The organism is Clostridium sp. CTA-5 (genome assembly GCF_054768135.1).
On the sequence record NZ_BAAAAT010000002.1, the window covers coordinates 173,015 to 288,357 of the forward strand.

The window sequence follows — 115,343 nt, forward strand, 5'->3', positions numbered from 1 at the left end:
ATTGATATTTTAGTATAATGGCAAACTGGCATTGAAATTTGCTTTATTCTACAATATCAATATTTAAAATATTGATTACTCTTTTCTATAAGCTCCTAAAAGCTTAAAGTATGCACTACTTTGCTCAATTAATGCTAACGCTTTAGTTACTTCTTCATTAAATAGATTTCCTTCAAAATCAACATATAAGAAATACTTCCAAGGCCCTTGCTTCATTGGTCTTGATTCTATCTTTATCATATTTATATTATTTTCTGCAAAATATCTTAATAATTTATATAATGTTCCTGCCTTATCTTCAAGTGAAAATACTACACTTACTTTATCTGCATTTTTATCTTTTCTAAGTTCTTTTCCTATAATTATAAATCTCGTAAAATTTTTATCTTGATTATTTATATTAGCTGAAAGTACTTCTAAACCATATATTTCTGCAACTCTTTTGCTTGCAATAGCAGCCTTTGAGTTATCATTTAAATCTTTAATTAATTTAGCACTTGTTGCCGTACTGTGAAAAGGACTTAACTTCCAATCTGGATGTTTTTTTAAAAATTCTGATGTTTGTTTAAATCCTTGTGGATGTGAATATACTTCTTTTATTTCATCTACTGTTGTTTCTTTAATACCTAGTAAATTTTGATTTATTTTTATACAAACTTCTCCTATTATATAAAATCCATACTTATATAAAAAATCATAAACATCTGAAATAGCACCAGTTGAAGAGTTTTCTATAGGAAGTACTCCATAACGAATATCCCCTTTTTGAACTGCTAAAAATACATCTTCAAATTCTTCATAAGCCTTTGCATTATTTTTCTCGCCAAAATATTTAATCATAGCCTCTTCTGTAAAAGAACCTTTTACTCCATAAAATCCAATATTATCTTTAATTTCAATGTTCTCTTTTTCTATGCTTTGATTTTTTTCTAATTCTTCTTCTTTCATTTTTCTAGCTTGAAGTTCTCTAGAAGTCTTCATTAATCTATTAAAAAAATTTCTTGTTTCCTCAAGATAATCTTTATTTTTAAGATGCTTTAAGTTTTTTTCAATTACTTGATCTTCTCTTTGCTTATTAAAAATAGGTAAGTTATTTTTCTTTTTATATTCTCCAACTTTAAGAACTACATCCATTCTCTTTTCAAATAGTTCTATAATCTCTTTATCTATTTCATCGATACTCTTTCTATAATCATCTAAACCTTCCATCTCCCACTCTCCCCCTTATTATTAATTTACAATTTACAGTTAACAATAAATAATTGTGCTTCAAAATCTTAAAAACTTTTTAAAATAGTATATTTTTTAAAATTTAAATAAGAATTTTCACTTAACTATCCACATTCTATTCTTAACTATTATATGTTTAATTTCCTATATTTAAAGTATTAAGTCAAGTAACCCAATCGCTGCTACACTCTCTATTACAGGTACAGCTCTTTGAACTATACATGGATCATGTCTTCCTTCAATTTTAAGATTTTCATCTTTCTTTTCAGATATATTTATACTTTTTTGTTCTTTGGATATTGATGGTGTTGGTTTTATAACTGTTTTAAATAATATTGGCATTCCATTTGTAATTCCTCCTAGAATTCCACCATTATTATTAGTATATGTCTTTACTTTTTCTCCATCATAGTAATATTCATCATTACACTCTGATCCTCTAAGAGAAGCCATTTCAAATCCTCTTCCAAATTCTACCCCTTTAACTGCCGGTACTGAAAATAATAAATGTGCTAATGTAGATTCTACTGAATCAAAGAATGGATTTCCTATTCCAGCTTGTATTCCTATAATTCCACATTCAATTATTCCACCAACTGAATCTCCAGCCTTTTTTGCCTCAAGTATTTCATTTCTCATTTTTTCTTCATTCTCTTTAATTAATAAAGGTAACTCTTCTTTTCTTAATTCAGATATAAGATCTTTATTTAACTTTACTTCACTAAAATCTTTATCTTCAACTTTTCCTATTCTTTTAACATGAGAAGTAACGTATATATCTTTGCTTTCTAAAATCTGCTTACATATGGCACCTGCAAATACTAAAGGTGCTGTAATTCTTCCAGAAAAATGTCCTCCACCTCTATAATCATTAAATCCATTATATCTAACATTCCCACTATAATCTGCATGGCCTGGTCTCATCACACTTTTAAGCTTTCCATAATCCTTTGAGTGCATATCTGAATTTCTAATAATCGCACATAATGGAGTTCCTGTTGTTCTCCCTTCAAAAAAACCACTAAGTATTTCAGGTTTATCACTTTCTTTTCTAGCTGTAGAAAGCTTACTTTTTCCAGGTGCTCTTCTTGACATTTCTTCTAATATGTTTTCCATATTTATTTCAAATCCTGTTGGAAGTCCATCTATTGTAATGCCTATTGCATTACCATGAGATTCACCAAATATTGATATCTTTAATTTATTTCCCCACATTCCACTCATCAAACTTTCCTCCCAACACTTTAAAATCATCAAAGAATTTTGGATATGATTTTGAAACACATTCATAATCTTCAAGTACAATATTTTCTTCACATATTGTAGATGCTATAGCTAAAGTCATTGCTATTCTATGGTCTTTGTGGCTCCATACATTAGTTCCACCTTTTAATTTTTTAACCCCATTAATTATTAACCCATCTTCTTTTTCTATTATGTTAGCTCCTAGTTTATTTAATTCACTTCTAACAGCAGTTAATCTATCACATTCTTTAATTCTTAATCTTCCAGCATTTATTATCTCAGTTGTTCCTTCACTTAAACTTGCAGCTAAAGAAATTACAGGTATTATATCTGGACATTGAGAGGCATCAATTATAGTCGACTTTAGTTTTCTATCTGTTTTGCCTAATATACCATCACTATATTTAATTAATTTCATACCCATTCTTTCCAATATATCTATAACTTCCTTATCACCTTGAAGTGAATCTAATTTTAAACCATCTATAATTATATTGTTTGAAAGTACATCCCCTACTAAAAAGAAGGCAGCTTGTGAGTAGTCTCCTTCAACCCTATAATTTCTACTCTTATATGTTTGATTTCCCTTTATTTCAAAACTCTTATAATCATTATTTATAATTTCAATTCCAAAATCTCTCATTGCACTTAATGTTAAATCAATATATCCCTTAGATTCTAAGTCTGTAGTTATTATAATTTTTGAATCTCCATTTAAAAGTGGGAGTGTAAATAATAATCCTGTTATAAATTGAGAACTTATATTACCCTTTAATTCAAATTCCCCAGGTTTAAGTTTGCCCTCTGTATTTAAATCAAGGCTATCTTTACTATAATTATATTTTATATCCTGCTTATCAAATATATCATAATATGTATCTAATGGCCTTTTCCCTAAATTACCTCTTCCAACAAATCTATTACACCCTTCAAATAAAGCTCCAATAGGAACTAAAAATCTTAATGTCGATCCTGATTCATTACAATCAATAACCCTTTTATACTCTATATTTTTCTGTCCTTGTTCTGATTTTAATCCTATGATTTCAAGATAATCTTCATTTTTAGTTATTTTAGCTCCTAGTGAAACCATAGCATTTATAGTTGCAATGATGTCGTCTGAAAAATCTATATTCTCTATTTTGCTTATTCCATCCCCTAAAGCTGCACAAATTACTGCTCTATGAGCCATACTTTTAGATGGTGGTATTGTAACTTTTCCTTTTAACTTAGTAGGATACATTCTTAAATTCCCCATTTTCTCACCTCACAATTAATAATTTTAATTATTGTTTATATTTTAGTATAAGAGCGAACTGGCATTGGAATTTGCTTTTTAGCATTGTTAATGAAGATTTGTCAAATTAATTGCTTGTCAGCAATCTTTGATTGGGAACATGCATTAATTGGACTAATATTCTTTTTACAATTCTTAAAGTAAATCCCTCTGTCCATGAGCTTTATAGTGAAATATAAACATATAGATAATTTTAATTAAAAAATTTTATATTAGTATTTTCTAAAAATGACTTTCCTATTTCCTTAAGTAGTACAACCTTAAGAGTATTATTAATATTTTTCTTATCTAAAGATATTGTTTCTAATATTTCATCACTATTTTTGATATCAACACTATATGGAAGAGAATACTGAATTAGTATATCTTTGATTTCATCTGATGTTCCTTTTTTAGTAATTCCCTTTTCTTCTGATATCTTTGTTATTTCATACATTCCTATTCCAACAGCTTCTCCATGACTATATTTATTAAAATTATAATAAGTTTCTATCGCATGTCCCAAAGTGTGACCAAAATTCAATAACATTCTTTCACCTTTGTCTTTTTCATCATTCTCCACAACAATTCTTTTAATATCACAACATGTATGAATAATTTCTTCTATATTTTTTATAACTTCTTCTTTAGTTTTATAACTTTTTAACTTATAAAAGAAATCTTTGTTTTTGATACATCCATATTTAATAACTTCCGCCATACCATCTCTAAAAAATCTATCACTTAATGTATTTAAAACATCTGGATCAATCAAAACCACTTTAGGGTGATAAAAACTACCAACTAAATTTTTTCCTCTTTCTAAATCTACTGCAACTTTACCACCAACACTACTATCAACTTGCGCAAGTAATGATGTAGGAATCTGAACAAAATCTATTCCTCTTAAAAATGTTGAAGCTGCAAATCCTCCAAGATCCCCTATTACACCACCACCAAGTGTTATAATAAGATCACTTCTTGTTAATTTAAAATCTAAAAATTCATTATATATACTAGGTAGAGTATTAAAAGATTTAGTTTCCTCTCCCGGCTTTAATACCATTACCTTAACATCATAGCCACCCTTAATTAATGATTCCTTTACCCTATCCCCATAATGAAAATTCACATTTTCATCAGTTAATACAAAAATCTTCTTTCCTTTATAAATCTTTGCTATCTCTGTATTAATCTCATCTATTAACCCTTTTTTAATTATAATAGAATAACTCTTCTCCTTTAAATCAACAACCAAATCTCTCATTTTAATACTCCTTATTTATATATATTGTTTAATTAATTCTTATATTGTAGTATAAGGGCGAACTGGCATTGAAATTTGCTTTTTAGAACTCTTAATGAAGATTTGTCAAATTAATTGCTTGTCACAATCTTTGATTGGGAGCATGCATTAATTGGACTAAGCTTTATTTTAGAGTTCTTAAAGTAAATTTCTCTGTCCATGAGCTTTATCCGATAGCTAGTATCTGTAATTTCATAACAGATACACGTTCCTGGATAACAATTTCTAACCCTCAGTCGAAAACAAGTTTCACCTGAGACTAAGAACTTTGTTTATACTACAATATAAGTATAACTTTAAATAAAAGATTTTTTATATATCTCTTCCTACTGCTTTTGCAATTAATTTTAGTTCTTCAAATAGTTTTTCATAATTATTTGGTGTTATTGATTGAGGTCCATCACATAATGCATTTTCTGGATCATTATGTACCTCTATAATAAGACCATCTGCTCCAACTGCAATTGCTGCTTTAGCTAAAGGTTCTACCATCCAGTACTTTCCTGTTGCATGGCTCGGATCAACAACAACTGGTAAATGACTTAATTTTTTAAGAGCAGGTATTGCACTTAAATCTAAAGTATTTCTAGTATATGTTTCAAATGTTCTTATTCCTCTTTCACAAAGAATTACATTTTCATTTCCACCAGCCATAATATATTCAGCACTCATAAGTAACTCTTCAAGTGTTGCAGATAAACCTCTCTTTAAAAGAATTGGTTTATTTATTCTTCCTAATTCTCTGAGTAAATCAAAGTTTTGCATGTTTCTAGCTCCAACTTGGATTACATCAACATTATCATTAAATACCTCTATATCATATGGAGACATAATCTCTGTAACTATTGGAAGACCAGTATTCTCCCTTGCCTTTTTTAGAAGATCCAAACCTTCATATTTTAACCCTTGGAATGCGTATGGTGAAGTTCTTGGTTTGAATGCCCCTCCTCTTAAAAAGTTTGCCCCTATCTTTTTAACATCTTTAGCTATTTCAGTTATTTGATCTTCACTTTCAACTGAACAAGGTCCTGCAATCATAGCAATTTTATTTCCGCCTATCTTTGCTCCATTTATATCAACTATTGTAGGTTCAGGATGAAACATTCTATTAGCTTTCTTAAAAGGTTCTTGTACATGCATTACTTTTTCAACTATTTCATTTGCTTCAAGCTTTGATTTATCAATCTTACTTGTATCACCGATTAATCCAAGTATACTTATGTCTGTTCCTATTACAGGATTAACTTTAACACCTTCATTTTCTAGAGCTTTTGTTAATTTAGCTATTTTTTCTTGTTCTGTTTTTTGTTTTAATATTATTATCATTTTTTATTGCCCCCTTAAATATCATTATTTTTTTATTATTTTTTTATAAAGAGTAAAAAAAATAGAGCTCATAATGAGCTCTATCAACTATCAAACTTTTAATTAGTAAATTTTAGAATTTAAAATTTAGATATCAAGTTGTTATATAATTCAATCACCCATTAAAGATATATTATTCAGTTTTTTGCAAAATAAATAGCCAGCGCTAAAATAAAAGCCCCAGAACATAAAATAGAAAAAGCTATAAAATTTTGCTACAACTGTTTTTATAATATCTTTATTCATGATTTCCTCCTATTACAATAATTTAATTAAAAACTCTATTTTTAAATATTTATTATATTTTAAACCGCTTTAATTATTTTAACTATTAAGCAAAAATAATTAATTAAATATATTAACTTTTAATCGCTAATTTAATCTTGTTAACATTATAACAACCTGAAATAATTTGTCAATATTTATTATTACTTTTATATAAATTAGTTTAAATTTTTATTATTTTAATTATTTTTTCTATTTAAAATCCTATCTAAACTCAATATTTGTATTTTAATATTATTAAAATGGAATTCCCACAAAATAATTAGGCATATGAACAAAAATAACGAGTCCAAAATTCCCTGATTATTTTTCATTAGACAAGGACGTAGATTTGTCTCATAGTGAACCTATTAGGCAAATCTGCTGACGCAGTATAATGGAAAATAAGCTTGGCAGATAGATTTGTTATTTTTTTGATTATGCCTTATATTATATAAGTTTTAATTAACAATATATGATAAAGTCCTTCTATAATCTCTTAATTTTTATTTCTAAAACTTATTACATTCTTAAAAATATATTATTTTTTAAAAAATTTAATAATATGTAAGTAAAAAAAATTATAAGTCTAAATTAAATTTTAATTTTAATTTTAAACTTATAATTTTATATATTTATTAAATTATTTTATGATTGTGATTAATTCTAATTTTCATTTAAAATATCCATAATTCCTTCATTCTCTGGAAGGACTTTTAATGATATTAAAGCAGAAGATAATATAATTGAAAATGCTACTAAGTACATTGTTGTATATCCAAAATTAACTTGAATTGTACTGAATATCTGAGGATATACAAAGTTAGCACCTGCTGATCCTAATACATTAACAAATGAAAATATCTCCCCTACTAATTCCTCTTCAAAAATTTTTCTAATATATTTAAATAAGAAAGTTAAATAAAATGCAAACATAATTCCATGTAACTGATCTCCTAAAACAACTAAAGGTATATATCCTGTTGAAAATAACAATATTTTTATTCCTGCTATAACAAAAGCCATTATTAAATATTTCTTAGGGCTACCCTTTTTAAAATACTTTGTGACAATTATAAATGATAAAAACTCAATAAAAACTCTCAAACCTATAGATTTACTGTAAATACTGTTGGCTAGAACATTATTTCCTGTTAAGTCTATTAAATAAGTTGAATAAGCAAATTCTATTGCATTATAAGTACCAATAGCTAAAATATTAATCATTCCAAGAATTAATACATTTTTGTTTTTTAATATAGTGATTAATTTTATTGTTTTTCGGTTTTCATTTGATTTAATATTTTTAAATTTTGTGGCTATTATAAATATACTTATCGCCACCATTAAAATTCCTAACAAATGCATTGTTCTAAATCCATATTTTGAAATTATACTACCACTTAAAAATACTACACATCCAAATCCAATTGATCCCCATTTTCTAATTTCAGAATACTCAATATTTTGTTTAACCGATAAATCTTCAACATATATTTCATATATAGACATAATTGTTAATATCGAAATTCCATACAAAATTGCAAATAAATATATTGTATTCTTGTTTGTAAACATTAAAAGAACAATCATTAAAATTACCACACATAAATGAGTAATAATAAATTTCTTTTTATTTCTAGTTTTAGAAAGTCTATTAACTAAAAATAGTTGTGAAAAAATTGCAAATAATGCTCCTATTGAAACCACTTGTCCAATCTCAGTTAATGACAATCCTACTGATTGATTTAAATATGGAACATAAAAAGTTGTTATTATACTAAATACTCCAAATATTATGTAAGTTGTTATAGAATAATAAAATTTTATTTTTTTATTCATATGTAATACTCCTATTTTTATAAAATTTAACACTTTAATATATATTCTAATTAAGTTAATACATTTATATTTTTTATTTAATTTTGTAAAAAATATAAATCTTTATTAATATTATCTCGTTAGAAGCTTATTATAAGAATATATAATAAATTTTCTATATAAGTTTCTCACTATACTAGTTAACGCATAATTAAAAAAATAAAAAGTCCATCTGCCAAGTCTATTTTCCATTATAGGAAGCTCGACTCGCATAAGCTCACTGAGTAAGCGATTCACACAAAATCATAGATTTCGCTTCTCTGCTCAGCAGCAAATTTGACTAATAGACTCACTATGATACCAATCTACTTTATTGCCTAACGAAAAATAATCAGGCCATTGGGGACTAATTATTTTCTTTCATATCCCTAATTAATAAATAAACTTTATTTAAACTTATATGTATTTTTTAAATGTTAATATAATAATTCTAAACTATATTTTAATATTAAGCTATGTTTTAAATATAGCTTATGCTTTAAATAAATATTAATATTATAAGATAGATACATATTCTTAGTCTTAAATCAATTAATCTACAGCTAAATAATTAGAATCTTTATTCAATAAAAAAATCCCAAGTCTAAAATTAAATTCTCTCTAGACTTAGGATTCTATATTTTTAAAATATTATTCTAATAAAATTATTATAATATTGGTGATAATAATCTTATTAAAGATTCTTTTATTCTCAGATAAATACTTCTATTTGCATGAGCTTCTATTGTTATTTCATCCGAAAATTCAATATCCTTCATAAATTGCTCTTCAATTTTTTTAGCTATTATTTCGTCATATATAAATGCATTCACTTCAAAATTTAATTTAAAACTTCTTATATCCATATTAGCTGTTCCTATTGATGCTACAGAACTATCTGCAACTATTGTTTTTGCATGAATAAATCCATTATTATAATAGTATACTTTTATTCCTGCATTTAACAACTCACCTATATATGAACTAGCTGCCCATTGCATGAAAAAGTGATCAGGATTTCCCGGAATAATTATTCTAACATCAACACCAGATAAAGCTGATATTTTTAATGCTTCAAGTATAGGTATATCAGGAACTAAATAAGGAGTTTCTAAATACACATTATCCTTAGCATTATTAATAAGTTTTATATAACCATTTTTTATATATTCTTCTTCATGGTCTGGTCCACTTGTTACAATCTGTATTCCTGTATCTCCAATATAAGATTCAGGCTCTGATAAATATTTTTCATAATCATCTATCTTTTCTGCTGAAGCATAACACCAATCTAACAAAAATCTTTCATTTAAAGAATTTACTGCTTCTCCATGTATTCTTACATGTGTATCTCTCCAAAATCCCACTTTACCGTCTTTATTTATATATTCTTTTCCAACATTGAATCCACCAACATAACCATATTTACCATCAATAACAACTATTTTTCTATGGTTTCTATAATTTATACGTGTATTTATATGAGGTAAAATCCCTGGGAAAAATATAGAAAATTTGCCTCCAGCGTTTAAATACTTTTTAACAGCTCTTTTAGTTAAAGTATGTGATCCCATACTATCAGCTAATAATCTAACTTCAACTCCACTTTCAGCTTTTTGGGTAAGTTCTTCTATTATAATTTTTCCTAGACAATCATTACGGAAAATATAGTACTCAACATGTATATATTTTTCAGCATTTTTAATATCTTCTATTAATTGCCTAAATTTATCTTCTCCATTAAAATATAAATCCACATCATTATTAGTCGTATATTGTGCTCCTGAATGATTAAAATTCATTTTTCTTAAATCAAAGAATCGTTCTCCTCCATCATGATAATTAGTATCTGACATATATTTACTAATTATATTTTTTCTTTTTATTTCATCAATCTGTGTTTTTTCCTTAAATATTTTTTGTCTACTTAAATTTTGACCCAATAAAAGATACAATACAAATCCAAAACCCGGTAACATGATAAATATTAATAACCATGCCCATGTTGTTGTAGGGTCCTTTCTTTCAAAAAATATTAGTGATAAAGAAAATATAATATTTAATATTAAAAAAATTACACCTAAACCAAATAGTATGTTCACTCTATCTCATCTCTTTTCTCTACGTTAATTTTTTAAATGAAATTATAAAAATTCATTTTTTGACACCTAAAGTATATGAAATAAAATAATCGATCAAATAGGATTATACTGGTCTATTATTTTTTTGAATGTTCCTAAACTCAAAGCGTCTTACTATATTGTATCATGATGCACTAAAGTTTGATTATATATTTTACACAAATTTAACTTTCTTGACTTTTTTATATTCTTTAATATATAATTATTTAAAATATAATTTAATATTAATATAAACTATGAATAGGAGTAGTAATATTGTCTATATCTTGAAGAGAGCTATTGGTTAGTGCAAAATAGTGATATAAATATATGAACTTGCCTAGGAGTTTACTTGCTAAAACAAGTACGGTAATTCCGTTATAATATCGAGTGAGAAAAATTAATTATCTTTTAGTATTATATACTATTAATAAATATGCTATTTATTAATATTTAATTTTTCTAATAAGAGTGGTACCACGGAAGTTATACTTTTCGTCTCTTAAGTTGAGATGAAGGGTTTTTTTTTATAATTAATTATATTTAATTTCAATAATTTTCTATGTTTTAAATAAAGGTTAATATTATAGTATAAGGGCGAACTGGCATTGGAATTTACTTTTTTAGAACTCTTAATGAAGATTTGTCTAATTTAACTGCTTGTCAACAATCTTTGATTGGGAGCATGCATTAATTGGACTAATATTTATTTTAGAGTTCTTAAAGTAAATTCCCCTGTCCATGAGCTTTATACTATAATATTGACTATATTTTAAAACATAACTACAAATTAACTAAGAGGAGGATTAATATAAAATGTCAAATTACGGAACATCTATCGATAAAAAATGGCAAGATAAATGGGAACATGATCAAACTTATAAGTTTGATTCTAGTAAATTAGATAAAAAGCTATATACACTTGAAATGTTTTCATATCCATCAGGAGCTCAATTACATGCAGGTCACTGGTTTAACTACGGTCCAGTAGATTCATGGGCTAGACTTAAAAGAATGCAAGGATATAATGTATTCCAACCAATGGGTTTTGATGCATTTGGATTACCTGCTGAAAATTATGCAATAAAAACTGGTATACATCCTCAAGATTCAACTATAAAAAATATAGCAAAAATGGAAGAACAATTAAAAGCTATGGGCGCTATGTTTAATTGGGAAAATGAAGTTGTAACATGTATGCCTGATTATTACAAATGGACTCAATGGTTATTCTTAAAATTATATGAAAAAGGATTAGCTTATAGAAAAAAAGCACCAGTTAACTGGTGTCCATCTTGTAATACAGTTTTAGCTAATGAACAAGTAGTTGAGGGATGCTGTGAAAGATGTGATTCTGAAGTTCAAAAGAAAGATTTAACTCAATGGTTCTTCAAAATAACTGATTATGCTGATGAATTACTTGATAAATTAGATGATTTAGATTGGCCAGAAAAAACTAAATCTATGCAAAAACACTGGATTGGAAGATCATACGGTGCACAAGTTACTTTTAAAGTTAAAGACTCAGATTTAAAATTTGATGTATTTACAACAAGAGTTGATACTTTAAATGGAGTAACTTATGTTGTTCTTGCCCCTGAAAATAAATTAGTTGATAAGTTAACACTTCCAGAATATAAAGAAGCTGTTGAAGAATATAAAGAAGCTGCTTCTAAACAATCTGAAATTGAAAGACAATCATCATCAAAAGAAAAGACAGGAGTGTTCACTGGTTCATATGCAATAAATCCTATAAACGGTAAAGTGGTTCCTATTTGGATTTCTGATTATGTATTAGCTACATATGGTACTGGTTGTGTTATGGCAGTTCCTGCACATGATGAAAGAGATTTTGCTTTTGCAACAAAATTTGATTTACCAATTGAAAGAGTTATCACTGATAAAGGTAATACTAATCCTAAGCTTCCTTATGGTGAACATGGTATACTTATTAATTCAGGAAAATTTGATGGTTTAAAAACTGATGAAGCAAAAATTAAAATTGTTGAAGAATTAGAAAAAGATTCTTTAGGTGAAATGAAAGTAAATTATAGATTAAGAGACTGGTTAATTTCAAGACAAAGATATTGGGGAGCTCCTATTCCAGTTATTTACTGTGATAAATGTGGAACTGTTCCAGTACCTGAAAAAGATCTTCCAGTTGAACTTCCTTACGATGTTGAATTTACACCAGATGGTAAATCACCATTAAGCAAATGTGAAGATTTTATAAATACTACATGTCCTCATTGTGGAGGTCATGCAAAAAGAGAAGCAGATACTTTAGATACGTTTGTATGTTCATCTTGGTACTATTTAAGATATCCTGATAACAAAAATACAGATGCACCTTTTGATTCTGAATTAATTAATAAGATGCTTCCAGTAGATAAATATGTTGGTGGACCTGAACATGCTTGTATGCATTTATTATATGCTAGATTTATAAATAAAGCTTTAAGAGATATGGGATATTTAAATTTTGATGAACCATTCTTAAGCTTAACTCACCAAGGATTAATCTTAGGACCAGATGGATTAAAAATGAGTAAATCAAAAGGAAATACTATTTCTCCTGATGATTATATTAAAGAATATGGTGCTGATGTATTTAGAATGTATCTAATGTTTGGTTTTGGATATACTGAAGGTGGAGCATGGAGTGATGATGGTATCAAATCTGTAGGTAGATTTGTTGATAGAATTGAAAGAACATTAGAACATTGTAGAGAAGTTCTTGAGTCTACTGAAAATGTTAAAGATACAATCGATAGTGCTGAAAAAGAATTAAACTTTTGGAAACATACTGCTATAAAAGGTGTTACTGAAGATGGAGATAAAATGCAATTTAATACTGCAATAGCGAGACTTATGGAACTTGTAAATGCATTTAATAAATATCTTCAAGAAAAAGTTAAGAATCCAAGTTTCTTAAAAGAAACTATAGTTGATTTCTTAAAATTATTAGCACCATTTGCACCACACTTTACTGAAGAACAATGGAGTTTAATTGGAAATACAACAACAATATTTAATGAAAAATGGCCAGAATTTGATCCTTCAGCTTTAGTTAAAGATGAAATTGAAATTGCTATCCAAATAAATGGTAAAATTAAAACTAAAATAAATATTCCATCTAACTTAACTGAAGAACAAATAAAAGAGGCTTCTTTAGAAAATGAAACAATTAAAGAAAATACAAATGGTAAAAATATTGTTAAAGTAATTGTTATAAAAGGAAGACTTGTTAATATAGTTGTTAAATAATAAAAAGAACTTATGCTAAAATAGCATAAGTTCTTTTATATTCCATCATTTAAAATTTCTTTAAATGCTAATAATATTTCTTTAACCATATCCTCATCTAATTGATTATAATATTTAATATAACCTGACATATCAAGAGATGTATAAAGCCTTTTACTCATTTCAACCCATACTTCAGGTATATATACCCATATTATATCTTCATATTTACAACTTAAAAGAAAATGTTCCATACCCCAAAATGTATATTCTTCTATATTATGCAATTCGTTAAATCTTTTATAATCCTCAACAACCTTTAAATCTAATTTATACTCATAAATATCAACATAAAAAAAGTCAAAGTTTTCTGGTTTTGCATTAAATGCGTCCCCATGTATAATCTTTATTTTTCTATTATCTCTAAAGTTTTCCTTATACATATTAATTACTTCTTCGCTTATTTCATATACAATTACTTCTTGTACTTTTGACTTTTGGGCAATTTTTTGAACTACGTATCCAAGACCTAGTCCTACAATACCAACTTTTCCTCTAGCAAATTTTATTACTTCATAAGAACTTTCTATTTCCTTAGGCGTAAGTCTCATTAAACTAACATCATCCTTTAATAATTGAACTACTGGAATATCATATTCATAGTTATTTTCATACATATACCCTTGTATGTCTTTCCCTAAACTATTATATTTTTCTATTTTATAATTTCCACAAATACTTTCATTTATCAAAGAATTATATTGCTGTATTTCCTGAAGTATAAAATCTTGATTATATGGTTTCATAAGTTTTTCCCTTTCAAATTATAGCTTAGACACATGAAAAAAATAATAAATTAAAAATGTGCCTTAATTATTACTTAAACAATGAATTTTTATTCATTAAATTCAAAACACTTATTGGTAAATTATATCATATTTTACATTTACACTCTATGTTTTAAATAATTTAGTCTTCTTTATAATTAGTATTTTTTTTAATTTTTCTATTAAAAATAAACAATATTAAACATTGTTATAAACTTATATAAGCATTATTTAAAATAAAATGTTTGTTTATATCTAAATTTATTTAATTATGTAACCTTATTTTAGGTATATTTATTCATTATTTTTTTAATATAATTAAATCTAAGAATTATGTTATCATCTTTATATTTTTAAATATGTATGTTATACTTATTTCGTTAACATTAAGTTAACCATTTTAATTTAAGCAGGTGATTTATATGAAAAATATTACTATAAGTGAAGAAGCTTATAATGAATTCAAAGGTTTTTTAGAAGAAAATAATATAAGCGATTTTAATATTAGAATAAACTTTGCTGGTTCTGCATGCAGTGGTCCTGTATTTAACATATCAGTTTCTGAACCTACTGATGCTGATGTAGTAGAAAAAATTAATGATATATCTTTCCTAATGGAAAAAACTTTAGTAGATGAATTTGGTGGATTTATAATCCTTTCTACTGATGAAAATGATGGAAGAGGATTAAGTTTGAAACCAGTTATAGCTCCTGAAGGTGGCTGTGGTTCTTGTGGTGGATGCCATTAATCTCTAGTCAAAATAGTTAAATTTCTACAACTACTTAAAATTAAGTAGTTGTAGTTTTATTTTTTCTACCTGATTTTCTACTTATATTTAGTTTACCTCTAATCATTAATACAAAACTTCTACTCTGTTTCATTCATTATTTCTATGTTATTAACATTTTTACTATCATCTACATTAAATTCAATATTAGTATAATCATTATTTATATTATATATTCCTTCTAACATATCAATCCAATAGTGATTCTTTATAATCTCTTTTTCTCTCTTTTCACCAGTAACATTTAATAACTTTTCTGAATTAAACTCTTCAAAATAATCATTAACTTTCTCAGTTAATTCACTCATAGTTTTAAAATTTTCAATATACTCTGGTGACAATGTTAACCCTAAATCTTTACTCTTCATTGTTTGATTTAAAATTATAGATAAGTAATCCTTCATTCTTACATATACATCATTTTCTAGTACTTTTTTAGTATCAATCTTTTTAGAAAACATTGAAAATGTATTATCTTTATAAGAAGCATACTGACCCCATAGTTCTATTATTTCACTTGTAATAATATCATAATTCTTGTATAACTTTAATAAGTCTTCATTTTTTATACATCCTTGTCCTATACTTACATTAAGTATATTCATATTACTTTCATTTCTTTGCCTTATATCTTCTATATTTATCTGAGACTCTTTGCCTAGCTGATATTTATATTTATTAATATTTAAATAACTGTAAATATTAATAATAATACTGATAAAGAGAAATATAATCAATATAGGTGTACAATCCTTTGTTCTTATTTTTTTATTCATATTATTCTCCCTTATATTGAAAATTATATAGGTAATTTTATCATATAATTTTTAATTTAACTACTTCATTTTATTATATTAAATTATTTTGTCATTAAACTTTAATATTTTTTTCATATAATATCAAAATTTACAATTAAACTTATGTTTTAAAATATTATCTAGCCCAGTCATGAATAACCTCATTAACCATCTGTAATCCTATATTTCCTTCAATAGCTTCTTTTCTTTCTGTATAAATCCTTTTTACTTCACCATAAGAATGTTTTAATGAAAAATCTTCATTTCCAATTAAAACCCATAAAGTCTTTTTATTCACCGGTTTTACAGTTAATTCTTTTTCTCCAACTCCATCGGTAAAATATATTAACACAGAATTCTTTAAATTGTTTTCTAATATATATTTAAACACTGGAGTAAATGCTGTAGATCCATTATTTTCGCTTCTTTTTTTTATATCTTTCTCATTTTTTAATCTATAAATTCTTCTAATGCTATCATCACATTCAATAATAGTAATTTTATTTTGTGTGGTTCTACTTATATATAGTATTTCAAGTAAAATTTTATGAATATCATCATCTTTTATGCTTGCACTTATATCTATTGCAACTATTAATTCTGCCTCATTCTTAGGAAGTCTTCCTCTTAAATCTAATCTTTCCTGTTGCCTTCTATCTCTTCGCATTATAGTTTTCTTATATCCACACCTTACATATGGCAAAATATTTTTAAGTACAACTTGCCAAGGAATCTCTGCTTTTTCTTTGTAGCCTAAGATTATTTTTTCAAAATCTCCTGGCACATTTTTATCATTTATACTCAATGCTGTTTTTTTAGTTAGACTTTTAATATCCTCTTCTGATATATCTATCTCTTCCCATATATCATGAGCACTTTCAAAATTAATTTCATTATAATTATCATCATTTTCCATGACTTTCGTTTCTTTAATCCTTGATTTTATTGACCTATATATTTCTGCTCCATATTCTTCTACACTTCTATCGTCTTTTAAACTTAAATTGTATTCCATATTTACAGAATTAATTTTTTTACTCCACGAAGGAAGATTTTTTATATATTGATTTATAGAGATATCTAAAGCAACATTTACAGCTTCTTTATTTAAATTATATTTCATTCTTTTTTCTCTCTCAAAATGTGAATTCATTATATGATAAATTTCATGTTTAAATAAAGCTGCCATTTCTTTTTTTTCACATTGTAAAAAAAGTACTGGATTAAAATACATATTAAATCCATCTCTTTTAGGTATTGTTGCTATTGGATAAGTTATATCTATACGTATTCCTCTCTTTACTTTCAACATGAATTGTCCAAAAAATGAATCTTCACTTTGCAATAAATTAAGAATAATATCCTCAATTAATTCAAAAAACTTTTTATAAAAAGTACTATTGAATTCATTTATATTTTTTATCCTATAAGCTGTTTGTAATAGTTCCTCTCTTCTTTTATTAAAATCCATAATTTATCTCCTAATTAAATATATTAAAAAAGCTCTCTATGAATTCATCTTGATCTAATAAAAGCTCATATATACCACTTTTATAATCTCTTTTTATTTCTTTCATTATTCCAAGCCTTAAATCTCTTGGATATAAATCTAACATTTTAGAAAATAATATTAAATTTTTTTCAGAACGATTATTTTCTATGAAATTAAGTGAATTTTTAGCTAATATATATAATCTTGAATGATTTTCATTCTTTATATTTTCCTTTAACTCAAAACTTAAAATTTCATTTTCAAATAAATCTTCTACTTTAATTAAAGGTTTCTTTATGTGTAATAGAAATTCACCTAAATCATTTGCAATATTAACTCCAACGTTTCCTTTAACAGTATTTAAAAATATATTAAAATCATATTTTTCTTTATTGTTTAAATAAACATTATAAGCTTTTGATACTCTATGCCAACTTCTAGGTGTTGCCTTTATGCTCTCTTCTGAATTTGGTGTATGTAAATATTGTGGAAATGTTGATATAAATTCTATTATATGTTGATTTATATTTCCACCTTCGCTCATTCCCCACTTTATCCATTCCTTTACATCTGAATCCATCTCTATCCATACAAACCTATCCTCTTGCGCTGGATCCATATCTACTACTTCATATTGACTATCAGTAAAGCCATCATACTTATTTGAAGGATTCATGGCAGCAATTACTTTAACCCTTTCATCTAAAACATATCCATTTATTTCTCTGTTTAAAATAAGATTCATAAGTTCTTGTGATACTGCATGATCACATCTATTAAGTTCGTCAATAAATAATATTACATTTCTCTTTTCATCTTCTTCTAATGCTTTTTTTATTTCAATAAGCTTATGATGAGTAGCGTATATAGTTTCTCTATTTTGTACTACAGGTAATCCCCCTATTTCTCCTTCTTTTAATAAATTAGCATCTATTGTAATTAAATATGCATTATTATCTCTTGCTATTTCCTTAACTAAAGATGTTTTACCTATTCCACTTTCTCCAATTATTAAAGGAACATCTTGTGAATTTATAACTAAATCAACTGTTTTTAAAGTTTCTGAATAATTCAAACTGTTTTCTCCTCTCTACATATTTATGCTGTTCATGCATAATTACTTCTACCACTTATCTTATAATAAGCTCTTAATATAACTAAGAACTTTGTTTATAGTAAAATATTAACGCTATGTTTAATATGATAATTTATAATCTACTAATAGTTTTTTGGCAGTTATAGATCCATATTCTTGAACGAATTTAATTTTATTCATTTCTAATATTTCTAATTCTAAAAAATTTTTAATATAATCTTTATCTATATTTTCTTCTTTAATTTTATCCATTAATACTTCTACCACTAAATCAATATCTATGTTTTCATATATATATTTAACAACACTTATATTTTCATATATAAATACTTTCATCTCATCTAAATCATAATTAGATATATAATTTATTGCTTCAGCATCAGATTTTATTGCCTCAACTTTAGCTTTTAATGTTGGATTTTTAATATATCTAATAGCAACATAATAATTTTTAATAGCTGCAATTTGTACTTCTTCAGATGGATTATCAATATATTTAATAGCGTCATAATCTTTTGTTACAGCTAAAATTTGTAATTCTTTACTTGGTTTTTTTACAAACTGTATTGCCCATCCTTTAGTTTTAACAGCGCATTCTATAATTTTATTTGTTGGATTTTTTATTAACCCCAAAGAATTCCATAATGCTTTTACTGAAATAATTCCTACCTCTTCATCAATATCTTCAATATGTTGTACAGATAGAGCATTATTTTTTATTGCTTCTAATTGAACTTCCTTACTAGGATTTTTAATATATTTTATATTATTTCCATTATTTTTAACTATGAATAATTTAAATTCATCTTCAACATTTTCAATTTTTTGAATATATTGAGGTTCATCTTTTAACTTATCAAATAAATCTTCTTTTTTCATAATATACTCCTCCTTTTTATCAAAAATAAAGTTGCTAAACCACATTTCAGTATAGAATTAATGTATAAATCTTTACGAGATTTTTAAAATATATAATGCTAAATTTCATCATTAAAATTCTATAATTTTCTCAAAACAAAAAAGTCACTTTGCCATGCTTTCATAAAGTTTATTTCTTAACTTTTAATTTTCAACTATCAATTTTTAACTAAATATTTATCTAAATCTATATTTGATTAACATTTTTAATTTTTTATTTAGATACTACTTTTAATATACACCTTATTGTTGTAATTTAGTAAAATATTTACTAAACAAAAAACTATGTTTGATTTACATACCAAACATAGCTTTAAATTATTGTTCTCTATACTTTTCTATATCTCTCTTTACTGAAAATAATAAATTATTTAGCTCCCAAACTTCTCCATCTTCAATAAGTTTATTTAACATTTTTTCATACCTTGCAGATTCTACTTCTTTACCTAATGAACTTAAAGTCAATAAAGAGTTCATTATATTTGATATCAAACTAGACTTAACTTCAAATAATTTTTGTGCATCTTTAATTTCATCTTTAATTTGGAGCATTTCCTCATCTAATCTAAATGCTGCATCTGCAGAACTTTTAAGTTTTTCTTTTAATTGATGTGGTATGTTCTTCTTATACTTATAATTAAGAGAATGCTCTATAGTAGCCCAGAAATTCATAGCTAGAGTTCTTATTTGAAATTCTGCTAAAATTTCTACTGGACCTTCTGCCATATTTACTTGATACTTAATTATCATATGATAGCTTCTATATCCACTTTCTTTCACATTTCTTACATAATCCTTCTCATAAAGAATTTGCATATCTTTTCTTCCTCTTAATAGTTCAACTACCCTGTCTATATCATCCACAAATTGACACATTATTCTTATTCCAGCTATGTCTTCTAATTCATATTTAACACAATCTATAGGTATCTCAAATTTATTGGCTTTTTCTAATATACTAGAAATTTCTTTTACTCTACCTGTTACAAATTCTATTGGTGAATATTCATTTTTTCTTCTGTATTCTTTTCTAATAGATCTAAGTTTTACCTTAAGTTCATCTACTGCTTGTTCATAAGGCATTAAAAAACTTTTCCAATCGTTTATCGCCATAAATACCATCCTTTTAATTGTCATTCATATTTATTATATCAAAAAGTTCAATTTATGTGTATTGATTTCAATATTAGATAGTTTTATTTTTTTTATTATCTAATTATGTTATAATTTAATAACTGAACATAAGTTTTTAACATATAATTTAAATACAAAATATTTATATACTAAATATTTTTTATCATCAGGAGTGAACAATAGATGAACAATATTGAAATAAAAAATCATTTATTTCAAAAACAAGTTACATGCCCAGTATGTAATAATATCTTTAAGGTTAATCTAATAAAAACTAATTCGCCAAGAATATTATCTAGAGATTCTGATTTTTTTATACGATATTCTGTAGCTAATCCTTATTTTTATGATGTATGGGTATGTAACAACTGTGGATATGCAGCACTTAAAGCAGATTTTAATAGTCTTAAAAAGCATCAAAAAGATCCTATTTTAAATGAAATTCAACCAAAATGGAAACCAAGAGTTTATCCAGATATAATAACAGAACAATTAGCTATAGAACGCTATAAATTAGCTCTGATAAGTGCTATAATTCTTGGACTTAAGGATAGTACAAAAGCTATAATTTGTTTGAAAATTTCATGGATGTATAGACTTTTAGAAATGGAAAAAGAAGAATTGCGCTTCTTAAATAAAGCTTTGATTGCTTTTAATGACGCATATATCAATGAAGCATTTCCTATGTATGGTCTTCAACGGGATTCTACTATGTATTTAATAGGTGACTTAAATAGACGAATTGGTAATTATCAAGAGGCTTTAATATGGTATTCTAAAACTATAACCTCTTTGGGTGCTTCATATAAAATTAAAGAACTAGCTAGAAATGGTCGAGATATAATTAAAGAAACTAATGTTTAAACGTATGATTGTATAAATATTAAGAATTATTCAAGGGGGATATATTATATGAGCATTTTCAGAAAAAAAGAACAAACTTCAAATACTAACAATTTAAACAATACTCAAGAAATAGGCATAGCTGCTACTAATACTAATTCAAAATTAACTAAAATAGGTACTGATCTTTCAGAATTAATGGATGAAAGTTCTAAAATACATCAATCAGTTGACAGTATAAGTTCATCATTATCAAATTTAGCTGATTCAACAGTATCTGAGCATAGGGAAATAGTTAATGCTACAGATATGCTTCATAACTTTAGAGGAAATATGGAAGAATTAGCTTTTAATATAAGTACTGTTCATTCCCAAGTACTAGATACTGATAAATTAGCTGATAATGGTATAAATTCTATAGAAAATCTTGATACTTCATTAAACGAACTTCAAGATGTTTTTACTACTTCAACAACAACAGTTAATGCTTTAGTTAGTAAATTAGAATCTGTTAATAGTATTACTGATTCTATCAGTCAAATAGCAAGTCAAACTAATCTTTTATCATTAAATGCTGCTATAGAAGCTGCTAGGGCTGGTGAGGCTGGAAAAGGCTTTTCTGTAGTTGCTGGTGAAGTAAGAAAACTTGCTGAAAATTCAAAACTTGCTGTTCAAAGTATAACTAGTATACTAGAAGAAATCAAAGTAGATATTATAAATGCATCAAATGCTATGAATGCTGGAAATTCTGCTCTAGCTACTCAACATAATTCATTAGAATCTACAAAAGGCAGCTTTAAAAATATAAAATCTGCTATCGTAGAAACTGTTGATGAAATTACTACTAGTATTAATAATTTAACTACAGCATCATCTGAAAAAGATAAAATTATTAATTCTATTGAAAAAATAAATGAATTTACAGCTGAAAATTCAGCCGTAACTCAAGAAATTGCTGCAAATTTAGAAAAGCAATCAAATTCAATTAATAAGTTTAATAATGCATTAAATAATTTAAGTAAAAATATTTCTGAATAATATTAATTTTTATACAAACAATTATTTCACTATATTTAAAATACAATTTTTAGTTTAAGACGAATATTAAAAAGGCTTTAACATTTAAAATGTTAAAGCCTTACTTTATAATAAGTTTAGGTGAAAAATCAATATAATCTGCTGATGATAATATATATTCTATTCCATCAACATTCCCTTCAAGTAACTTTCCTTTTAAAGATGGTCCATGTAAGTGTCCATATATAACTTTTTTTACATTATATTCTTCAAAAATTTCAATAAAAGCTGACTTTTGAAATTTTTCATTACTTGGTGGATAATGAATCATAACTATAATATCTTCAAATCCATTGTTTTTTGCTGATTCTATAGATAATCTTAATCTTATCTGTTCCCTTTTATAAATCTTTTCATCTTTTAATGAATATTTTTCCCCACCTGGACAAATCCACCCCCTAGTTCCACATATAGCATAATTTTCATATGAATAAAAATTATTTTGAAGGAATTTTGTTTTTTCATACTTATTATTTAATTTTGATATACTTCCCCACCAATAATCATGATTTCCCTTACTTATAATTTTTCTTCCCGGTAATGAATCAATCCAATCTAAATCAAATTTACTATCTGATTCTTTTAAGGACCATGAAATATCTCCTGCTATTAAAACCGTATCTTCTTCTTGTACCTTACGAATCCAATTGTCCTTTATTTTCTCGCAATGATTCACCCAATTATCACCAAAAATATCCATTGGTTTTTCGAGATTAAATGCTAAATGCAAATCTGAAATGGTATAAAGTGCCATATCGTGTATCACCTTTCTATTTTCCAAATAATATAATTATTAACTATGTCGGTTTATATTTCTCACTATAACCTTTTACTTAAACATAACACAGATACTAATTATATCATCTTATCTATATCTGTAACAAATGCTATTACATGAGCTACTGCTTCATATAGTTCTGTTGGTATTTCATCACCAACATCTACATTGCAAAGTAATTCTGTCAACTCTTTATTATACACTATTGGTACTTCATTTTCTTCTGCTCTTTGAATTATTTTATCAGCAATATGCCCCATTCCAGAAGCTGTTATAACAGGTGCATCACTATTTAATTCATATTTAAGAGCTGCCGCTTTTTTCCTTTGAGTCATACTTTTCACCTACTCCACAAATACTTATTTAATCTTATTAATTAACTATATTTTAATTAAATATTAATATTGTAGTATAAACATATTATTTTAAAATATATTCTATTAATTAGATTAAGCTTATTATACCTTAATATCAATACTAGAAATACTTAAATCATTAAAAAATTCACCACAATTAACTAAATTCATATTCTCTTCTTTTAATGATACTTTAACGGTTGAATTCAAGCCCAATGTTTTTAATCCATCTATTAATTTATTTTTATTATTGTTTAAAGTTGACACATACTCATTATAACATTTTAATACTATATCCATGTTGTTATTTCTTAAAGTTAAATACCCATCTACTTCACCTAAATTTATTGTTTTAACAGTCACTATCATTTTTGCATTAGTTTTATCTAATTTTTTTCCATCTTTTCTATTATCTTTTATAACTAATTTACAAGGATATTCTTGCGCATTTACATTTACAGGGACATTCAAGTAATAATATTCATTACTTATAGAATTAAAAACTTTAAAATCACTAATATTATTCTTTATAAATTCCATTGCTTTTTCATATCCAATATTTTTATTTTCAATATTTCTTATAATATCTTTTACAACATCTCGTATTCCATTTATTTTATTCAGCATATCTTCTTTTACAACATCTTTATTGGAAAATATTGTTGAGTCTTTTAATTTTATATCATTATTAAGTTCACTTTTTACTAGAGGTAGTGAAGTATCCTTATTAATTGGAAGAGTTTCTAACTTCTCCGGGCCCACCTTAGACATTTTCACCTTTCCATTATCATCCAATTGAATTTTATACTTTATTAAGTTATTAAGTCTTTCGAACTCTTTATCTGTAAGCTTAATATCTTTTTCTAATCCACTACTTAATGCTTGCTCTAAAATTTCTTTTCCATTTTTCTCAAGAGATTTTAATCCATTCTCCTTAATATTTTCTAATGATAATTCATTCTTCTCTAAACTTGTCTTTAATAAATTTATCACATCATCATCATCTAATTTAGAAACTAATGAACTTAATTCATTAAAATCTTTAGTGGATAAAGATTCTGCTCTTGAATCAACAATCTCCTTAAGCGAATAATTAAAAATTTCTTTATTCTCACCTGATATACTTTTTAATAATGATAGCATACTTACTTTATTCTTAGAATTATCATTTGAATCGTATAACTTAGATATTAGGGAATTTATATTATTATTTTTTTCTGTTTTATTATTTATTTCTTTATCAACATTTGTATTATCAATCTTTGTGCTATCAACTATAACATCTTTATTTTGTAATTTATCTAATTTACTATCTGGAACTTCCAATTTAGAAAGTAATTCAGCAAGTGATTTTTCTATAGACATATCCCCTTTAAATAATTTATTAAAACTCTCTATATTTTCAGCTGAAAAATCAATATTATTTTCTAAGAACAAAATAATTTCTTCACTAGACATATTTTTAAAAGCTTTAAAGAATTCACTTAAATTTTGCTTTATTAATAAACCTTTAGGCGTAGAACTATCTATCCCCTTACTTTCAAGATAATTTTGTATAAATGAATCTATTTCATCTGAATTTGATTTTATATTTTCATTAAATTCAATTAACCCTTTAACTTTATTTATATTTTCTCTTGTTAAAGGCATATTATGTTTAAGCATTTTTTCTAAAATTTTAATATCTTCACTTGAAAGTCCTTCTTTATCTATAACTTCCTGAAAAACTTCATCAGTCGTTTGAGATTTATTTGATTCACCTTTCACCAATTTTAATTTTAATTTACCATTTTGAAAATCATCTACTTCAAATTTCATTAATTTTAGGTCATCTAAATTCACATTTTCATCAACTTCCGCAATAAATTGCCATCCATCTGCTAATCTTATAGTAATATCTTTTCCTTGACCTTTTGAAACGACTCTTCCAGTAAATCTTTCTCCAACCTCAAATGTTAATTTACTTGAAACTTTTTTTGTATTATTAGTATAAACATTATTTACATTCCAAATCCCTGGCATATATTTTCCCCTCCCCTAACTTTTTTACTATATGTAAATCATCAAATATTTTTTCTATATTTTTATGTAATTAATTAATATATGTAATAATTCTATTTTTATTGTAACAGCTGTACCATTCCTGGTTAACGTATTCTAACATTCTATTTTTAATATACTATATAATTATCGTCTTATTAAAGAATAAATTAACTTTTCTTGTCATTATTATATATAAAAATACCCTATAGAATAGATTTTTTACTTATCCATGCTATAGGGTACATTTAAAATATCGCTCTTAATTAAAATATATTATTTTATTTCTATTTTATTATAATTTTTCTTTCCTCTTTTTATTAATGCAGCACCATCTTTAAAATCATCTTCAATTAAAGTTCTAGAAATCTCAGTAACTTTTTCACCATTAATTGATAAGCCACCTTGTTCTATTAATCTTCTACCTTCTTTTTTAGATGGTACAATTTTAGTACTTGCTATTATATCTAAAAGAGATGAACCTAAATCTTCTTTTGATATAGTTACTGTTGGTACATTTGACATATCTGCACCACCTGAGAATAAAGCATTTGCAGCTTCTTCTGCTTTTTTAGCTTCTTCTTCACCATGTACAAGTTTTGTTACTTCAAATGCAAGAATCTTCTTAGCTTCATTTATTTCTGCACCTTCTAATGCACCAAGTCTTCTTACTTCATCCATTGGTAAGAATGTTAATAAAGCTAAACATTTTTCTACATCTGCATCATCAACATTTCTCCAATATTGATAGAAATCAAATGGAGATACCTTATTAGCATCAAGCCATAATGCTCCACCAACAGTTTTACCCATCTTTTGTCCTTGGCTATTAGTTAATAATGTGCAAGTCATAGCCATTGCATCACCTTGAGCTTTTCTTCTTACAAGTTCAACACCAGCAATCATATTAGACCATTGATCATCTCCGCCTAATTCCATCTTACAACCATATTTTTGATTTAGAACATAGAAATCATATCCTTGCATTAACATATAGTTAAATTCTAAAAATGATAATCCTTTTTCTAATCTTTGCTTAAAGCATTCAGCTGATAACATTCTATTTACTGAAAAATGAATTCCAACTTCTCTTAAAAAGTCAACATAATTAAGATCTAATAACCAATCTGCATTGTTTACTATTAAAGCTTTATCATCAGAAAAGTCTATAAATCTTTCCATTTGTTTCTTTATAGAATCAACATTGTGTTGAATTTGTTCCTTAGTAAGCATCTTTCTCATATCAGTCTTACCACTTGGATCTCCAACCATTGCTGTTCCGCCACCTAACAATGCAATTGGTCTATGTCCTGCTCTTTGCATATGTGCCATAAACATCATAGCTATAAAGTGACCTACATGTAAACTATCTGCTGTTGGATCAAATCCTATATAAAAAGTTACCTTCTCATTTTCTAATAATTTTCTTGTTTCTTCTTCATGAGTGAATTGTTTTATATACCCACGATCCAGTAACTCATCTAATACATTTGCCATTACTATAAAACCTCCTAAATAAATAACTAGTTAAAACTAAAACATATACATCTTTCGATTGTACCTTATGTATAGTATAGCCTCATACTTATATTTTGGCAACATTGGCCAAAAATCCTCTCAGTTTACATTAGGTCTCTTTATTACAAAAGATAAATTTTAAGTAAATGTTGATATTTTAGTATAAGGGCGAACTGGCATTGGAATTTGCTTTTTAGAACTCTTAATGAAGGTTTGTCAAATTATCTGCTTGTCACAATCTTTGATTGGGAACATGCATTAATTGGACTAATCTTTATTTTAGAGTTCTTAAAGTAAATTCCTCTGTCCATGAGCTTTATACTACAATATCAACATGTTTTTTTAACATATCGTAATTATAAAGTATTTTTAACTCTTCCAGTACCATCTATTTGTAAATCCACATCAACTTCTAACTCTACTTTTGATAAATAATCTGGTTCTTCCTCATATCCATATTTTTTATTAAGCAAGTTTAAAACTTCTAATATATCAATATTTTTTTCTTTATATTCTTCAAAAACTTGTTTAGTATGAAGTTTTATGCTTTCCTCTTCTAATCTTTTTAATTTATCTAAAAGCTCAGAATTTATTAAAAGCTTACTTTGAGATTCTGCTATATTAGTTTTTAACTTAATCTTTTTCTTTAAAATAATCTTATCATCATTGTATGTTACAGATGTACCAGTTCTAGCTTTAAGAATATTTAATGTTATAAAATCATTTTCTGTTTCTTCATTAACAATTTCTAAACTTCCAGTTCTAACATTATTTATTAATAAATTATAGCTTAACGCATTTAAATTATCTATTTTACCAACCATTCTATCATTTTGTATTACAGTTCCACCATTAAGTTGTATTTTCTTATCTAAAACATCCTCTTTTAAATCTATTGATGTCATCATAGCAATATTATTAGGCATTAATCTTTTAGCCATATAATCATTAGTATTAGATTGTATAACCTTAGGAGTATTTTTATTTTTTTCTATTAAATTATCTAGAAATAAACCTAAATATTCTTCATCACTTTTAGACATATCTAAAAGATGATTAATATCACCATGATATACAAATATATTTGGAGTTATAGGAAACTCTGGATCATTATTTATTAAATCTATATATTTTTTTATTCCGCTATTAACGGCATTTCCTGTAAAGATATATGCTCTATTTTGAGAAAAGTTTAAATTAAAACTAGAAACTCTATTTACATCCTTTATTGCTTCTAACGCTGTTTTTCCTTCACCTTTATAAAGTATTCTCTTTCCTTTATCAGCGCTTTCATTAGCATTTCTATATGCTTTTACGCAATCTAAATATAATACAACATTGGAATTTTTGTCTTCATCAAAAATAATGCCTGTGACAAAGGTTACTCTATTTATATCATTATAATTAAAACAAGAAATCATAGAAAGTGAAGATATAATTAATATTAAAATTATAAATATTTTTTTAATTTTCATCATCTCTCCCCTTTCCTATTATTGTTTTAGATATTCTGCTTATACGCCCTCTGAAAGTCACATCTTTAAACTTATATATTGAATTTGTTCCAACGGGGAATAAATATGCGTATCCTCCTGTTTCTAAATCAGCTATATTGGCTAATAAAATTATAAATCCTGTAAACAAACCAGGTAATCCAAAAACTGCACTAAAAATTGTAATTATAATAGACCATATTGAAACTGCTCCATAAATTTTAGGTATAAGAAAATAACTTAATGTACTTAATGCCACTATTATTATAGTTATTTTTGATGCTATTCCAGCTCCTACTGCTGCATCTCCTAATATTAAAGCAGCAACTATACTCATAGCTCCTCCAATTGGTTGTGGCAATCTTAATCCTGCTTCTTTTATGAGTTGAAATGCTAACATCATTATTATCACTTCAAGCCACGTTGGAAATGGTACTCCAGCCCTTGCAACTGCCAATCTAAATGTAAACATTGGAGTCAATAAAGAAAAATGATGTGTAACAGTTGCTATATATAAACCTGGCATAAATGTTGCTAAAAAAAACGCTACCCATCTTAATACTCTCATAAAATTTACAAACATTCTATTTAAATAATAATCATCTGGTGTTTGAAAATTTTCTAAAAAGAAACATGGTAATGTTATAACAAAAGGAGTCCCATCAACTAATACAGCTACTCTTCCCTCCATAATTTTAGATGCTACTTCATCAGGTTTTTCTGTATAACCTACAGTATCAAATAATGAATTTTTCTTTCTTAGTTTAGATTCTATATAATTTGTATCCAAAATAAAATCTAAATTCAACCCATTAATTGTATTTCTAACTTCATCTATTAAGTACTGTGGCGCTACTCCTTCTATATAAGATATACATACTACTGTTTGAGATTTTTCCCCAACATATATTGGTTCAAATTTCAAATCAGAATTTTTAATTTTTCTTCTTATTAGAGAAATACTGTTAACAAATAGTTCATTAAATCCTTCCCTAGGTCCTTTAAGTACTGATTCAGTTAATGGTACACCAATTCCCCTTGTAGGAAACCCCTTAACTTCACAATAAATCATCTTCTCTTCATCTTCAAAAGTTAATACAATATCACCAGATAATATATGTAATACTGCATCATCCATGTCTTTTACATAATCAGCTATGTTGATTTCTAATACCTTTGTAACAACATCGTCTATAGTGTTACATTCATATTGTTTATTTTTTAAAGGACTTACAATATAATCACTTATAAACTGTGAATTACACAAAGTATCAATAAATACCAGCGTCGCCTTTCCTAATTTAGTGTCAATTTCTCTGTACTTTGCATCAAATGCTTTTTCAAAACGTTTTTTTAAATAATTTAAATTTTTATTCATAATACATCACCTGAAGATATTATCTCTCTATACATGGTTTAATATTCATTTTTTTGTTAATACTAAAACAGAGGTATTATTTTGAAAAATAATACAAATAATATTTTTAATTTAGTATTTTATTATTTTTGTAAAATACTAGATAATAATTATTGATATACGCTAAAAAGGGAGTAATTTAAATGAAAAAAGATTTATCAAGCAAACATTTTATATTTTTAATATTAGCAAGTACTTTAATTAGCCTTAGAACTTATTGTTCTTTATTTATAAAATACGGCAAACAAGACACTTGGATATATTTGTTAATATCATTGTTAATTATGATATTATTTTTTTATTTTATTATTAATTCATCAATTAAAATGCAAAATCTCAATATAACCGATTTATCAAGTTCATATATGCCTAAGTTTCTATCGAACTTTTTCATATTTTTATTTGCTATAGGATTATTCTTAACCTCTGTGGAAAGTACCTCTACAGAATCAAATTTTGTATATACATCTTTCTTTCTCGAAGCTCCTGTTTGGTGTTGTATAGTATTATTTTTAATACCTACTTTTTATGTATTAACAAGAAAGTTTTCATCAATCTTAATATTTATTATTGTTAGCTTTTCGTTTTTATTAGCTAATGATGTAGTACTTGGAGTTTTAGTTGAGTCCTATAAAAACTATAGTTATATCCTTCCAATAATGCATGATGCATTAAATTTAGATACACTTAAGTGTATTGTTTTATTAACAGGATCTTTATCCTCAATTTCAATAACAATTCCTTATTTAATGTTACTAAATAATAAAGATAAATTAAAAAAACATGCATTTACTGGAATAATTTTATGTTCAGTAATATTACTCTTTTCTATGATAGGTGTAATTGCTTCTTTAGGTGTAGAAAGAGCTGCAAACATCTTTTATTCAGGCTTTATACAATCTCAAAGAGTAAAAACATTAGAGTTTGTAGAATTTGGTCAACTTTTTTACATTTTTAGAATAGTTATAAGTTTTTTTATTAAGTATATTTTGTGTAGTTATGGTATATACTTATTGTATAGAAATAAGATTAAAAATAAAAAAATATATTTTTCTTTGTTTACTATAGTAGTTTTTATAATATCTTATATAATTTCAAATAATAATTATATTTTGTTTAATTCACTAAGATATTTTCAAGTAATTTCGTTAATACTATTATTGATAGTACCATTATTAGGTTATATTATAATGTATACACAATATAAAAAAAATTCAAAGAAAAAATTAATAAAGTGAGTATTTTATTCTATAAAATACAGTTATTTAATCGTTTTATAAAATTTATTCAATTAAAATTTTAAATATTGTATTAAAACATATATATGTTATAATAAATTTAAAAGATAATAGGTGATTCTCGATGATAATTTCCCGTTCCTTCTCTATTTATAAGGTTGGAGTTATCAAAGTCAATTAGCCCTATAAATTTAAGGAGGATTTCAATATGGAAGATAAGAAAATAATGTGTAAAGATTGTGGAAAGGAATTCATTTTCACAGTTGGAGAACAAGAATTCTACAAAGAAAAAGGATTTGAAAATGAACCAGTAAGATGTCCTGATTGTAGAAGAGCTAGAAAAGCTGATAGAAATAACAGAAGATAGTTATTTTTATATTAAAAAGTTCTTTATGAATTAAATTCATAAAGAACTTTTATTATTTCAACTATATTTTAAATGATTATTAAGGCACATTCAAAAAAATAATAAACCAGTATACCGGTATATTTAATCTATTATTTTATTTCATTTACCTAAAATCCAAAGCATCATCTAATTAAAAACTGAGTTTTTAGCTTTTATTAATATAGTACTTAATGGTATTGCAATTACTATTCCAGTTCCAACTTGTATTATATTTCCTAATATATCTTTAGATGCATATATTAGACCTTGAAGAAATCCTGATTTTTCTGTCAAAAAACCCGCCATAATTGTACCAGCAAAGAAATAGCCTATAACCATAAATAATCCACTAATAAAAAATGCTATTATATAACTAAACACTGCATTATGACTTTTCATTCTTTCTAAAATAGTTCCTGCAAGGTATGCCATTAACCCCTTAATTATTAAAGTAAATGGTGCCCATAAATAATATCCTCCTAACACATCAACAAGAAACATCCCTAATGCGCTAGAAACTGCCCCTTTATTTTTACCAAGTACTATTACTGATAAAAATACCATACAATCACCAATGTGAACAAATCCTCCAACAGAAGGAATTTTAATTATACTACCAGCTAAGTATACTAAAGCTATCATTAATCCCATTAATACTAACTCTTTAGTATTTAATTTTTTACTTCCCATAATTTTTGCCCCCTTAATAATAATTTCTAAGGATATTATATTCAAAAATTATGCTTCATTCAAATATATCGATACAATTTTTGTTGTAGTAAATTCCCCTTTCTATAAACTTTATCCGATAGCTAGTATCTGTAATTTCATAACATCTACACGCTCCTGGATAACGACTTCTAACCCTTCATTTAAAGACAAGCTTTTTCTGAAGGTTAAGAATTCTGTTTATCCGATAGCTAGTATCTGTAATTTCATAACATCTACACGCTTCTGGATAACGACTTCTAAGTCTCAGTTAAAGACAACCTTTATCTGAGACTTAGAATTTTATTTATACTACAATATCAATACTATATTAAAGTTTATTTATTATTCTTTTATAAATACTTTCTACATAGCTAAAATTATCTTCTAAACTATAGTTATCAATAACAAATTTTCTTGCATCTCTTCCCATTTTTTCTCTTAATTCTTTATTCTTAACCAGTTCATCTATTCTATCTGTAAGTTCAGATACTGAACCTTTTTTAGCAACTAAACTAGTAACTCCAGGTTTTGTTGACTCCATTAATCCCCCTACATCTGAAACAATTACTGGTGTACCACAAGCCTCTGCTTCCACTGCTGCAACCCCAAAACTTTCACTATCTAATGTTGAAGGAAATACTGCCATATCAAAATTTTGAAATTCTTTTATAACATTTTCTGGCTTAACAAATCCTAAAAATGTAACATCATTTTCTATACCAAGTTTCTTTGATAATTCTTTTAAGTATCCTTCTTGACTTCCCTTTCCCCCAATTCTTAATTTAAGCTTTAAATCCTTATTTCTATCTTTGACAGCTTTAAATGCTTTAACTAAATATTGAACTCCATATTTTTCTTCTAATGTTTTAATCGTTCCAATTATAATTTCATCTTTATCTATTCTATTTGGTACAAATTTATTGATATCAACTCCAAAAGGTGTTACTTCAATTGCTTTATTAGTATACTTTTCAGTTTCCTTTTTCATAACATTACTTGTTGATAAAATATAATCAGCCTTTTTTAAATTATATTTTATTATAAATTTATGTAGTGGAGATTTTATAGGGAAATCATAAACATCACTACCCCAAACTGAAATCACATATGGGTGATAATTAGTTAATGCTCCTAATAAACCATAACTACTAGCATAATGAGCATGAAGTATATCTGGTTTTATTTCCTTAACTAATTCCTTTACCTTTGTAAGCTTTTTTAAATATCCCATTTTTGTTTTATCAGAAGCCTTTTTCATAACAGCATCATCTACATCTAAACAATGTACTGTAACTCCCTCATATTCACCTTTTCCAAGTGATATAACATGAATATCATACCCCTTCTTTACAAAATAATTTAACCATTTATGAGTATGAGCACTATTAATATCTGCTAAATAACATAATTTCATAATTTCAGCCTCCAAAACCTAAATACATTTTTCTATTTTGACTATGTTTTAAAACAGTGTTGATATTTTAGTATAAAGCTCACATGGACAGAGGAATTTACTTTAAGAACTCTAAAATAAATATTAGTCCAATTAATGCGTGTTCCCAATCAAAGATTGCTGACAAGCAATTAATTGTACAAATCTTCATTAAGAGTTCTAAAAAGCAAATTCCAATGCCAGTTCGCCCTTATACTAAAATATCAACATTTACTTAAAACATTATCTTTATTTTAACTATATCCATCTACAGTATTTTACAACCATTTTATCATATTACTTCTTATTAATCTATTATTCAGAGTATTATGTACAATATAACCTTCATTTTCCTAATAAAATTCTACTTATTTTTGTAATAATTGACTTCCTATTAAGCAAAAACTATAATATAAGTATTACTATCTACCTTAGAAAGAGGTGTTTTTCATGTCAGAAAATACAGTTGAAAAGAAAAAAGTTATCTTTAGTGGTATTCAACCTTCTGGTGATTTAACTTTAGGTAACTATCTTGGAGCTTTAAAAAATTGGGTAAAGCTACAAGATGAATTTGATACTTATTATTGTGTTGTAGATTTACATGCTATAACAGTACGTCAAAAACCTGCTGATTTAAGAAGAAGAACTTTAGAGTTATTATCTATATATTTAGCAGCAGGAATAGATCCTAATAAAAATACATTATTTATTCAATCTCATGTTTCAGCCCATGCAGAAGCTTCATGGCTACTTACTTGTAATAGTTATATGGGTGAACTTGGTAGAATGACTCAATATAAAGATAAATCACAAAAGTATGGTGATTCAATAGGTGCTGGGCTATTTAATTATCCAGTATTAATGGCAGCAGATATACTTTTATATAATACAGATTTAGTTCCAGTTGGTGCTGATCAAAAGCAACATTTAGAACTTGCAAGAGATATTGCTGCAAGATTTAATAGTACTTATAGTGATACATTTAAGATTCCAGATCCATATATTCCAAAAGCTGGTGCAAAAATTATGAGCCTTCAAGATCCATCAAAGAAAATGTCAAAATCTGATGAGAATCCTAATGGCTTTATATTAATTATGGATCCACCTGATGTTATAAGAAAGAAAATTAATAGATCTGTAACTGACAGTCTTGGTATTGTAAATTATACTGATGACCAACCTGGTGTTAAAAATCTATTAAATATATTAGGAACTATCAAAGGAGTAAATCCAGAATCTTTAGTTAGTAACTATGAAGGAAAAGGATATGCTGAATTAAAAAATGATGTAGCTGATGCTGTAATTGGAGAATTAACTCCAGTACAAGAAAAAGTAGCTGAATTCTTAAAAGACAAAACTAAGTTAGAAGAAATATGCAGTGAAGGTGCTAAAAAAGCTTCTTATATTGCTAATAAGACATTAAGAAAGATGCAAAAGAAAATAGGATTTATTCCAAAATCATTTTAAATAAAAATAGGAGCCAAAATTGGCTTCTATTTTTATTTCTGTATTTTACAATTTAATTATTATATATTTTATTTAATTTTTAATTAAAATATATAATGATAAATTTAATTTTTTCCATAAATTAATAAAATTATATTAGTATTTTTTATTTATATACGATAATTTAAAACAAACTTTTACATTATAATTCGCATCTGTAATATGTATTATTTTTAATCTCTTCTTCTTAGAAAACAGTATTTCCCCTATCTCTAGTTAAAAATTGTTAATTTTTTCTAACTATTAATAAAATTTTATCTTAATTAAATCGAGTTATTTTTCATATTAATAATGTCAGAATATTTGTTTAAAAAATATTTGTTTGAACTCAATTCCTATGGTAATATATTTCTATATTAACAATATTTGTATATACAGAAGTATACATTATACTTTTTATAAATGTTTTTATTTAGATTATCAAAAATTTGATTTATTTTAATGCATCCTTGTACTGACTACTTTATTCAAATTTAGCTAAGAAAACAAACCATTAGTTTTAAACATTGTTAGTCTTTATATTTTTAATGACATTTAGTATTGTACAAGCTATTAAATGTTATTAAAAGTTAATAAATTAACAATATTTAAATAAATAAAATTTAAGGAGGTTATATTTATGAAATTCTTAAGAGGAGTTATTGGTTATGCTTATCCTGGTTTATTTGTAGCACTTGTATGGGGAGATTATGTTAAGGCTTATGGAATAGCCGGAGGATTAGTAGCTTGTACTCTTATTATCAGTATCCTTTGGTACATGAATCATTATTTAGGATTAATAAAATTCGATGATAATTCTGGTTTTATTGACATGGGACTTGGTATAGGGGTTTGTTTATTTTTAAAACAAGCTTTTATCGAAAAATCAGTGCAACCTTTGGCAAATGGACTACCAACTCTTATTTGCGTAATGATTGGAGCTATTATTGGTGGATTTGTTGCCGGAATAATTGAAAAGGATTTTATGAAAGATGAAACACAAAAGATTAAAGATGAAAAAGCTGTTGAATTTAAAGAACTTGAAAAAGAAAACGTTTAAATTATAAGAATTAAGTAATTATCAAAAAAATATTGTTAGAAGGAGGATATTATTATGAGTACATCAATGGCTATACACACAATAGCTGGAGGCTTTATGCTTCCATTTCTTATAAGAATGACATGGGGAAAATTAGTTGATCAATATGGATCTATGGGTGGTTGGATAGCTGCTGCATTTGTTGTTGGATTAACATGGTGTTTAAATCACGGTACTGCATTTCCTTTAATTCATCAAACTGGAGCTTGGGTTGATCAAGGAGTTTCAGTTGGTGTTGGCGTATTAACAGCAACTATTGTATTAGGTGGAAGCTTTAAAAAATGTATCCCAAACATTCTTCAAGCCATTACTGGTGGTGCATTAGCTGCATTTATAGCTTCACTTGTTCTTGCTGTCTAAAATTACTTTCATGAAAAAAGATATGATATAAACTCAAAAAATATTGGAGCATTTTTTGAATTTATCATATCTCTTTATAAAAATTATTTAGAACTTATATATAGGTTGTCTCAAATAAATATTCTAAGTTTTAAAATGGTATTAATGTAGTATAAAGTTTTTTTGAGACAACTACTATCCATTATATTTGATTTAAATTCTAAACATTTATTTAAGCTTAAATTGTTTTATTTCTTCTTCTAAGTCATCAGATAATTCTTTTAGTTTATTAGCATACTCAACAAATTCCTCTGTAGATTCTGAAACTTCTTCTGTAGATGCTGAAACTTCTTGAGCACCTGCAGCCGTTTGTTCTGTTATTGCTGATAGGCTTTCTACTTGACTTACAATATTATCTTTCTTGTTAGTTACCTCATTAACAGCTATTCCAATTTCCTCAATCTTATTAGTTAAATTATTTACTGAATTTATTATATCATTAAATATAGCTTGAGCTTTTAAAACTGATTCTTCTTGACTTTCTACTGCTTTATTAGTTTCTTCAACTTCCAGAGATGCTGTATCTACATTACTAGCTACTTCTTTTATTATTGTATCAATTTCTTTAGCTGAATCAGCTGTTTGTTCTGCCAATTTTCTTATTTCATCTGCAACAACTGCAAATCCTCTTCCTGCTTCCCCTGCCCTTGCTGCCTCTATTGCTGCATTTAATGCTAAAAGATTAGTCTGTTCAGTAATCTTAGCTATTGCTTCATTCATAAGTGCTATACTTTGAACACTTTTTACAACATTAGAAACTACTTTACTAACCTCAATAGTACTTACTTTAGTTGTATTTGATTTTTCAATAACCATTTCAATCATAGTAAGGCCCTTTTCACTTAAATCATTTGTATCAACTGCTAAAGAATTTATATTTTTTGTAGCACTATCAATTAAATTTATTTTACCTGATATGTCTTCCATATTAATAGCTAATACTTCAAGATTTTGTGCAGATTCAGTATTTCCTTTAGAAATTTGGGCTATCGTTTGAGATACTTCTCCAATAGATACTGATACAGTTTCACTCATGCATGCTAAATTAGTTGAAGTATCATTTACAGATTTAACTGATATATCAACCTTACCAATTAAATAAGAAATGTTTTCGAGCATTTCATTGAATGCATCACCAAGTTCTTCAAGTTCATCACCTGTTGAAATATTTATATTATCTGTAAAATCTCCATTTGCTGCATTTTTAATTACCTCTTTAATCTTATTGATATTTTTAGATAATTTAACAGCAAAATTTCTTCCTAAAATTATTACAAATATTAATAGTGCAAGTGCTGTTATAATTAAAATCAATTTATAGTTATTTTGTGATTTCATAAGCTCTGCTTCAGGTATCTTAAGTAATATTTTCCATCCAGTTACATGTGAAGTTGAAAAATTCACACTATCTACCTTATCTTTTTCACTAATTTTAGTAAAACCAGTATCTGAATTTAGTATGTAATTCCATTCCTGTTTTTTAGCTATATCTGAATTTCCTATTAACTCTTTATTCGTGTGGGCTATTACAGTACCTCTTTTATCTATAACTGCTAATTCCCCATTATCGCCATATTTAATATTCTCTATTGCATCAGCAATACTTGTTAATTTAAAGTCTATACATAAAGCACCTTGCATTTTACCATCTTTTATAATAGCCTTAGAAATTGTTGCTACATATTGTTTTGTTGCCATATCTACAAAAACATCTGTAAATACAAAATTTCCATTTGCCTCTTTAGCTCTTACATACCATTCATTTTTTGTATAATCCTTATCCTCAAAATTTGCATCAGGATATATAACGAATTTTTTATTATTTCCACTATAATAATATGCATTTTCAATATCTAAATTCCCATTTTTTAATAATTTTAAGTCTTCATATAAAGCATTATTATCAAGTTCACTATCATCAAAATTATGCCTAGTAATAATATGATTTAACATTGTTTCAGTGTTATTAATTTTTGCATTTATAGTTTCATCTATTGCTTGTCCTAAGCTTACTCCACTTTTCTTAAAATCTCTATCACTAGAAATTGAAAATTCCATTATAGATGTTATTCCTAATACAAAAATAGGAATCGCTGCAACAATTATCATAATTGCTATTAACTTACTCTTAAGAGTTTTAAAATTTAATAATGAAACTTTGTTTTTAGATTTTATTTTGTTATCACTCATCAAATTCCTCCCTTTATTATTTTTAAATAGAATAATACATAATATTTTGGGTTTAATTCACAACCCGTTATAAACATTTCTAAGTCTCAGATATTTCATACTTTTTTTCAAATAATTAAAAATATTAAATTTGATAAAAATGTATATATTGCAAATTTAAATGTACAATAAAAAACTATACAGTTCTTTAATTTATTGAATAATTCTTATTGAAACATATATAAACTAAATCTGATATTAAAAACTAAGTTTATATTAGTATTTTCGTTAATATATATATATTCTTGAATTTTTTGTCGTTTATAGTATTTTTTAAATTATAAGTATAAATTTTAGTAGAATATACTGTACATTGTTAATTCAAATTTTTCTACATAACCTTAGAGATCTTATCAGTCTTTCAATATTCAAAAATTCTATAATTTCTTGTACAAAAATAAAAAGATATGATTTAAACTCAGTATAAACTCATTAATTTATCACTGAATTAATCATATCTTTTTTGAATATAATTATTTACATATATCTTTATTTTAATCTATTATTCGAAATAAACATAATTTATAATAGAAAGATAAACTTTAATTAAAACATATCTTATTTTAATTTAAATTTTTGAATTTCTTTATTTAAATGTGAAGATAATTCTTTTAATTTATTTGCATAGCCAACAAATTCATCTGATGATGCTGCAACTTCTTCTGATGATGCTGATACCTCTTCTGTACCTGCTGCTGTTTCTTCTCCTATAGCTGATATATTTTGAACTTGATTCACAATATTATCTTTCTTTAAAGTAACCTCTTCTACTCCAGATGTAATTTTTTCTAATTTATTTGTTAAATCATTTATTGATGATAATATACTATTAAAAATTTTCTCTGCATTTAGAACTGATTCTTCTTGACTTTGTACTGCTTTACTAGTTTCTTCCACTTGATAAACTGCTCTATCAACATTTGTAGAAACATCCTTTATTGTTTTATCAATTTCTTTAGCTGATTGTGCTGTTTGTTCTGCTAATTTTCTTATTTCATCTGCTACAACTGCAAATCCTCTTCCAGATTCCCCTGCTCTTGCTGCTTCTATCGCTGCATTTAATGCTAAAAGGTTAGTTTGTTCAGTAATTTTAGCTATTGCCTCGTTCATAAATGCAATACTTTGTACACTTTCTGCAACTGTAGAAACTACATTACTAACATCAATTGTACTTTCTTTAGTTTGACTTGATTTATCCATAATAGTTTTTATCATTTCAAGTCCTTCTTTACCTAAATCATTAGTATTTATTGCTAAATTATTTATATTTTTACTTGCAGTATTAATTGTATTTATTTCTGTTGATACATCTTCTAAATTACTTGATAAAACTTCAAGATTCTTTGCAGACTCCATACTTCCCTTAGAAATCTCACCAATAGTATCTGCTACTTGAGAAATTGCTGATGACACTTCTTCACTCATACTAGATAAATTAACTGAAGTACTATTAACCTCTTTAATAGAATTATCAACATCATAAATTAATTTAGAAACATTTTCTTGCATATCATTAAAACTCATAGCTAGTTCTTCTAATTCATCACCAGTTGAAATACTTATTTGTTCACTAAAATCTCCAGTTGCTGTTTTACCTATTGCTTTTTTTATCTTAATTATATTTTTAGATAATTTAATAGAAAATACTCTTCCTAAGATTATTACAATTGTTAATAGTACAATTGCTGTCACAAATAAAACCATTTTATAATCACTTTGTGATTGTTTAAATTCTGCATCAGGAGTACCTAATAGTATTTTCCATCCAAATTTATCTAAAGTTGCAAAGTTAACCTCATATGGCGCACCATCAATATCCATAGTTATAAAATCTGCATCTGTATTTAATATAGTATTCCACTTAGAATTCTTTGTTATATTATTATCTCCTATGTATTCACTATTTGTATGTGCAATTACTGTACCTTTTTGATCATACATTGCTAAAATCCCATTTTCACCATATTTAATACTAGCTATTGATTTTGCAATACTACTTAAATTAAAGTCTACACATAAAATCCCACAAAATTTATTATCCTTAACAACAGTTTTAGAAATAGTAACTACATATTCTTTAGTTGTTATATCCTCATATACATCTGTTAGTCCAAATGTATCTTTTGCTTCCTTTGCTTTAACATACCAATTTCTTGTTGTATAATCAATGTCAGGCATTTCATCATAAGGATACATTAAAAATTTTTTACTATTTGCACTATAATAATAGGTTGTAATTATATCTTTATTCCCCTCTGTAAACAATTCAAAATCTTGATTTATTTTTTTATTTGATTCTTCTGAATCATCAAATTTATTATTATTTATTATATAATCCATACCCTCTTCTACAATATCAAATTTTGAATTTACATTTTCTTTAACTGATTGTCCTAAACTAATCCCGCTTTTTTCAAATTCTTTATTGCTTGAAATTTTAAACTCAGTAAGTGATGCAATACCTAATACTAATATAGGAATTGCTGCAATACTTATCATTATTGCAACTAATTTATTTTTAATTGATTTTAATTTAATATTTATTTTCTTGTCCTTTCTCATCTTAATAATCCCCCCCTTATTTTTTACACATTAATATTTTCGATATTTTTTTAATATACTTTAATAGTAATTAAAGGATTTGAAATAAAATTACAATATATTTATTATTAAATTAAAATATATTGTAAAATATTATCATGCCTCTCTTTGTTAATTAAAAGTATATATATTAACATTAAACATTTTTAGTTTAAATCTTTAAAACTTTATAAAAATATATTTTTATAAATACATACTTTCACTTACAGACAAAAGTAACTACTCCGCATTTTAATTTGCACTTCAAAGAATACTCATTACTAAAGTCTATTAGATTTCAGACTGCAAAAATTCTATATATTACTGTAGATTAAAAAAGAGATTATTTTAAATTTCTAAATTTAAAATAATCTCTTTATATATTAAATATTTTTTATTTTTCCCAAGGTTTTGTATTTAAATATTCAATAAAACTTTCTCTTAATTCATCTTTCTTTAAAGCAAATTCTATTGTAGCTTGTAAAAATCCAAGTTTATCTCCAACATCATATCTTTTTCCTTCAAAGTTATAAGCATACATAGCTTCTTGACTAATTAATGTTTTTAATGCATCTGTTAATTGTATTTCTCCACCTTTGCCTGGTTTTGTATTTTCTAATATATCAAATATTTGAGGAGTTATTATATATCTTCCTAAAATAGCAACATTACTAGGTGCTTCTTCAACTGATGGTTTTTCAACTAAATCTTTAACTTTATATACATTATCCTCTATATGAATTCCATTAACTATTCCATATTTTGATACGTTTTCTTCTGGTACAGTTTGAACTCCTAAAATAGTTGTATTATATTCATTAAAACAGTTAATTAATTGTTTTAAGCATGGTGTTTTACTATCAACAACATCATCACCTAGTAAAACTGCAAATGGTTCATTACCTACAAATGTTTTAGCACAATGAATAGCATGACCTAAACCTCTAGGTTCTTTTTGTCTTATGTAATGGATATCAACCATGTCCGAAATATCTTTTACTAATTCTAGTAATTCTTCCTTACCTGATTTCTCTAATTCTAATTCTAATTCTATTGATTTATCAAAATGATCTTCGATACATTTTTTATTTCTTCCTGTTATAATAAGTATCTCTTCAATACCAGATGCAACTGCTTCTTCAATTATATATTGAATTGTTGGTTTATCAACTATAGGAAGCATCTCCTTGGGTTGAGCTTTAGTTGCTGGTAAAAATCTTGTTCCAAGTCCAGCTGCTGGAATAATCGCTTTTTTAACTTTCATTTTATATCTTCCTCTCACATAAAGTTATGATAATCTACCTAGTCTCTATACCTATTTTTATATTATGCTTAATAAAGGAAATCTTTTAACACTAACTAGAGATTAGATGACTTTTAACAATATTATACTCTTATGTTATCACATATTTAGTAATGTGTTAATATGTAACACGAACTCTTTATATGTAGTTGATCAAATATTAAATATTTTAATATTTTTTTAATAATTTCATAAAAATATACCGCTTTCATTATGCTTTTTATTTAAATTTCTGGTCATATATTGATATTCTTTGTTGATGATATGTTCATGTTGTGTTAATATCTAAAGTGCCACTTTATTGATAGACAGGCATCTAAATAATAATCTTTAATTTTAAGTGATTATTTAAATTAAAGATTATTATTTATGATTATATATATTTTGTTTCAATTTATAGAAACAAATACTTACTAATATATCAAATATTCGATAAAAGATTTAAATTAGTATTATATTTTCAAAAATTTAAGGAGGAAATTATATATGAAAAAAAGTACAAAAGATATAATTATAATAGGCTTTGCTTTATTTGCTATGTTTTTTGGTGCAGGTAATTTAATATTCCCACCATTCTTAGGTCATATGATTGGTGATCAATATATTTTAGGAATTATAGGATTTGTATGTACTGGAGTAGGATTGCCACTCCTTGCTATAATATCTGCAACCAAAGGTGACGGTACATTTGAAACAATGGCTTCTAAAATAGGTCCAAAATTTGCAGTAATTTTCGCTACAATACTATTTATAACAATAGGTCCAATGTTAGCAATTCCAAGAACTGCTGCAACAACTCATGAATTAACTATAAGTCCTTTGATACCTGGGCTTAATCCACTTGTTTCAATGGTAATATATTTTGCAGTAAATTTATTATTTGTAATAAAAAGATCTTCTATAATAGATACTATAGGTAAATATCTTACCCCTATGTTAATACTTATATTAACATTCATAATTATAAAAGGAATAATATTCCCTATAGGACATGTAACTTCAACTGGAGCAACTTCTGTATTACCTTCTTCATTTATAGAAGGATATCAAACAATGGATGCTTTAGCTGGATTATTATTTGCCACAGTTATTACAACTACATTAAAAGAAAAAAAGTATTCTGATAAAGAATTACTTCCTATGACTTTAAAATCAAGCGGTGTTGCTGTAATTGGTTTAGCATTCATTTATGGTGGCTTAATGTTTTTAGGTGCTCAAACAAGTGGACTTGAAATTGCAGATTTATCTAAAACAAGTTTACTATTATTAATTTCAAATACTATATTAGGTAATATTGGTACTACTATAATCGGAATTGCTATTGGACTTGCTTGTTTAACAACTTCTATAGGATTATTAACAGCTGGTTCTGCATTCTTTGAAAAAGTATCTAATGGGAAACTACCTTATAAGATAAATGCAGTTGTAATTTCATTAATAAGTATTGTAATTGGTTCTCTTGGTGTTGATAAAATAGTTAAGATATCTGGTCCAATTTTAAATATTTTATATCCTGTTACTATAACTTTAATCGCTACAACATTAGCAAATAGATTTTTAACAAATATAAAAGCTGTAAGAGTTGGAATTTATACTTCATTAGTATTTGGTATACTTGAAATACTACCTTTTATTGACTTAAGTTTTATTCCTCTTGCAAAATCAGGATTTTCATGGCTTATTCCAACTATAATTTCTATATTAATAGGATATATTATATTTCCTATGTCAAAACAAAAAGTAACTAACTTATGCTAAAAATTTTACTAAGTAACGTTTTAATTAGTAACTAAAAATAAATAATTTATATAAAAATTATACTTTCTAAATATAGATAAAAAGGCTGAAGAAAAGAACTCATCTTTCCTTCAGCCTTTATTTTGAGTCCGTTTTAAATAAATATTGCTAGTGTAGTAATAAGGGCGAACTGGCATTAGAATTTGCTTTTTAGAACTCTTAAGTGAGAGTCAAAATTTTATATTTTGATACTAAGACTTGCTCAGCGAATGTACATGAGTCGAGTTTCCTTTTAGTCTTACAATTAATTGCTTGTCAAAAGTGAGAATCCAAATTTTATATTTGGTTCTTCGAACTTTCACAGAGTACAATCTTTGATTGAGAACATGCATTAATTGGACTAAGCTTTATTTTAGAGTTCTTAAAGTAAATTCCCCTGTCCACGTGAGCTTTATACTACACTAACAATTATGTTAAAACAGACTCTTTATTTAATTATTTTCTACCCTTGAAATCATCTTTCATATCTAATGTACTGAAGTTTTCATATGGGAATTGAACAGGCATTCCTGTCTTTCTTGATTTATATGCAGCAAGAATTATTGACATAGCCTTCTTACCTTCTTCTCCTGATATTAAAGGTTCTCTATCATTATTTATAGCATCAATTACATCCTTAAATAATGGAGTATGGCCTTCACCATAAACATTATCTATCTTTACATTTACAGCTTCTTTAGCAGCTTCTTCGTCTTCACCTTCAAATCTCCAAGTCTTAAGTTCATTAACAGCAAGACCACCTATGACAGCTGCTCCTGTTTCTCCAAATATACTTAAAGTTTCTTCTAAATTCTTTGGATAAACACAAGCTGATCCTTCTATAATTCCAATAGCACCATTTTTAAATCTTACAATGATTGCTCCAAAATCTTCTGCTTCAATATCTCTTAAATAAGTATCACATTCAGCATATACTCTTTCAACTTCTCCACCCATCATCCATTGAAGTAAGTCAATATTATGTATACATTGATTCATTAATGTACCACCATCTAATTCCCAAGTTCCTCTCCAAGGTGCTTGTTCATAATAGCCCATATTTCTATTCCAAAGTATTCTTGCAGTACCATTAATTAATCTTCCAAATTTATTTTCTTCAATTGATTTTCTTAATTTTTGTATTGGCTTATTAAATCTGTTTTGATGACACACAGCAAGTTTTACATTGTTTTCTTTAGCTACTTTAATCATTTCATTTGCATCATCAATAGACATAGCCATTGGTTTTTCTATTAAAGCATTTATACCTTTTTTCATACAGTATATAGCTATTTCAGCATGATATCCACTTTCTGTTGCTATAGTAACAACATCTATGTCTTCTTTTTCTATCATCTTTTTATAATCTTCATAAGCATGAACAGCATCGTTAGCTGCTCCAACTTTTTCTATATACTCAGCTTTTTTAGCTTCAGCTTTTTCTAAAACTACATCACATGTTGCAACTAATTCAGCTTCTCCAATATTTTTAGCTAATGCTTCTACATGTTTATAAGAAATTCTTCCACAACCTATAATAGCAAATTTTAATTTTTTCATAATAATCTCACCCGGCCTCTTTCTTTTATTTTATGTTTAGCTATATTAAAAAACTATTACTATTATAGTATAAACTTTAAATATAGCTTTAATTTTAGTATTTTTTTAATGTTCTTATTTAACTATATACACTTTAATATAGTCTTAAGTATTATGTAAATATCAAAAAAGATATTACTTTTCTTTATATACTCTAAATTTAATGCTAACTTATCTGGCATAATTGTGTTTATATAAAATTCTTCTGGATTTTCAGCTTTTCCAAGAAGTTCATTTTCATCTTTATATCTTATTGATGCTAAGTCAGTTATACCTGGTTTTACTTCAAACACTTGTCTTTGATCTTGATTATATAATTTAACATATCTAGGCACCTCAGGTCTTGGTCCTACAAGACTCATCTCACCTTTAAAAACATTAATTAATTGTGGTAATTCATCTAGCTTATATTTTCTTAAAAATGCTCCAACTTTTGTAATTCTATTATCTTTTCCTACAGTAATTTGTTTTCCAAGCTTTTCTGCATCAACTACCATAGTTCTGAATTTTAAAATTTCAAACTCTTTTCCATCTTCTCCGACTCTTATCTGTTTAAAGAATACCGGACCATCTGAACCAGACTTTATTCTAAAAACTATTATAAGAAATAGTGGACTAAGTATTATAAGTCCTAAAGAAGAACATATAAAATCAAATATTCTTTTAATTATTTTATTAAACTTATTCATATATCTATCCTTTACTAAAATTATTTAGGCATATAAACGAAAATAACGAGTCCCAAATACCATGATTATTTTTCATTAGGCAAAAAATAAATTGGTCTCATAGCGATCCTATTAGGCAAATCTGCTGATGCAGTATAATGGAAAATAGGCTTGATATATGGACTTGTTATTTTTTTGATTATGCCTTAATTACATTTACTTAAGTGCATTTAAGAACTTTTCTGCTAATCCATGATAAGTATGATTTTCTAGTACATACTTATGACCATTATTACCCATAGCTACTTTTTCTTCATCTGATAAATTCTTAATTTTAAGAACTGCTTCTACTACAGCATCACTATCTTCAGCTGGAACAGAAATTCCACAGTTTGCATCAGTTACTGGATCATTTGAAGCTTCTATAGAATAAATTATCGGTCTAGCAGCTAACATATAATCAAATAATTTATTTGGACTAACTCCATACATAAATAATTTTTCTTTTCTTAAGCCAATATAACATATGTCTAATAATTTTAATACATTTTCCATATTGTCTTTTAATACTGGATCTAAAAATTCTACATTAGTTATATTATTGCTTTTTGCATACTTTATTAATTCATCTTTTATATTTCCATTACCAACTAGTATATATTTTATTTTTTCATCTTTAGTTCTTTTCGCAGCATCAAGCATAGTATCTAGTGAATTTGCTGGTGAATGATTTCCTGTATATCCGATTAAGAAATATCCTTGTTTTTTTAATTCTTGTAATCTTTCTATACTACTTTCCATAGGAGGATTTTTCTTTTCATCACTTATTATAATCCCATTAGGTACATTTACATAATTCTCTGTACTAAATCCTCTTTCCCTTATATGCTTATCTGCATTAGGTAAAATTGATATTATTTTATCTGAATTTTTAAATGCAAAATCTTCTGCTTTTTGAAGCATTACTATAGCTGGATTTTTTTCTGAATATCCTCCAATCTCCATAGGAGTTAATGGCCATAAATCATGTATTTCAAAAAATACTTTACCATTACTTCTTTTAGCTATTCTATGAGCTGGATATATATCTAAAGGATATGTTGAAGATGCTATAACTGCATCTGGTTTATATTTGTCAGCTAATTTTTTATAGTTCATTCTTAATTTATACATAAAAGTAGCTATATTTTTAACTCTTCCTAAACCATTACCTTTATATTCTGGAGTTTTTACCCATACATAAGTAATTCCATCAATTATTTCTTCTTCAAAATCATTTTGAACTGTAGGATTCTTCTTTCTTAAATGAGAAAAATCTGCACCAACAATCGTCACATTATGACCCATGTTAACCCATTCTCTCCCCATATAATATGGTCTAAATTCCATACCATGATAATCAGAACCCGCATAGTGGTTTATAAGCAAAATATTCATTTAAATTTCTCTCCTTAAATTAGGCATATGCAGAAAAATAACGAGTCCAAAATGCCTTAATTATTTTTCAATCCTCTTTGTTATTTTTTTACATAATTATATCATTTTATACTATTTTTCTTTATAATTCTAGTAGATTATAACATAAAAAAATTTTTATTTAAATCTATAAAAATTAAATAACTATTACAATAATAATAATCTTATAAAATAATAAAGTAATTAATCCAATTTTCAATTAACACTTAATAATCAACAGTTAAATTATAAATTTCCACTAATTTTTTAAAATATATTTTTGTTAGAAATTTAGACTCACATCTGTTAAATTAATTCAACAAATGTGAGTCTAGTTTCTTTTAATTATTTCTAAAATAAGTAATAAAATAATTTTTGTATAATGTTTTTTAATATTATCTTTCTTTATTATCATTTAATTGTTTATCTTTAGTTACATCTGAAACATTAGAAGCTTTGTCTATATTGTTATTATCTTTTATTTTATTCTTACTAGTGTTATTATTGCTACTATTATTGTTGTTATCATTATCTGCTTTCTCTTTATTCCTGTCAAAATCAAAATTTAATTTTGAATCTGGATTGATTACTAATCCATCATGTCCTAATATATACTCTTTACCATTTTCTCCAATAACAATTGCATCTTTTTGCATAGTTCCATCTTTATAAAAATAATACCAACCTTTTTCAGTTTTTAACCATCCTATTGCTTTTTCATCATTATCTTTATAGTAATACCATTCACCATTTCCTTTTCTCCATGCTGAATCATGTTCTCTATAATCATTTTCTTTAGTATCAGTAACATTAGATTTTTTATTGTTATCATATTTTGGTGTATTATCTTTTGATGTTGAATTATCTGTTCTAACTTCTTTAATATTTTTATTTTCTTCATTTTCATTGAATTTGTTTTTATTATTAGAAGCATAATTATTATATTCATTAATATTTTTATAAGTATTTTTTAATGTTAATTTATCATTATCAACTTTTAACTTATTTGTATTTTCTTGAAAATACTCAGCTAAATCGTAAACTGTATATCTATTTTTATTTTTTTTATTTTCTTTATCATGATTTTCTTCTTTAACTAATACATTTTCTGAATTAATCATATGAATACTTACTTTACTTTCATCACCATATATTTTAGGAGTTTCCATAAGCATATCAAATCCATTTTTTTCAAGTTTTGCTAGATATATTTTTTTTACACTTTTATCATCATCTTTTTTGATTAATATATATTCCTTATAAAAATTATCATATCCGTATAAAGTTATATTATCTAATTGCTCTGTAAATTTATCAGCTACGTCATATTGATTAATATTAATACCATCTTGAAATTTATCATTATAATCTAAACCTATATATGCCTTACCGCCTGAACAATATATATATTTATTGTTAAATTCTTTATTTTTCTCTATACTATTTTTATTTAAGAGTTTTATATCATCATATTTTTCTAAAGTAAAATTACTCCCATCAATATAAATTTCCTTTATTACATTATTGGGACACATAGCATAAAATTTTTTTGATATATCATCATAAAATACACCATCAATAATATCATCACTATTACTATTACATTGAAATTCATATTTATCATTATTATTTATATTACATAATATATACTTTTTGTTTTGTAGATTACCTTTAATAAATAAGTAATAATCACTTTTTCCAGAAACAGGATACCAACTTATATTAAATAATTCTTCATCTTCATCCTGAAAGAGTTTATATTCTTTTCCTGATTGCCAGTTAAAATATCCATCCTTCCCAAAAATTTTATCCCCATAAACATATAGTTCACAATTTAAATAATTATAAGGTAATTTTATGTCACACTCTTTAGTACTTCCATCCTTATTCAAAATAAAGATGTTATTATCATATATTTTTTTATTAATTGAATCATATTTCATTAAATATATATCGCCATCAGTGTAGCCTAATGGAACTTCTTCGTATTCATCACTAGTTTCATCTTTTATATCAACAATATTCTTTATATTATTAAAGCTAACATCAGAATTTAATACTTCAACCTCTTCATTACCTTTTTTTATATATTTTTGGTAACAAATACATGAAAATATAACCACTAGTAAAATTATAAAACTAAGTACTTTTTTCATTTTTTCCTCCCTATATTCAACATACATATAATAAAAATAATTATAAACCAAACTTATTACACAATTGTTAAATAATTTACTTTTTATTATGCTTTTTAAATCAAGGAGTTCTTTTATTTTTGACTATGTTTTAATAACTAAAAAAGTTGTCCACATTAAGCCTATTTTTAGTAGATTTTATTAATTGGCTATTATGTTGACAACTTTTATATATTTTATGAATTTTTTAATTTTATAGTTTATATTAAAGTAATTATAAAAACATTAATTAATCATTGCACCATCTGCACCTAAAACATATTTATTACCATTAGTTATTATAGTTGTATCCTTTTGCATTTCACCATCTTTATTACAATAATACCATTTACCATTATCTAGAACCCATCCGATCTTTTTCTCGCCTTTAGCATCCATATAATATGTTTTTCCATCTATAACCTTCTGACTATAAGTGACTATGTCCATGTTGTCTTCTGGTTCAGTCCTATTAGTTAACGCTCCATCTGCATTTAATACACAATCATTACCTTTTCCGTCTTTAACTGTTGTATTCTTTTGCATTATTCCCTTATCATTAAAATAGTACCATACTCCATTAATTTGATACCAGTCATGAGCTAGACGTTCGTTTTTTTCATCTCCATAATTATAACTCCAGTCGTCTCCTACTTGCTTCCACTCTTTTTGGCTCTTTTTATATGTTTCTGAACTATCATAAGTAACTTCTACTCCATCGATGATATCATATCCATGTTCGCCAACAAGTACTCCATTTTTATTTAACTTAACTTCTTTTCCAAGCTGATTTTTAACAGTTGTATCTTTTTGCATTTCTCCCTTCTCATTGTAATAATACATCTTATCTTTATCTTTAACCCAACCTGTTTTTTGTCCTGATGCATTTACATAATAGAACTTTCCAGTTTCAAACTTATTATTTACTCCATATTCCCAGTCAACTTGTCCTACTCCATTTGCATCAATCTTAACCTCAGTTTTATGATTAGGTCCTATAACAGTTGTATTTGTTGCCATTTCACCATTCTCATTAAAATAACGCCAAGCTCCTTTGCCATTCTCAGAGTAGTATACCCATCGATTTGTGTCTTTTGCACCCTCATGATAACTATAAGTATGTCCACTTTCTATTCTCATTCCATCTTTAATTTTATCATCTGCATTTGCAGGTAGGTTTCCCATTGCTAAAATACTTCCACAGACTAAAGCTCCTGCTATTAATTGGTTTAATATTTTTTTCTTCATTTTCAATTCCTCCTAAATATAATAAATATTTAATTTATACGATTGGTACAATCCTATAATAAACCTATTTTAGATACTTTCAATGCTTTTTACATTTTTGTAATGTTCTTGTAGTATCTATTTAACATGTATCACTTATTTAACAAATTTGTAACATCCATGTAATACTTTAATATAATTTTTGACCTAATAAATAGAAGGAGATTTCATCATTTTTTATATCATATTTTAAGTTAATCATGTTTTTTTGAGCTAGTTCATTACATAAATATAATCCTAATCCAGAACTCGAAATACTCTCTTCTAGCTTTCCATCAAATTGATTATATTTAATAAAAGGCTCTAATAAATTTTCAGAAATATTTTTTGGTATTGAAGAAATCTTATTTGTTATCTTAAATACAAAATTATTTTTATCAGTTTTTTTAAGAGAAATGAATATCTCTTTTCCTTTAGAGTGTTTTAGAGAATTATCAATTAAATTTAAAATTATATGTTCAATATCTTCTTTTATTGCTACTACAGTAATTTCCTCTATATTAATAACAAATTCCTTATTTAACCTTTTGCTTCTGTCAATTAATCTATCGCATATTTCTGTTATTAATATATTAAGTTTCACCTCTTGCTTCATCTCTTTTTTTCTAACACCGCATCTTGAAATTTCAAGAAGCTTCTGTATAAGCTCTTTTAATTTTTCACATTCCATCATCATTCTGTTAATAGATCTTTTTTTAAATTCCTCATCCATGTTATCTAACTCTTCTTCTTTTAATATTTGAAGATATCCATATATTGAAGTAACTGGAGTCTTAAGCTCATGAGTTGAATTATTGAAAAAATCTTTTGATATATTTTCTAATTTTTTCTTTTCCTCAATCATTTCATTAAAAGAATTAGTAACTTGTCCGATTTCATCTTTAGATTTCACTAAAATCTTATTAACCTCTTTGCCTTCTCCATATTTTTTCATCTGTCTACTAAGCTTTTTTAAAGGACTTATTATTTTGTTTATGAAATAATTTAGTGCTACTATTATTACTATTAAAAGAATAATTTGCGCTGCTATTATACTAGTCATTGTACTTTTAATGCTGTTATAATAATCATTATAGCTTTGTTGTATAATTAGACTTGAATCATATTTTCCATTAAGATAAATAGGGTATACATATGTACAAATTAGTCCATTTTTAATATTAAATATTATTACTGAACTTTTTCCTTTTGAACTTTTCAATATATTATTAATACTATTTTCAAATAATGTATTTCCTTTATAATCTATTACTTTATTATCAGCATCATATAATCCCACATAACAATCATAATTGTTGTTAACTTCATAAACAGTTTTATTTTTTACTTTAAGATCATCTTCAATAACCATAGCACTATATTTTAAAGTGCTTGTACTAAACTTTCTAATACTCTCCATATCACCTTTGATATTATTCTTTATATTTGTGTAAAAAGTCTTATATATAAAAATACTTAACCCAAAATTGAATATAATGAGGGCAAAAATAATTCCTATCATTATTTTTCCCTTCAGTGTTTTCATCATATTTTTCACTTCCTAAATTTAAGACTTTATCTTATTACATAACCTACACCAAAAACTGTTTCTATTACTGAATTTTCTTTATCTTCCCCAAGATTTGCTCTTAATCTTCTAATATGAACATCAACAGTTCTAGTATCACCATAATAGTCATATCCCCAAACCTCATTTAAGAGCTGTTGTCTTGTAAAAACAATTCCTTTATTTTTATATAAATAACTTAATAATTCAAATTCTTTTCTTTTTAATGTAATTTCCTTTCCATCTTTTATTACCGTTCTTGTATTGAAATTAATAGAAATTTCATCTTCTACAGTATTATCCTTATTATCATCATTTGTATTGCCTTCTAAAACATTACTTATCATGTTTTCATTTTCATTATTCCAAATATTTTTACCTGCAGTTCTAAAAATAGCATTAATCCTTGCTATAACTTCTCTAATTTCAAAGGGCTTTGTTATGTAATCATCTGCACCTATTTCCATTCCTAATATTTTATCAATCACATCATCCCTTGCAGTAAGCATAATTACATAACACTTCTGACTTATGGACTTGCATAATTCAAATCCACTTATATCAGGAAGCATTATATCCAGTAAAACTAAATGAGGCTGAAATTCTTTGAGAAGTTTTAAGGCACCCTCCCCATTATATGCCCCTTTTACTTCAAAATTTTCTTTTGAAAGTGCAAATTTTAATGTATCATTAATTGAAAATTCATCTTCTACTACTAGTATTCTTTTTTTTAACATGTTAAGCCTCCAAATAATAATTGTTTAACGTTTATATTATCTAATATATTACATTTAAAAACAATAATTGATTTTATACCAATTATATCATAATAAAAAAGTGAAAATTATTAACCTATTATCATCTATAAATATTAAATATTTTTCGAACAAAAATATAAATTTATCTAGAATATTTGTAGATTTAATAGGTTTAAAATAAATCATAGAATGTATTGTTAATATAGCATTTGCAGTAATAAACCTTGATAAAATTTAATGCGCATTCTGCGTAATTTTTAATTTTCTATATAAATATAGGGAAGCCTTAAAGCCTCCCTAATTAATTTATCTTAAATTTTTCTACTGTATTATTAAGTTTCTTAACTAATTCTTCTAATGTATAAGTTGAGTCTACAATTTGATGCATAAAAGCAGTTTGTTCCTCATTTGATGCAGTAACTTCTTCTGTTACTGCAGAATTTTCTTCTGTTACTGCTGCAACATTATTTATCACATCTGCTGTTACATTCGCTTTCTTTTCCATTCTATTTGTAGCTTCTGATACCTCTGATACTATATCACTAACTTGTTTAAATATTTTTTCTGTCTCTTCAAAGTTATTACCAACTAATTTAGCCATTTCAACACCATGAATAACTTCATCTGTTCCAGCATTCATCTTATCTGATATGGTTTCAATTTGTTTTTGAATGCCATCAATAAGTTCTGCTATTCTTTTTGACGAATTACTTGATTGTTCTGCTAAATTTCTGACTTCCTCTGCAACTACAGCAAATCCTCTACCTTGCTCCCCTGCTCTGGCTGCTTCAATTGCTGCATTAAGTGATAAAAGATTAGTTTGTTCTGCTATCTCTGTTATCACATCTACAATTTGTCCAATTTCTCTAGATTGTTCTAATAAATTTTGTGTTTCTTCAACATTATGTTTATTCGTAACGGCTATATTCTTTATACTATCTACTGCTTCTTTAACCCCTTGCGAAGCAGAGATACTCATATCACTTGACTTTTCTACTATATTCATCATGTAATTGCACTTTTTAAACACTTCATTTATATCTTGAACTAACTCTCCAGTTACAATAGATGCTTTACTTGCGCCTTCTGCCTGTGATACAGCTCCTGATGCTATTTCTTGCATACTTTTTGAAACCTCTTCATTTCCTTTTAATGATTCACTTGTTCCTAAAGCTAAGCTATTAGATACCACCATAACCTCATTTGCAGAACTACTTATGTCACCTATCATTTCTTTAAGATTTGAAACTGTATTATTTAATCCTCTTGTTACTTTAGCAATTTCATCTTGTCCATTAACTTCTAATTTATTTGTAAGGTTTCCTGATGCAATCTCTTCTGCAAAATCAGATAATTTAGTTAATGGTAATGTCATCTGTTTTGCTACAAATATAATTACAAGTGCAATAATCAATACAATCACTATTGTTATTAAAAATAATATTGACATTACTCTATCTACAGAAGCAAATAATTCTTTTTCAGATACTACACTTGCTACACTCCATCCTGATAAAGGGACTTTATTATAAAATACAATTGATTTATTATCTCCACTTCCAAATCTAAATACACCAGATTCATTTTTCATCATTTCTTTTCCTAATGATTGCATATTTTCATCTTGTATTTCTGATATCTTTGTCTTCATTACTAATGATTCATCTGGATGTTCAAGAATAGTTCCATCTTGGCCAACTAATAAACTATACCCCTTCTCACCAAATTTAAAATCCTTAACCTTATCTTTAATATATGAAAGATTCACTGCTGATATCATTGTTCCTATTGATTGTTCTGATTCATTTTTAATTGGAACACCTATTACAACTAAAAGCTTACCAGTACCTTTTGATATTACTGGATTAGATATATTATATGGTACACCTTTCATTAAATTTTGATACCAAGGTTTTTCTGATACATCACCATTTACAAAACTTCCGTTTGAATATTGGGCTCTAGATTTACCATCATTATTAAATAAAGTTGCAGATGTGTTATCATATTCACCCGGATAATTTTTTTCTAAGAATTTAATTCTTTCTGCATTAAAATTATCTACTGCCGCAATATCTTTTTCTATTAGTTTTGCTGTAGGTGTATTAGCCGCACTTCGTACTTCTAATAGTTTCCCTTCTAACCAAGTGTTTATGTTCTCAGTTAGTTTTTTCCCTTCCTCCAATCTGTTGTTGATAAGTTCTTCTTCAGTGTTCTTTCTAAATTGATAAAATGTTGTAAAACTTAAAATTGACATTCCAATTATCACAACAGGCAAAATCATAATTAATAATTTCATTTTAAAAGACAACTTTTTCAACATTTCTATCACTCCCATAACTTATTTTTTCTAATAGCTAGCAACCGTAACATATCTATTTATATAAGTTAAAAATTAAAAATCCATATCTAAGTTCTATATTTAATGTTATAAGATTTTCATATGTAAATTCAACGGTTGCACGCTTCTAAAGAATAATTTGGTTTAAAATAAAAGTAAATTTCTTTTTAAACCAAGTATTCTTATATAAATTATCGGATTATATGATAAAATCTTAAGGATTAAATGGTACTTTTTACATCTTATAAATATAAATTAATTTTTTGAATATATTTCACTTATATAGCAATTTCCCTTGTTACATCTAAGTATTTTACAATATTGCTTTTACTGCTATTATAATTAAATTTTACTATATATTAAAATAGTATTGATATTTGAGTATAAGTACAAATTAACATTTAGATTTACTTTTTAAAAAGCAGTTTATACTACAGTATCAATATTTACTTAAAACATAACAATGATTTTAGGCTTTTTTTATTAATTGTTTATTTATTATTTTTTCTAAATTTTCTTTTGAAGTATTACCTTGTATTATTTCATTACCTATAATAATTGTAGGTACCGCTGTAATATCTGCTTCTTCATAGGCTTGCTTTAATGCTTCTTCTTGTTTATTTTTATATTTCTTTGTATTTAAAACTTCTATAAATTCTTCTTTATTTAGACCAACTTGTTCAGCCAAATTTGATAATACTTGAACCTTACCAATATCTAATTCATCTTCAAAAAATCCTTTAAAAACTCTTCTAATGTATTCATCTCCTTTTCCAAGTTCATTTGCATAATGATAACCTTGAAAAGCTAAATTGGTATATGGATGAGGTGATAATTTTGGTAACTTCATATTTATTCCTAATTTTTCTGCTATTGGTTTTATAAGATTATTCCATGAATTTAATTTTAATGGATCATTCCATGGATCAATTCTAGCTGATGGTTCTGGCCTTAATTCAAATGGCATCCATTGAATATTTATATCCTTTCCTTTTATTACTTGACTTAAAGTTTCCTCTGCTAAAAAACAAAATGGACAAACAAAATCAAAATATACTTTAATATTTAATGACATTTTAATCTCCTCCTACTTTTACTTGTAACTATATCAGTTACAACAATTCTAAATTTTTACCTATGATATGATATTTATGTACCACAAATTTACTAATCTACGGATAGTTGTAACTATACAAGTTACAACTAGTATAAAAAAAATTGATTTATTTCTCAATTTTTTTTCTTATACCAGTAACCACATATTCCATTGTTACATTTTCTAATACTTGTTCCATAGCCTCTTGAGCACTTAATAAAACACATTCCAGAACTGACTGAATATTTGCACCAATAGGACAATTTATATTCGGTGATTCATGAAATTGAAATAATTCTCCTTCTTGCACAACATTCACAGCCCTATATACATCTAGCAATGTTATCTCATCTAATTCTTTTAATAAATAGGCTCCACCAGCCCCTGCAATAACATTAACTAACCCTGCTTTCTTTAGCATTCCAATAACTCTTCTTATAACAACTGGATTAGTATTTACACTACCCGCTATCCATTCAGAAGTACATAAATTTTTATCTTCCATAGATAATATAGATAAAATATGAACTGCTACAGAAAACCTACTGCTTATTTTCATTTTTATCACTCCCGTTGTAACTATTCTAGTTGCAACAAGAGTTAAAGTCAATAGTTTTTTGTTAATATATATTTTAAATGAAAATTAATATTATAATATAAACAAAGTTCTTGCTTTCATCTGAGAGTTAGCTATCGGATAAAGCTCATGGATAGTGGAATTTACTTTTTAATGTTATGTTAATTTATTTCATTTAAGGTTCTTATGTGATAAAATAGTCATATCCGAAATATAAGCACTACTTTAAATATCTACTAAGTGTCTTTATTATAGGTATATATTTTTTAAATAATATTATATGAAATTTAAGGAGGTAGTAATTTATGAAAGTTTTAACTGTTATCGGTGCCAGACCTCAATTCATTAAAGCTGCAACAGTTTCGAATAAAATCAGAAAAAATAATACTGAAATATTAGTACATACTGGTCAACATTATGATAATAATATGTCTGATATATTTTTTGAGGAGCTTGGAATTCCAAAACCAGATTATAATTTAAGTATAGGATCATCTAATCACGGTCATCAAACTGGTAGTATGATGATTGCTCTTGAAGAAATATATCTTAAAGAAAAACCTGATATGGTTTTAGTATATGGTGATACTAACTCAACACTTGCTGGAGCTTTATGTGCTAGCAAATTATTAATACCAGTATCTCACGTTGAAGCAGGTCTTAGAAGTTTTAATAAAACTATGCCTGAAGAACAAAATAGAATATTAACAGATCATATATCTGATTTACTTTTTGTTCCTACTTTAACAGCTGAAAATAATTTAAAAGCTGAAAATATAACAAAAGGTGTGTATAACACTGGTGATGTTATGTATGATGCTATAAATCTTTTCAAAGAAAGAGCTAAAGAAATGTCAAACATAGTTGAAAAGTTAGACTTAGCTCCAGAAAGCTATATACTTTCAACTATTCATCGTGCTGAAAATACTAATAGCATAGAAAGATTAACTTCAATAATTGGTGCATTAAGTAATTGCAATGAAAAAATAATACTTCCACTTCATCCAAGAACTAAGAAGTTTATTCAAGAATATAATTTACCTATTGGAGAAAATGTAACTATAATTGATCCAGTTGGATATTTAGAAATGATTTCTTTAGAAAATAATTCAAAGAAAATCTTAACTGATAGTGGTGGAGTTCAAAAAGAAGCTTATTTCTTAAAGAAACCATGTATAACTATGCGTGATGAAACTGAATGGGTTGAAACTGTTAATAATGGTTGGAATACAATCGTTGGAAGTGATTCAAATAAAATATTAGATGCAATCGCAAACTTTAATCCAACAGGTAACCCACCTTCAGCATTTGGAGAAGGAAATACTTCAGAAATAATTACAAATATAATTCAAAAATATATAGGTTAATTAAAACATAACCTACAACTAAAAAGACTATCTCAAAAACATAATTATGAATTTGAGATAGTCTTTTGTTTTAAGTAAATGTTCATATTATAGTATAAAGCTCATGGACAGAGGAATTTGCATTAAGAATTCTAGAATAAAGTTTAGTCCAATTAATGCATGCTTCCAATCAAAGATTGATGACTAGCAATTAATTTGACAAATCTTCATCAAGAACTCTAAAAAGCAAATTCCAATGCCAGTTCGCACTTATACTATAATATTAACATCATTTTAAAACATATTTTATTTAAAAATGAAATTCTTTTATTTTTCCTGGTACTGAACTAGTGTCTTCTGATTTATAAACTTGAATACATGAAATTGCAAAGCCCATAAGCACCCAATATGATAATACATATGTTATAGAACTTGGTCCAAAACTTGCTGGAGCAAACGCTATAAGACCAGATACTGTTGCAAAACATATTCTACTTCTTTTCTTTATTCCTATAATAAAATTTCCAACTAGTAAGTATAAATAATATATTCCATACAATGCTATTCCAACAATTCCAAAATCTCCAAGTATTTCTATTGCATAACAATGTGGACTATATATAGATCCTGAATTTCCTCTGTTCTTTAAAAATTGTTCAACATTTCCTACTCCATAACCTTGGAAGTGTTTTTCTCTTATCACACCATTTAATACATTATTTATAATTTCCATCCTATGTAATGTTGATCCTTCATCAGAACCTTCACCCTCTACAAAACCTTCTAATGAATGTAATTTACCAGAAAGACTAGTTGTATAATGTATTTCTCCATCCTTTACTGGCTCTATATTCATAATTAATTGACCATAATTATAAGCTAAGAAAAATCCTGCTATTATAATTATCGGGAAAACCATTTGCTTAATTCCCAAATTCTTCATATTAAATATTGAATATATTATAAATACTCCAAAACCAACTAAAAATGCATAAAACCCTGTTCTTGAAGTAGTTATAACAACTAATGTAAAGCCTATACATGAAATTAATGTGAACCATATCTTTGCTAATATATTTTCAAACTTATAAATAGCAAAAAAACATAGTGGTGATAATATTGCAAGTGTTGCTGTTAAGTTATTTGTATTATATGAAAATGCTATTGGTCTTGCCTTTATAGTGTTAATTTGCCATTGTGGTAAACTTTTCATAAAGCCATCAATATAATGTCTTACTGGTAACTGTTTACCTAAAAGAACTTCTACAAACCCTACAAGTATAATAAATGATACTAATAGCAATAATAACTTAATAGTCTCTTTAAGTCTTTCTTTACTAATGTTATATATCATCATATCTACAATAAATGCAAACATCATAATATATATAGCTATATATTTTATAGCTAGCCCTTTACTTAATGCCCATGCAACACTCATGCACATATATATAAACCAAATCACAAAAAATATTACTATCTTTTTGTCTAATTTAGCCAATATATCTCTGTCTTTAAAAACTTTATATAGTGATAATAAAGTAAATATTCCTAAAACTATGTGAAAAAAGTATATGCTTTCTATTTTAGGAACATGTAACGTGTAATCATAAAATAAGGAAACTAATAGTGTAGCATATAATAAATTATAAATGTCCTTATCCTTAATAATGTATACAGCTGCTAAAATCGTTAATATATACATCCCTGTAATTAAATAACTGTTAGTTAATACTCCTAATCCTATAGCAACTATAAATAATATTGCTAAGAATATATTCCTTGTTTTATTTTGATTCTCCATATAGGTCTGATTAGATACTTTATCTAACCAGAGCTCACCACCCTTTCTGTGCTATCTTCTAAAGGCTATTCTTGATCTGCATTATCTGCTGCAATTTCATCTTCATTTTTGCAATGATATGTTGGTACTATTCTTTGCATTTGATATTTTATTTCTGCAATATCATCTAATTCTAATAAATTTTCTAGTTGGTCAAGTTTTTGTTTTAAAGTATCCATACTCTCAAATGTAGGTTTTCCTATATATATCTTTTTGTGTTCAGTATCCTTAAGACCTTCTTCGCTCATTAAAAGTTCTTCATATAATTTTTCTCCTGGTCTAAGTCCTGTAACTACAATTTTTATGTCTCTATTAGGTTCAAAACCTGATAATTTAATTAAATCACAAGCTAAATCATAAATCTTAACTGGCTTGCCCATATCTAAAACAAAAATTTCTCCTCCTTTAGCAAAAGCTCCTGCTTGAAGCACTAATTGAGCCGCTTCCGGAATTAACATAAAATATCTAACTATTTTCTTATGAGTAAGTGTAACAGGTCCTCCATGAGCAATTTGTCTCTTAAATAAAGGAATAACCGATCCATTACTTCCAAGCACATTACCAAATCTAACTGCAACAAATTCTGTTTTTGATTGTTTATCCATAGCTTGAATAATCATTTCGCAAAGTCTCTTTGTTGCTCCCATTATGTTAGTTGGATTAACTGCTTTATCTGTAGATATTAACACAAATCTATCAATATTAGCTAAACTTGCTTCTGTTGCAACATTTAATGTTCCAAATACATTATTCTTTACTGCTTCTTTAGGACTATCTTCCATTAAAGGTACATGTTTATGAGCTGCTGCATGGAATACAACGTTAATTTTATGTTTTTTAAATACCTCACGAATTCTGCTTTTATCTCTAACTGATCCAATTAATACCTTTAATGATAAGTCTGGATATTCTTCTTTTAATTCATTTTGGATATCATATACGTTATTTTCATAAATATCAAAAATAATAAGCTTTTTAGGATTATAATTTGCTATTTGTCTACATAATTCAGACCCTATAGATCCCCCTCCACCAGTGACTAAAATAACTTTATCCTTTATATAATCTGAAATACCTTTATTATCTAATTGTATAGGATCTCTTCCTAGTAAATCTTCTAAATCTACATCTTTAATCCTACTGACTGTAGCATCACCACTTAGAATTTCATACATACCAGGGATTATTTGTAGTTTACAATTAGTATTTTTACAAATCTCAATAATTTCAGATTTATTCTTTGCATCAAGTGATGGTATTGCAATTAATATTAAATCAATTTCTTGTTCTCCAGCTATATAAGGTATATCATATCTATTCCCTTCTACCTTAACACCTGATATTCTTCTTCCTAACTTACTTTTATCATCATCTATAAGTACTATAGGATTATATTTAAGTTCTCTTCTTGCCATCATTTCATTAATAATCATAGTACCCGCTGAACCTGCACCTACTATCATTACTCTTCTTTGGTCAGATGAATACTTAAATGGTATGTATAAAAGAGTTCTTCTATAAACTCTATAAAGAATTCTATATCCTAGTACAAAGAAAATAGTTAAAAGTATACCAACAACTGAAATATTTAGTGGTATTGTTGATCCTAATGTTCTTGTATATCCTATAGTTAACAAGCCTGCTAAAATACTTCCTCCAACACCTAATAAAAATTCATCTGTTCCTGTTAAATGCCATAAACTCTCATACATTTTAAATAGATAAAAACATACCAAATAAATTGCACTTAACACTACAACATCTTGAGAATATATACCTGCAATCTCTGTAAAACTTCCTTCATGAGTTATATTTATAGAAAAAAGATACGCCATATTTACCATAAATATATCTATTATCATAATGATTAATGTTTTCCAATTTTTCAATATAATCTCCCTCCCATTCAAGAGATTCTTGCTAAAACTTAAGCAAGTTATTCGTTTATTTAATATACATAACAAAGTGGTTAAGCCACGTTTCAATTGACATTTGACAATTGTGGTTAAAAGCCACAGGCTTTCTTAAAAATATATATCTTAGAAACCACAAGGTGATTTTATCCTACATTATCAATTGTCCATGGTCTATTGTCAATTATAAAAGTTATCTAACTTTATTAATTAGCTTTGAGAATGTTTTAGGAAAATAAGTCATAGCTTTACATTGAATAAAATATCTAATATTACTTTTATCCAATCTTTGAAGTTTATATTTTCTTAAATCTCTCTTTACATTATCTTTAGCTAAAAATTCAAAAAGATTTTCATGAAAGTTTTTATCCCTAGATAAGACAGAAAAAATATGTGATATAGAATATGGAATCTTATATTCTATTAAAAATTTCTCTATTTCCTTTAGGTTTCCCATTCCTCTAACATATTCTAATAAATCCACATATGAATTATAACAATCAAGATGCTTTAATGAAACATTTTGAGTTATTGAATTCTCCCAAATAACATAAAATGCTAAAACTTCATTTACACTTATTACTTTATTAGCATGAATTAAAGCTTTTACTATAAGAACCATATCTTCGCCATATTTTCTATTACTATCAAACAAAAGATTGTTATCTTTTATAACTGACATTTTGTATATAGCACTTCTCATTCCTATAGTTATATCATCACTTAATTGCCTTAAAGCTGCTTCTTTTCCACTTATAAAATCATTTAAATACTTTGTTCTATTTCTAACCAAAGTATTTCCATTAGCATCAACTTCACTATAATCACAAAAAACTATATCACAATTTGTTGCTTTAGCTTTATCATACATAAGTTCAACAAACTTAGAATCAATGTAATCATCAGAATCTAAAAACGTAATATACTCACCACTTGCTTCTAGTATTCCTTTATTCCTTGCAGTGCTAACCCCTGAATTTTTTTGAGTTATGATTCTATAGTTTACATCAGAATCTTTAAGTAAACTTTTAGCTATATCAATACTCCTATCCTTAGACCCATCATCTATAAGTAAAAATTCAAAGTCTTTACACGTTTGGCTCATTATTGATCTTATACATTTTTCAATACAAGCTTCCACATTATAAACAGGAGTAATTATAGATACCTTTACCACACCATTCTCTCCCTTTTATCTTGATTTCAACCAAAAAATACAATATTTTTTATCATTTAACATAATAACTAATCAAAGTATTTTACTGTATTTTTAATTGTATTTATTACTATATGAATTATACTAATATTACTGATTATATGCAATAATTAGTCATTTTTCTTAAGTAAAATTTCATAAGTGAGAAGGCCTTTTATAAATTAACACTATATCTTAAAATATAGTGTTTATACTATAATATCAACACTTCATTCTAGTATTAATCAGAACTCTAAACTTTTAACTTTTTAATTATCTTTGCGTGCCATACTCTTTCTTCTTCTTTAGGAAGAGTCATGTAATCTCCATATAACTGAGTTAAAATAGCATCAGCATTTTTAGGACCATAAAAATGCTCTCCTTCAAATTCTAATTTTATTAAATCAAAGTAGTCCCCTTTTTTATAAACATACTCACTCCATACAGTATCTAAACCATATCCCATATATGGTGAGTTTTTGTCATTCCAGTTTACTAAGAACTTAAAAAACTTTTCTCTTCTTTTTACAGTAAATATTTTAGTAATAGCCTTATAAAATGTAAACGTTATTTTATTTTTAAAACTTAATTTTTCTGGAGTTTCACGTAGTCTTATAAAGCTCTTTAACACATTATAGCTTAACATTCTTTGAAGTTTATAAACCCATCCTTTTTTAGGAAGGCTATCATATGGAAATACATCAATGTATACTCCATTATGCATATCATGATTTTCAGCTATATTCTTTTCAATTAAAATTGTATTATTATATCTAATTTTACATGGTACTTGATAAATATCATAATTCTTATCATTATCAAATGTTTGTAAAAATAAATGCTCTGGTAATTCTTCTTTAGCTATTTTTAAAAACTTTTCATAATCTTCTCTAAGCATACCAATATCCATGTCATCATCCCAAGGAATAAATCCCTTATGTCTTACTGCACCAAGTAATGTCCCAGCATCTAAGAAATATTTAAGATTATGTTTTTCACATATTTCATCAACATCTTTTAAAATACTAACCATCAACATTTGTGCATCTCTTAAGCTTAAATCTTCATACTTATCTTCGCTATATCTATATTCCTCGTGATTTTTCTTAGATACATTCTCCATTAAAGTCACCTTCCGCCTTATCTTCTTGAATAATATTTTTCTACTGTCTTAGGACTATGTAATATTAATTTACTTAATATTGAATACTTAATTCTATCTTTTTCTATTCTAACCATTTTATATCTACTTAAGTTCTTTCTAACATCTTTTTTCTTTATAAATTTGTACATTTCTTCATGTAAATCTTGTTTTGTTGCAAAAGCAATAAAAATATTTACTATAGCAGTTGGAATTCTATTTTGAATCATTGCCTTTTCTAGTTCTTTATCATCAAAATTTGCTCTTATATATTGTAAAGTTTCTATATTTGAATAATAAACATCTAAATAATTTAAAGATACATTATTCATAACAGATTCTCCCCATTTTACATAATGAGCATAAATTTTCTTCATACAGTAAATACTTTCGGCATAAGCATAAGATTTAATCATAAAAGATATATCTTCTGCAAATTTTCTATTAACATCAAATTTAATATTATTATCAACTAATAATGAACGCTTAAATAAATTAGCCATTATATGAGTATATGAAATCCCATAAATAAGACCTAAAGCTGCTTCCTTTCCTGAAGCCTTCCCTTCACTTAAACCTTCTATATTATCAGTAATTTTCTTTCCATCATTTTCTTCAAAAACATATGCAGAATATACTACATCGCATTTTTCCTCAGTAATTTTATTATATAAATCCTTAATCATATCTTTATCTATATAATCATCTGAATCTAAAAATTGAATAAATTCACCATTAGCTTCTTCTATTCCTAAATTTCTTGCTGAACTTACTCCACCATTTTCTTTTTTTATTATTCTATAATTAACACCTGAGTTTTTTAGATAGTTATCAGCAAATTCACTACTATCATCTGGTGAACCATCATCAATAAATAAAACTTCAAATTCTTTAAAGGTCTGTGCTTTTAAAGATTCTAGTGTCTTTAAAATTCTGTCCCTAACCTTATAAACTGGCACTATAACACTAACCTTACAATTCATAAAATTTCCTCCAATTTAAATTCAACTTTAACTATTTTTAAAATAGTTAACTAAAAAACATGATTATATTATATCACAAAAATTTCTTGTGATTTCCACCTATAAAAACATTATAAAACAAAATATCTAATTAAAAATGAAAAAATTGTTAAGTTGTAATTTTTTTAGTAATTACCAGTTAAATAATATACAAAAAATTATCATAAAGTTAAAAACAGGGTCATCTATTATAACCCTGTTTTTAATATATATGTTCTAATTAAATTAGGCACATGAAAATAAATATCTATATTAATATTATTTTTTGTTTATTCTTTTACTCCTGTATCACCAATGCCTCCCATAAACCATTTTTGTGCTATTAGAAATAATATCACAAGTGGTAACACAGTAAGTGTACTTGCAGCCATAACCTGTGGCCATTTTATCCCGTAAGCTCCTCCTTCTATAAAAAACTGTCTAAGTCCTGATGATACCAAAAATTTTTCTGGTGTTTTTAATATAAGAGAAGGATACATATAATCATTATAAGATTTTACAAAAGTTATTAATCCAAATGTTATAAAACTAGGTTTAGTTAATGGAAATATAATCTTCCATAATATTTTAAAATGAGAGGCACCATCTATTCTAGCGGCTTCTACCAAACTATGATTAACTTGTAAAAATGCCTGTCTTAATAAAAATATCCCAAATATACTTACAACATTACTTATTATTAATCCTGATAATTTATCTAATAAATTTATATTTGAAAGTAATATATAACAAGGAACATATGTGGTAGCAGATGGTAACATATATGTAGCCATTATCATACCAAATAAAACTTTCTTACTTTTAAATTTTAACTGAGTTAAAGCATAAGCTATCATTGCAGAAGTAACTATTTGAAGAGCCACTTCAGAAGTTGCAACAAATAAACTATTAAACATATAAGTACCAAAAGGTGCCTCTTTAAATACCTCTATGAAGTTCCCCCACTGTGAATTGGATGGGATAATCTTTGGAGGGAAACTAAAAACTTCGCTCTTTGTCTTTAACGCACTAGATATCATCCATACAAAAGGAAATATTGCAACAATACTAGCAAACAAAATCAAAAAATATTTAATTAATCTAGCTATAAACATTTTTTTAGATAGCTTAACTTTTCCATAAGTATAAGTATCACTTTTTGCTTGTTTATTTTCTAATCTATTATCTATAAGTGTTTTACTTACATTATATAATTCACTTGATAAAACATACCTATCAAGAAAAATTATTTTCTTCTTGCTATGACTTTTTTTATCCTCTATAGCTTGATTAATATTTTCTGAAGCAAAACTATTATTATCATTTAATTTTCTTTCCATATCATTTCCTCCAATACAGAATAAAATAACTACATCACGTTTTAATAATGAACCCATTTTTTTGATGCTATGAATTGTATAATAGACAATCCCCCTGTTATAAGTAAAATAACTGTAGCAATTGCAGTTGCCTCTCCTATATTGAAATTTTCAAATGCAGATTGATAATACATATATAATAATGTACGTGTACTTCCTGATGGTCCTCCTTGAGTCAACACTTGAATTTGATCATAAGCCTGCAATGAATTTATAGTTGTTATTATACTTAAAAAAAATGTAGTTGGTGATATTAAAGGTAATGTTATACTTTTAAATTTATTCCATGAATTTGCCCCATCTATTGAAGCTGCTTCATATAAATTATTAGGAACCTTTTCTAAAGCTGTTAGATAAAACACCATTGCCCAACCCATTCCTTTCCAAACAGTAACAATTATTACTCCAAGCATAGATGTATCTGAGCTTTGTAACCACTCAAGCTTTGGCAAACTAAATAACTGTAATATATAATTTGCAAACCCACATTTAGGTTCAAATATCCAACTCCAAACAATTGAAATAGCAACTGTTGGTGTGACCCAAGGAGAAAATATTATAGCTTTATATAAAGCTGATCCCCTAAAATTAGATCTTAATAACATTGCAAGAGCCAATCCCCCTATTATAGTTGGAGCTAAAGTTCCTAATGTAAATATAATTGTATTCTTAAGTGCACTATAAAATATATCACTTGAAAATACTCCCCTATAATTATCAAATCCAACAAGATTATAATTAGAAGTCATATAGTCCCAATCTGTAAAACTTATAAATATAGACTTAACTATTGGGAATAACCAAAATATAATAAGTGGAATTACTGCTGGCAATATAAACATTAATATAGTCAATATGTGCTTTATACTTTTACTCTTTAATCTCCTCATAATTCCACCCCATCATTACTTTTAATATAGCTATTTCTTTAAAACTTTATTTAATTCTTCTTGAGAAACTTTTTGAGCTTCATCCAATGCTTCCTTAGCCGGTACATTTTCTATTTCAACTTTATCAGCTGCAATCTTTAATGCATCATATATTTTTCCATCTGTTGGATCAATAAATACCTTTGTAGCGTGAAGTGCTTGTGATGTTGGTACTGCAGCTTGAGGATTCTCAGCAACAAATTCCTTAAATTCTGGGACATTGGCACTTTCCTTATTTACAGAAATATAACCTGATGCTATAGACCATTTTGCACTTACTTCTGCCTTAGTGAAATACTTAATAAACTCATATGCACCTTGTTTTGCTTCTTCATTTACAATACTAGGAATAACAAAAACTCTTGATTCTGCAACAGGTTTAGATTCTTTTCCTTCCTTAAATGCAGGTTGTTCACATGCAGCTAACTTTTTAAAATCTAAATCTCCTTGATCTCCTGATGATCCTGTATAACCTGCACTTCTATCTTGCATTACATCATCAACTGTTGAATACCAATATTCCCATCCTTGTCCATTCGAATGAATTCTCATGTTCTTGTTATCATGTATCCATCCTCTAAATGTATCCCAAGCTTCTATCCACTCTGGTGAATTTATTAAAACTTTACTTCCATCCTCACTTAAAATACTTCCTCCATTACTTAATGAAGCATCAATTAAATTATCAGGTCCCCACATTGGTTCCCATCCATAAAACTTAACTTCATCACCATCTTTTTTAACTAGCTTTTTACTTGCTTCTCCAAGTTCAGTCCATGTTTTTATAGAATCCATAGATATTCCAGCATCCTTAAAAGCTTGTTTGTTGTAATACAATACCTGAGTTGTTCCAAAGGCTGGAAATGCATACTGTTTATCATTACTTTTGCCTAATTCTAAAAATGATTCTATGTAACTATCACTCTTAAAATCATTGTCTTTACTTATATATTCTCCTATATCTTGTAATACATTTTTATTATTAAAAACAGCTGCTTTATCAGGTTTTAATATTGCAAGAGCTGGTGCTTTTTTAGCTGCAATACCAGCTTGCAGATTTTTAAATGTAGCCTTGTAGTCTTCTTGTGCAATTCCCTTAACTTCATATTTATCTTGAGAAGCATTAAAATCACTAATAATCTTCTCCATATTCTCCTGAAGCTTACCTCCAAGACCATACCAATACTCTACTTGTATTTTTCCATTTTCAGTCTTTTGTGCTTGATTAGCAGATGTTTTTTCACCACATCCAACCAAACCAGTCATTAAAATTGTACTTAATCCTAATGAACAAAATCCTTTTATAAATTTATTCATAATCTTTTCCCCCCATAAAATATAAAAATTTAATTATATTTTAAAATACATCATTATAAAATCTATTTAAATTTTATAACTTATTCGAATTATATTGTTCATTTTATGAACAAATTCATATTAACATTGTTCATTGTTCAATACAATATGTTCATGTAAAGTTTTTACAATTAATTTTAAATATAACAAAAAAGTAACTTAAAGCCTGACGCTATACAGTTTTAAGTTACTTTTATTTCTTATAATATACTTATATAATCTATCTAAATAAAAATCTCTTCCTGAATATATAAATTTTATCATTATACTCTATACAAATCATATCACCAAAGAATTCATCTACAAATTTCACAATTTTGGTTATAAAAAATAAAACTACCTCAAATATTAATTCTATTAAGGTAGTCTTGTTTTTTAATTTTGTTTTAAAATAGTATTTATGCTCCAATATTAACATTCACTTAAAACATATCATATTTTTAAGATAATTTGTAATAATTATCTTTTCCATTTTCTTTAGCCAAATATAATGCTTCATCCGCATTTTTAAATAATTCTTTAAATATTTTACCATGATTAGGATATTTTGAAATTCCTATACTTCCTGATACTTTATAATCTAATTGTTCTTCTATTAAGATTTCTTTAAATGCCAATACTAATTTTTCTGCCTTATTATCAATCTCTTCTTCATGTTTTATATCCTTTAAAAATGCAATAAATTCATCTCCGCCAATTCTCCCAATTATTTCATCTCCAGAAAATACCTCTGACATTTTTAAAGATATATTTCTTAAAACTTTATCTCCGCATAAATGTCCAAATTCATCATTAATTGATTTAAAATCATCTATGTCTATTACAAATAATGCATGACAGCTATCTTTTCCCTCATTTTCAATATATTCTTGAATATTTTTTTCTACTGTTCCTTTATTATATAAATTAGTTAAACTATCTCTTTCTGCTTTAAATAACAATCTCTCTGCTTCCTTTTTTTCCTCATTAATATCAATAATAACCCCAATTACTTTAGATAAATTTCCATGCTTATCAAGTATAGTACTTATTCTTACCCTAAACCAACTATAATTCTTATCATGAGTTCGTGCCCTTATCTCAACTTGCTTACATGCATTCTCATTTAAACTTCCTTTAAGTAAATTCTTGAATAAAGATATATCATCTTTATGAATTATATCTGCGTTATCAATTTCTTCTTTAACATTACTTGTTATTGGATCATATTTAAATTTATTCCACCAATTATCTGAATAAGAAATTGTATTTTCATCAATATTCCATTGAAATATAATATCTTCTGTCTGACTCATAATAATACGATAACGTTCTTCACTTACTCTAAGTTCTTCCTCTATTGTTTTAAGATTAGTCATATCCATTGATAAGGTGTAAATATAAGTTTCTCCATTATGATGATGAACTATTTGACCACTATGAAATACCCAAATAACTTTTTTATCTTTATTAACTATTCTATATTCTGTAGCAAATCTTTCTTTTTCATTTATTTGATCGTCTATTTCCTGTTTTACTCTTAAACGATCTTTTTCATGAACTAAATTTAATATGTCATTATTAAATTTTTCTTTTAATTCTTGTTTAGTATATCCCAAAAGTTTCAAATATCCATTCCCTATAAATTCCAGCATAAAGGATTCATCTTCTAATTTATATCTACTTATTCCACCTGGCATATTAGAGATTAGAGACTCAAATTTTCTATTGCTATATTCAAGTTCTTTTTTTTGATTAGCTACCTTATCAATTAAAGCATTAAATGCTTTGGCTATTTCTCCAAATTCATTATTTTTATTATACGTAAATTCTACACTATAATCTCCTAGTTTTATCTTCTTTATAGCTGCTAATAATGAATATAATGGATTAGAAAAATAATTTATCATGAAAATATTAGCAATTATTATTAATACTACACCTATTAATATAAATATAACTAATGTTTTGATAGATTCTTCAATATCTGTTGTAAACTCTGATTCTTCTACACTACTAAGTACAGTCCAACCAGTATTTGAAATTTTAGAATAATATCCTATTTTTTCAACACCATTTATAGTATACGTAATAATACCACTGGGTTGGTCATCAAAATTTATACTTCTCCACTTTTTATATAAAGTATTATCTATATTAACATCATTAATATTATGCGTTAATGTTTTATTTCCAGAAACTATAATATCTCCAGTTTTATCTATAATAGCCATTTTACCTGTTTTGAAAAAACTAGTTTTATTTACGATTTCTTCAAAATAATCTATATCTATAACATTTATTATTGCACCTTGATAATCATCTTTATAAATAGGCAATGCTGTAATTACATTTTTTTTAGAATTAATGGCTTTTTCTTCTGATAGAACATTACTTACAATAACTTCATTATTAAATAATTTATTTAATTCATCTTCACTAATTGACATAGTTTTACCTAAATAATCTTTATTACTTGATGAAATTATTTCTTTATTTTTATTAATAATTACAATTGAACTTAAGAAGTCATATTCTTTTTCTCTATGTGATAATATTTTATTAGAAATTTCTTGATTGAATTTGTAATCTAATCCATTATTTAAGTTATATATTAAATTTTTAATTAAATCTATATTATTTATGAGTTTCATATCAATTAAACGTTCATTAAAGAAATTCTCTAAATTTCTAGATTGCTCGCTTGCTGCTGTAGTTATATTTTGTCGTATAAGATTATCATATTTATTATCAAAACTCTTAATAAATACCCTTGTTATAATAAAAGTAGGTATTGTAATTAACAATATAAACAATACAATGAACTTTTTGCTTATGTTCACTTTTTCACCTCATTTATTATGTATTATTATATAATTGTACTATAATTCTACATAATAATCATTATATTTCATTGCTTTTATACTTGTTTTTTAAATTTATATTAATTATTTTAAATTTTATCGTAAAATTTATGCTTTTTATTATATTTTTATAAAGTATTGATAAATATAGTATCTTCTAAGGTTTAGTACCCTTATTTATACTCGATACACATTTTATAAACTTTATACTTTTCTAAAAGTAAAAATAGACTATCTTAAAAAGTTGCTACTTTTTAAGATAGTCTATTACTTAATATATTAAAATATTAAGTATACTTTAATCTCTATGCTGATTTTCTTTTTAAAACACTGCCCTTCTATTTAACTTCTAAAAGTTCCCCCTCATCTACTGATTCTATTTCAGGCTCTTTAGCTACAAAATAAACTCCACCTATAACAAGGATACTACTTAAAACTGTTAATAAACTTATTTCATTACCTAAGAATACTTTATCAAATATAATTGCCCATACAACATAAGTTATATTTAGCCCCATCGCCCTTGTTGGACCTATTTTATAGATTGCTGTATAGTAACATAAATATGATATTGTTGCTACAAGTGCTGTTCCACCAATCCAAAAGATAACACTATTCCTTAATATATCAAAACTCAATCCTATTCCGCCTACTATTGGAACTATAATCAATCCATAAACTACTGCTGAAGTAAATTGTCTTATTTGAAGTGCAAATTCTGATGTAACTTCATCACCTTTCATTCCATACGCACATATAACACATTCACTTCCCCATCCAAATACGCACAATAATGCAAATAAAAATCCTAAAGGGTTCACTGAAGTTGAGGCTGATGTATATCCCAAAACTGATACTCCAATAATTGCTACTATTAGTCCAACCCATGCTTTCTTATTAATTTTTTCTTTTAATACAACTGTTGCAAGTAAAGCCCCCACTGCTGGATATAGTGATGAAATTATTGCTGTATAAGATGGTCCAATATATTTAACTGATAATAAATATCCCGTCATTCCAACTGGTCCTCCAAGAAGTGCTCCTAAACCAACCCATAAAGCACTTTTAGTTTTAACTGCCTTAAAAAAATTCTTAAGTTGTTTTCTAAATCCAAGATATATAAATGTCCAAATAGCCGAAAAACTATCATGTAAAAATGCAGCTATTATCGGTGCTAAAACTATTGCTTGTTCAGTTTTAACAAATGGTGTCATTGCTAATATAATTCCCATAAGGACTGTATATGCGCCCCAAGAGATAGCTGAACTAATTGCACACAGAACGCCTTTCTTATAATTATTAGTCATATTAATCTCCCCTTTTTATTATTCTTTTAATTTTACATAAATTGATTACACATGCCTTTGCTCTTACTAAAATCTCATCTTAAATATAATAGTAAATTTAATTTCGATTATTTTTTAAGTAAATGTTAATATTTTAAGCATGAGCTAATTTTAAATAAAGATTTAATTAACATATATTAATTAGTCTACCTAAATCCTAAAATTATATTTCCAGATAGTATTATCTTAAATAGGATTTAATTAAAATATATACCAAATAATCCCGTTCATTTTATGAACATTTTTATATTATCATTGTTCATTGTTCAATACAATATGTTCATATAAAAATATATAATAAAAAAGAAGAGATATCATTAATCTAATATCTCCTCTTTTTTAAATTATGTGTTGTTATTTTATTTAACTATTTATATCTATTATATAATTACAATTTAGTAATTATGTTATGTCTTTTATTTTTATATTACTTTATATATTAGTATATACATAAATTGAATATTATATTCATGATTTAAATAATTTTTTATACTTAACTTCTTCTGACAATGGACTTTTATAAATTTCAAATCTTTCTTAATATATAATCTATGATTTTAATGAACCATCATAATTTAAATAATAAAATTTTTCCTCATTATCTTGTATCCAACCTCTTTGTAGTATTCCAGATGAATCCAAATAATACCAATCATCACCATCTAAAACCCAACCTGTCTGCATTATTCCTATAGAATTTAAATAATACCAATTCTCTTTATCCTTAATCCACCCAACTCTCTTGTTTCTTGTATGTGGATCTATATAATACCATTGACCAAATTCTTCTACCCACCCTACTTTATTGTCATTAAAATTTTTATCATATTCTATATATATTTTATATATTTCCTTGCCTGTTGGTTTATATTTTATCCTTATAGTATTAAGTCCTGTTTTTAAATTTTCAATCATTATAACTGGACTATTTGAATCTACAATATATTTACTGCATTTTAAATTATTTATCTGATCTTTGACTTCATCTATAACTATATCTAAATCCTTACTGTCAAATTCATCACTATGATCATATAAAATCATAACCCTACCTGTATTATTGTTCACATTTACTTTATACACATTATCCTTCATTGAAAACTTCATTAACTTTTCTCCAGTTTGAATATTTAAGTTATAAATTGGATCACTACACTCTGCTGCTACTGCATATAAAGTATTATAATTTAAGTTTATATTCCCAATCATACTAAAGGATGCAATTGCAATAAGTGATACTAAACTTTTTTTTATACTTCTTCCTAACATATTAATGGTCCCCCTCTTTTTAGGCACATTCAAAAAATAATATACCACTAAGCTCATCTATTTTGTGTCATACTTCATTAGCAAATTTAGCTAATAGCTCACTATTAACTGAACTTGTTTCATTGTCTGACACAGAATATACAACGCTTCTTTGGTTTATTATTTTATTTCATGTGCCTTAGCTTTGAATTACCTATTAATATATTATGTAAACCAATTCCAAATTATTCCTATAATTAGGAAAATTAATAAAAATATTTTTTAAATATATTATACAGAAATATTTTCTTTTATTTTTTATGTTATCTAATTCTATTTTATAAACTATATTTTGGTATAAATTATCCCTAGATTTTAATTTTAAAAAAATAAAAAATAGCAGTGGTTAATTTTCCTCTGCTATTTAACAGTATTAAAAATAATATTTTTAATATACTATCTACTTTTTTAACATAACTTAATTTTAATTTATAACTATATTTTAAAATATAAGCATTTGCTTAAAGCACAACTAATTTATAACTATGCTATTAATTTATCAAAGATTTTTTCATCATAATCTTTAGGTTTTCTAATTCTTCAGATACTTTATAAAGTTTATTTCCATTTATAAACATCTTAATTAATAATTGTTGTATATCTGTTAAAGTGTGTAAACTATTTAAGAATTCTTCATTTATATTATTGGAAGCAATTACTTCTCTTTCGTTCAATAGTTCATTTATTTCTGTTTTAAATTCATCATATGATTCACAACTTAGTTCATATGCTGATAATACATTAATTGCTGTAGGATTCTTTGTAGCATTTTCTATTTCTTCTTTTAAATTTCTTTTTTCATATAACTCTATATTTCTAAGTGCAGACTCTAACCCTTTTATTTCACTTTCTACATCAGCCATCTTTCTTAATGTTCTTGCTGCTCCAATCATAGTACTTATAGTTTTTAAATCTTCCAGTTCTTTAATTAGTTTCTCTTTTTGAGCAACTATAACATACTTTTCTTTTCTTTTCTCTTCATTATTATTCATCTTTTCTAAAGCTTCTTTTACCTTCTCAACAGGCAACGCTCTTACTATCTCTTTTCTATTCTTAATAAATAACTCCATAAGTTTTCACCTTCTCCTAATGCACATGAAAGAAAATAATTAATTAAAGATATGTAGTATATTTTTTTCACACAAGAAAATAAGATATACAAACATACTAATCTATTATTTTTTAATGTGCCTACTATATGAATAATATTATACTATACTTTTATTTTAAATTTAATATATATGTTGTAATAGATTTCTACAATAAAATTTTGAATTTAATTTGGACTTATCTTTAAAAAGATTATTTAAATAGTTATATATTTTTTATATAATAAAAATTCTATTTCCAATAATTATTTATCGAATTATTACTATAATAACTTTATAAAAAAAACTATACCAACTTATTACATTGATATAGTTTTATATTATTTTAATTACATGCTTATATTTTAGTATACCTTATACTATATACTATCTTTTTAGCTTTAATTTTACTAAAAATGTATTAAATAATTCAAAGAATACTTTATCTTTAGTAAAAGTTAAAATTCCAATATAAACTATTCCACATAAACATACTACTAATCCAGTTACTAGTAATGTACCACTTACAAAGTGTTTAACTAAAAATGTTAATGGAATAAATAATAATGAATAATAAAAATACTTTGTATTCTCAAAGCTAAATAAATTAATATCTAGTTTTAATACTTTTTTAACTAATCTATATTCAAGTACTATTACGATTAAATTTGCTATAAGTGTAGTTGCCATAGCAGTTGTGGCTGTAAATTTCCCTGTAAGTAATAATGCAGTATTAAATATTAAATTTAATACTCCTCCAATTAATATTAATATAACATCATCTTTTTCTTTTCCATGAAGATATATCATTTGATTCGCTATTATTCCTTCTACTCCAATAGTAAGCATATAAAGCGAAAATACTATCATTACTGGAACTGCTTCTATAAACTTTGCGCCACCATAAATTAATATTATCTCTTTTGATAAACATAATAATCCTAATGATGCTGGGAATAAAAACATAAAATATATCTTTATTATTCTTTTAAGCAAAACCATATATTCATCTTTTGAATCATTTCCTAAATAATTAGAAAGTCTTGGCATCGTTACTTGAATTACTGTTAACATGAGTGTATTTATTATTGTCATTATTTTTTGAGCTGTATAATAATATCCTACATCTACTGTTCCTATGTAATTTCCTATCATTATCTTATCAAGTTGAGTATATAAAACATTCGTATTTGATAAAATAACTACAAAAAACATTGGTTTAATATGCCTTCTAAAATGTAAATTTTTAAAATCAAAACTTACTTTCTTCTTTATATATATAAAACTTAATATGTTATTTAAGAAGTTAAAGAAAACAACTATATATAAATAAAACAAAAAATTTTGTTCATTTCTAACAAAAAAAACTATTAATACAGAATACACTATTCTAACAACCATTGTTTTAATAGCTATGAAATCATAATTTTCTAATGCTTCATTAATCCATTCTACATAAAATAGATTAGATACTAAGTTAAATCCTAAAATCATACATGTATAAAAATATGGCTGATTCTTATAAACGGTTGCTACAAAAATCATATATACAGCTGATGCAAGTATGTTTGTTATAACCGTAAAAAGAAACAAACTAGTAAATGTTTGTCTTAATTTTTTCTTATCATCTCTTACTCTACTTATCTCTCTTAATCCATATTGATAAATTCCAAAACTTGCAAATATTAAAAAGTATGCAGTCAAAGATTCACCATATCCTATATATCCATAAAGATCTGGACCAAGTGCTCTTGTTAATATCGGTCCTACTAATATAGGTAAAATAATATTAAATAAATTTAGTATAGCTTTAAAAATTGCATTTTTTGATATAGACTTAGCCATATATATGTATCCTCCTATAACCCTAAAATGGATTATTTTACTTCTACTATATTTTACACTAACATGAAATCTTGTCAAATTCATTTTAGGCACATGAAATAAAATAATAGATCAAAGAGGCATTGTATATTTTGCGTCAGACAAGGAAGTAAATTTAGTTAATAGTGAGCTATTAGCTAAATTTGATGACGCAGTATCACACAAAATAGACGAGCATACTGGTCTATTATTTTTTTGAATGTGCCTTAGAGGTACATAAAATAATAATTTTCTATAAATAAAAAATAACCATAAATTTAATTTTACAATTAAACTTATGGTTATTTTTAATGAACACGAAAGAAAATATACACCAATGCTACTTTATTTTTAATGTGCCTATTATTATTTATTTCATATTTTTAAGTTTATTTTTAAGATATTCTAAATCTTGAAGTGAATCTATTTCAAATATATCATCTGAATTAATTTTATTGATACGAACCTCTAAATTATCAAGATTTTCTACGACTATATCATCCCAATATAAATTTTCAAATTCTTCATTTTCTACTTTTTGAGTGATTTTTTCTGCTATAAATTTTCCATCCTTTTCACTCCAATAAGATGCACCTGACATTATATATGATGGCTTATCCCCCTCGGCACCTATATCAACTTTGCATACCCTATTGCTCTCATCATATCTTAAAATCCATTCACCAATAATATTTTCTTTGCAAGCTGAATAGTACTCTGAATGTTCTGGTCTACTCTTTGGTAAGAAATTTCTATTTATATAATTATCTGCATCAATAACAAAAACATCATGAAGATATTCTCTTGCCAAATACATTGTATAAATATTATTATAAACATCAAACTTATCATTATAAACTTTGATCAAATTATATTTTTCAACTAAATCATCAAACTTTTCATGTAAATATCCAGTTAAAACTATTATCTCTTCTATCCCTATTTCCCTTAAATTGATAATTTGTCTTTCAAGCAAAGACACTCCATTAACCTCAATTAATGATTTTGGTGTTGTATTTGTAAGTGGTCTAAGTCTAGTACCCATACCAGCTGCAACTAAAATTGCTCTCATGTTTGCTACTCTCCTCTAATCCGTAGTTTTTCACTATGTTTTAACCTAAGTTTAATATTGTAAATAAAGCTCATGGACAGAGGAATTTGTTTTAATAACTCCAAAAATAAAGATTAGTCCAATTAATGCATGCTACCAATCAAAGATTGCTGACAAGCAATTAATTGTACAAATCTTTATTAGGAGATTATAAAAAAACAAATTCCAATGCCAGTTCGCCCTTATATTACAATATTAAACTATATAATTAAAACATAGTCTAGTTCATATATTTTTTATACTATAATATCAATATAATTTAAAACTCTCTTGATAATCTTTTTAGGTTTTCTTTTCCTCTATTGTATCTGTCTATTCCATATGTTCCAAAATCGTCACCTTCATTTTCTTTTATTAATGTCCAAACTGCCCATAAAATATCTTGGCTTATTTGATGAATAAGTAATCTCTTTCTTGAATTTTCGTCAGCTTCTCCATTAAAATAAAGTCTAAACATAAGTTCTATGTCATCTTCTGAGAAACTATTTTCTAAAGATAATGCTGCTAAATCCCACATATCATCGTTAATTCCACTATACTCCCAGTCAATTAAATAAATTCTTCCTTCTGTATCTTTAACTAGATTTTCTGAAACCAAGTCATTGTGTGATGGAACAAAGACTCTTTCTGAATCTAGCAATACTTGCTCTAATGCCATAAATTCTTTTCTTACTTCTTCATAGTCAGCAAAAAATTCTCCATTGCCTGATTTTAATATCTCTTCATATTTTTCAAGTTCTCTAAATACATTAAATTCATTATTCATTGGGAATTCTTTATCTTCATGCAATCTTCTTAATATGTCTGTTACTTGTTTTAAATTTTCTTCTTTTTTAACACTTCTAGGAGTTAATGTTTCTGCATTCTCTATAAATCTTGACATCTTAACTCCAGTTTCAACGTTAAAATAAGGTGTCTCAACATTATATCCTCTTTCAGAAGCAATTGATGAATTGAACATCTCATTCTTTCTGCTTATCATTTCTTCTGTTCCTGTTCCTGCAACTCTTAAAATATATCTTTTTCCTTTAACACAAACTCTATAATTTTTATTAGTCATTCCACCTGCTGGTAAAACTTCAGTTATATCTTCTTCTGAAACCTTCATAGCTTCTCTAATTATAGTCTTTATATTATTTATTTCATAATTAATTTCTCTTCTTCTTATACTTGGATAAAGATGATTTACTATATTCTCATATTCTTTCTTAGTATCTGCATCTCCCCAAGCAAGGTCATCAATCTTAACAAATCCTATTTTATAATCTCTAGCCACATCAAGTAAAACATATTCATAATTTAAATATGGATTTATATTGTCCTTAAATTCTTCTAACATCATTTGATATAATTTATAAGATATTTTAGTTATTCCAATCATCTCACCATCAATTTTATTAAATTGATGAATATCCTTAGACATCTTAAATAAATGATTATCTCTTATTTCAACAAAAGCCTCATCTCCAGAACCACTTTCATTAGTTAAAAGTATGCAATCACGTTTATTACTTTCAACTAGTTCCTTAATAGCTCTTGCTTCAAAAATCAAATCATTTTCAATAAGAAGAAAATCATCATCAACATACTCTTTTGCTAATGCTAATGAAGACATTGTCCCTGTCCACTTATACTTTTCATTTTTAACCAAATTTATGTTCTTATTAGATGCGAAATATTCTTCAAAATAGCTACTTTCATATCCTGTTATTATAGTAATCTTATTTATTCCATTTTCTTTAAGTATATTTAAATTTCTATCAATTAATCTAGTATCCTCAATTTCAAGCATACCAACTGGCTTTCCAAAATCTTTTGCTCTACCTGCTGCAAGTATAACAGCTTCTTTAACAATTTTGTGTTCTTCTTCATGAAGCTTTAATCTTGTATTTTTAGCCGAAGCAAGATTTTCTTCTAAAGTTTTTATACCCTTGTCAGTTACTCTATATAGAATACCCCTATTATTAATAATTCTTTCTATTGTACCATCAAGTGTAAATTCTTTTAATATTGTATTTACCTTACCTAAAGATATATTTGTCCTTTTTGATAACTCCCTTTGATTAATATTAAAATTATCATTTAAGATCTTTAATATTTCCAATCTATCTTCTAACATAATACTCTCCCTTTCATTTAATTGCCTATGCTCTTTGTTCATAAAATGAACTCATTGTTTAAATTATATTATATTGAATCTTAAATGTAAATACATATATTAATTTTTTGGCTTAAATTAACAAAAAAGGTTATCTTAAATACATATTTATGTATTTAAGATAACCCTATAATTATTTATCATATTTAAATATTGCTATTTTAGTATAAGGGTGGACTGAAATTAGAATTTAATTTTCCACTCCCTCTTTTTCTTTTATGATATTTTCTTCTATTAACTCTTTTTGCCTTTTATTATTTTTACAACACTTTTTAATAAATTCCTCAAAATTAACCCTATCATCTTGACTTGCAAATGCTTCAAGTGGAATTATAATATCTCTATCATTGTTTAGAACAATTCCTAAAAATTTTCCTGAAACAATAACGTTTACTACTGAATCTAATAAAATTTCTTTTTTACTTTTATTTTTATAAATCATTAACCTTTCATTTTCTAATGTTACTGTTATATTTCTTCCTAACTCTCGTTCATTTTTTTCAAAACTTTCTTTTAATAATTTTTTAGCTCTTTTATCCCAATATGATGGCAAATAATAATATCCAAAAATCCCTAAGCTTGCAAAAATAAATCCAAGTATAATCGAAAAAATAGGACTATTCCCTTTTTTATAATCCTGCAATGCTAATATACAATATAAAACTCCAATAAGCAGACCTATCCCTAATGCTAATGTTCTTCTGATTTTAACAGACTTCTCATTTTCAGTAGAATTGTTTACTTTAAAAATATTAAAATCTACCCATTGTTCTACTGTATTTTTATACTTTACCTCAACCATATATTCTCTCCCCCTAATTCTTTAGTACTCTTTAAAAAAAGTAAAAAATAATTTCTCAATAAATTTATTATAATATATATAATAACTTTATCCAATAAAATTATTATATTCCAATAAAAGTGAAAAATCATATAAATCTAATTAATAAATTAAATGAAAAAAATATAAATACAATTTTTATTTTTATATAGAAATTTTTTCTCAATTTTACTTTAAGGCACAATCAAAAAACAACAATTCCATTTGCTATCCTATTTTCCATCATGCTACATCATCAAATTGACCTAATAGACACACTATGAGGACAATTTATCTCCTTGCCTGATGGAAAATATCTATTTCAACTTTTGACTTGTTATTTATTTTTATGTACCTAAATTTAAAATATTTATCTTTTTAATTTTACTTGTGAGCCCTCAAATAACAACAAATTAGAACATTATTTTACATAAGCATTCCTCATAAGGGGTTTTAAAATCCCTTAAAATTTGTTATAATTAAAAACATTGTGCAACAGCCCTTATTTTATTATTATATTTTTGTCGTTTATTGTAATATAAAAAATGTATAATTTTTATGCTGACAATAACATATATTAATAAAATAATTAAGAGTTTTCCAAGTATCTAAGTATGTATATAATACTGTTATTATTAACTGGTTAATAAAGTGGAACCGGTTTTAAAGTCGTTACATTATATACTACAAACAAAATTCTAAATTTTAGCTGATTAAAATTATTAAATATATGTTCTAAGTAAGTTATTACATTTATGATTTTTTGTATAATTTCTAATTAGATACTATGTCTTTAATTACATAGTATTTAATTAGAAGCATATATATCATAAATTTGCTATATAAGTTCCTCGCTATACTTATAAGTCATATTATTTATAAAACTCCTAAGAATTATATTAATGAACAAACTTTATTAGAACCTATATATTAAATAAAAAAAATAATTACAAAAAGTTCATTATAAAATTTAAAAGTATATTTTTAAAACAAATTTAATAAACATTAATAATAATTAAGTATTATTAATTACCAATCTAGAAGATAGCATAACATATAGTAAAACTTTTAATAATGCTATCTATCATACAAATAATCAGATACATTTCCTTTTCAATACTGGAAGTGATTTCAATAGAAAGGAGTGATTGGTTGTCGAAATTAGCAAAATGTATGTGTGGACTATATATTATATGTTCATCAACATTGGTAGGAAAACCAGTGGTTCAAAACGAAATTCAATATGATACGCAAATAATAGAAAATTCAGACTCAGCCAATGAAGAAAAAATTTCTGATTCAGAAATACAAATGCTATCAAGTGGGGTCTCGGATGGAAATAACTCTAGTCAACACCAACCAAAAAAACATGGACAAGTCATAAATATAGATTCTAGTTTATCTATTAGAAAAAATCCTGATATAAATAGTGAGGTATATTATGGTTTATATAAAGGAATGACATTTGACATATTAAAAAAGGAAGGTGATTGGTATAACATAAGGCATGATAATGTAGAAGGTTATGTCAATAAAACTTATGTTATAGAATATGATGAAAAGCCGCCGTATCAAGTTTATGAATCATCTGCATCTACTACATCTGCTAAAAATAGAGCGGAAATCAGTCGTGGTGGTAATTTAAACAAAGCTATAAAAGCTGAACTTACAGCATATTGTAATTGCCGTTCATGTTCCGAAGCATGGGGAGCAAAAACTGCAATGCAAACAAAAACTAGAATCGGAGTTGTTGCGGCTCCTAAAAATATTCCTCTAGGAAGTAAACTTTACATTCCTGAATTAAAGTCATATAAATCAGATTGTATGTTTAATGTAGAAGATAGAGGTGGCGCAATTAAGATTAAAAAAGATGGAACTTACGTAATAGATGTATGGCTTCCAACACATGAACAAGTAAAAAAATTTGGAAGAAAGAAGACTTATATTTATTTAGTAGAATAAGATCTTCAAACTTCTAAACTTTTGTGTTTATATTTTAGTGTTAATTATCAATATATATGTTCTAATTAAGTTATTACATTTATGATCTTTTATATAATTTTTATAGAAAATCATATCTTTACTTAATAATATCTAATTAGAAGCATATATATCATAAATTTTCTATATAAGTTCCTCACTATAGTTGGCAATAATATCATTTATAAATATTTTAAGATTTATATTAATGAATAAACTTTATTTGGACTTATATATACTATATTAATTCATATCAAGTTGATGATTAGCACTTTTTTAATTATTATTTTATTCAGCTAATTTATATAATGACATTCTTTCACTTATAACATATGCCTGATGAGCTAAATCATTTGTAGATAAAGCTGTTTCCTCAGTTTTTTCAGTATTAGCTTGTACAACTTTTGCTATTTCATCAACAGCAGAAGTCATTTGAGTTATAGCTTCTGTTTGATCTTGTGAACCTATAAATATTTCATTTACTAATGAATTAGTATCATCCACATTTTTTACTATTTGTTGCAATACATATTCTGTTTCTTTTGCTAAATTCTCACCTTTTTTCACTGTAAATAAAGAATTTTCTATAAGTGTAGTAGTGTTCTTAACAGCTTCTGAGGATTGTTCTGCTAAATGTCTAACTTCTTCTGCAACTACAGCGAAACCTTTTCCAGCCTCTCCTGCTCTTGCTGCTTCAATAGCTGCATTTAAAGCTAAAAGATTTGTTTGTGAAGCAATGCTTTCTATAGTATTTATAATTTCACCTATCTTCTTAGATGATTTAGCTATATCATTCATTGAATTCATTAATTCTTCCATTTTATCATTTCCGTCTATAACAATACTCTTAGTATTCTCAGAAACACTATTTGCCTTTTCTGCATTTTGAGAATTCACCTTAACCTTACTTAATATTTCATTAAAACTTGATAATAACTCTTCAATTATTTCAGATTGATTTTGGGCTCCTTCAGAAAGTTTTTTAGTAGTTAATGATATTTCATCTGATTTATGTGCAGTTAAATCAACAGCTTCTCTTATAGAAATAAAATCACTATTTAATGTTGTAATAATAGTTTCAAGTGCTTCTTGTATAGGAATAAAATCACATTTATAATCAACATCTTTATTTAACTTTATATTTAAATTTCCAACCGATAAATTTTCTAAAACACTTGTAATATCATCTATATACGAATCTATCATTCTTATTGCTTCAATTAAGTTTATAGCCATTTCACCCATTTCATCTTGAGATTCATATTGATTTTCTACTTTTAAATTTCCATATAAAAGTTCTTCTGATATTTCTTTTATATTATTAATCCCATTAATAAATATGTCTGTTATAATCTTACTTATTATAATTGTAGTCATTATTATAAGTAACATAAAAATAAAAATAATTCCAATCATTATATATTTATGTATATTAACTTTTTGTACAAAACTAGAAGCTTCTTTTTGGGATTCCGTATATATTGTAACTATTTTATTTACTGTGTCTTCTGACTTCTTAGAATATTCATTTTCTATTTTTTCTACAGCTAAAGACTTATCACCTTTAATAATTAAATCTTTTATTTCTTTTCTACTGCCAGATAATTCTTCTAGACTTTTTTCAAGATTATTTATTAATTGTTTATTATCTTTAAATTCCGTTTTAAGAATTTCTAAATTATTATTTAATAGTTTTGTTTCTTCGTCTATATTTTTTAGTAAAGTTTCATCTTTGTCATTGTCTACTTCCGATATAATTTTATAAATATTTTTATCAATTTTTTGTAAATTAATTCTCATATTAGATATAGTGTCAGAAAGCTTATATGGTCCATTGTATAATGAATTTGTTCTATATGATAGAGTGTATAGTGTTCCTATAGTTACAATCATAACTATAGATATTAAAAAAATAATTACTAATAATAATTTCTTGATTTTTAAATTTATTGGATCATTTTTTATTCTTTCGTATAATCTATTGTACATATTTTTATGTCCCCCTTAAAACGCTTCATTTAATTTTTTATTTGTATATACATTATAAATATATTAATGAAAATCATTATCATTAATATATTATACCAATATAGGGAATATTTTTGTATAAATTTTATAATAAATATATATTAAATAAAAAAATGGTATGTATTTTAACTATTTGTTTAAATACATACCATTTTACTCTACATTTTTATATTTTAGTTAAATACTCATCGTTATTGATCCACCGTTAAGTTTTGCTATATCCTTTAGCATTGTCATTACTTTTTCATTCTTTAATAATCCACTTATTTTGGGATTGCTACTTAATAAAGATTCATCACCTATTGATATACTTCCATCCACATTAAACTCAAAATTTATAGGTTCTGACTCTTTATCACTATATTTTTTTTCTTTCTTTTCTTCTTCTTCATTTATATAATCTATTATAGTTTTAGATGCTTGTTCATATGCTGCTCTTTCTTCCTTGCTTAATGGACACTCAAATCTTTGTCCATTTACTACAACCCATCTTTTTACTCCATCACATCCTATTTCTTCCCACTGACAATCTGGATTATCTGTTGTATAATTTGCTATTTGATTAAAAGTCCCTTTATTAACAAATATCGTAGTATTACTAGCCGTTCCCTTATCTAAGCCAAACACCATAATAGGTTGTCTTCTAACTTTTCTAGACTCATTTGATAATTCTAATTTATCTTTATAAGAATTATTACTATTTAAAATATTATTTCTAGATAAATTATTACTTTGATTAATTCCTTGATTATATGTGTTATTATATATTCCATTATTATTTATTTGCATAAATTTACCTCCTTTACCCCTTATGTTATTATCGAATAATTTCAATTCCCCTTTAGATATCTTGGTAAATTATTACATATAATTGTATTAAATCAACAGCAAAATTTAAAATATAAATGTTTTATTAAACAATATAAAAATAGATGATTGAATCTAAGTCCAATCATCTATTATCTCTCACTATGTTTTTAATTTATATTAATATTATTGATACATTGTGCCGTAATTAGAGAATGAATACCATCTTCCATCTATATATGCATTTTCATTCTTTAATAATCTACCTGTTGCATCAAAGTAGTACCAATATCCACCTAATGATAACCAGCCTGTTTTCATAACTCCATTTGGATTAAAGTAATGTTGCTTTCCTGACTCTTTATCATAAAACCATCCTGTTACCATTTTACCATTATTATCCAAATAGTACCATTTACCATCTGTTTCTTGCTTCCAACCAGTTAATCTATATCCTGATTTATTAACAAAATACCAAGAACCTTCAACTTTTACCCAAGCATCTTTAACTTGTCTACCTCTTTTATCAAAATAAACATATTTTCCATTTATTTTTGCCCATTCTTCATATTTGCTTAAATCAATCCATATTTTATTACTTTCATCATAATATGCATCATTTTTATTACTATTGTCGTCTTCATCTTCATCGTCATCATCATCGTCTGGATCTTTGATATCTCCAATATCATCATTTGTTCTATAAACTTTTAAAGTATATGTCTTAGTAGTAGTACCATCTTCTGCTGTAATTTCTATATCAATCTCTGTTTTCCATTGTCCTTTTAAACTAACAGATATAGGAGCTCCAGAAAATTTATTTCCATCTACAGTAATTTTTGAATAAGTTTCATCTTCTGGTATTGGTTTAACTTTAATACTTCTAACATCTTGATCTACACGCACTTTACATGAAGAATTATCTGGTTTAAAAGTATAATCGCCAGTATTAAGTTCTACATTTTTTAACTTAGCATTATTACTTCTTGAATCAGTTTTAATAGTAATAGTGTACATCTTTTTATCTTTACCATTCTTTGCAGTAACAGTAATCTGTAAAGTTGTTTCCCCTACTTCTTGTAACGGAATTTCATGTTTTGTTCCTGAAACTAAATCATATGTAGTTCCTGTTTCTGCAATTTTAACTTCAGAAATTCTAGCACCTGGCTCATCTACTATTGCAGTAACATCTAACTTACTAACACCAGTTTTAACTATTAAATCATAATTTAAAGTTTCTCTTGTAAAACCTGTACTTCCATTTTCTTGTTTTAAATCACCTGTACTAAAATTTAAAGATCCTAAATATGCATTTTGTTCACTTGGAGTTTCTGGATTTCCTCCATCATCTCCTTCGCCTTGAATATTAAATACATATTTTTCTGATGCAGGTCTACCATCTTTATATGGCGTTATTGTCATTTGAGTGCCAGCAGCCTTACTTAGATCTAAATCTAAATTTCCACCATTTTGAATAGAATATTCATTACCATTAACTTTAACTTCAGCTACTGTTAATGCTAAACTAGTATCAAAATTTATGTTTACTTTTCTTGTAAGATCATCAACATAAAAATCATACTTATGAACAGATGAATTAAAATCTATTTTTTGTGTTCCACCATTAGCTTCTTTTAAAGTAGCATTTTGGAATCCTAAATTAAACACAGATGAAGTACCATTAAATACAACTTCTAATTCATATGTTGCTATAAGAGCCCCTAATTGATCTGAGCTATCTGAGCCTTGATAAACATCCAGATAAATTACATTTGCATTTGATTTACTACTTGTACTATCTGTAAATGAAACGTATTTATCAAAATCCTGTTGTTTTATCTGAACTTTACCATATTCATCAATATAATGGTTACTTGCTTTAACTACAAATCCACTTTGTGCACCAAAAGTTGGTGCTACTTTAACTTTTCCAGCACGCTTATCTAAATATATTTTTCCTGTAAATCTTTTTGATTCACCTTTTTCAGTTATATCGTTAAACTCTTTTCCAATATAATTTGTTTGAGCAGCTAAAATTTCATCATTATTATATTTGCTTTCTATATCTACTTTCCTAAGAGTATAATCTTCTTTACTATTCTCATCTTTAAACTTTAATTTAATAGCATAATTTTTTCCAAGACCTTTATCATTAGGTATACTAATTACCAAAATTTTAGAATCTGTCTTAGTTAAAAATCCTGTTAACTTATTCCCATTGCTTTGTATGTTACTATCTTTAGCACCATCCATCCAAACTATAGCACCATCTAAGTTAAATGATTCTTCAAAACTTATTTCATAGTCTAAACTATTAATTTGGTCATTTACAACATGTTCATAAGTAAAAAAGCTTTCAGTTTCAGTTGTTATAAGTTCCTTTTTATATAAGAATGGAACTTTATTTTTATCTTCATCTTTGTTTAATTTATAAATATCCTTAGAACCTACATAACTAGAAAAGTTTATTTTTCTTATTTTTCCTTGTGCATATTCAGAAGCATGTTCCATTGTTATTGTAGTATCTTTACTAGTTAAAACTTCTTGAGGTAATGGATTTGTTCCTTCACTTTTTTGTATATAAGTTTTGTTACCCTTGTCGTCAATATTAATGTCATATACTGTCTCTTTTACACTTACATCTTTAGTTTCTTTTATTTTATAAACTACTTCATTGCTTCCTAAAGGAAGATCTTTAATTGTTACTCCATTTTTAACCATACCACTATTTAATTTCGTTTGTGTAGGTTCAATAGCACATCCTAAAGTACTAAATTCATCTGGAGTCATTCTATTAATAGTTTGAATTTCTATTGTCCTTTTAATTGTAGTTGTTATTTCCTTATCAGTTTTAACCTTAAGGTCAGTCTTTTCTTCCGATTCTTTGGTTACACTTTGTTCTTTATACGCTGGAAGATCTATTTGGAATTCTTTAAATCTCCCTAGTGTTGTATAAACTGTTTTGGTACTGTCCACCTTAACCCCATTTGTATCAGCAGTATTACCTTCAAGTGCAGTTCCTGTTACAGTTAAAGCATAATCTGTACCTGATATATCTAATGTTGGAGTTGTTGCAGCATTAGCTTGTTCACTATATCCACCAAATCGTGTTGGTAAAAGTGAAAATATACAAGTAAGTGCTAAAAATAATGATATAATTCTCTTTTTACTAATCTTCTTCCCCATGTTTCTCCTCCTAATAATATTTCTTCCCAATTTATCAATATATCTATATATTATCATATTTTTCTTATACAAATAACCTCTATATAACAAATCTTTTCCTAATATATTCAGTAAATAATTACATTTTTGGTTTATATACTATTTCTCAGGAAATATGTCGGTTATTTTAGAAATTATATAAAAAATTTAATAATAATATATACAAAATACCAATAATTCTATAATATTTTTTTATTAGTATTAATTACTTTACTTTTCGTTAAAAATTTTGTTATCTTTATAGTTTTTATAAAAATTTGTAAGTGTTGTAAAACATAACATTACTTATTTCGATTAACCATATTATTTATTATTTAGATATAATAAATAAATCTTCAAACTAAAAAATCGTTAAGCGACTGTGGAGCGTGGATTTTTTTAGCCATGCACCCTTTCCAAACATAGTGCAGTAATAATGGTGCGGCATATGATTATTTTTTATTCTTTAGTGATGGCTCTTATCATACCTCTAAAACAAAATATTCTATAAATTATCCAAATATTCTTTAGTAATATAATTTCCTAAAGAATAAAAAAAATCGCCAAAGCGATTTGTGAATCATTACTTTTTCATGTATCTGACATTTCAACTCTATATGTAAAAGTCTAAAAAATTATTTACTTTTCATATATTACATAATACAAACTGCATATCCAATTTAAGTACTAAAATAAATCTTTTTTTAAGAATATATATAATAAATTTTCCAATGAATTTTGGGATGAATTTTAAAATATATTTAGTGGGATTTTTTAGTCCTACAAATTAATTATATATAATATTTCTAATTATATATTGATACTATAGTATACTAAAGAACTTGTATTTGCTTTTTAGAAATTCTAAATAAAAATAGTAGTGATATTGGTGCATCAGACATTTGAAAATAAACTGTTGATGTTCTCAATAAAAAGTTGTTCCATTAATTACTTGTCCAAAGTTTTATCTTTGGAACAAGTAGGAATGTGTGCAACTTTGTGGATAAAAATATAAAAAACTAGATATGTAAATAATAATTATTATCTACATATCTAGTCTTAATTAAATTGCATTTGCTATAGAATCTGCAATTCCATCTGTTATTTTATTTTGATAACCTGAATCTGAACAATTTGCTGCTTCCTCTGGATTAGTTATGAATCCAGACTCTACTAACACTGCTGGCATTTTTGTATTTCTACATACAAATAGATTTCCATCTTTTGCTCCTCTATTTACAGCACCAGTATTATTTATAATACTGTTTGTAATGTTTGTTGCCATCTTCTTACTTACTGAAAGTTTATAATCACTAAACGCTCCACCGAATTCAGAATCTTGAGGTTTTGAACTATAGTAAGTTTCTACACCTTTTGCTGCAACTGCATCAGCTGAATTGTGATGCAAGCTTACAAAGAAGTCTGCATTAAAGTTATTAGCCATATTAACTCTGTTAGTAAGACTTTGAGTTACATTTAAAGTTTCTCTGTCAGTTTCATTTCTAGTCATCATTACTTCATATCCTCTGGCTTCAAGTTTTGCTTTAAGCTTAACTGCAAGTTGCATATTTAAGTCTCTTTCAGAATAAGTTACTCTATTATGTGTAGCATATGCTCCATCATCTCCACCAAAGTTATGACCTGGGTCTATAACTATTAATCTTGAAGATCCACCACTTACTCTGTTTCCTCTTGAACCATCAGGACCTATTTCCCAACCATTTATAACAGTTGCTTTAGCCATTTCTCCTGAAGAAGGATATAAATAATAAGTATACTGCCCTGTTGTAGTCCAACCTGTTGCCATTGAACCATTGCTATTTAAATAGTACCATTTATCACTAAGTTTAACCCAACCTGTTGCCATAGTTCCATTTGAATATAAATAGTACCAATTAGAATCTGGTCTTATCCAACCTGTAAGCATACTTCCATCGGTATTAAAATAATGCCAGTTCCCACTGATTTCAAACCAGCCTACTCTCATAGCACCACTAACATCAAAAAAGTATTTTTTACTATCAATTAGTTTAAAACCATTTACCATACTTCCATCGCCTTGAAGGAAATACCAAGTAGCTCCATCTTTAAGCCAACCTAGTTTCATACCTCCAAAAGATTGAAGATAGTACCATGAATTCCCTGATTTTAGCCATCCTGTTGCCATAGCTCCATCTGAATATAAATAGTACCAATTAGAATCTGGCTTTATCCAACCTGTTGCTTTACTTCCATCTGATCTATAATAATACCAATATCCACCCTCATATTTCCATCCAATTGATGATGTGATATTTGCATTATTATTATTTGAATTTTCTATTGGTGAAGTTGCATCTGGAACACTTGGTGCAGGTCCTGGATTTGATGGCTTACTCACTTCTTCATATTTACTTTCAAGTCCTGAATAAGCTAACATATCATTATATAATTTGTTGACTTCTTCACCATATGTACTACTTGGAGCCCATTTTCCACCTAATGAATTTACTGTAGTTGCCTTACCTTTTATACTGATAAAGTGTCTTGGATCGTTAGTATCTTGTCTTGGATATCCATTAGCACCTGCATATAAAGCAAGATGATCTAAATGAGCTTGTACACCTTCATCCCATGAATCAAATCTCATATGAGCATTAGGATCTGTATCTCCACCACCAGCTGAAGTTTTCATTCCGCAAGGATTATGATAAGTATCATCTAATACTCCACCGAACTTCCCATATCCGGTTTCTTTAGCCGATTGAACATATGCAATTCCTGGATTCACACCCCCATGTGACTCCGCATATTTCCAATAAACTTCTGCTAAATCTATAAAAGTAGTAGTAGCACCTTTTGATTTAGCCCATTTTTTAGCTTGCTCAGCTGTTAGCTTTGTGTTTGATACTATATTAATATCAGCAAAAACAGCATTTTCATTAGTATCAGCTTGTACATTTGTTGCTGGAACTATTGAAAATATTATAGCTAGAGCAAGAAAAAATGACATTATCTTTTTATTAATATTCAAGCTTTTCTTTCCCTCCATTTCCTTCTAATTTAATTCTGATAATATTACTACAAAATTCGTCAAAACTTTGTTTATGCAATATTCTAAAACCATCATAATTCTAACATATACTAAAAAAAAAGTAAATTGTATGGGATCTAACTATTTTTTGATTTTTTCTCCATTTTTCTATAATTTATTATAGTATTTATTATAATATTATGAAAATATTCCAAGATAATAACTATAGCTTAGCTATACTTTAATTTTTAATAATATAAAAATAGACCTATCCCAAAATTCTCTTTGAGATAGGTCTTAGGCACATTGAAAAAATAATAGGCCAGTATGCTCGTCTATTTGATCTATTATTTTATTTCATATGCCTTAGTTAATATATTTTATATTTCATTTACTATAGCTTCTGCAATTCCATCTGCTGTTTTATTTTGATAATTACTATCAGTACATTTTTGTGCTTCTTGAGGATTTGTTATGAATCCTGCTTCTACTAATACAGATGGCATATTAGTATTTCTACATACAAATAAATTTCCATCTTTTCCACCTCTATTATAAGCACCTGTTTTATTTACAATACTATTAGTAATATTAGTAGAAATTTTCTTACTTAATAAAAGTTTATAATCACTTGGACCAGATCCAAAATTAGAATCTTGTCTATTTGAACTATAATAAGTTTCGACCCCATTTGCTGCTGATGAATCTGATGCATTATGATGTATACTTATAAAAAAGTCAGCATTAAAATTATTAGCCATATTAACTCTATTAGTAAGACTTTGAGTTACCCCTAAAGTTTCCCTGTCTGTTTCTTTTCTTGTTAGCATTACTTGGTACCCATTAGATTCAAGTTTTGATTTTAGCTTTAATGCTAACTGCATATTTAAATCTCTTTCACAATAAGTTACTCTATCATGTGTAGCATATGCACCATCATTTCCACCAAAATTATGTCCTGGATCAATTACTATTAGTCTTTGAGAACTTGAAGCAACTTTTTTTTCTCTTTTTCCGTCAGTGCCAATTTCCCATCCATCAGTAACTGTATCTTTAGCCATAACTCCAGAAGAAGGATTTAAGTAATAAATATCACTTCCTATCGGTTTCCATCCTGTCGCCATAGAGCCATTAGCATTTAAGTAATACCAGTTTTGTCCATCAGGTTTTATCCAACCTGTTGCCATAGCTCCACTTGAGTATAAATAATACCAATTTCCATCTGGCTTTATCCAACCATTTAACATATTTCCATCAGTATTAAAGTAATGCCAATTTCCTGCTATATTAGACCAACCGACTTTCATTGCTCCACTTGAATCAAATAAATATTTTTTATTATTAATTGAATTAAATCCTGTTATCATACTACCATCGCCTTGTAGATAGTACCATTTATCATTATCTTTAATCCATCCTGATTGCATAACACCGGAAGATTTAAGATAATACCATTTTCCAGCTACATTAACCCATCCTTTTGCCATATTTCCGTCACTACGTAAATAATACCAACTATTATCAGATTTTATCCAACCTGTTGCTAGTGTCCCATTTGATTTGTAATAGTACCATTTACCATTTTTATACTTCCAACCTATTGAAGAAATAATATTTCCACTACTATCCGTGTTTTCTATTGGATTATTTGCGTCTGGAACATTAGCTTGACCATTATTAACACCTGAATAAGTTAATAAATCTGAATATAGATTATTAATTTCTTCTCCATATGTACTACTCGGCGCCCAATTTCCACCTAAAGAATTTACAGTTTTAGCTTTTCCTTTAACACTAATAAAATGTCTTGGATCATAAGTATCTTGTCTTGGATATCCTTCAGCATCTGCATATAAAGCAAGATGATCTAAATGAGCTTGTACACCTTGATCCCATGAATTAAATCTTTGATGAGCATTCGGATCTGTATCTCCTCCACCTGAAGATGTTTTTAATCCACAAGGATTACAATAAGTTTCGTCTAACACTCCACCAAATTTTCCAAATCCAGTTTCTTTTGCTGATTGAACATATGCAATAGCTGGATTCACATTTCCATGATCCTTTGCATATTTCCAATAAAGGTCAGCTAAACTTATAAAAGTACTAGTAGCACCTTTAGACTCAGCCCATTTCTTAGCTTGTTCCGCTGTTAAATCTGTGTTTGATATTATATTGATATCTACAAGAGCAGCTTGTACATTTATTGCTGGAATTATAGAAATCATAATCGCTACACTAAGAAAAAATGAAACTATTTTTTTATTAATTTTCAAGCCTTTCCCACCACCTTATTTATTTTGAACATTTTTCATTTAAGAGATATCTCTTTGATATATCTCACTAAAACAATTCTACAAATTTCGACATTTTAAAGTATTAAATCTAGCTTTGTCCCAATTTTAACATAGGCTAAAAAAAAAGTAAATTAAACACTTTCCGTTCATAAATCAGCCTTAACCTCTTGTTTGTCAAGGTTTATATGTATTTATAAAAACATTTTCATGCATTATTTGCCAGTATTATTTTTTATAATTTTAAAATTAAATTCAATTTATTTTAAAATGAATTTAATTTTATTATAGCTTAAACTAAACACTCCGCCACATATACCAATTCTCCGCACAACAAAAGAGCATGTTTCATAGAATTCACTTTGAAACATGCTCTTTCTTATATTATTTATTCACAATTATCTTTGAATGTACCTTAGTTCTGCGAAACAATTATCACAATTATTCTAATTTACATTATATTAATTGTATATTGTTATTGTACTATAAGGGCAAACTAGTATTGAAATTTAATTTCCATATAACTTTTTACTACAATGCCACTAACATTTTAAATTAATTTAAAATAATAGTGATATTGGTGTAGCAGACATTTGAAAATAAACTGTCGATGTTCTTTATGAAAAGTTGTTCCATTAATTACTTGTCCAAAGTTTACCTTTGGAACAAGTGGAAATGGGTGCAACTTCTCATTTAGAAACATCCGGTGAAATTTTCTTAGTTCTGCGAAACAATTATCACTATTATTTTTTTAAATTAATATATACTTAATTTAAACCACTCGCTATAGCTTCTGCTATTGATGATGCTACCATTGATTGATTATTTGAGTCCGCACATTTAGCAGCTTCACTTGGATTTGTAATAAATCCACATTCTACTAATACTGCTGGCATATTTGTATTCCTACCTACATTTAAGTTTTGCTCTTTAGCACCTCTATTAGTAAATCCAGCATTACTACAAACTTTATTTACAATACTTGTTGCCATTGCTTTACTTTTAGCAATTCTGTCTGGATTTGCTGGTCTTCCACCCATTCTAGCATCTTGTGAGCTTGTACTATATAAAACTTCTATACCATTTGCTGATGCTGCATCTGCTGAGTTATGATGTATACTTACAAAAAAGTCTGCATTAAGTCCATTAGCTAAACTTACTCTCTTATCAAGACTTTCAGTTACAGCTAAAGTTTCTCTATCAGATTCATTTCTTGTCATAATAACTGTATAGCCTTTAGATTCTAAATATGATTTAAGCTTAACTGAAACTTGCATATTCAAATCTCTTTCTGAATATGTAACTCTATTATGTGTAGCATAAGCTCCATCATCTCCACCAAAGTTATGTCCTGGATCTATTACTATTAACTTTTTACTACCATCATTAGTATTATTTCCTGGATTCGGAGTAACAGAAGGTGTATTTCCATTAGAACTATTAGAAGAAGTATTAGATTTCCTCTTTCCATCTGCTCCTATTTTATATCCATCTACTGTTGTATTTGTAATAACTTTTCCTGAAGTCTTATCTAAATAATAAAAATCCGATCCACTTTGTACCCAACCTGTTGCCATTGTTCCATTGTTATTTAAATAGTACCAAGTGCCATCAAGTTCAAGCCATCCTTTAGCCATTGCACCTGTATCATATAAGTAATAATAGTTACCATCTGGATTAATCCAACCTGTTAATATTTGTGACTCACCATTTAAATAATACCAATTATTATTTACTGATATCCAACCTGTTGTATTTTTTCCACTCTCATCAAAATAGTATGTTTTCCCATCTATTGTTTTAACTCCAGTTACCATACTTCCATCACCTTGCATATAGTAACTAGAAGCATTATCTGAAAACCATCCTAATTTTAATTTACCCGAATTATCAATATAGTACCATTTTTTATCAACTGATACCCATCCTTCATTTGAAGACATAGCCCCTGATTTATCTAAATAATATAGATCTGACCCATCACAGATAAGTCCTGTCGCCATAACTCCACTTGTTTGCATATAGTACCATTTATTATTAATTTGTTTCCAACCAATAACCATAGTTCCATTATTATTAAAATAGTACCATGAACCACTATAATTTACCCAACCATTCTTCATCTTCCCATTATCATCTAAATAGTACCAATTACTATCTGGTTTAATCCAACCCTTTTCTTTAATGTTATCAGAATTGTAATAATACCAATCTCCATCTTCATTTTTCCAGCCAATTGTAGACTTGGTTTTAGGTTCATTTGATGGTGGTGGAGGTATTATTGGTTTTTCAAATTTAATAACTGAATCACCAACTAATCCACCAGGTTTATTTTCTGTACTTCCTGGATTTAGATTTGCTGAACTATCATTATCATTATCTTCATTATTATTAGTATTAGTGTTATTATCATCTAAATTTACATTTGAATAAGAACATAATGCTCTATAATAATTATTTACTTCCTCTCCATAAGTAAGGCTTGGAGCCCATTTTCCTCCTAAAGAGTTAACAGTTTTTGCTTTACCTTTTATACTTATAAAATGTCTTGGATCATTAGTATCTTGCTTTGGATATCCATCTGCTCCTGCATATAATGCTAAATGATCTAAATGGGCTTGTACACCTTCATCCCATGAATTAAATCTTTTGTGAGCATTTTTATCTTTATCCCCTCCACCTTGTGATGTCTTCATTCCACATGGATTATGATAACTTGCATCTAATACTCCTCCAAAATTACCGAATGCGGTTTCTTTTCCTGCTTGTACATAAGCAATTGCAGGATTAACATCCCCGCATTCCTGCGCATATTTCCAATAGAGGTCTGCTAATGCTAAAAATTCTTCACTCGCCCCTTTAGTCTTTGCCCATTTTTTTGCTTGATTAGCTGTTACTGAAGTATCTGATATTATATTAATATCTGTAACAGCTGCTTCTGCAATTGTTGTTGAGATTAAACCTATAAGCATTACAAAAGCAAGTAAAAATGATGCTATTTTATTTTTCATATTCAAAATAATCCATCCCTCCTCTTAAGGCACATGAAAGAAAATAACAAATTAAAGATATGCATATATCTTGATTTAAACAAGAAAACAAAATCAATCATAAGATTATAGTTAAATTTCCCAGCACAATATAATCTAAATATACAAACATATTAATCTATTATTTTTTGAATGAGCCTAAGTTTTTAATAACAAGTTTTTACTAAATATAACTCAATTCTAGCATAGGCGATAAAAAATGTAAATTTATAATAATATTAATATATTCGTCCACAATTCTCTATTTTTAATACTTAAATATCCAATAATATTCAACTTTATATAAATTCCACTATAAAGAAATTATTTATCACATTAAACTAATAAAATTTATAAATCAACAAAATTCATCAAACTTATTTCATAGTATACTTTATGTTTCTTGGAAATAATAATATAATTACTATTAGGGTTAATTTTATTAACATTATAAATATGTTTCTTTTTGTTCTTTAACATATTTTCCTGATTTTTAATATACGTTACCCTTAAATGTAACTTTTTATAGTTTTATAAAGAATAGAAAAAATTTAACTTTGAAGAATTTATGTAAAAATACTTAAGGCACATGAAATAAAATAATAGATCAAAGAAGCGTTGTATATTTTGTGTCAGACAAGGAAGTGAATTTAGTTAATAGCAAGGGCTATTAGCTAAATTTGCTGACGCAGTATCACGCAAAATAGACGAACATACTGGTCTATTATTTTTTCGAATGTGCCTAATATAAACTTTTAAAATACTTTATGAGTAATTTCTAATTAACATTAATTACAGGAGGATGAATTGATGAAATATAAACTAATATGCATAGATATGGATGGGACTTTATTAAGTGGACATAGTGAAATAAGTGAAAAAAATAAATCAACATTAAAAAAAGCTGTTGATAAAGGAATAAAGGTTGCAATAAGCACTGGTAGAATTTTTGCTTCTGCTGATTATTTTGCAAATCTTGTAGGTATAAAAACTGAACTTATTTCTTGTAATGGCGCTTATATTAAAAATAGAGCTACTGATGAAATCATATATTCAAACACATTAACAAGAGAACAAGTACTAAAGATTTATAATACTATACATGATAAAGGCTTTAGAATTATATATTATACTTGTGATACTGCAATTATAGATACTCCTTTTGCTGAAAATCATACATACAATGTTACAAATAAATTAGTTTCTGAAGAAAAACGAGTTAAATTCTTTATAACTTCAGATATAAATGAAATACTAGATAAATTTGGTGATTCTATAATTAAAATTATAGGATTAGATGACTCTAATAATAAAGAAAAACTTCTTAATGTAAAAAACGAACTTCTTAAATTTTCTGATTTAGAGACTGTAAGTTCTGGTAGTAATAACTTTGAAATAATGCAAAAAGGTGTATCAAAAGGAAATGCTGCAAAAATACTTGGAGAAAAATTAGGAATAAAAAAAGAAGAAACTATATGTATTGGTGATAATGAAAATGATATATCAATGATTAAATATGCTGGACTTGGTATTGCTATGGGAAATGGTTCTGAAGTTGCCAAAAAAGCTGCTGATTATATTACTGATACAAATGTCAATGATGGTGTTGCAAAAGCCATAGAAAAATTTGCTCTTTAATACATATTCTTAACAGCTAAATACTCTTAGATATGAAAATATTAGTCTCAGTTAAAGTCAACCTTTATCTGAAACTAATATTTTTGTTGATCTGGGGTAGCTGTCCATTTTCCATCTTCATTAAAATAAAATCCATTCACTGTAGTATTTTTAGCCATGCTACCATCAGAATTTAAATAATACCACTCACCTTTATATTGAATCCAACCAATTCTCATTTCTCCGTCTTCTCCTGTAAAATACCATTTATTATCATCTTTAATCCAACCAGTTTTTATATTCCCATTTTCATAATAATAAAATTCTCCGTTCTTTTCTCTCCATCCAGTACCCTTAATTATATTTAATTCATTTTTTATATTAAATACAGAAAATGAAGGAGTATTTCTATGAAATACTATGATAGCAGATAATGATGATAACAATATAGTTACAATAAAAATAAATACTATTAATATAATTTTAATTAAACTTTTCTTACTTTTAGTATTATTGTTTTCTTTAGTACTATCTTTCTTCTTATTATCTTTTCTCATCAAAACCTACCCCCATATAAATTAAGTATCTGTTTACAATATATTATGCAGTATTGTTATAAATCAACACATACATAATAATATAATTTGTAATAAACAATTGATAATAAAACCTTTAAAAATTCTTTTTATTATCAATTGTTCTTTCTTTATTGTAAATAAACTTATTCTAAATCTATATTTTTAGTAACAAATATTTATATTTTAGGCACATGAAATAAAATAATAGATCAAAGAGGCGTTGTATATTTTGTGTCAGACAAGGAAGTAAATTTAGTTAATAGCGAGCTATTAGCTAAATTTGCTGACGCAGTATCACACAAAATAGACGAGTATACTTGTGTATTATTTTTTTGAATGTGCCTTATTTGTATAAAGGTGCTTTGATATTAAAATTTTCTTTATTATTTTTAAAAGCTAGTAGAATTATAAAAGTTCTTTTCTTAACTCCTCACCTGTTTTTGATGAAAGGTATGCTGGTGGAACATCCAAAACTGTGCACGCTCCTGTTTTACCTTCATTAGCCATTTTAGCTATCGCTCTAGCATAAGCAACTAAAACACTTGATGTAAATTCTGGATTGCTCTCTAATTCAAGTGAAAATTCTATTTTTTCCTTATTACCATTTCCAGTAACCCCTGTTCTTATAACAAAACCTCCATGTGGCATACCAGAATGATTCTTCTTTAATTCCTCTTCACTTATAAAGTTAACCTCTGTATCATAATCTGAAAAATAATTAGGCATAGTTTTAATTTCTCTTTCTACCTTTTCCTTATCAGCTCCTTCTTCTAATACAACATAACATAATCTCAAATGCTTCTCTCTAGTTGAAAGATTTGGATTTACTCCACTTCTAACTTTTGATAATGCTTCTTCCTTAGGAATAGTATATTGCTTCCCATCTTTAACCCCATCAACTCTTCTTATAGCATCTGAATGCCCTTGACTTACGCCCTTTCCCCAAAAAGTATAATCATTTCCTTGTGGTAAAATAGCTTGGCCAATTAATCTATTTAATGAAAATAGACCTGGATCCCATCCAACAGAAATAATACTTAAATTCCCTGATGCTTTAGCAACATCATTCATCTTTTTAAAGTATTCAGGTATCTTTGCATGTGTATCAAAACTATCAACAGTATTAAACATTTCTGCAATCATCGGACCTTGTTCTGGTAAATCAGTAGCTGATCCTCCACAAAGTATCATGACATCTATTTCATCCTTAAAATCACCAATCTTTGAAATATGTATTGCCTCTTTATTATCAATTATTACTCCTTCTCTTCTTGTAAATACAGCTTTTAATTCCATATCAGAATTTTGGTTAATTGATTTTATAACTCCTCTTCCTAAATTTCCATAACCAACTATTCCTATTCTAACTTTGTTATTCATATATAGTCCCCCATCATATAATTTTTCCTTTATATTATTTTACCATATTTTACTTTTATTAATATACTTTGCTATATATGAATAAAAGTAAGTAAGATATACTTCAGTCGGATGATTTTTCTAGCTTTTCTGTTTATAATTTCATATCCAAATGGTTCTAAATCTAGATTTAATCATCCTTTCAGAGTTTTAAAATTCTATAATTAGTCGAAACATTAAAAAAAGCCTCATAAGGCTCTTTTTTTAATGTTATAGATACTTCTATAATCATCAACTCTTGATTAAATTCAAGTGTTCTATCTTTTTAATTTAAATTATTTATCTTCTGATAATAAAACTTCTCCTGACTTTATTGTGTATATATAATCACACAATTTATCAATATCATCTCTATTATGACTAGATAACAATATTGTTACACCTTTATTTTTTAAATCCAGTAATATCTTTCTTACAAGCTCTACCGAATCTTCATCTAATGAATTCATAGGTTCATCTAATATTAATAGTTTGGGATTTTCCATTAATGCTTGTGCTATTCCTAACTTTTGTCTCATCCCTAATGAGAATTTTTTTACTGGTCTTTTATCATCTGGATCTAAAGTCACAAGACTAATATAATGTTTAATTGTTTCATCATTAACTTTATTATTTATGCTAGCTAATATTTTTAGATTTTCAAAAGCAGAATATTGAGGAAGAAAACCTGGATTCTCAATTATTATTCCTGTTTCATCTGGAAAAACACCATTCTTTATAGATTTATCGAAAACATAAACTTCTCCAGACGTAGGATTTATTAACCCACATATAGATTTAAATAACATTGTCTTACCTGAACCATTTCTTCCAACAATACCATAAATATTACCCTCCTTAAATTCAACAGAAATATTTTTCAGTATATCTGTTCCATTCGCTTTTTTTGATAGGTTGTTTATTTTTATAATAACTTTATCAGTCATAATTTCCTCCTAAAATTTAACTACTAATCTAAAAATTTATAATCACTTTTAATAGTTCTAACTCTTCCTATTATATAAACGGAAAATATTAGTATAAACCAATAAAATATTCTAAATAATATAAATGAATAATTTGATATATTTTCAATTGGTGAAGTAATAAAATATATATTATTTGTAAATGATAATTTAGGCATAATACCACCTAATGAATCTAAAAATCTATTAATTGTATTTATAAATATAACTACAACAAGAGATAATCCATCTCTATTTAAAAATGAATCAATAACAAAATATAACAAGCCTTCTAAAAAGAAATATAAAATAACATACAAATTTATCAATAAAACATATATTATTGGGGTTATCTTACTAGTCAATATTTGAACACTATCTAAAGGAAAAAATATATCTTGTGTCCCTCCCATAATATGATAAAAATAATCACTCCATAAGTTTTCAAGTGGAAGAGTAACTATCCCCTCAGCAAATGAAAATAAGTTAATTAAAAGAGTAAATATTATTGATATTATAAATAATGTAATTACATTTATATTATATACTTCTAATTTGTTATTAAATTTTAAATAGTAATATTTATAAAAATTAGTTTTTTGATTTACATTATAAATTATCAAAAGATATCCTAATGAATAAACTACAAATAGAGCAAAGTAATTAAACTCTGTTATAAATAAATCAAAAATATTATGGTAATTTTCTTGTTTTAATAGATTGACAAATAAAGCAAAGTGATATAAAAGTAATGCAGTTAAAATTATTGTAATTTTATAAGATTTAAGTTTTAAAATAATATGATTATAAATCTTTTTCATTTCTATACAACACTCCCACATAAAATAACACTATACCTATAATAAACAATACAATTTGATAAATTAGTACTGGGATTTCACTTCCATTAACATTGGGTCTAAATAACACAGACATATTTAATTTGTTAATTCCAATATAATGAAACAAAGTTAGTGACAATATGTATATAAAAAATGGACATAAAAAAGATAAATATTTATTATTAATAAAAGGTGATAACCCCAGTGATAATGTTGCAAAAATAACATTAAATATAAATGATAATATAATAATGCAAATAGCATAAATCCATTTGCTTTTTGCATACCAAAAAACGTATGCACCTGTAACTTCAAATTGACTGTTAGGATTTGTTTTAATTCCAAAAATTAAACTTATAAAAATTAATATAACTATTAATGCTGCTGATATTATTATTCCACTAGAAATTGCATTAACAAATATACGTGATATAATATACTTCTTTCTATTCATTCTTGCATAAATAAACTTTAAGAACCCTGAATCTTTATCTTGTAAATAGGAATTAGAAAACACTAAAGCTGCTAATAATGGAGCAATAAAACCAAGTATACTTGCTCTACCAAATGCCCTAGTCATTAAAAAAATATCTACTGAATCATAAAATTTTTTAAAATGATTTACTTCAATATTAAAAATATTCCACTCATCACATACAATTCCGAAAAAACCTATTAACAAAGTAATTAAAGTAATTAAAAATGTTAATAATGCAGATTTTGAAAAAATTGCTCTCTTTAGCTCGTTTTTAATATAACATGACATCTTATTCTCTCCTTTTTCATGAGTTACTTACTCTATTACAAAAAATAACAGTATATAATATACTGTTATTTTTTGTATTATGGAGTAAATTTACCATTTACATCACACTCATGATTAGTAAACCAATCAGTTTTCATTCTCATCTTTAAATCCCAACCGTGATAGTCATTAGCATTGTCACCCTTATATGGAGTTTGAAATCTTCCTGTATGGTTAAAATTCATAGAATCAGTTAATTTTTTACCATCATCTGGATTAATGATCCACCATATAAAACCATCATTATCTTGATTCCAACCAAGATAATCAACAGTATTATAAGCTCTATCCTCTGTATCACTTTTCCTTGCAGATACCTTAGTATCTCGATATCCTTTTGCAGGCATTTGTAGCGAGTATCCTTTTGTTTGAGCGTTAGCAGCAATTGATAATAAAGAAATCCCCATTAGTAATGATACTGTTCCAAGAATAACTTTTCTCTTTATCATATTATCATCCCCTTTAATTATTTAAATAGTATAAAATAGATAGTTTGTCTACATATTTTATATAATAGCTATTCAGCCAGTTCGGTATATATATTCTCACACTATCCAAGTAATGTAAATATTTTTTCCCTTAAACGTATAAAATAAGACGTTAAAAATAAATATTTTATATTTTTTTGCAAATTATTCTTTTTATTCCTAAAAACAAGTTTTATAGACACTACTGTTTGATATCCCCCCCTTATAGTAGACAGTTAAAATAATAAAACTGTAACTATAGATGGAGCATTTTATTATGGGAAGAAAATCTAAGATATTGCCAGAAGTTACGATTAAGTTTATAGAATTTTATAGTACAAAAAGGTTACAAAGAAAATTAAAAGGTATGGCTCCACTTGAATATAGGAGCCACACCTTAGCAGCATAATTTTTTATTATTTATCCTGTCTACTTGACAGGGAGCAGTTCAGTTTAATGTATTTTTTAATTATTTAGAATTATATCTTTCAAAAATTTTATCTGCTATTTCTTCATTTATATTTTTCAAATTATTTAAATATAAGAAAGCACTTCCTTCATATTCCTGCTCTTCTCCAAATAAGCTTACTTCATAACAACTTCTTATAACATTTATAATACAATTTTCATAATGCTCTTCACTACAACTTTTACATCTTTTTAATATATCAGAAATTGCTGTAATAACTGTTTCTTGCTCATATACTCTTGTATCTGTTATAGGAATATTTTTATATCCATCTATAACATATGTTACTTTATTTTTTAAACATCCTTTAATACACTCTTTTCCATATCCAACTAAACACTTCTCTTTAGCACATCCATTACACTCTTCTTCCCCTAAACAGCATGGTGCTAATTTATTAACTAATTCATTAAAATTTACTTCTTTAAATGCAACTCCCATTTTAAATCCCCCATATCATTTATATATTAAAATTATAATTTTATTTAATAACTCATATTCTTAAAGTTTTATTTATATAACTAAAAATAACCCTTTAGTAAGTCAAAACATTTTTGATTTTTATTATTTAATAATTATTATCCATTAATAATTATTATAGCATATTTTTCTTTTAAATTCAAACTATTCCAAAATATAATTTATAATTTATAAAACATTAATAAGAGCACAAAAACTAACTGTGTTTATATTAAAATATCAATACAGTTAAAAATATAGATTGTCTAAAAAATAAAATTAAGAATATTTTTAAGTAAAATGATAAGACTAATAAAGAAAATTTGATTATGCCTTAAAGGGAGGATCTAATATGATTAATAAAAATACTTCTGATGCTTCATCAAGAAACTATCCTAAAAAAGTTAATAATGAAGAGCATCAAAAAAGCCCTTATGGAAAAGAGGAACCTTCTCCACGTACAACTTATAAATAATATATTTTTATTTTATAAAATTACAAAAATATGCTTTCTAAAACTTTGATTTATTTAATATATCATAATTAACCTAAAAAATATGATAATCAGCATTACAAAACTGATTATCATATTTTTTTATCCCAAGAATATTTAATTTATTTACTATATTTCATTATTCTTCTATTGCTTTAATAACTTTGCAAGAATGTCCTACCGTAAAAATGTTCACATTAGATCCAATCAATACATCTTCCCCAATTCTAACCTTTGCACAATCCGATATGGTACAATTATAATTTTCCCCCAAATGAATATCATAACCATAGTCACATCTAAATGACGGTTTAATAAATATATTTTCTACTTCTGAACCCAACAAATTTTTTAATAATCTCAATATCTACGTTCACTTAAAATACATTTATTATGCTAATTTTGACTTAATTAATTGTAGTTTCATTTCTTCAACAACTATTTCATCTATTTCCTGACTTATTCTTAAGCTATTTTCATTATTTATTCCAAATTCATGTATTGATTTATATAATTCTTCTCTTAATTTTAATCTTTTTCTTCTTAATTCATCTGAAATCATAATTAATCGCCCCCATGTTTAACTATTGGAATATATTGTAATAATTTTCTGCTATATTTTTAAACAGTGTTTATACTACAATATCAATATTCATTTAAAATATAGCATAATTTTAAAGTTCCGTTTACTTAATTATATCGATGCTTTTAACCATATCTAAAATTTCATCTTCCCCAAGACCATTTTCAGTTAAAATACTATATGATATATTATCCTTATTCCATTTTGCAAGATTTATTAAGTTCTTATCTCCACTTAAACTTATATTAATTTCATCAAAATTTATTGTTTTTTCTAGTTTATATTGATTATAGTCACCGCTTATATCTTTATCCTTTTTAGAAGTTCTAAAATTAATAGAGTTATTGTCACTTTTATTAGAATATGTTATTGAAACTACGCTATTTCCAATATAACTTATGGTACCTATTTTAAAGTTTGGAGGTAACTTCTTCGGAATTCCAAGCTCAAAATCAATCGATTTTTTCAATTCTTCCAAGCTTTCAAAATTTCTTTCATCTAATATTGTTCTCACTAACTGGCCACTAGCATTAGTTTGTTTTTTAGTTTCTGGACTACTATAAGGGGTATTCTTTATATTTTCATTATCTACTAAATTATTTTGTGGATTTGTACCTTTTTGATTAAACCGTTCATTGTCTGAAGGTAATTTACTTTGATTTCCTTCTTGGTTTACACCTTCATTTACATCTGATTGTTTCGTTTGGTTATCTCCATCATCTTTAATTAATGAAGAATCTATATTTGTAGAATTTACATTTTCTTTCCCATTTTCTTTTCTTTCCCTTGATTCTAAATTATCATTTTTTACTTCTTCGCTATTTTCCGTTCTTTCTGTTAAATCTGTATTTTGTGAAACATTCATTTGTTGTAAATTAGATTCTCCAAATTTAAGAAATTTCATAAATGAATTATTAGTTATACCACATAAAATAATTGCAAAACAAGCAGCATACATTGCTATATTATTAAACAATCTACTAGAAATTCTTTTAACTTCAACTTTCTCCTCTTTCCCATTCATATCATTAACATTAGAAAGTATTCGATTTTTCATATCTTCATCCATAATAATTTTATTCATTACATCCTTGTATTTCTTACTCAAAATCATATCCTCCTTTCAATGTTTTCTTAAGTATTTTTCTAGCTCTATGTAGTAAAGAACGTACTGTAGACTCTTTCTTACCAATTATCAATGCAATATTGGCTGTAGTATAGTCTTCATAATAAAATAAATGTATTACTTCTCTATATTTTATTGGTAAATTCATTACAGATTCAAATACATCGTCATTCCCCTCTGTATAATCGTCATAATGAGGAAGCTCTATTAATGGTTCCCTATATTTAAACCATGAAGATTTTAATTTATTTATACAAAGATTTCTAGTTACACAAAGAAGCCATGATTTTTTATGTTCTTCATCTTTAAAATCATCTTTATTTTTAATTAGCTTTATTAAAACATCTTGAAGTATATCTTCTGAATCATGGATATTTTTCATATAAGAATATGAAAGCCTAAGTAACATATTCCCATATTTCTCTAAATCTTCTGATATAATTTCATCCGTACGCAATGAAATGTCATCCATCATAATTACCCCCTCATTTATTAAAACAACTCAAGACGATAAAATGTTGCATATTATATTTTTATTTAGGTTATCTTTTAAGTAAATGCTGATATTGTAGTAATTGTAGTATCAACACTATAAAAAAAATAACGTTTATTTAAATAACTAATTCATAAATTTAATATATATACCCTAAATCAATAGTGTACATTTTGTAGCTAATAACATAGTATAAAATTAATCTTATTATTTAATTAGAATTATTTAATTAAGATATTATATTTTTAAACTTAATATGTTAACTACTAATCAGAATATAGTATCATAAAAAATAAATTATAAAAACTCAAAAGTATTTCTTACCTAATGGTATATACCAATTTAAAATGGTATAATATTAAAAAAATAGTCTAAATAATTGGTATTTTTTTAATTATTTATAAATTTATTACAATATAGATAAAAATTTAAAATAAGTTTATTAACTAAAGAAAATAAAAAAGGAGAGATTTTTATGAAGAGTATAAAAATTAAAATACTTGTACCTGTATTTATCATGCTTATGTTTTTTGTAAGTTTTATGACCATTCAATTTATTTATACAAACAATAATTTAAAATTAGTAAAAGAAATGAATGAAAAACATTTTACTACTAGCCTAATGTCTGATGAATTAAAACTTGATGTTGTACAAGTTCAACAATGGCTTACTGATATAAGTGCAACAAGAGCAGCTGAAGGATTTGATGATGGATTTGATACTGCTGAAAAATACGCTCAAAACGTAAAATCTATTATAAAAGAACTTAAAAAAATAAATCCTGAAAACTCAAATAATCTTGAGAATATAGAAAAAAGTTTTGATTTATATTATGAAACTGGAAAGAAGATGGCAAATTCATATATTAAAGGTGGTCCTCAAGAAGGTAACTTATATATGGAAGAGTTTGATACAACAGCAGAATCAATTAATGATAAAGTAGATAAATATAAAGAATATTCTACTAAAAATATTAGTGAATCTATATCTAATATAGAAACCTCTATAAGAAACACTATAATTCTTATAGTAATATCTATTATAATTTCAATAATAATAACTATAATGTCATGGGGATTTATTACTAAAAACATTGTAAATCCAATAATAAAAATTTTATCAAAATTAAAATCTATGGCTAATAGTGAAGGTGATTTAACTCAACATATTGATTTTACTAGTAATGATGAAATTGGTGAATTAGCAAAAAATTTCAATCTAATGCAAGAGTCTTTTAGAAATATAGTTAAAATTATTGTTAATGAATCTAATGTTGTTGAAGATAAACTTAAAAATACAAATAAAAACATTGATGAACTTGATTCTTTAATACAAGATATGTATGCTTCTACAGAAGAACTTTCTAGTGGGATGGAAGAAACAGCAGCTTCTACAGAAGAAGTAACTTTAATAACTTCTAAAATCAACTCTTATGTTGATTCAATCACAACAAAAGCAAAAAATGAATCTAAAAATTCATTATTAATTACAGAACGAGCTAATAAACTTAAAAATATAGCTATTAATTCTAAAGAAAAAGCAGAAAAGATTAATTTTGAAACTCAAGAAAAGCTTTTAGAAGCCATTGAAAAATCTAAAGAAGTAGAAAAAATTAATATTTTATCTGAAACAGTATTACAAATAGCATCTCAAACTAATTTATTATCATTAAATGCTTCAATTGAAGCAGAACGTGCAGGAGAAGCTGGAAAAGGATTTGCTGTTGTAGCTAACCAAATAAAAAAACTTGCAGATGACTCAAAAACTACTGTCTCTCAAATAAAAGCAGTTAATGATTTGATTATTAATACAGTTGAAAATTTAGTAACTAATTCAAAAGAAATGCTTGAATTTATAAATAACCAAGTTATACAAGACTATAATATGATAGTTAAAACTGGAGAACAGTATAATGACGATGCCCATATGATTAACGATATGACAATTGATTTTAGTGAAACTTCTAATAAAATGAGCATTTCAATTGGAACTGTTGTAGATTCTATAAATCAAATAAACGCTGCAAATAATGAATCTGCAAATGGAACAAATAATATTAGTAAAAAGATGAATATTATATCTGAGAAGTCTAATATTATGATAGATTTACTTGAAGAAGTTAATAATAGTACCATTAAATTAGTTTCTACAGTTAGTAATTTTAAAATTTAATTTTTTAAAATTCAATTAAAGTGCTATCCAGCCTATAAGATTTGGATAGCCTTTATCTTTATAAACTATTTATAAATTAATAAACACTTTATCCTAAAATACATCTATTATGCTTATCCTGTAAAATTGCAGATAAATACATATTGTCTTCTTAATTCTTTTTTATACCAATCTGTTTTTATAATACTCATATAAGCATCTACTATTTTTTTAATTTGAGATTCTTTAGTAAATTGCTCTACTAATCCAATTGTAAATAATAAAGTTATACTTAATGTAAGTAAATATTTTATATTGTTAGATATATCTTTAAATATAAACATAAAAATTGCACATAAAATTGATGCTCCTATTGAAAAATACGTTATACTATCTATTTTGTTTTTAGTATTTTTAATTTTTTCTAAAAGCTTGTCAATATTGCTAACATCTTTAAAGTATAATTCTAACTTATCCTTATATACCTCCATAAACTTAGCTAATACATATTTATGGCCTTCTTCATTAATTATAGTTGAAATTCTCATGCACATTACTAAAGAATATTCATATTCACTTATATCTTTATAAACATATTCATCTTTCTTTTCCAAACTTGGAATCTTTACATTTAATTTTCCCATATCACTAAGAACCAATTCATAATTATCATTTACAAGATTTATATAACTTTCTTTAATAATCTGTAATGGTTTTTCTATAGATTTATTATTAGCATATGTTTGATTTAATAAGTCTAAAATTGTCATTATTATCCTCCTTTTATATTGTCTAACCTTATTTTTATTATTTAAGCATTATATTAAGTACTAATTTAATTATAACAATTTCAAACAATTTTTGCCCCTTATTATGTAAAAAATTATTAAATTTAACCATTTGAAAATATGTTACCATATATTCTCGAATATTATATAGAATTCTTTATATAATATGTACATAACTTAATGAAAAGTTTATTTTTAATATGTTTAAGCCTAATATTATTTTTTGTTTTATGAATAAAAATAAAACTTTTGTTCTAAATTACCCCTGGGGTACCCCAGGTATACCCCAGGGGTATATAATTATTTGCACATATATTCAAAAAAGTAGTAGCTTTCTAATTAAAACTGAAAAGCTACTACTTTCTATTTTATATACACAATATTCTTATCTTTTAATTAAAGATTATATTTTGAACAATATTACTCTTCACTCTTACCTACAGATGAAAGTATCAAGCCCTTATTATGCTCTAGAGCCCAGCTTATGCCCCAATCATTTTGGAATATAAGTAAGTTTCTATCTTTAAGGTCTTTAACCTTTTTAGTATCTGATGTTAAATTTAAAGTGTCCATATCAACATCTTTATTTTCAATCCATCTAACATATCTATAAGATAATCTATCCATCTTAATATCAACGTTATATTCATTATTTAATCTATATTCAAGAACTTCAAATTGAAGTACACCAACAACCCCAACTATAATTTCTTCCATACCTATATGTATTTCTTTAAATACTTGAATTGCCCCTTCTTGAGCTATTTGAGTAACACCCTTTATGAATTGCTTTCTCTTCATAGTATCAACTGGTCTTACTCTTGCAAAATGTTCCGGTGCAAAGACTGGTATTCCTTCGAACTTAAATTTCTTTGATGGAGAACATAATGTATCACCTATTGAGAATATACCTGGATCAAATACACCTATAATATCTCCTGCATAAGCCTCTTCAACAATTTCTCTATCTTGAGCCATAAATTGTTGAGGTTGTGCAAGTTTAATCTTCTTTCCACCCTGAACATGATATACATCTTCACCTTTATTAAACTTACCTGAACAAATTCTCATAAATGCAATTCTATCTCTATGAGCTTTATTCATATTAGCTTGTATCTTAAATACAAATGCAGAAAATTTATCTTCAAATGGATCAATAAGTCCTTCTGTAGAATTTCTTGCAAGCGGTGATGTTGTCATCTCTAAGAAATGTTCTAAGAATGGTTCTACACCAAAGTTTGTTAATGCCGAACCAAAAAATACTGGTGTTAACTCACCTCTTCTTACAGCATCTAAGTCTAAATCATCTCCAGCAATATCTAGAAGTTCAATATCTTCCATTAACTTATCATGAAGTGCTTCTCCTAAAATTTCTCTAAACTTAGGATCATCTGGAGATCCTTCTATAGCCTCAACTTCATTTTGACCATGATTTCCTCCATTGAAAGCTATAATTCTATTATTATCTCTTTCATATACACCCTTGAATTCCTTACCTGAACCTATTGGCCAGTTCATTGGATAAGTTTTAATTCCTAATTCATTTTCAATATCTTCAAGTAAACCAAATGGATCTCTAGCTTCTCTGTCCATCTTATTTATAAAAGTAAAAATAGGCATTTCTCTTAAAGATGCAACATGGAATAACTTTCTTGTTTGATCCTCTATACCTTTTGCAGCATCTACAACCATTACTGCGCTATCTGCTGCCATAAGTGTTCTATATGTATCTTCTGAGAAGTCTTGGTGACCTGGAGTATCTAATATGTTAATACAATGACCATCATAGTTAAATTGCATAACAGAAGAAGTAACTGAGATACCTCTTTGCTTTTCTATTTCCATCCAGTCAGAAACTGCATGTTTAGATGATTTTCTAGCCTTAACAGAACCTGCAAGTCTTATAGCACCACCGTAAAGTAATAACTTTTCGGTTAAAGTTGTTTTACCAGCATCCGGATGGGAAATAATTGCAAAGGTTCTTCTCTTTTGAATTTCATTTATATAATCAGCCAAAAATGATTCCTCCCTAATATTTTAAATTACTTGTATCTTAAATCATGCTTAAATTATATCTTAAGCACTATAATAATATATAATTTCAAATTCTAAATAATAAAGTGATTACACCAAGTTTAAATTTACAATTACAAAACTTAATATTGTAAATTTAAAACCATTATTTATTTACTCTAAAAACATTCTGATTCTTATTTTTTTATAATTCCATGAACATAAAAAAACATATAAGTTGCAATGTATAATCTGCATTAAAAAATAATTATGTTTATTGCAGTAGACATATATAACACAAAATCATAAATGCAACTTATGTAAATCTAAAATTAAATTATGTTTTAAGTAAATATAAATTTTCATCTTAAAACATCTTCAAAAATAATTAAAATGCATTAATAGTAATAAAAATCACTTTAAGATTTTTTAGAGTTTAAACACATAAAAAAATGTGTCTTATTGCAAATACA

Annotated in this window: 86 protein-coding genes and 1 other annotated feature; of the genes, 16 read left to right on the forward strand and 70 right to left on the reverse strand. The window is 26.2% G+C overall.

Going from position 1 to position 115,343, the window contains the following annotated elements:
- Positions 1-75 precede the first annotated feature (75 nt).
- The 8 genes from pheA to cls all read right to left on the reverse strand — a co-directional run bounded on the left by pheA (position 76) and on the right by cls (position 10,648).
- Positions 76-1,209 carry a prephenate dehydratase gene (gene pheA / locus ACYUET_RS06115; RefSeq protein ID WP_460278424.1) on the reverse strand — a complete coding sequence of 378 codons (1,134 nt, stop codon included), beginning with the start codon at positions 1,207-1,209 and terminating at the stop codon, positions 76-78.
- A gap of 171 nt (positions 1,210-1,380) precedes the next feature.
- Positions 1,381-2,454 (reverse strand): chorismate synthase, encoded by a 1,074-nt coding sequence (gene aroC, locus ACYUET_RS06120; protein WP_460278425.1) that lies wholly within the window; start codon positions 2,452-2,454, stop codon positions 1,381-1,383.
- Positions 2,432-3,733, reverse strand: coding sequence for a 3-phosphoshikimate 1-carboxyvinyltransferase (gene aroA, locus ACYUET_RS06125; protein WP_460278426.1), 1,302 nt, complete (start codon positions 3,731-3,733; stop codon positions 2,432-2,434). Before aroA ends, aroC begins: the two co-directional genes overlap by 23 nt.
- A gap of 232 nt (positions 3,734-3,965) precedes the next feature.
- Complete coding sequence (gene aroB / locus ACYUET_RS06130; RefSeq protein ID WP_460278427.1) at positions 3,966-5,018, reverse strand: 3-dehydroquinate synthase; 1,053 nt, start codon at positions 5,016-5,018, stop codon at positions 3,966-3,968.
- A gap of 351 nt (positions 5,019-5,369) precedes the next feature.
- The gene (gene aroF, locus ACYUET_RS06135) at positions 5,370-6,383 is read right to left on the reverse strand and encodes a 3-deoxy-7-phosphoheptulonate synthase (RefSeq protein WP_460278428.1); all 1,014 of its coding nucleotides are present in this window, start codon (positions 6,381-6,383) and stop codon (positions 5,370-5,372) included.
- 150 nt (positions 6,384-6,533) lie between these two features.
- Complete coding sequence (locus ACYUET_RS06140) at positions 6,534-6,668, reverse strand: hypothetical protein (protein WP_258049797.1); 135 nt, start codon at positions 6,666-6,668, stop codon at positions 6,534-6,536.
- A 684-nt stretch (positions 6,669-7,352) separates the two neighbouring features.
- Complete coding sequence (locus ACYUET_RS06145; RefSeq protein WP_460278429.1) at positions 7,353-8,528, reverse strand: MFS transporter; 1,176 nt, start codon at positions 8,526-8,528, stop codon at positions 7,353-7,355.
- A gap of 686 nt (positions 8,529-9,214) precedes the next feature.
- Positions 9,215-10,648, reverse strand: a complete 1,434-nt coding sequence (gene cls / locus ACYUET_RS06150) for a cardiolipin synthase (RefSeq protein WP_460278430.1) — start codon at positions 10,646-10,648, stop codon at positions 9,215-9,217.
- A 266-nt stretch (positions 10,649-10,914) separates the two neighbouring features.
- Positions 10,915-11,172, forward strand: a binding site (T-box leader).
- A gap of 310 nt (positions 11,173-11,482) precedes the next feature.
- Between cls and leuS the strand changes: the two genes are divergently transcribed.
- The gene (gene leuS, locus ACYUET_RS06155) at positions 11,483-13,933 is read left to right on the forward strand and encodes a leucine--tRNA ligase (protein WP_460278431.1); all 2,451 of its coding nucleotides are present in this window, start codon (positions 11,483-11,485) and stop codon (positions 13,931-13,933) included.
- 35 nt (positions 13,934-13,968) lie between these two features.
- Here the strand turns inward: leuS and ACYUET_RS06160 are convergent, their stop codons facing one another.
- Positions 13,969-14,718: a polyamine aminopropyltransferase gene (locus ACYUET_RS06160; RefSeq protein WP_460278432.1), complete on the reverse strand. Its 750-nt coding sequence runs from the start codon at positions 14,716-14,718 to the stop codon at positions 13,969-13,971.
- Between the two features lie 443 nt (positions 14,719-15,161).
- Between ACYUET_RS06160 and ACYUET_RS06165 the strand changes: the two genes are divergently transcribed.
- Positions 15,162-15,488 carry a HesB-like protein gene (locus ACYUET_RS06165; protein WP_460278433.1) on the forward strand — a complete coding sequence of 109 codons (327 nt, stop codon included), beginning with the start codon at positions 15,162-15,164 and terminating at the stop codon, positions 15,486-15,488.
- Between the two features lie 119 nt (positions 15,489-15,607).
- On the opposite strand, the gene ACYUET_RS06170 is transcribed toward ACYUET_RS06165, so the two are convergent.
- The 5 genes from ACYUET_RS06170 to ACYUET_RS06190 all read right to left on the reverse strand — a co-directional run bounded on the left by ACYUET_RS06170 (position 15,608) and on the right by ACYUET_RS06190 (position 20,943).
- Positions 15,608-16,303, reverse strand: a complete 696-nt coding sequence (locus ACYUET_RS06170) for a hypothetical protein (RefSeq protein WP_460278434.1) — start codon at positions 16,301-16,303, stop codon at positions 15,608-15,610.
- 157 nt (positions 16,304-16,460) lie between these two features.
- Positions 16,461-17,795: a vWA domain-containing protein gene (locus tag ACYUET_RS06175; RefSeq protein ID WP_460278435.1), complete on the reverse strand. Its 1,335-nt coding sequence runs from the start codon at positions 17,793-17,795 to the stop codon at positions 16,461-16,463.
- 10 nt (positions 17,796-17,805) lie between these two features.
- Positions 17,806-18,891: an ATP-binding protein gene (locus ACYUET_RS06180; protein ID WP_460278436.1), complete on the reverse strand. Its 1,086-nt coding sequence runs from the start codon at positions 18,889-18,891 to the stop codon at positions 17,806-17,808.
- Between the two features lie 120 nt (positions 18,892-19,011).
- Positions 19,012-19,791, reverse strand: coding sequence for a hypothetical protein (locus tag ACYUET_RS06185; protein WP_460278437.1), 780 nt, complete (start codon positions 19,789-19,791; stop codon positions 19,012-19,014).
- 357 nt (positions 19,792-20,148) lie between these two features.
- Positions 20,149-20,943, reverse strand: a complete 795-nt coding sequence (locus ACYUET_RS06190; RefSeq protein WP_460278438.1) for a GTP pyrophosphokinase — start codon at positions 20,941-20,943, stop codon at positions 20,149-20,151.
- Positions 20,944-21,147: 204 nt separating this feature from the next.
- Here ACYUET_RS06190 and ACYUET_RS06195 point away from each other — a divergent pair, with 204 nt between their 5' ends.
- A complete protein-coding gene (locus ACYUET_RS06195) occupies positions 21,148-21,828 on the forward strand; it encodes a DUF2225 domain-containing protein (protein ID WP_460278439.1) in 681 nt (226 codons plus the stop codon).
- A gap of 48 nt (positions 21,829-21,876) precedes the next feature.
- Complete coding sequence (locus tag ACYUET_RS06200; RefSeq protein WP_460278440.1) at positions 21,877-22,845, forward strand: methyl-accepting chemotaxis protein; 969 nt, start codon at positions 21,877-21,879, stop codon at positions 22,843-22,845.
- 100 nt (positions 22,846-22,945) lie between these two features.
- On the opposite strand, the gene ACYUET_RS06205 is transcribed toward ACYUET_RS06200, so the two are convergent.
- The 6 genes from ACYUET_RS06205 to ACYUET_RS06230 form a co-directional block, all read right to left on the reverse strand.
- Positions 22,946-23,638: a metallophosphoesterase gene (locus tag ACYUET_RS06205; RefSeq protein WP_460278441.1), complete on the reverse strand. Its 693-nt coding sequence runs from the start codon at positions 23,636-23,638 to the stop codon at positions 22,946-22,948.
- 101 nt (positions 23,639-23,739) lie between these two features.
- On the reverse strand, positions 23,740-23,997 hold the full coding sequence (locus ACYUET_RS06210) for an EscU/YscU/HrcU family type III secretion system export apparatus switch protein (RefSeq protein ID WP_219780279.1): 258 nt from the start codon (positions 23,995-23,997) through the stop codon (positions 23,740-23,742).
- 123 nt (positions 23,998-24,120) lie between these two features.
- On the reverse strand, positions 24,121-26,040 hold the full coding sequence (locus ACYUET_RS06215) for a flagellar hook-length control protein FliK (RefSeq protein WP_460278442.1): 1,920 nt from the start codon (positions 26,038-26,040) through the stop codon (positions 24,121-24,123).
- 294 nt (positions 26,041-26,334) lie between these two features.
- The gene (gene tyrS / locus ACYUET_RS06220; protein WP_460278443.1) at positions 26,335-27,555 is read right to left on the reverse strand and encodes a tyrosine--tRNA ligase; all 1,221 of its coding nucleotides are present in this window, start codon (positions 27,553-27,555) and stop codon (positions 26,335-26,337) included.
- A 377-nt stretch (positions 27,556-27,932) separates the two neighbouring features.
- Positions 27,933-29,051 carry a Ger(x)C family spore germination protein gene (locus ACYUET_RS06225; protein ID WP_460278444.1) on the reverse strand — a complete coding sequence of 373 codons (1,119 nt, stop codon included), beginning with the start codon at positions 29,049-29,051 and terminating at the stop codon, positions 27,933-27,935.
- On the reverse strand, positions 29,041-30,447 hold the full coding sequence (locus tag ACYUET_RS06230) for a spore germination protein (RefSeq protein WP_460278445.1): 1,407 nt from the start codon (positions 30,445-30,447) through the stop codon (positions 29,041-29,043). The genes ACYUET_RS06225 and ACYUET_RS06230 overlap by 11 nt, the downstream gene beginning before the upstream one ends.
- 182 nt (positions 30,448-30,629) lie before the next feature.
- On the opposite strand from ACYUET_RS06230, the gene ACYUET_RS06235 reads away from it, so the two are divergent.
- Entirely contained in the window at positions 30,630-31,724 is a 1,095-nt protein-coding gene (locus ACYUET_RS06235; RefSeq protein ID WP_460278446.1) for a GerAB/ArcD/ProY family transporter, read from the forward strand.
- A 208-nt stretch (positions 31,725-31,932) separates the two neighbouring features.
- Positions 31,933-32,091, forward strand: coding sequence for a zinc-ribbon domain-containing protein (locus ACYUET_RS06240; RefSeq protein ID WP_460278447.1), 159 nt, complete (start codon positions 31,933-31,935; stop codon positions 32,089-32,091).
- Positions 32,092-32,259: 168 nt separating this feature from the next.
- On the opposite strand, the gene ACYUET_RS06245 is transcribed toward ACYUET_RS06240, so the two are convergent.
- Together ACYUET_RS06245 and ACYUET_RS06250 are read right to left on the reverse strand one after the other, a co-directional pair.
- A complete protein-coding gene (locus ACYUET_RS06245; protein WP_460278448.1) occupies positions 32,260-32,802 on the reverse strand; it encodes an ECF transporter S component in 543 nt (180 codons plus the stop codon).
- Between the two features lie 349 nt (positions 32,803-33,151).
- Positions 33,152-34,237: a glycosyltransferase family 4 protein gene (locus ACYUET_RS06250; protein WP_460278449.1), complete on the reverse strand. Its 1,086-nt coding sequence runs from the start codon at positions 34,235-34,237 to the stop codon at positions 33,152-33,154.
- Between the two features lie 468 nt (positions 34,238-34,705).
- Here ACYUET_RS06250 and trpS point away from each other — a divergent pair, with 468 nt between their 5' ends.
- The 3 genes from trpS to ACYUET_RS06265 all read left to right on the forward strand — a co-directional run bounded on the left by trpS (position 34,706) and on the right by ACYUET_RS06265 (position 37,199).
- On the forward strand, positions 34,706-35,722 hold the full coding sequence (trpS, locus tag ACYUET_RS06255; protein WP_460278450.1) for a tryptophan--tRNA ligase: 1,017 nt from the start codon (positions 34,706-34,708) through the stop codon (positions 35,720-35,722).
- Between the two features lie 658 nt (positions 35,723-36,380).
- On the forward strand, positions 36,381-36,800 hold the full coding sequence (locus ACYUET_RS06260; protein WP_460278451.1) for a Lin0368 family putative glycerol transporter subunit: 420 nt from the start codon (positions 36,381-36,383) through the stop codon (positions 36,798-36,800).
- A gap of 54 nt (positions 36,801-36,854) precedes the next feature.
- A complete protein-coding gene (locus ACYUET_RS06265; protein ID WP_460278452.1) occupies positions 36,855-37,199 on the forward strand; it encodes a Lin0368 family putative glycerol transporter subunit in 345 nt (114 codons plus the stop codon).
- A 207-nt stretch (positions 37,200-37,406) separates the two neighbouring features.
- Here ACYUET_RS06265 and ACYUET_RS06270 read toward each other — a convergent pair whose 3' ends face one another.
- The 3 genes from ACYUET_RS06270 to galU form a co-directional block, all read right to left on the reverse strand.
- Positions 37,407-39,428, reverse strand: a complete 2,022-nt coding sequence (locus ACYUET_RS06270; RefSeq protein WP_460278453.1) for a methyl-accepting chemotaxis protein — start codon at positions 39,426-39,428, stop codon at positions 37,407-37,409.
- 597 nt (positions 39,429-40,025) lie between these two features.
- Entirely contained in the window at positions 40,026-42,029 is a 2,004-nt protein-coding gene (locus ACYUET_RS06275; RefSeq protein ID WP_460278454.1) for a methyl-accepting chemotaxis protein, read from the reverse strand.
- Between the two features lie 412 nt (positions 42,030-42,441).
- Positions 42,442-43,311 carry a UTP--glucose-1-phosphate uridylyltransferase GalU gene (galU, locus tag ACYUET_RS06280; RefSeq protein WP_460278455.1) on the reverse strand — a complete coding sequence of 290 codons (870 nt, stop codon included), beginning with the start codon at positions 43,309-43,311 and terminating at the stop codon, positions 42,442-42,444.
- Positions 43,312-43,836: 525 nt separating this feature from the next.
- Between galU and brnQ the strand changes: the two genes are divergently transcribed.
- The gene (brnQ, locus tag ACYUET_RS06285; protein ID WP_460278456.1) at positions 43,837-45,108 is read left to right on the forward strand and encodes a branched-chain amino acid transport system II carrier protein; all 1,272 of its coding nucleotides are present in this window, start codon (positions 43,837-43,839) and stop codon (positions 45,106-45,108) included.
- 474 nt (positions 45,109-45,582) lie between these two features.
- Here the strand turns inward: brnQ and ACYUET_RS06290 are convergent, their stop codons facing one another.
- The 10 genes from ACYUET_RS06290 to ACYUET_RS06335 all read right to left on the reverse strand — a co-directional run bounded on the left by ACYUET_RS06290 (position 45,583) and on the right by ACYUET_RS06335 (position 58,609).
- The gene (locus ACYUET_RS06290) at positions 45,583-46,686 is read right to left on the reverse strand and encodes a Gfo/Idh/MocA family protein (RefSeq protein WP_460278457.1); all 1,104 of its coding nucleotides are present in this window, start codon (positions 46,684-46,686) and stop codon (positions 45,583-45,585) included.
- Positions 46,687-46,808: 122 nt separating this feature from the next.
- Positions 46,809-47,414, reverse strand: coding sequence for a sugar transferase (locus ACYUET_RS06295; RefSeq protein ID WP_460278458.1), 606 nt, complete (start codon positions 47,412-47,414; stop codon positions 46,809-46,811).
- Positions 47,415-47,609: 195 nt separating this feature from the next.
- On the reverse strand, positions 47,610-48,830 hold the full coding sequence (locus ACYUET_RS06300; RefSeq protein ID WP_460278459.1) for a glycosyltransferase family 4 protein: 1,221 nt from the start codon (positions 48,828-48,830) through the stop codon (positions 47,610-47,612).
- A 413-nt stretch (positions 48,831-49,243) separates the two neighbouring features.
- Entirely contained in the window at positions 49,244-51,004 is a 1,761-nt protein-coding gene (locus ACYUET_RS06305; RefSeq protein ID WP_460278460.1) for a cell wall-binding protein, read from the reverse strand.
- Positions 51,005-51,268: 264 nt separating this feature from the next.
- Complete coding sequence (locus ACYUET_RS06310) at positions 51,269-52,270, reverse strand: N-acetylmuramoyl-L-alanine amidase family protein (RefSeq protein WP_460278461.1); 1,002 nt, start codon at positions 52,268-52,270, stop codon at positions 51,269-51,271.
- Positions 52,271-52,439: 169 nt separating this feature from the next.
- The gene (locus ACYUET_RS06315) at positions 52,440-53,837 is read right to left on the reverse strand and encodes a HAMP domain-containing sensor histidine kinase (RefSeq protein ID WP_460278462.1); all 1,398 of its coding nucleotides are present in this window, start codon (positions 53,835-53,837) and stop codon (positions 52,440-52,442) included.
- Between the two features lie 26 nt (positions 53,838-53,863).
- Positions 53,864-54,592, reverse strand: a complete 729-nt coding sequence (locus ACYUET_RS06320; protein WP_460278463.1) for a response regulator transcription factor — start codon at positions 54,590-54,592, stop codon at positions 53,864-53,866.
- 322 nt (positions 54,593-54,914) lie between these two features.
- Entirely contained in the window at positions 54,915-56,936 is a 2,022-nt protein-coding gene (locus ACYUET_RS06325) for a methyl-accepting chemotaxis protein (protein WP_460278464.1), read from the reverse strand.
- 487 nt (positions 56,937-57,423) lie between these two features.
- Positions 57,424-58,029: a DsbA family oxidoreductase gene (locus ACYUET_RS06330; RefSeq protein ID WP_460278465.1), complete on the reverse strand. Its 606-nt coding sequence runs from the start codon at positions 58,027-58,029 to the stop codon at positions 57,424-57,426.
- A gap of 148 nt (positions 58,030-58,177) precedes the next feature.
- On the reverse strand, positions 58,178-58,609 hold the full coding sequence (locus ACYUET_RS06335) for an Rrf2 family transcriptional regulator (RefSeq protein ID WP_460278466.1): 432 nt from the start codon (positions 58,607-58,609) through the stop codon (positions 58,178-58,180).
- Positions 58,610-58,932: 323 nt separating this feature from the next.
- Here ACYUET_RS06335 and wecB point away from each other — a divergent pair, with 323 nt between their 5' ends.
- Positions 58,933-59,994, forward strand: a complete 1,062-nt coding sequence (gene wecB / locus ACYUET_RS06340; protein ID WP_460278467.1) for a non-hydrolyzing UDP-N-acetylglucosamine 2-epimerase — start codon at positions 58,933-58,935, stop codon at positions 59,992-59,994.
- A 289-nt stretch (positions 59,995-60,283) separates the two neighbouring features.
- On the opposite strand, the gene ACYUET_RS06345 is transcribed toward wecB, so the two are convergent.
- From ACYUET_RS06345 to ACYUET_RS06420, 16 genes are all read right to left on the reverse strand, one after another.
- Positions 60,284-61,777, reverse strand: a complete 1,494-nt coding sequence (locus tag ACYUET_RS06345; RefSeq protein WP_460278468.1) for an O-antigen ligase family protein — start codon at positions 61,775-61,777, stop codon at positions 60,284-60,286.
- A gap of 65 nt (positions 61,778-61,842) precedes the next feature.
- The gene (locus ACYUET_RS06350; RefSeq protein ID WP_460278469.1) at positions 61,843-63,705 is read right to left on the reverse strand and encodes a polysaccharide biosynthesis protein; all 1,863 of its coding nucleotides are present in this window, start codon (positions 63,703-63,705) and stop codon (positions 61,843-61,845) included.
- 217 nt (positions 63,706-63,922) lie between these two features.
- Positions 63,923-64,906 (reverse strand): glycosyltransferase family 2 protein, encoded by a 984-nt coding sequence (locus tag ACYUET_RS06355; RefSeq protein ID WP_460278470.1) that lies wholly within the window; start codon positions 64,904-64,906, stop codon positions 63,923-63,925.
- Positions 64,907-65,177: 271 nt separating this feature from the next.
- Positions 65,178-66,047: a LicD family protein gene (locus tag ACYUET_RS06360; RefSeq protein ID WP_460278471.1), complete on the reverse strand. Its 870-nt coding sequence runs from the start codon at positions 66,045-66,047 to the stop codon at positions 65,178-65,180.
- A gap of 17 nt (positions 66,048-66,064) precedes the next feature.
- A complete protein-coding gene (locus tag ACYUET_RS06365; RefSeq protein ID WP_460278472.1) occupies positions 66,065-67,048 on the reverse strand; it encodes a glycosyltransferase family 2 protein in 984 nt (327 codons plus the stop codon).
- A 308-nt stretch (positions 67,049-67,356) separates the two neighbouring features.
- Positions 67,357-68,181 carry a carbohydrate ABC transporter permease gene (locus ACYUET_RS06370; protein WP_460278802.1) on the reverse strand — a complete coding sequence of 275 codons (825 nt, stop codon included), beginning with the start codon at positions 68,179-68,181 and terminating at the stop codon, positions 67,357-67,359.
- 266 nt (positions 68,182-68,447) lie between these two features.
- Complete coding sequence (locus ACYUET_RS06375) at positions 68,448-69,335, reverse strand: carbohydrate ABC transporter permease (protein ID WP_460278473.1); 888 nt, start codon at positions 69,333-69,335, stop codon at positions 68,448-68,450.
- Between the two features lie 30 nt (positions 69,336-69,365).
- Positions 69,366-70,691, reverse strand: coding sequence for an ABC transporter substrate-binding protein (locus tag ACYUET_RS06380; RefSeq protein WP_460278474.1), 1,326 nt, complete (start codon positions 70,689-70,691; stop codon positions 69,366-69,368).
- Positions 70,692-71,170: 479 nt separating this feature from the next.
- On the reverse strand, positions 71,171-73,552 hold the full coding sequence (locus ACYUET_RS06385) for a sensor domain-containing diguanylate cyclase (protein WP_460278475.1): 2,382 nt from the start codon (positions 73,550-73,552) through the stop codon (positions 71,171-71,173).
- A gap of 359 nt (positions 73,553-73,911) precedes the next feature.
- On the reverse strand, positions 73,912-74,880 hold the full coding sequence (locus tag ACYUET_RS06390; RefSeq protein WP_460278476.1) for a DMT family transporter: 969 nt from the start codon (positions 74,878-74,880) through the stop codon (positions 73,912-73,914).
- 588 nt (positions 74,881-75,468) lie between these two features.
- Entirely contained in the window at positions 75,469-76,188 is a 720-nt protein-coding gene (locus ACYUET_RS06395; RefSeq protein ID WP_460278477.1) for a hypothetical protein, read from the reverse strand.
- Between the two features lie 530 nt (positions 76,189-76,718).
- Positions 76,719-77,297, reverse strand: coding sequence for a hypothetical protein (locus tag ACYUET_RS06400; protein ID WP_460278478.1), 579 nt, complete (start codon positions 77,295-77,297; stop codon positions 76,719-76,721).
- A 405-nt stretch (positions 77,298-77,702) separates the two neighbouring features.
- Positions 77,703-79,160, reverse strand: a complete 1,458-nt coding sequence (locus tag ACYUET_RS06405; RefSeq protein WP_460278479.1) for a flippase — start codon at positions 79,158-79,160, stop codon at positions 77,703-77,705.
- A gap of 388 nt (positions 79,161-79,548) precedes the next feature.
- Complete coding sequence (locus ACYUET_RS06410) at positions 79,549-80,250, reverse strand: sugar phosphate nucleotidyltransferase (RefSeq protein WP_460278480.1); 702 nt, start codon at positions 80,248-80,250, stop codon at positions 79,549-79,551.
- A 298-nt stretch (positions 80,251-80,548) separates the two neighbouring features.
- The gene (locus ACYUET_RS06415; protein WP_460278481.1) at positions 80,549-82,408 is read right to left on the reverse strand and encodes an NTP transferase domain-containing protein; all 1,860 of its coding nucleotides are present in this window, start codon (positions 82,406-82,408) and stop codon (positions 80,549-80,551) included.
- Positions 82,409-82,637: 229 nt separating this feature from the next.
- On the reverse strand, positions 82,638-83,249 hold the full coding sequence (locus ACYUET_RS06420) for a YcxB family protein (RefSeq protein ID WP_460278482.1): 612 nt from the start codon (positions 83,247-83,249) through the stop codon (positions 82,638-82,640).
- A 1,329-nt stretch (positions 83,250-84,578) separates the two neighbouring features.
- Here ACYUET_RS06420 and ACYUET_RS06425 point away from each other — a divergent pair.
- Positions 84,579-85,229: an SH3 domain-containing protein gene (locus ACYUET_RS06425; protein WP_460278803.1), complete on the forward strand. Its 651-nt coding sequence runs from the start codon at positions 84,579-84,581 to the stop codon at positions 85,227-85,229.
- Positions 85,230-85,535: 306 nt separating this feature from the next.
- Here the strand turns inward: ACYUET_RS06425 and ACYUET_RS06430 are convergent, their stop codons facing one another.
- From ACYUET_RS06430 to ACYUET_RS06455, 6 genes are all read right to left on the reverse strand, one after another.
- A complete protein-coding gene (locus ACYUET_RS06430) occupies positions 85,536-87,236 on the reverse strand; it encodes a methyl-accepting chemotaxis protein (protein WP_460278483.1) in 1,701 nt (566 codons plus the stop codon).
- A 216-nt stretch (positions 87,237-87,452) separates the two neighbouring features.
- A complete protein-coding gene (locus tag ACYUET_RS06435; RefSeq protein WP_460278484.1) occupies positions 87,453-88,064 on the reverse strand; it encodes a hypothetical protein in 612 nt (203 codons plus the stop codon).
- A 204-nt stretch (positions 88,065-88,268) separates the two neighbouring features.
- Entirely contained in the window at positions 88,269-91,268 is a 3,000-nt protein-coding gene (locus ACYUET_RS06440) for a cadherin-like beta sandwich domain-containing protein (RefSeq protein ID WP_460278485.1), read from the reverse strand.
- Between the two features lie 1,081 nt (positions 91,269-92,349).
- Positions 92,350-94,299, reverse strand: a complete 1,950-nt coding sequence (locus tag ACYUET_RS06445; protein ID WP_460278486.1) for an N-acetylmuramoyl-L-alanine amidase — start codon at positions 94,297-94,299, stop codon at positions 92,350-92,352.
- A 380-nt stretch (positions 94,300-94,679) separates the two neighbouring features.
- Positions 94,680-96,575, reverse strand: coding sequence for an N-acetylmuramoyl-L-alanine amidase (locus ACYUET_RS06450; RefSeq protein WP_460278487.1), 1,896 nt, complete (start codon positions 96,573-96,575; stop codon positions 94,680-94,682).
- Positions 96,576-97,360: 785 nt separating this feature from the next.
- A complete protein-coding gene (locus ACYUET_RS06455) occupies positions 97,361-99,610 on the reverse strand; it encodes an N-acetylmuramoyl-L-alanine amidase (protein WP_460278488.1) in 2,250 nt (749 codons plus the stop codon).
- Between the two features lie 822 nt (positions 99,611-100,432).
- Here ACYUET_RS06455 and ACYUET_RS06460 point away from each other — a divergent pair.
- Entirely contained in the window at positions 100,433-101,260 is an 828-nt protein-coding gene (locus tag ACYUET_RS06460) for a Cof-type HAD-IIB family hydrolase (protein WP_460278489.1), read from the forward strand.
- A 74-nt stretch (positions 101,261-101,334) separates the two neighbouring features.
- Here ACYUET_RS06460 and ACYUET_RS06465 read toward each other — a convergent pair whose 3' ends face one another.
- The 6 genes from ACYUET_RS06465 to ACYUET_RS06490 form a co-directional block, all read right to left on the reverse strand.
- A complete protein-coding gene (locus tag ACYUET_RS06465) occupies positions 101,335-101,796 on the reverse strand; it encodes a hypothetical protein (RefSeq protein ID WP_460278490.1) in 462 nt (153 codons plus the stop codon).
- A 426-nt stretch (positions 101,797-102,222) separates the two neighbouring features.
- Entirely contained in the window at positions 102,223-103,197 is a 975-nt protein-coding gene (locus ACYUET_RS06470) for a diaminopimelate dehydrogenase (RefSeq protein WP_460278491.1), read from the reverse strand.
- Positions 103,198-103,511: 314 nt separating this feature from the next.
- A complete protein-coding gene (locus tag ACYUET_RS06475; RefSeq protein WP_460278492.1) occupies positions 103,512-104,162 on the reverse strand; it encodes an ABC transporter ATP-binding protein in 651 nt (216 codons plus the stop codon).
- A gap of 23 nt (positions 104,163-104,185) precedes the next feature.
- Complete coding sequence (locus tag ACYUET_RS06480) at positions 104,186-105,001, reverse strand: hypothetical protein (RefSeq protein ID WP_460278493.1); 816 nt, start codon at positions 104,999-105,001, stop codon at positions 104,186-104,188.
- Positions 104,985-105,788 carry a hypothetical protein gene (locus tag ACYUET_RS06485; RefSeq protein ID WP_460278494.1) on the reverse strand — a complete coding sequence of 268 codons (804 nt, stop codon included), beginning with the start codon at positions 105,786-105,788 and terminating at the stop codon, positions 104,985-104,987. Before ACYUET_RS06485 ends, ACYUET_RS06480 begins: the two co-directional genes overlap by 17 nt.
- A 77-nt stretch (positions 105,789-105,865) precedes the next feature.
- The gene (locus tag ACYUET_RS06490; RefSeq protein WP_460278495.1) at positions 105,866-106,276 is read right to left on the reverse strand and encodes a hypothetical protein; all 411 of its coding nucleotides are present in this window, start codon (positions 106,274-106,276) and stop codon (positions 105,866-105,868) included.
- A gap of 295 nt (positions 106,277-106,571) precedes the next feature.
- On the opposite strand from ACYUET_RS06490, the gene ACYUET_RS06495 reads away from it, so the two are divergent.
- Complete coding sequence (locus ACYUET_RS06495) at positions 106,572-106,703, forward strand: IS3 family transposase (protein WP_460278496.1); 132 nt, start codon at positions 106,572-106,574, stop codon at positions 106,701-106,703.
- Between the two features lie 60 nt (positions 106,704-106,763).
- Here the strand turns inward: ACYUET_RS06495 and ACYUET_RS06500 are convergent, their stop codons facing one another.
- Positions 106,764-107,204, reverse strand: coding sequence for a hypothetical protein (locus tag ACYUET_RS06500; protein WP_460278497.1), 441 nt, complete (start codon positions 107,202-107,204; stop codon positions 106,764-106,766).
- Between the two features lie 370 nt (positions 107,205-107,574).
- Between ACYUET_RS06500 and ACYUET_RS06505 the strand changes: the two genes are divergently transcribed.
- Positions 107,575-107,697, forward strand: coding sequence for a hypothetical protein (locus ACYUET_RS06505; RefSeq protein ID WP_460278498.1), 123 nt, complete (start codon positions 107,575-107,577; stop codon positions 107,695-107,697).
- A gap of 157 nt (positions 107,698-107,854) precedes the next feature.
- On the opposite strand, the gene ACYUET_RS06510 is transcribed toward ACYUET_RS06505, so the two are convergent.
- From ACYUET_RS06510 to ACYUET_RS06525, 4 genes are all read right to left on the reverse strand, one after another.
- Positions 107,855-108,079 (reverse strand): LbetaH domain-containing protein, encoded by a 225-nt coding sequence (locus tag ACYUET_RS06510; protein ID WP_460278499.1) that lies wholly within the window; start codon positions 108,077-108,079, stop codon positions 107,855-107,857.
- Between the two features lie 27 nt (positions 108,080-108,106).
- A complete protein-coding gene (locus ACYUET_RS06515) occupies positions 108,107-108,277 on the reverse strand; it encodes a Spo0E family sporulation regulatory protein-aspartic acid phosphatase (RefSeq protein WP_460278500.1) in 171 nt (56 codons plus the stop codon).
- A 124-nt stretch (positions 108,278-108,401) separates the two neighbouring features.
- Positions 108,402-109,406: a DUF4367 domain-containing protein gene (locus ACYUET_RS06520; protein WP_460278501.1), complete on the reverse strand. Its 1,005-nt coding sequence runs from the start codon at positions 109,404-109,406 to the stop codon at positions 108,402-108,404.
- Positions 109,399-109,896 carry a sigma-70 family RNA polymerase sigma factor gene (locus ACYUET_RS06525; RefSeq protein WP_460278502.1) on the reverse strand — a complete coding sequence of 166 codons (498 nt, stop codon included), beginning with the start codon at positions 109,894-109,896 and terminating at the stop codon, positions 109,399-109,401. Before ACYUET_RS06525 ends, ACYUET_RS06520 begins: the two co-directional genes overlap by 8 nt.
- A gap of 496 nt (positions 109,897-110,392) precedes the next feature.
- Between ACYUET_RS06525 and ACYUET_RS06530 the strand changes: the two genes are divergently transcribed.
- Positions 110,393-112,090, forward strand: coding sequence for a methyl-accepting chemotaxis protein (locus ACYUET_RS06530; RefSeq protein WP_460278503.1), 1,698 nt, complete (start codon positions 110,393-110,395; stop codon positions 112,088-112,090).
- Between the two features lie 113 nt (positions 112,091-112,203).
- On the opposite strand, the gene ACYUET_RS06535 is transcribed toward ACYUET_RS06530, so the two are convergent.
- The gene (locus ACYUET_RS06535; RefSeq protein WP_460278504.1) at positions 112,204-112,839 is read right to left on the reverse strand and encodes a hypothetical protein; all 636 of its coding nucleotides are present in this window, start codon (positions 112,837-112,839) and stop codon (positions 112,204-112,206) included.
- A 438-nt stretch (positions 112,840-113,277) separates the two neighbouring features.
- Positions 113,278-114,873, reverse strand: coding sequence for a peptide chain release factor 3 (locus ACYUET_RS06540; RefSeq protein ID WP_460278505.1), 1,596 nt, complete (start codon positions 114,871-114,873; stop codon positions 113,278-113,280).
- Between the last annotated feature and the right edge of the window lie 470 nt (positions 114,874-115,343).

Coding starts and splice junctions, on each gene's coding strand:
- pheA (WP_460278424.1), bottom strand. CDS start 1,209: ATGGAAGGTTTAGATGATTATAGAAAGAGTATCGATGAAATAGATAAA.
- aroC (WP_460278425.1), bottom strand. CDS start 2,454: ATGAGTGGAATGTGGGGAAATAAATTAAAGATATCAATATTTGGTGAA.
- aroA (WP_460278426.1), bottom strand. CDS start 3,733: ATGGGGAATTTAAGAATGTATCCTACTAAGTTAAAAGGAAAAGTTACA.
- aroB (WP_460278427.1), bottom strand. CDS start 5,018: ATGAGAGATTTGGTTGTTGATTTAAAGGAGAAGAGTTATTCTATTATA.
- aroF (WP_460278428.1), bottom strand. CDS start 6,383: ATGATAATAATATTAAAACAAAAAACAGAACAAGAAAAAATAGCTAAA.
- ACYUET_RS06140 (WP_258049797.1), bottom strand. CDS start 6,668: ATGAATAAAGATATTATAAAAACAGTTGTAGCAAAATTTTATAGCTTT.
- ACYUET_RS06145 (WP_460278429.1), bottom strand. CDS start 8,528: ATGAATAAAAAAATAAAATTTTATTATTCTATAACAACTTACATAATA.
- leuS (WP_460278431.1), top strand. CDS start 11,483: ATGTCAAATTACGGAACATCTATCGATAAAAAATGGCAAGATAAATGG.
- ACYUET_RS06160 (WP_460278432.1), bottom strand. CDS start 14,718: ATGAAACCATATAATCAAGATTTTATACTTCAGGAAATACAGCAATAT.
- ACYUET_RS06165 (WP_460278433.1), top strand. CDS start 15,162: ATGAAAAATATTACTATAAGTGAAGAAGCTTATAATGAATTCAAAGGT.
- ACYUET_RS06170 (WP_460278434.1), bottom strand. CDS start 16,303: ATGAATAAAAAAATAAGAACAAAGGATTGTACACCTATATTGATTATA.
- ACYUET_RS06175 (WP_460278435.1), bottom strand. CDS start 17,795: ATGGATTTTAATAAAAGAAGAGAGGAACTATTACAAACAGCTTATAGG.
- ACYUET_RS06185 (WP_460278437.1), bottom strand. CDS start 19,791: ATGAAAAAAGAAGATTTATTTGATAAGTTAAAAGATGAACCTCAATAT.
- ACYUET_RS06190 (WP_460278438.1), bottom strand. CDS start 20,943: ATGGCGATAAACGATTGGAAAAGTTTTTTAATGCCTTATGAACAAGCA.
- ACYUET_RS06195 (WP_460278439.1), top strand. CDS start 21,148: ATGAACAATATTGAAATAAAAAATCATTTATTTCAAAAACAAGTTACA.
- ACYUET_RS06200 (WP_460278440.1), top strand. CDS start 21,877: ATGAGCATTTTCAGAAAAAAAGAACAAACTTCAAATACTAACAATTTA.
- ACYUET_RS06205 (WP_460278441.1), bottom strand. CDS start 23,638: ATGGCACTTTATACCATTTCAGATTTGCATTTAGCATTTAATCTCGAA.
- ACYUET_RS06210 (WP_219780279.1), bottom strand. CDS start 23,997: ATGACTCAAAGGAAAAAAGCGGCAGCTCTTAAATATGAATTAAATAGT.
- ACYUET_RS06215 (WP_460278442.1), bottom strand. CDS start 26,040: ATGCCAGGGATTTGGAATGTAAATAATGTTTATACTAATAATACAAAA.
- tyrS (WP_460278443.1), bottom strand. CDS start 27,555: ATGGCAAATGTATTAGATGAGTTACTGGATCGTGGGTATATAAAACAA.
- ACYUET_RS06225 (WP_460278444.1), bottom strand. CDS start 29,051: ATGAAAATTAAAAAAATATTTATAATTTTAATATTAATTATATCTTCA.
- ACYUET_RS06230 (WP_460278445.1), bottom strand. CDS start 30,447: ATGAATAAAAATTTAAATTATTTAAAAAAACGTTTTGAAAAAGCATTT.
- ACYUET_RS06235 (WP_460278446.1), top strand. CDS start 30,630: ATGAAAAAAGATTTATCAAGCAAACATTTTATATTTTTAATATTAGCA.
- ACYUET_RS06240 (WP_460278447.1), top strand. CDS start 31,933: ATGGAAGATAAGAAAATAATGTGTAAAGATTGTGGAAAGGAATTCATT.
- ACYUET_RS06245 (WP_460278448.1), bottom strand. CDS start 32,802: ATGGGAAGTAAAAAATTAAATACTAAAGAGTTAGTATTAATGGGATTA.
- ACYUET_RS06250 (WP_460278449.1), bottom strand. CDS start 34,237: ATGAAATTATGTTATTTAGCAGATATTAATAGTGCTCATACTCATAAA.
- trpS (WP_460278450.1), top strand. CDS start 34,706: ATGTCAGAAAATACAGTTGAAAAGAAAAAAGTTATCTTTAGTGGTATT.
- ACYUET_RS06260 (WP_460278451.1), top strand. CDS start 36,381: ATGAAATTCTTAAGAGGAGTTATTGGTTATGCTTATCCTGGTTTATTT.
- ACYUET_RS06265 (WP_460278452.1), top strand. CDS start 36,855: ATGAGTACATCAATGGCTATACACACAATAGCTGGAGGCTTTATGCTT.
- ACYUET_RS06270 (WP_460278453.1), bottom strand. CDS start 39,428: ATGAGTGATAACAAAATAAAATCTAAAAACAAAGTTTCATTATTAAAT.
- ACYUET_RS06275 (WP_460278454.1), bottom strand. CDS start 42,029: ATGAGAAAGGACAAGAAAATAAATATTAAATTAAAATCAATTAAAAAT.
- galU (WP_460278455.1), bottom strand. CDS start 43,311: ATGAAAGTTAAAAAAGCGATTATTCCAGCAGCTGGACTTGGAACAAGA.
- brnQ (WP_460278456.1), top strand. CDS start 43,837: ATGAAAAAAAGTACAAAAGATATAATTATAATAGGCTTTGCTTTATTT.
- ACYUET_RS06290 (WP_460278457.1), bottom strand. CDS start 46,686: ATGAAAAAATTAAAATTTGCTATTATAGGTTGTGGAAGAATTTCTTAT.
- ACYUET_RS06295 (WP_460278458.1), bottom strand. CDS start 47,414: ATGAATAAGTTTAATAAAATAATTAAAAGAATATTTGATTTTATATGT.
- ACYUET_RS06300 (WP_460278459.1), bottom strand. CDS start 48,830: ATGAATATTTTGCTTATAAACCACTATGCGGGTTCTGATTATCATGGT.
- ACYUET_RS06305 (WP_460278460.1), bottom strand. CDS start 51,004: ATGAAAAAAGTACTTAGTTTTATAATTTTACTAGTGGTTATATTTTCA.
- ACYUET_RS06310 (WP_460278461.1), bottom strand. CDS start 52,270: ATGAAGAAAAAAATATTAAACCAATTAATAGCAGGAGCTTTAGTCTGT.
- ACYUET_RS06315 (WP_460278462.1), bottom strand. CDS start 53,837: ATGATGAAAACACTGAAGGGAAAAATAATGATAGGAATTATTTTTGCC.
- ACYUET_RS06320 (WP_460278463.1), bottom strand. CDS start 54,592: ATGTTAAAAAAAAGAATACTAGTAGTAGAAGATGAATTTTCAATTAAT.
- ACYUET_RS06325 (WP_460278464.1), bottom strand. CDS start 56,936: ATGTTGAAAAAGTTGTCTTTTAAAATGAAATTATTAATTATGATTTTG.
- ACYUET_RS06330 (WP_460278465.1), bottom strand. CDS start 58,029: ATGTCATTAAATATTAAAGTATATTTTGATTTTGTTTGTCCATTTTGT.
- ACYUET_RS06335 (WP_460278466.1), bottom strand. CDS start 58,609: ATGAAAATAAGCAGTAGGTTTTCTGTAGCAGTTCATATTTTATCTATA.
- wecB (WP_460278467.1), top strand. CDS start 58,933: ATGAAAGTTTTAACTGTTATCGGTGCCAGACCTCAATTCATTAAAGCT.
- ACYUET_RS06345 (WP_460278468.1), bottom strand. CDS start 61,777: ATGGAGAATCAAAATAAAACAAGGAATATATTCTTAGCAATATTATTT.
- ACYUET_RS06360 (WP_460278471.1), bottom strand. CDS start 66,047: ATGGAGAATGTATCTAAGAAAAATCACGAGGAATATAGATATAGCGAA.
- ACYUET_RS06365 (WP_460278472.1), bottom strand. CDS start 67,048: ATGAATTGTAAGGTTAGTGTTATAGTGCCAGTTTATAAGGTTAGGGAC.
- ACYUET_RS06370 (WP_460278802.1), bottom strand. CDS start 68,181: ATGTTTATAGCTAGATTAATTAAATATTTTTTGATTTTGTTTGCTAGT.
- ACYUET_RS06375 (WP_460278473.1), bottom strand. CDS start 69,335: ATGAGGAGATTAAAGAGTAAAAGTATAAAGCACATATTGACTATATTA.
- ACYUET_RS06380 (WP_460278474.1), bottom strand. CDS start 70,691: ATGAATAAATTTATAAAAGGATTTTGTTCATTAGGATTAAGTACAATT.
- ACYUET_RS06390 (WP_460278476.1), bottom strand. CDS start 74,880: ATGACTAATAATTATAAGAAAGGCGTTCTGTGTGCAATTAGTTCAGCT.
- ACYUET_RS06395 (WP_460278477.1), bottom strand. CDS start 76,188: ATGTTAGGAAGAAGTATAAAAAAAAGTTTAGTATCACTTATTGCAATT.
- ACYUET_RS06400 (WP_460278478.1), bottom strand. CDS start 77,297: ATGGAGTTATTTATTAAGAATAGAAAAGAGATAGTAAGAGCGTTGCCT.
- ACYUET_RS06405 (WP_460278479.1), bottom strand. CDS start 79,160: ATGGCTAAGTCTATATCAAAAAATGCAATTTTTAAAGCTATACTAAAT.
- ACYUET_RS06410 (WP_460278480.1), bottom strand. CDS start 80,250: ATGAGAGCAATTTTAGTTGCAGCTGGTATGGGTACTAGACTTAGACCA.
- ACYUET_RS06415 (WP_460278481.1), bottom strand. CDS start 82,408: ATGTTAGAAGATAGATTGGAAATATTAAAGATCTTAAATGATAATTTT.
- ACYUET_RS06420 (WP_460278482.1), bottom strand. CDS start 83,249: ATGGTTGAGGTAAAGTATAAAAATACAGTAGAACAATGGGTAGATTTT.
- ACYUET_RS06425 (WP_460278803.1), top strand. CDS start 84,579: ATGCTATCAAGTGGGGTCTCGGATGGAAATAACTCTAGTCAACACCAA.
- ACYUET_RS06430 (WP_460278483.1), bottom strand. CDS start 87,236: ATGTACAATAGATTATACGAAAGAATAAAAAATGATCCAATAAATTTA.
- ACYUET_RS06435 (WP_460278484.1), bottom strand. CDS start 88,064: ATGCAAATAAATAATAATGGAATATATAATAACACATATAATCAAGGA.
- ACYUET_RS06440 (WP_460278485.1), bottom strand. CDS start 91,268: ATGGGGAAGAAGATTAGTAAAAAGAGAATTATATCATTATTTTTAGCA.
- ACYUET_RS06460 (WP_460278489.1), top strand. CDS start 100,433: ATGAAATATAAACTAATATGCATAGATATGGATGGGACTTTATTAAGT.
- ACYUET_RS06465 (WP_460278490.1), bottom strand. CDS start 101,796: ATGAGAAAAGATAATAAGAAGAAAGATAGTACTAAAGAAAACAATAAT.
- ACYUET_RS06470 (WP_460278491.1), bottom strand. CDS start 103,197: ATGAATAACAAAGTTAGAATAGGAATAGTTGGTTATGGAAATTTAGGA.
- ACYUET_RS06475 (WP_460278492.1), bottom strand. CDS start 104,162: ATGACTGATAAAGTTATTATAAAAATAAACAACCTATCAAAAAAAGCG.
- ACYUET_RS06480 (WP_460278493.1), bottom strand. CDS start 105,001: ATGAAAAAGATTTATAATCATATTATTTTAAAACTTAAATCTTATAAA.
- ACYUET_RS06485 (WP_460278494.1), bottom strand. CDS start 105,788: ATGTCATGTTATATTAAAAACGAGCTAAAGAGAGCAATTTTTTCAAAA.
- ACYUET_RS06490 (WP_460278495.1), bottom strand. CDS start 106,276: ATGATAAAGAGAAAAGTTATTCTTGGAACAGTATCATTACTAATGGGG.
- ACYUET_RS06495 (WP_460278496.1), top strand. CDS start 106,572: ATGGGAAGAAAATCTAAGATATTGCCAGAAGTTACGATTAAGTTTATA.
- ACYUET_RS06500 (WP_460278497.1), bottom strand. CDS start 107,204: ATGGGAGTTGCATTTAAAGAAGTAAATTTTAATGAATTAGTTAATAAA.
- ACYUET_RS06505 (WP_460278498.1), top strand. CDS start 107,575: ATGATTAATAAAAATACTTCTGATGCTTCATCAAGAAACTATCCTAAA.
- ACYUET_RS06515 (WP_460278500.1), bottom strand. CDS start 108,277: ATGATTTCAGATGAATTAAGAAGAAAAAGATTAAAATTAAGAGAAGAA.
- ACYUET_RS06525 (WP_460278502.1), bottom strand. CDS start 109,896: ATGGATGACATTTCATTGCGTACGGATGAAATTATATCAGAAGATTTA.
- ACYUET_RS06530 (WP_460278503.1), top strand. CDS start 110,393: ATGAAGAGTATAAAAATTAAAATACTTGTACCTGTATTTATCATGCTT.
- ACYUET_RS06535 (WP_460278504.1), bottom strand. CDS start 112,839: ATGACAATTTTAGACTTATTAAATCAAACATATGCTAATAATAAATCT.